Raw genomic sequence first — 113448 nt, forward strand, 5'->3', positions numbered from 1 at the left:
GGGCGCTCGGGCTCGTGGGAGGGGCTGCGCCTGCGCCCCGTGCCGTGCGGCGTGCCGGACGGGGACGGGCCGGCGCCTCCGCCGGCGCGCTCGCCCTCGGCGCTCACGGCGGGCCGCTCGCGCTGCTCGCCGCCGTCGCCGGGCTCCGGGGACGCGTCGTCGGCCGGACGGCCCGCCGGCGCGGGGTAGCCGCGTACGCGCTGTGGCGCCGGATCGCGCCGCACCTTCTCCGGCCGGGTCGCGCGCGGGTCATCGGAGTCGAGCCGGGTGGCGTTCGGGTCGCCGCCGGCCGGCATGCGGGGATTGTCGGTGCGCGTCGCGTTCGGATCGTCCACGCGCGTCGCCCAGGGGTCGCCGGCGCCGGGCCGGCTCCACGGCCCGCCCGGACGGCGGGATCCGCGCCCCGGCGTGGCCGGCGGAACCGTGGCGGTCCCTTCTGCCGGTGTCGGCCGCAGGCTCGGACGCTGGGCGGGCGCCGGGGCCGCGGCACGCCCGGACGGCACTTCGGCGCGCGTCGCGGGCGCCGGACGGGCCGGGGCGGCGGCGTCGTGCAGCGGTGGGGCGCTCCGCCCGGAGGACGCCACGGCGTCTGGGGCCGGCCGTGCGCTCCGCCCGGACTGCCCGCCGGTGTGCACCCGGCCGGACACCCCGCGGTGCCGCAGCCAGACCCGCCCGACGATGGCGACCTCGTCCGGCTCGCGGATCGGCGTCAGCCGTGCCCAGGTCTTGGCCTCGGTGAGATAGCGGATCTGGGAGATCATCAGCTCGGTCAGCCGCTTGCCCTCGATGACCGGCCGCGTCGCGAGGTACGTCAGGACACCGGGCGGCACGATGTACACCACGTGCCAGGGCGTGTGGAACGGCACCTGGAGAAGCTGAAGCAGGACGATCCACGGCACGAATATGCCGAAGAAGACACCGATCTGCACCAACGGCAGCGGCATCGGCAGCCTGAGATCATAAAGCTTGTAGAGCCGCTTTTCGATGCGCCAGATATTGGTGTACGTGGGCAGATCCACGCGGGCCCCACTCCCCTAACTGGAACCGACCATATTCAGACTACTCGGCAGTTTCGTTTATCAGGATATGCTTACTCCAAGCGCCTTGGCGATCGCTTTTGCCGTCGTCTCGATGATATTCGGTACGTAGAAGATCACTCCAATGCCGATGGCCAGAATGATGAACTGAACGAACCGCGTGATCTCTCGCGTGAAAAGAAAGAAGATCGCGACGATCGAGACGATGACCAGGAACAGCGGCCCGAAGATCTGACGAAGCCATTTCGCGAGATCATCGGTGTTCAGGCCATTGGCGGGCTCCGCGATCTCGTGGTGCGGGAGCATCGCCAACATATGCTGAATCATCGACCTAGCCTTCCTCGGTCGGGGAGTGAATCGTAGCTTCCGGATGAGACCGGCCGGTTCCTCATGACGCGGCCGGCAGTGTAGAACCCCGAATGTCCGTTACGTACCAATTGCCGTCTTTTTTCACCATCGTGAGCTGATAGGTCTGCTCGAGCGAGCCACCCGTGGTCTTGGGCTGACCAGGAGGGACCTGCCAGATCACGGTCGCGTTGACCGTCCGCGCGTTGGCGTCGCCCTGCGGCGCGTCGACCTCTTTCAGCGCGCCGAACGTGAGCACGTTGCCGAGTCCCGTCACCGGCGGGTCGGAGTAGCGCTGCAGCGAAGCGGTGTCGCCACTCGCGTACGCCTTGAAGAACCCCGTGAGGGGCTCCTGCAACTCGGCCTCGAGCGCGGAATCGCGATCTTGGTTGGCCGCCGGCAACGCCGCCCTCGGCGGCGCCGGAAGCGTCGCGGGCCGGCCGGATATCGCCAGCGCGCCGTCCTTCGCGTAGACCGGGACGGCCAGCTGGAAGATTTTTCCGTTGGCCTGCACGAGCAGCGTCACGATCGCCCGGTTGGCGTCTTGAGCCTCGACCGAGGAGACGTGCGCCGACCGCAGCACCGACTTTCCGCTGTTGTTCCAGCCCAGTTGCGCGTCCACCCCGGGAGCGATGAATTGGGCGAGTTGCCGCTGCCGGTCCGCCGCCGTCGCCGGGTCGTAATTCAGATAGACATCGGCGAAGGACAGCGCATAGGAAGAGGCCTCTTCCTGCGGGAACGCCGGTTTTTGCGCCGAGGGGGCGGACGGCGCCGACGGCTTTGCCGTGAAGCGCTCGAACGGCGCCCTGACGCCGTTGACCAGCACAACGATGATAAAGGCCCAGAGGATGACACGGCCGGCGTAGATCCACCACCGGCCGCCGGAGCCTCCCCAGCCGCCGCGGTCACCGCGACCGCCGCCGGACCCACCACGGGCCTTGCCCCGCCGCCCCTTGTCGTCTGGCTGATCCCAGGGGTCGGCGGGCGGGAATCCGCCCGGCGGGTAACCGGGCGTGCCGGCGTCTACAACGCCGGACGACCTGCGAGCCATCGTCCCTCCGCTCGCGCCTGCCCAGCCGGATCGGCGCGCGTCTTATCCATCTACTGGTGTTCGATTTACCACCTTAACCACGGCGGTCAATTGTTCCAGTGTCGAGCGGAGATGCACAGCCCCGGCACGCGGTTGTGGATAACTCCGTGTGACGGGCAGTATTACCGGAAGGCGAGGTTTGTCTCGCTTCCTACACGTTGAACCGGAACTCCACGACGTCGCCATCCTGCATGACGTACTCTTTGCCCTCCATCCGGGCCTTCCCGGCGGCACGCGCGGCGGCGACGGAGCCCTCCTCGATGAGGTCGCCGTAGGACACGATCTCGGCCTTGATGAACCCGGTGCGGAAGTCGGTGTGGATGACGCCGGCGGCCTCCGGCGCGGTCGCGCCCTTGCGGATCGTCCAGGCCCGCGCCTCCTTCGGGCCCGCCGTCAGGAACGTCTGCAGCCCGAGCGTTTCGAACCCGACCCGTACGAGCTGTGCCAGCCCCGGCTCCTGCTGGCCGGTCGACTGCAGGAGCTCCAGGGCCTCGTCGTCCGGCAGCTCGATGAGCTCCGACTCGATCTTCGCGTCGAGGAAGATCGCCTCGGCCGGGGCGACGAGCCCCTGCAGCCGCGCGCGCAGGCCCTCGTCGCCCAGCTCGTCCTCGTCGACGTTGAAGACGTACAGGAACGGCTTGGCGGTGAGGAGGTGCAGCTCGCGCAGGACGCCCGGCTCGAGCCCTGAGGCGTACAGCGTGGTGCCCTCGTTCAGCACCTTCTGCGCCGTCTGGGCCGCCTCCACGACCGCGAGCTTGTCCTTGTCCTTGGTGGTTCGCGCCTCCTTCTCCAGGCGCGGCAACGCCTTCTCCAGCGTCTGGAGGTCGGCGAGGATCAGCTCGGTGTTGATCGTCTCGATGTCGCGCGGCGGCGCCACGTCACCGTCGACATGCGTGACGTCCGGGTCGTCGAAGACCCGGATGACCTGGCAGATCGCGTCGGTCTCCCGGATGTTGGCGAGGAACTGGTTGCCCAGTCCCTGCCCCTCCGAGGCACCCTTGACGATGCCCGCGATGTCGACGAACTGCACGGTCGCGTGCACGATCTTCGCGGAGTCGTACAGCCGCGCCAGCTCGTCGAGGCGCGGGTCGGGCAACCCGACCACACCGACGTTCGGCTCGATCGTGGCGAAGGGGTAGTTCGCCGCGAGAGCGGTGTTCTTGGTCAGGGCGTTGAAGAGCGTCGACTTGCCGACGTTGGGCAGCCCGACGATTCCGATGGACAGGCTCACGGACGGCGAGTCTACGGCCCTGCCGCGCCCAGACCGTCATCCGGCGGAGCGCTACCGGCCCGCCTGGTCAAGGTGCCGGGTGGCCTGCTCGGTGAGCGTCCGCACCACGGATGCCGGGTCCCGCGCGTTCCGCTCCTCGAAGCTCTCGAACTCCACCCTGAACACCTGGTTGCTCAGGCGCGTGTAGGACTCACAGCTCCCTGCCGAACCCTTGGAAGCGTTGCATGCCATGAAGCTCTCGTCGCCGCTCGACAGTGGAACGATCGTGACACCGGGCTCGTCGGCCTGTCGCCGCCTGACGCCGTACTGGTCCTCGGCGTCCTTGACGGTGGACCGGTCGAAGGTCTCCACGTACACGTGCACCCGCCCGGCGGTGTTCGTGCCGCTCGCCTCCCACGTGCACGCGGCCCCCTCCAGGCCCGGTTCCGGGCCGGCGCCCGGCACGTACACCTGGATCTGCGCCTGACCGAGCAGCCAGCACCCTGCCGGGGCGTGTTCGAACCGGCCCTGCGACCTGGTGTGGTTCACGATGATCAGCACGACGCCGAGGACCACCACGACCAGGAACCCGGCGATCAGGAGGATCGCCAGCAGGCCCCCTCGCGACCTCCGTGGCGGGGCACCGGGCATGGCCGGGCGGGGAGGGTGCCCAGGCGGACCGGGGTACGGCGGGCCCGGATGCGACGGTCCCTGGTAGGGACCCGGACTGTACGGTGGTTGCACGAATGTTCCCTTTGGTCATCAGACGCACCGGAGCGTAGCGGACGAATTCTTGGTCCGTGAGTGAGAGTTCCGCCCGCAGTGGCGCCCTCACCCGCGCGTCGGGCCGACTTTGCCCGGCCGCTTTGTCACGATGCGGAGATGGACGTTCTGCTCGGTCTGGTCGTCGGTCTCATCGTCGGTGCCGTCGCGGGCGTGGCCTGGGCCCGGAGCCGTACGGCGGTGCTCACGGCGCGGGCCGAGGCCGCCGAGGAGAAGGTCGCCTACGTCGAGGAGCGCCTCACCGAACGCTTCCAGGCGCTGTCGGCGCAGGCCCTGGACGCCAGCAACCAGCGCTTCCTGGAGCTGGCCGGCACCCGCCTGGCCACCGCGAACGCCGAGGCGGCCGGCGAGCTCGACAAGCGCATCGCCCCTCTGAAGGACACGCTCGGCCGGGTCGAGGCGCAGCTGCGCGAGGTCGAGACCGGCCGCCGGGAGTCGCACGCGATGCTGGCCAAGCAGGTGGAGTTCGTCCGGCAGAGCTCCGACCAGCTCCGCCGGGAGACCCAGACCCTCGTACGGGCGCTCCAGCGGCCCGAGGCGCGTGGCCGGTGGGGCGAGCTCCAGCTGCGGCGCGTGGTGGAGATCTCCGGCATGACGCGCCACTGCGACTTCGACGAGCAGGCCACGGCCGGGAGCGGGGTCCGCCCCGACATGGTCGTACGCCTCGCGGGCGGCAAGAACATCGTCGTCGACTCCAAGGTGTCCCTCGCGGCGTACCTGGAGGCGGCCGACGCCGACGAGCCCGGTGTGTGGAAGGCGCGCCTCGACGCGCACGCCCGGCACCTGCGCGACCACGTGGACCGGCTGGCGGCCAAGTCGTACTGGCGCTCATTCAGCCCCGCACCGGAGTTCGTGGTGCTGTTCGTGCCGGGAGAGGCGTTCCTGGCGCCGGCGCTGGACCGCGACCCCGGACTGCTGGAGTACGCGATGCGCCGCCGGGTGCACATCGCCACCCCGACCACGCTCGTCACCATGCTGCGGACGGCGCACTACGCGTGGCAGCAGGAGGCGCTGTCGGAGAACGCCCGCGCCGTGTTCGAACTCGGCCGGGAGCTGTACGAGCGGCTCGGCACGCTGGGCCGCCACGTCGACCAGCTCGGCAAGTCGCTGACGAACGCGGTCGTCGCCTACAACCGCACCGTCGGGTCGCTGGAGAGCCGGGTCCTGGTCACCGCGCGGCGGCTGAACGAGCTCGGCGTGACCGACGACGAGCTCGACCCACCCGCCCAGGTCGGCGAACCGGCCCGCTCGCTGTCCGCCGCCGAACTCGCCGACGACGCGGACGAGAACCGCCAGATCCGTCTGCTTCCCTGATGCCGGTAACGTCGTGTCGCGGGACGTGACCCCCCGAAGCGGGTTACCGTACGCTCAGGCAGGCTCGACTCTGGGACGGCTGGTGGCAACGGACACGCGCGGAGGCCCGAAGGTGGCATCTCCTCCCCCGGGAGGGAAGCGCCGGCGGCGCCCGCCCTCCGGCCCGGCCATCACCCTGACCGGCCGGGGCGGCATCGTCGTCGTGTTCGCCGCGACCCTGCTCGGCGCGGTCTTCGGCGGGCTGCTGGGCCTGCACGGGGCGCAGGGGTTCCTGTTCGTGCTCGGCTGCCTGCTGGCGGTGCTGACCACCCGCCGTACGGATCTGCTCGTCCTCGTGGTCAGCCCACCGCTGATCTTCTTCTTCGTCTCGCTGCTCGGCGCGGCCGTCGGCTCGTTCGGGGAGCGCTCGTTCGTGGTCAGCATGCTGCTGACCCTGATCACGACGTTGACGTCGAACGTGCCGTGGCTGTTCGTCGGCGCGCTGCTCGTGGTGCTGATCGCCGTTCCGCGCGGGCTCCCGGCGAACCTGCGGGAGCTGCGCGCGAGCATCGCCGAGGACAACCCCTTCCGCGGCCGCACGTCGCTGCGCGGCCGCAAGGACGATGACGACGACCCGGTGCGCTGGGACGAGCCTCCGGCCCCGGGCGCGTCCTCCGAGTAGGCCTGGCCGGGAGCTCAGGCGGAGCGCAGGTCGCGGCGGAGTTCGTGGGGCAGGGCGAAGACCATGCGTTCGCGGACGGACTCGACCTCTTCGACCGTGTCGAAGCCATGGGCCGCGAGGTGCTGGAGAACGCCGTCCACGAGCTCCTCCGGCACCGAGGCGCCGCTCGTCACGCCGACCGTCGTCACGCCCTCCAGCCATGCCGGGTCGATCTGGTCGGCGTAGTCGACCAGGTACGACGCGTCGGCGCCGTGGTCCTTGGCGACCTCGACCAGGCGCTTGGAGTTGGAGGAGTTCTGGGAGCCGACCACGATGACCAGCTCGGACCGGGCGGCGATCTCCTTGACCGCGACCTGACGGTTCTGCGTGGCGTAGCAGATGTCGTCCGACGGCGGGTCGATCAGCTTGGGGAACCGGGCGCGCAGGGCCTCGACGGTCGCGGTGGTCTCGTCCACGGACAACGTGGTCTGGGAGAGCCACACGACCTTCTCCGGATCGCGGACCGTGATGCGGGCCACGTCGTCCGGCCCGTCGACCAGTTGGACGTGCTCGGGGGCCTCGCCGCTGGTGCCGATGACCTCCTCGTGGCCCTCGTGGCCGATGAGGAGGATGTCGTAGTCGTCGCTCGCGAACCTCCGGGCCTCCTTGTGCACCTTGGTGACCAGCGGGCAGGTCGCGTCGATCGTGCGGAGGCTCAGACCGGCGGCCTCGTCGTGGACGACCGGAGCGACGCCGTGGGCGGAGAAGACCACGATGGCGCCCTCGGGGACCTCCTCGGTCTCATCCACGAAGATCGCCCCCCGCTCCTCGAGGGTCTTGACCACGTGGACGTTGTGCACGATCTGCTTGCGCACGTAGATGGGGGCGCCGTAGCGCTCGAGCGCCAGCTCGACCGTCTGGACGGCACGGTCGACGCCCGCACAGTAACCACGCGGCTTGGCCAGGAGAACGCGACGAGTCATAGGCACCATGGTAGGCGGCCTCGCGGTGCGCGATCCGACCACGGAGAAACCGGCCACGGCGCGTGAACGTCGCGACACCGTAGGGCAGAGTGTTCGTAGACACAACGTCGGGTACCGGCCGGTCCGTTTGTACCGGGCTGGAGAGAGCAGAAACAAACGATGACACGATCACCACGCCACCTCAGGGAACAGGTCAAGGACACCGTCAGCGAGCTGCCGATCCAGGCCGCCCGGTTGGCGGTCATGGGGGTCGGGCGGGCTCTGCTGCTCACCGACCGCCTGCGCAAGGACTACCGCGAGGCGCGCGAGTCCGGGCTGAGCCCCGTGCTGGGCCGGCTGAAGAACGACGCCGAGAACTTCACCGGAATGGTCGTCGGCAAGGTCGCCGGCAACGGCAGGGCCCCGACGCCGCCGAAGGGCCGCGCGGCCGACGACTCGGAGATCTCCGTCGGCAAGCCGAAGCCGTCCGCGACCACGCGCCCGGCCACGCCGCCTCGGCGGCCCGCCGAGCGCGCGAAGCCGGCCGCGGCGCCCCCGGCCCGGCCCTCGGCCGCCTCCCGGCCCAAGCCCGCGACGGCGAAGCCCACGGCCGCCAAGCCGGCGACCGCCAAGCCCTCGCCGAAACCGGCGCCGAAGCCCTCGCCGAAGCCGGCCGCCAAGGCCAGGCCCGCCGCGGCGGAGAAGGCCAAGCAGGCTGAGACGAAGGCCGCGCGGCCGAAGGCGCGCGCCAAGACGGCCGCGAACCTGCCGATCTCGGGGTACGACGAGGCGACGCTCGCCTCCGTACGCGCCCGGCTGCGGGGCCTGGACGCCAAGCAGGTCGACGAGCTGCGCGACTACGAGCGGGCGCACGCGGCGCGCGCCGACTTCCTGCGCATGTACGAGAACCGCATCGCCAAGCTGCGCGGCGGCCACTGACCGAGGCCGCCCGGGACCGCCGCGCGCCCGTACGGGCCCGGCGGCGCTGACGTGTACGCCGGTGCCGGGGGAAGGCGTGGTTCCCCGGCATCGGAACGGCGCGGACGAAGGCCGCGCCTACACGACCACGTGTCCGACCGTGGCGCGGTGTGCGGGGGACGCTCCCCCGTCGGGAAGAAGCTCACCGGTGTCGTCGAAAATGATCACACCGTTGCACAACAGTCCCCACCCCTGTTCCGGGTGGTAGGCGACCAGCTTGGCCGCGTCGTGGTCCGGCGCCTCCGCGGATGGGCAGAACGGCTGGTGCTCACACACAGGACTCACACCCCCTGAAGAACCTGCTGTCGCCTGGCCCCGCACACCAGCATGGCCCGTGCCCGCGGGAAAGGCATCGGGACAACTACGTAGACGAATACCCGTACCCGTACCAGTCCAGGTCCCTGTCACGAGCCGGCGAACAGCTTCTCCAACGCCGGCAACGCGGCCTCGATGGAGGCCCGCTCGGCGTCGTTCAGCAGTGTCATACGCCCCGCCAGAAAGGTGATCCGCTGTTCGCGGCCCTGCTGAAGCCGTTGGCGTCCCAGAGGGGTGAGCTCGGCGGTGACCACCCGTGCGTCGTCGGCCTCGCGTCCCCGGGTGACCAGCCCGTCGCGGGCGAGGCGGCCGATCTGCCGTGTCATGGTCGGCAGCCGTACACCGTGCTCCGCGGCAAGGTCGGACATCCGGCGTGAGCCACCCTCCAGCGAGCCCATCACGAACATCTGCTGTGTCGTGACGGCCTGGCCGGCGTTCGCGCGACGGAGCATGAGCACGAGGTCGCGGATCTGCCGGTTGAATCGTTCGGCGAGCGCACGGGGATCGGACATGACCTTTCCTCCTTCCACGCTAGCAGAGAGCCCCGTTCAGCTGGGGTGATTACGCAGTGTGGGGCGTACCGCACGCTCCGTCCAGCCCGGCTCGCCAGAACCACCAGGCTCGTTGCCTCCCGGCCGCGCACCGTCCCCGTGGGCCGTTAGGCTGCGCGCATGGCGCTGGAGACCTCGCCGGAGTCGCCGACCCCGGTCCGTACCGTCCTGCAGCTCGTCGGAGGCTGGATCTCCAAGCTCGGCCGGATCTGGGTCGAAGGGCAGATCACCGAGCTCAACCGTCGCGCGGGCACGGTCTACTTCACGCTGCGCGACCCGGTCGCCAACGTGTCCGTACGCGTGGTCTGCCCGCGCACCGTCTGCGACGCCGGGGGTCCGGCCGTGGTCGACGGCGCACGCGTGGTCGTGCACGCCAAGCCCGACTTCTACATCAACCGCGGCTCGTTCGCGCTCTCGGCGTTCGAGATCCGCCCGGTGGGCGTCGGCGAGCTGCTGGCCCGGCTGGAGCGGCTCAAGCAGCTCCTCGCCGCCGAGGGCGTGTTCAACGCCGAGCGCAAGCGCCCACTGCCCTTCCTGCCCGGGACGGTCGGGCTGATCTGCGGGCGTGACTCCGCCGCCGAGCGCGACGTGCTGGAGAACTCCCGTCGCCGCTGGCCCGCCGTCCGCTTCAAGGTGGAGAACACCGCCGTGCAGGGCACCTACGCGGCCGGGGAGGTCATCGACGCCCTGGGCCGGCTCGACGCCGACAAGGACGTCGATGTGATCATCATCGCCCGCGGCGGCGGCTCCCTGGAGGACCTGCTCGCCTTCTCCGACGAGGCCCTCGTACGCGCGGTGGCCGCCGCCCGCACGCCCGTGGTCTCGGCGATCGGGCACGAGCAGGACACGCCGCTCCTCGACTACGTCGCCGACGTCCGCGCCTCGACGCCGACCGACGCCGCCAAGAAGACCGTGCCCGACGTGCGCGAGCAGCTCACGCTGGTCCGGCAGCTGCGCGACCGCGGCCGGCGCTGCCTGTCCGGCCGGGTCGAGCGCGAGGTGCAGTGGCTGGCCGGGGTGCGTTCGCGGCCCGCGCTGGCCGATCCCGTACGGGAGATCGAACGCCAGGCGGAGGCGGTCACCACCCTGCGCGACCGGGCACGGCGCTGCCTGTCCGCGGCCCTCGACCGCGCCGCGGACGACCTCTCCCACACCCGGGGCCGGCTCGTGGCCCTCTCCCCCGCCGCCACGCTTCAGCGCGGCTACGCCGTCATCCAGCGTCCCGACGAGTCGGTCGTCGGCGCCGCCGCCGACGTGAGCAAGGGTGACGAGTTGCTGATCCGCTTCCACGACGACCGGATCGCCGTACGCGCGGAGGACGACGGAACGGTGTGAGCACCGCCTCACCTGGTGAAACCCCGTAAAACGCCCCGAGCACCCCCGGATCATGCGGATAATGGTCGCTCACCTCATCCGTCACTCTTACCCCATCCGTCGAAGGACTCCCCGTGACTCAGCCCCCGTACCAGCAGCAGCCGTACCAGGGGCCCGGCCCCTACCAGCAGCAGGCGTACCAGCAACAGCCCGCCCCGGGGCAGTACCAGGCGCCGTACCAGCAGCCCCAGCAGCAGCAACAACCGCCACAGTACGGCCAGCATTGGGGCCAGCCCCCTCAGCAGGCCTACCAGCAGCCGCAGCAGCAATACCAACAGCAGCAGTACCAGGGCCAGCAGTACCAGGCACCGCAGTACCAACAGCAGCAGGCCGGCCATCAGGCCTACGGAGGACAGAGCTGCCGTCTGTGCGGAAGCGCACCCGCCGTGCAGGCGACGTTCCGCGCCGTGGTCGGCGCGGTGTTCATGCACACGATCTGGACGGCACCGGGCCCGTACTGCCGCGACTGCGGCCTGCACACGTTCCGGCGGCAGACCGCCAAGTCACTGACGGGCGGCTGGTGCAGCATCGGCGCCATCGTGCTGACTCCGATCTTCGTGCTGATGAATCTCAGCTCCCGCAGCAACGTCGCGAAGCTGCCCGCGCCGCAGCCACAGGGCGACGGACGCGCGCCGCTCGACCCGGGCCCGCCGGTGTTCCAGCGCCCGGGCGCCTACCTCTACCCGGGGCTGGCGTTCCTCCTGGTGATCCTCATCATCATCGGAAATCTCAGCAGCTGACCGGCGGCTCGGCACGGGCGGGCCGCGGTGCCCGTAGGGTGGTTCGGGTGACGGAGGAGAAACCAGAGCTGTCCTATGAGCAGGCCCGTGACGAGCTGACGGACGTCGTACGCCGGCTGGAGGCCGGTGGGCTCACTCTCGAGGAGTCGCTCACTCTCTGGCAGCGCGGCGAGAAGCTGGCCGGCATCTGCGAGGAGTGGCTGGAGGGCGCCCGCGCCCGGCTCGCCGCGGCCATGGCCGAGCGCGCCGAGCCGAACACCGAACCCGCCGAGAGCGCGCCCTTCTGAGCCGCCGCACCCCGCCGGATCCGTGCGCCGCGGGTCAGCCGACGGGCGTGGCGGCCGAGGACGGCTTGGGCTGCGGCTTGAGCGCGGCCGCGAGCACGCCGAGCTCCTCGTACGAGGCCGTGCCGGTGAGGATGATCGTGACGCCGGGGAAGCGGTGGATGAGCGAGCGCTGCTTCTTGTCCGGCCGGAACCTGCGGTCCCAGGTCGCGCCGGCGATCTGGGACGTGCCGTCGGGGTGGCCCTGACTCGTCATGCGATCGATGAAGTGACCGGCGCCGTCGGGCGTCTCGTTGCTCTCCTCCAGCGCGGCGTACTCCTTGCTCGGCGTGGAGAAGCCGAGGTGCCAGGAGATCGGCCCCCGCCCGTGGCCGCTGAGCCGGGTGCTGGTGGCGAACCACCGCTGCGGCAGGCCCTGGGGCGCCAGTACCTGGTAGGGGGCGACGGCGGTGAGCCCCGCCAGGTCGCTGCTGTAGTCGGCGTGCGGCATGGCGGACTCGTTGTGCCGCGGGGTGATCAGGATGACCACGCCGACGAGGGCGAGCGACGCGACCAGCGCCATGCAGAAGCCCGGCAACCCCGACATCAGCCGCTTGTAAACCGACGGCGACACGACGTACGGCCCCTCGGGCGGACGGGTCGCCGTGGCGGTGGTGCCGGGAGCGCCGGTGTCCGGAGCGTCCGGGGCGTTGGCGTCGTCCGCCGGCTCACGACCGTCCACGGGAGCTCTCCATGCGGGAAATGATCGCCAGGACGTCGTCGGCGAGGCGCCGTGACGCCGTCTCGTCCTCCGACAGTGACACCTCCGAGACCGCGCCGGACATCGCGCCGGTCAGCACGACGACGAGCGCCTCGTCCACCTCGCCGTCGCCGGTGTGGAAGAGCGCCGCGTTGCGCCGCGCCCAGGTGCGGAGGCGGTCGCGCAGGGCCCGGTCGAAGCCGGGCGGCCCGTCGCCGGACAGGAACAGCCGGGAGAGGTCGGGCTCGGCGAGGCACCCGTCGAGGTAGGCGCGCGCCCCGGCGATGAACAGCCGCATCGGGTCGGTCTCGCCCTGGTCGCGGGCGAGGTGGACGGCCTCGCGGGTGCGCTCCTGCTGGCGGTTCTGGAACTCCTCGAAGAGCGTGAGGTAAAGGTCGGCCTTGCCGCTGAAGTGGTGATAGAGGCTACCGACGCTCGCGCCGGCCTTGGCCACGATGTCGGTCACCGCCGCCTGCGCGAACCCGGACACCGAGAAGACTTCACGCGCCGCCGCCAGCAGGGCTCCGCGCGTGGCCGCACCCCGGTCAGAGGTGCGCTGGAGGTGTTCGATGCTCAACTGCGCGCTCCTCGCCGTGCCGGAGAGGCGCACGGCACTCGCCACCGACGGCCCGCCGGGCATGTCGCTCGCCCCTCGGGCCGCCTCTTGATTTCGCTGCTCATTACGGCCCTAGATTACGCCCTGTCTGCGCTGAATTTACGTCCACCGGCATCAGCCGCCGATGATCCGGCGGCCTGGAGCCCGCGCGGGGGCGCGGCGCACGGTGGCGCGGTTGACGCCCGGACTCTCAGGCGGGCCGGTGCGGCCGCCGGGTGGGCGAATCGTCAAAGTGGTGTTTCTCGCACGCAACCTTTCCTCCAAAGCGGGCATGTTTGCAGTGCTTGCGCCTCCACTGCGCCGCAGCCCGGACGTGCGAACATGCGATCGACCTGACACTCGAGGAGGGAGCGGCTCGACCCCGGCCGGGAGGCCGGGCCGCGACGCCGCGTGATCCGATGACCGAAACAAGCACTCCGTCGTCCCCGTTGGTGACCGAGGCCCACGCCCCGGACCGCAACCTCGCGCTGGAGCTCGTGCGCGTGACCGAGGCCGCGGCGATGGCCGCCGCGCGCTGGGTGGGGCGCGGCGACAAGAACGGGGCCGACGGGGCGGCGGTGAACGCCATGCGCCAGCTGATCAACACGGTGTCGATGAACGGTGTCGTGGTGATCGGTGAGGGCGAGAAGGACCAGGCCCCGATGCTCTTCAACGGCGAGCGGGTCGGCGACGGCAACGGCGCGGACTGCGATGTCGCCGTGGACCCGATCGACGGCACGCGGCTGACCGCGCTCGGGCAGAGCAACGCGATCGCGGTGATCGCGGTGAGCCCGCGGGGCACCATGTACGACCCGTCGGCCGTGTTCTACATGGAGAAGCTGGCGACCGGTCCGGAGGCGGCCGACGTCGTCAACATCGACGCGCCGGTGGCGGACAACGTCCGGGCGGTGGCGCGGGCCAAGGGCTGCTCGTCGTCGGACGTCACGGTGGTCATCCTCGACCGGCCCCGGCACGAGCGGATCGTCGAGGAGGTGCGCGAGGCGGGCGCCCGGATCAAGTTCATCACCGACGGCGACGTCGCAGGCGCGATCATGGCGGCGCGGGAGAACACCGGCATCGACCTGATGCTGGGCATCGGCGGCACGCCGGAGGGCATCATCGCGGCCTGCGCGATCAAGTCGCTCGGCGGCGTGCTGCAGGGGCGGCTGTGGCCCAAGGACGACGCCGAACGGCAGAAGGCGATCGACGCCGGACACGACCTGTCGCGCGTGCTGACCACCGACGACCTGGTCACCTCCGACGACGTGTTCTTCGCCGCCACCGGCATCACCGACGGCGAGCTGGTCGGCGGGGTCCGCTACAGCAAGGGCCTGGCGTACACGAACTCGCTCGTGATGCGCTCACGCAGCGGGACGATCCGCCGGATCGACAGCGAGCACCGGCTCGCCAAGCTCCGCGCCTACTCCGCCATCAACTTCGACACCGCGAGTTAGGCCGTCGCGCACCCTTCCGGCCGCGGGGGCCGGAAGGGTCGCGTTCTTCGTCCGGGCCGAAGCGCCGTACGCTCGCCCGATGGCGACTACTTGACGCTGCCGGCGGTCAGGCCGCCGATGAGGTACCGCTCGATCACGATGAACAGGATGACGACCGGCACGATCGCGATCAGCGAGGTCGCGAACAGGTACTGCCAGTGCTCCTGGTACCCCGTGACGAACGACGGGACGGCCACGGTCAGCGGCTGGCGGTTGGGGGACGAGGTGATCGTCAGCGCGACGACGTACTCGTTCCACGCCCCGATGAACGTGTAGATCACCGCGGTGACGAGGCCGGGCAGGGACAGCGGCAGCGTCACCTTGGTCAGGGCCTTCACCTTGCCCGCCCCGTCGAGGTAGGCCGCCTCCTCCAGCGCCTTGGGGATGCTGGAGAAGTACCCGTGCAGGATCCACACGCAGAACGGCAGGTTGAAGGCGGCGTTGACCAGGATCAGGCCGAGCAGTGTGTCGGTCAGGTTCAGCGACACCATCTCCCGGTAGATGCCGACCACCAGGGCGGTGGGCGCGAACATCTGGGTGATGAGCACCAGCAGCAGGAACGGGGTGCGCAGCCAGAACCGGTTGCGCGCCGTGTAGTACGCCGCGGGCAGCGCCACCAGGAGCGCGATCAGCGTGGCCGCGCCGGCCACGGTGAGCGACACCTGCATGTTCGTCCAGATCGGCGCGGCCTTCCAGACGTCGACGAAGTTCCCGAAGTTCCAGTGCTTGGGCAGGAAGGTCGTCGGCGACGCGGTCAGCTCGCGGTCGGGCTTGAGCGCCGTGAGGAGCATCTCCAGGTACGGCGCGACGAAGATGAACGCGACCAGGTACCCGACGCCGGCCAGGATCGCGCGCTTGCCCCGGCCAACCGACCCCGATCGGCCTCCCGGCTTCGCCCGGCCGGGCCCGCCCCGGCGGGCCGAACGCGGACGTGTGCTCTGGACGGTCGTGGCCCCTCCTTCGTCGGAGGGGGTGACCACCGGGGCCGTGTCTCCGGCCCCCTCGCTTCGCTCGGTCAGGGATCCTCCTTCGTCGGAGGGGGTGACCACCGGGGCTGCGTCTTCGGTTCCCTCGCTTCGCTCGGTCACGGTTGCGCCTCCCCGCGCCAGCCGACGGCCCGCAGGTAGAGCAGGACCAGGACCAGGATGAGCACGAAGTTCACGACCGCCATCGCGGCCGACTCACCGACGCTGCCCGAGCCGACGAAGGCCAGCTTGTACATGAACGTCGTGCTGGTGTCCGTCTTGGTTCCGGGCCCGCCCTTGGTCATCGCCCAGATGATCGGGAACGAGTTGAAAACGTTGATCACGTTGATGATCGCGGCGACCAGCAGGGCCGGGCGCAGCAGCGGCAGCGTGATGCGGAAGTAGGTGCGTGCGCGGCCGGCCCCGTCGACGCGAGCCGCCTCGTAGACCTCCTGCGGGACGGTCTGCAGCCCGGCCAGGATGACGAACGAGGTGAACGGCAGCGAGACGAAGACGGCCACCCACATCATCCAGATCAGCGCCTGGGTGGGGTGGGCCAGCCAGTTCACCGGGTGGTCGATCAGCCCGACGCCCTGGAGGATCTTGTTGACCACGCCGTAGGAGTAGTTGAGCATCCAGTTCCACGTCAGCGCGGTCATCAGCACCGACGCGGCCCAGGGCACGATCACCGCCCAGCGCACCACGCGCCGTCCGGGGAACCGGGCGTTGAGCAGCTGCCCGAGCGCCAGTGACACGACGATCGTGACCAGCACGACGCCGACCACCCACACCACCGTGCGCAGCAGCACGCTGACGAGGCCGGTCTCGGCGAACAGGTCATGGTAGTTACGGGTCCCGTTGAAGCCGAGCGTCTTCCCGGACGAGCTGACCTTCAGCAGCGACGTCCAGGCCATCTCGATGACCGGCCACAGGACGACCGCGGCGATCAGGATGATCGCGGGGCCGATCCACGGCAGCGGCGCGAGCGCCCGGAGGATCCGCCGGCCGATGCTGGGCGAGCGCGGCGTGCGCGCCGGGGACGCCGCCCCGGCGCCACGCGCCTCGATGGTGTCGTGCACGAGCCGTCCGTCAGCCGTTCTTCTGCGCGGTCTGCTGGAGCTCGCTCAGCACGCTCTTCGGGTCACCGGTGATGGCGGTGCCGAGCTTCTCCTTGACCGTGTTGGCCAGCGGTCCCCAGGCGGCGTTGCCGGTGGGGTAGAACTTGGCGTTCGGCAGGGCGTCGATGAACGGCTTGTCGTACGGCACGGCCTTGCCGATCACGTCGCCCGCCGACTTGGTCACCGGGAGGAAGCCCTCTTCCTTCTGGAAGTTGGCGACGTTGTTCGTCTGGTAGAAGAAGTTCAGGAACTTCGAGACGGCGTCCTTCTTCTTGCCGCCGTTGTTCTTGAACGCCACCAGGAAGTCCTGCACACCGAGCGTGCTGGGCGTGCCGCCGGCCTTGGTCGGCAGCGGCGCGATGGCGTACGGCAGCTTGGCGTTGACCTTGTTGATGAAGCCCGCCGGCATGAAGACGGCGCCGTTGAGCATGCCGATCTTGCCCTGCGCGAACTGGTTGAAGACGTCCTTGCGGTCGGTCGTCTCGGGGTTCGGCTGCGTGAGGCCGGACTTGCTGAGGTCCTTGAGGTAGTTGAGCGTGTCGACGTTGGCCTGGCTGTCGATCGCCCAGTTGCCGGACTGGTCGACGTAGCCGCCGCCGTTGTTCATCGCCCACATGAAGAACTCGGCCTGGGACTCCTCGGCGCCGAGCGGCAGGCCGAGCGGGAAGACGCCCTTCCCGCCCTTGTCCTTGATCTTCTGGGCGTCGGTCTTGACCTCGTCCCAGGTCTTGGGCGGCGCGGAGATGCCGGCCTTCTTGAAGATGTCCTTGTTGTAGAAGAACAGCCGGACGCTGGACAGCAGCGGCATGCCGTACTGCGTGCCCTTGTACTTGTCGCCCTCGACGAACGACGGGAGGATGTCGCTCGACACCTGCGGGGACAGCACGTCCGAGGTCGGGAAGAGCAGGCCGTCCCGGGCAAAGTCGGCGAACGCGTTGTAGTTCAAGATGTCGGGCGTCTGCTTGGTCTGGACGTAGGTCTTGACCTTGGCGTCCATCTGGGTCCAGTCGACCATTTCCAGGTTGACCTTGTAACCCTTGTTCTGCGCCTCGAACGTCTTGATGAGGCTGTCCCAGAGGCTCTTGGTCTTGTCGTCGTAGATCGCGGCGACGAACCTGATCGTCTTGTTGTCGCCGCTGTCGCCTGAGGAACTCCCCTTGCTGCATCCGGTCAAACCGAGGGTCACCGTGAGACCCGCGGCGATAACGCCGGTGAGGTGCCGTTTCACCTGTCCCCGCCTTCTCGTGTGAGGCTTCGGGGCGCGCGGGTGCGCGCGACGTCCCCGGTCGTGTGTGGAAAAAGGATTCGCCAACCCCCGGCCGGGCCCTCGGCTCATCACCTCCGAGCGGCCGCTTGACGTGGCACAGCTGGTGTGCGGCTCGCGCCGCCACCTCCTTTCACAGGCATGAAAGGTTGTGCACGATTCGACTGCTCACTGAGCAGAATCGCGCATGGCACTGAACGATAGGAGCTGGTCCGTACCAGTTCAAGGGGATGCGCGACGAGGAGTCTCAACCGTTATTGAACCTCCCCCGTGACCTGCTGCTCCGGTCCGTGATCAGCGGGCCGGGCGGCGCAGGCGGCCCAGCCGGCGGCGTTTCGGCGTACGCGCGCCGACCGAACCGAACACGACCGTGCCGCTCACTTCGATGACGGGCACGTCCGGGCCCTGCGGTTGCCGTACGCGCAGCGCCTGGGTGCCGACGATGGACCGCCCGGTGAACTCCACGCGCACGCCCTCGGGGACGACCAGCCGGAGCCGCCCGCCGAGCACGCTCGCGCGTACGACGATGTGGCGGCGCTGTAGCAGCGCCTCGCGCAGATCGATCTCCAGCGTGCCGAAGACCGCGGCGGCCGCGAACCGGCCGGGCACGACCCACCGCCCGTCGCGGCGTACGGTGCCGAACAGGGCGTGCAGCGGTCCGGGATCCAGCCGGATGGGCTGCCGGTCGGCCGGCAGCAGGTCGCGGGTCAGCTCGGCGAGCTCACCCAGCGTGCGGGCGGCGTACGCCCGCTCGACCCGCTCGCCGTGCTCGTCGAGGGTGATCCGGCCGTCGCCGTGGGCCTCCCTCAGCAGGCGCACGACGTTCTCCCGGTCGGTGTCGGAGGCGCGCAGCTCACGGGGAGAGAGATCGTCGCTGTCGGATTTCCACGGAAGGTCCACGACCCAGACGATATTCGTTGGCGGTCTGTCGTAGGCGCTGCCTACCGTGAACGATATGGCCATCCTGCTGCGCGACGTCGTCAAGCGGTATACCGATCGTGACGGCACGTCGATCGCGGCCGTCGACGGGCTCACGCTGGAGGTGCCCGACGGCGTCTGTCTCGGGCTGCTCGGCCCCAACGGCGCCGGCAAGTCCACGACGATGCGGCTGCTGACCGCCCAGTCAAGGGCCGACGAGGGAATGATCAACGTGCTCGGCCACGCCATCCCGCGTGAGGCCAAGCAGGCACGGGCCCTGATGGGCGTGGTACCGCAGACCGACAACCTCGACGAGGAGCTGACCGCCCGGCAGAACCTCGAGGTCTTCGCGAGGCTCTACCGCGTCCCGCGCGCCGGCGTACGCGCGGCGGTCGACCGCGCGCTGGAGATCGCCCACCTGACCGGCCGGGCCGACGCGCGCGCCGACAAGCTGTCGGGCGGCATGCGGCGGCGGCTGCTGGTCGCACGCGGGCTGGTGCACTCGCCGCGCCTGGTGCTGCTGGACGAGCCGACCGTCGGCCTCGATCCGCAGGTGCGCGCGGACCTGTGGGGGTTGATCGCCGGGCTGCGCGCGTCGGGGGTGACCGTGCTGATGTCCACGCACTACATCGAGGAGGCCGAGCGGCTCGCCGACTCCTGCGCCCTGATGTCGCACGGCAAGGTGATCGCGACCGGCAGCCCCGCCGAGCTGATCGCCGACCACGCGGGCGACCGCGTGGAGGAGCACGAGGGCTCGCCCGAACGGCTGGCCGAGGTCGAGGGCCTCGCCCGGCGCGCGGGCCTGCCGACCCGCCGCACCGGCCCGACCGTGTCGGTGCTGCGCGCCGAGCGGATCTCACCGTCGCTCGCCGACAGCCTGGCCAACGGCGACCGGGTCGTACGCCGCGCCGCCAACCTCGAGGACGTCTTCGTCATGCTGACCGGAGAAACCGTTGACTGACCACGAGCGAGCGCGACCAGAACAGCTGAGGACGTTCGAGTGGGCTCCGGTGCGCGGGGTGTGGCGGCGGGAGCTGGCGCTGTTCCGCCGTTACTGGGCCTCGTCGTCGTTCGCGTCGATCATCGAGCCGACGATCTACCTGCTGGCGTTCGGCTTCGGCTTCGGCTCGCTGGTGGGCCATGTCGCGGGCTACCGCTACGTCGACTTCGTCGGCACGGGCGTGGTCGCGACGGCGACGCTGTTCACCTCGGTGTTCCCGGGCATGTTCAACACCTACATCCGCCGCACCTACCAGCACTCCTACGACGCGGTCCTGGCCGCCCCGGTGGACGTGCACGAGGTGGTGGCCGGCGAGGCGTCCTGGATCGCGGTCAAGAGCGGGGTCTACTCCTGCGCTCCCATCCTCGTGTCGCTGGCCTTCGGCCTGCGCCCGGACATCGGTGTGATCGCCGTGCCGATCTTCACCGTGCTGACCGCCGCGGGCTTCGCGCTGTTCGGCATCTGGGCGTCCACCGTGGTCCCGTCGATCAACAGCTTCGACTACATCATCAGCGGGGTGCTGGCCCCGCTGTTCCTGGTCGCGGGCACGTTCTTCCCGATCAGCGGCCTCCCCCACTGGGCCCACCCGATCGCGCACGTCAACCCGCTGTACCACTGCGTGGAGCTGGTGCGCCACGCCGTGTTCGGCTTCCATCCGCTCGCCGACCTGGGCCACGTGGGCGCTCTGGTGGTGTTCGCCGCCCTGATGTGGTTCCTCGCCGTCCGCGGCATGCGCCGCCGCCTCATCGACTGACCGCACGCGCCACCTACCTCACCCGGCCCTCCGGACCGTATTGACCCTGACGCGCCTGGTCTCTACGCTGACGCGAACCTCTTTCATGTTTCGGGGGGGCGCGGTGACGGCAGAGATCGACCGACAGGCCCGGCGAGGCCGTCTCGCGGCGTACGCCGCGTTCGGGGTGCAGGGTCTCTCGTTCGCCGCGCTGGTGACGCGGATTCCGGAGATCCAGAAGGCGCACCACCTCAGCGACGGCACGCTCGCCCTGGTCCTGCTGGCCGTGCCCGTCGTCGCCGGGGTCGGCAGCGTCCTGGCCGGGACGCTGATGCCGAGGTACGGCAGCGGCCCGGTGCTGCGGGTCGCCCAGCCGCTCGTCCTGCTGTCGATCCTCGCGATCGGCGTCGCGCCCGGCAATCCGGCGCTGTACGCGGCCACCGCGCTCTTCGGCCTGTTCGTCGGCGCCGTGGACGCCTCCATGAACGCCCAGGCGGTCACCGCCGAGACGCGGTACGGCAAGAGCCTGCTGACCGGGTTCCACGCGATCTGGAGCGCCGCCGGCATCCTCGCCGGGCTGTGGATCGCGCTGGCCAACCGGGTCGACATGGGGCTCGGCACCGGGTTCGCCGTCCCGGCCGTGCTCGGGCTCGTGGTCTCCCTCTCCAGCGGCCATCGGCTGTATCCACGGGCGATGGAGTCCGCCGGGCCCAGCGGCGACCAGCTCCGGGCCGCCGCCAAGCGGGTCCCGTGGAGACCGATCGTCGTCATCGGCGTGGCCGTGACCTGCATGTACATCGCGGACTCGGCCACGTCGAGCTACAGCGCCAAGTACCTGAAGGACGACCTGCACGCGGCCGGCGCGGTCGCGCCACTGGCCTACGTCGCGTACCAGGTCTGCATGATGTTGAGCCGAACCGGCGCCGACTTCGTCGTACGGGCGTACGGGGCGGCGCGGGTCGTCGCGGTGGGTGCGGTGATCGGCGGGCTCGGGCTGCTGGCGGCGGCGCTCGCGCCGGATCCGGCGGTGGCGATCGCCGGGTTCGCGGTCGCCGGGCTGGGCCTGGCCGTCGTGGTGCCGACGTCGTTCTCCGCGGCCGGACGGCTCGATCCCACCGGCCTGGGCATCGCCGTGGCACGGGTCAACGTCTTCAACTACGTCGGCTTCGTGCTCGGCGCGGTCATCGCGGGTGCCGTCGCGTCGGTCCTGTGGATCGCCTATGCCGTCGGCGCCGCGCTCACCCTCGTGATCCTCGGGGCCGCCCGGGGCTTCGAGCCCGCGCCGCTCGCGCGCGTCGGCCAGGACGCCCCGGTCGCCGAGCGTCCCGTCGCCTGACGGAGACGGGACCCGCGGCGTGCGTGGACGGGCTCAGTGACGCGAGCCCTCTTCCCGCGCGATGCGCGTCATGGCCTTCTCGCCGGCGCGTTCGGCCTCTTCCGGGGACATGTCGGCGAGAGCGATGCGCAGGGCGACCTCGGCCGCGTCCGCCGCCGCTCTCGCGGTGATCGTGTGCGTGTGGGCGCGCTCGATCTCACCGAGACCGATGCAGTCGAAGGCGACCTGAGTATCGTGGGCCGCCAGCTCAAGTTGGCGGGCTGCTTCGTCCAGGCTCATCACATTCCTCCATCGTCGTGGCGGTATTACCCACCATCACCGGCCCCACACGCGTATCGGGGACCCGCCGGTCCCACGCGACCGGCGACAGCGGCGAGCGTAGTCGACGTGCTACTCACCGTGCCGGATAAGCCTTCAGGACGCCGCGCCGTACAGACCGGCGAACCAGGAGATCGGGCCGTCACCCGCGCCGGCCCCGGGCCGGACACGGACGCGGATCCGGGCGGGACCGGAGCCCGCCGGCAGCCGGAGGGACCGGGACTCCGGAGGACCGCCGCCGACCGTGGCGCACGTGCCGCGGACGAGCGACCCCGCGTCCCCGACCACGTACGCGGTGAAGGTCAGCAGGCGTGGCCCGGAGGGACAGGTCACGACGACCGACACCCGTGCGCCGCCGTGACCCGCGCCGAGCCGCAGTGTCAGCGCCGAGGTGTCCGGCCAAATCGCGCCGCCCCGGGCCAGGCGTACGGCCGGTGACCCGCCCGTCTCGCCGCCGATCGTCGCCGGGAGCGGACCGGTCTCCGAAGCGGACGTCCGCGGGGCGGGAGAGGGGGCCGCGGCCGAGGGAGTCCGCGGCGTCGGCCGGCCGGAGTATCGGGCGGGCGTGCCCTTCACCCCGGCCAGGACGCCCGCGCCGACCGCCAGGACCAGCACGCCGACCGTCACGACCGGCACGACCCCGACGCGCTCGGCGAGCCGCCGCCGGCGCCGCGGCGGCCGCGAAGGCGGCGACGGTGGCGCGGCGACGGCCGCGAGCAGCTCCCCCGCGCGCCCGGCGGTGAGGCGCCGGGCCGGGTCCTTGGTCAGCAGGCCCGCGAGCACGGGCCGGAGCGGCCCCGCGCGCATCGGGGGGTCGGGCTCGCTGGTGACCAGGGCGCTCAGCGTCGCCATCGCGGTCTCGTGGTCGTACGGCGGGCGGCCCTCCACCGCGGCGTAGAGCGTCGCGCCGAGCGACCACAGGTCCGACGCCGGAGTCGCGGGTTCGCCGCGTGCGACCTCGGGCGCGACGTACGCCGGGGAGCCCATGAACGTGCCGGTCTGGGTCAGTGTGGTGGCGCCGTCGTAGGTCGCGATGCCGAAGTCGGTGAGCACGACCCGCCCGGAGGTCTCCAGCAGGACGTTGCTCGGCTTCACGTCGCGGTGGACGATGCCGGCGTCGTGCGCGGCGCGAAGTGCGGACAGCAGTTGCACGCCGATCTCGGCGACGCGGCGCGGGGAGATGGGACCGTCGTCGACGAAGACGTCCTCCAGGGAGCGCGCCGCGACGTACTCCATGACCAGCCAGGGGCGTGAGTCCTCGATCACCATGTCGTAGATGGCGATCAGCCCGGGGTGGCGCAGCCGGCCGGCGGCGAGCGCCTCACGGTCGGTGCGCCGGAGGAGGTTCATCCGCTCGCGGTGGCCGAGGCTGGGCGGCAGGTGCACCTCCTTGACCGCGACCTCGCGGTCCTCCAGCTCGTCATGGGCCCACCAGACCGTTCCCATGCCGCCCCGGCCGATCTGGTCGATGAGCCGGTAGCGGCCGGAGAGCAAGCGATCCCGCGACTCGGCCACGAAGCGCAAGATACCTGGGAGACGTTGACTCCGGTATCCAGACCTTTGCCGTTCGCTTGCACGTGACCCGGCCGAAAATGGAGGATCGACGGATCGGGATCACCCGATCACCACGGAGGACTGGCGTATGGCGACACCTTCGGCCTCGGCGGACGAGAGCCTGCCCGCGGGCGTCCGGCCGCTGACGCCTGAGGACCCCGGCCGGATCGGGGAATATCTGCTGCTCGGACGCCTCGGCCACGGTGGGATGGGCGTCGTCTATCTCGGGCGCGGTCCCGGCGGCGCTCTCGTCGCGGTCAAGATCGCCCACGGTGAGACGGCCGGCGACGAGGATCTGGCACGCCGGTACGAGGCGGAGGTCGCGTGCCTGCGCCGGGCGCCCACCGCGTACGTCGCCGGCCTCGTGGCCGACGGCAGCGCCCACCGGCCGCCCTACGTCGTCACCGAGTACGTCGAGGGGCGGTCGCTGGCGCAGGCCGTGAACGCCGACGGGCCGCTGTCCGGCACGACGCTTCGGGCGCTGGCGGTCGGCGTGGCCCGCGCGCTCGCCGCCGTCCACCGCGCCGGCCTGATCCACCGGGACGTGAAGCCGGCCAACATCATCTTGAGCTCCACCGGGCCGCGTCTGATCGACTTCGGCATCGCGCGGCAGGTCGGGGACGCCGGCGGTCCGACCGGGCCGGGCCTGGTGGTGGGCAGCCCGGGATGGATCCCGCCCGAGCGCTTCGAACGCCTCCCGGCCACGCCCGCCTCCGATATCTTCGGCTGGGGGTGCGCCGTAGGGTTCGCCGCCACCGGCCGCAACCCGTTCGGGCGGGGCGACCCGGACGTCCTCGCGCAGCGCACCATGTTCGACCCGCCGGACCTCGACGGGCTGGACGACTCGCTGCGCGGACCGGTGGCCCAGGCCCTCAGCAAGTCTCCGGCCGGGCGTCCCGCCGCCGCCGAGCTGCTGGCCTGGCTCGACTGGGCCGGCGCCGCGCACGGGCCCGTACGCGAGCCCGCACACGAGGTGCCCGCCCCCGCGACGGCCCCAGACCCGGACCTGCCGCACACCGGTGACCAGGATCCGTTCCCGCCCGGCACCGCCTCGTTCGTGCCGAACCGGCGGACGGCACCGGCCGGCGGCCGGTCCGGCACCAGGGACCTGCCCCGTCCCCGCCGTCCCTCGGCGTCCGGGTCGGTCGCGGTGGCCGCCACGGCGACGGCGGCGCTCGTCGTCGTGCTCCTGACGACCGCCGCCGACCACGACCGGCGCAACTCCCCGGCACCGCACGGCGGCACGCCCACGGCGGTGCCGTCGAACGCCGCCGCCACCCACCGCGTGGTCACTCCGCGCCGCCGGACACACCACCCGGCCGCGCGGAGCTCCTCAGCCCAGCCGTCCCCGACGCGCGCCTCGGCGCAGAGCGCCAGGGCGGGCAAGGGGAAGGGCAAGGCCAAGGGAAGGACGAAGGGCAAGGGGCCCGGCGGCTGAGCGCCCGCCGCCCCGGCGGCTGAGCGCCGGGGCGCCGGTCAGCGGCGGCCGATGGTCAGCAGCGGTCCCGTCGTGTCGGCGAAGAAGTCGTTGCCCTTGTCGTCCACGACGATGAAGGCCGGGAAGTCCTCCACCTCGATCTTCCAGACGGCCTCCATGCCGAGCTCGGGGTACTCCAGCACGTCGACCTTCTTGATGCAGTCCTGCGCGAGCCGCGCCGCCGGTCCGCCGATGGAGCCGAGGTAGAAGCCGCCGTGCGCCTTGCAGGCGTCGGTGACCTGCTTGCTCCGGTTGCCCTTGGCCAGCATGACGAACGACCCGCCGGCCGCCTGGAACTGCTCGACGTAGGAGTCCATCCGGCCCGCCGTCGTGGGGCCGAAGGAGCCGCTGGCGTAGCCCTCCGGCGTCTTGGCCGGGCCCGCGTAGTAGACGGCGTGGTCGCGCAGGTACGACGGCATCGGCTCGCCGGCGTCGAGGCGTTCTTTGATCTTGGCGTGGGCGATGTCGCGGGCGACCACGAGCGGGCCGGTCAGCGACAGCCGCGTCTTGACCGGGTACCGGCCGAGCTCGGCGCGGATCTCCGACATCGGCTTGTTGAGGTCGATGCGCACGACGTCGCCCTCGAGGTCGTCCTCGGTCGTGTCGGGCAGGAAGCGCGCCGGGTCGGGCTCGAGCTGCTCGAGGAAGACGCCGTCACGGGTGATCTTCGCCAGGGCCTGCCGGTCGGCGCTGCACGACACCGCGATCGCCACCGGGCAGGACGCGCCGTGCCGGGGCAGCCGGATCACGCGGACGTCGTGGCAGAAGTACTTGCCGCCGAACTGCGCGCCGATGCCGAGCTGCTGGGTGAGCTCGAACACCTGCTGCTCCAGGTCCAGGTCGCGGAAGCCGTGTCCGCTCGGGCCGCCCGAGGTCGGCAGGGTGTCCAGGTAGTGCGCGGAGGCGTACTTGGCGGTCTTGAGGGCGTACTCGGCGCTGGTGCCGCCCACGACGATGGCCAGGTGGTACGGCGGGCAGGCCGCGGTGCCCAGCGAGCGGATCTTCTCCTCCAGGAAGGCCAGCATCCGCTTGGGGTTCAGGACGGCCTTGGTCTCCTGGTAGAGGAACGACTTGTTGGCGCTGCCCCCGCCTTTGGCCATGTAGAGGAACTTGTACGCGTCACCGGGGGTGGCGTACAGCTCGATCTGCGCCGGCAGGTTGCTGCCGGTGTTCTTCTCCTCCCACATGGTCAGCGGCGCGAGCTGGGAGTAGCGGAGGTTCAGGCGCGTGTAGGCGTCGTAGACGCCGCGCGCGATGTGGCGTTCGTCGTCGCCGTCGGTGAGGACGTGCTGCCCGCGCTTGCCCATGACGATCGCGGTGCCGGTGTCCTGGCACATCGGCAGGACGCCCGCGGCGGCGATGTTGGCGTTCTTCAGCAGGTCGAGGGCGACGAACCGGTCGTTCGGGGAGGACTCGGGGTCGTCGAGGATCCGGCGGAGCTGCGCGAGGTGGGAGGGCCGCAGGAGGTGGGAGATGTCGTGGATCGCCGTCTCGGTCAGCAGCCGCAGCACCTCGGGCTCCACCTGGAGGAACGTACGGTCTCCGGCGCCGAACTCGCTGATCCCGTCGGTGGTCAGCAGGCGGTATTCGGTCTCGTCGGGACCCTGCGGAAGAAGTTCGGTGAAGGCGAACTCGGGCATCGGTTTCCTCACAGGCGGCACGGTGTGGTGAGGGTTACCAGGGTAGAGCGGCCCGTCGACGCGATGGACGAGGGTCTTGGTTCCGCCGAACAGGGGTATGTCCTGACTTTGGGGGAATCATGGTTCTGACCTCACAGACCTTGATCAGCGGCCTGTTCCGCAACGAAGCGGCGATCTTCGGGGTACTGATCGTCGTGGGCGTGATCCTGGTGACCCTCTTCGTCGTGGGCTGGATCGTGATGGTGCGCCGGGGCGGCAACCGCGAGTGGCCGTTCCGCTGATCTCTTGAGGCCGACGAGCACGCCGAGGCCGACGAGAAGGGCGCCGGCGAACTCGGCCATGCCCGGAGACCGCAGGCCGAGAACCATCGTGGTCGCCACCGCGCTGACCGGGATCAGCCCGGCGAACAGCCCGGCCCGGTCGGCACCGATCCGTCCCAGCGCGTCGTACCAGGCGATGAACGCGCCGGCCGTGACGACGAGCGCGAGGTACCCGAGCCCGGCGGTCTCGCCCCAGGTCGGCGTCCGCAGCACCGACCCGCCGTCCACGACCAGCCCGGCGGCCAGCAGCATCGGCACCGCCGCGGCCGCCGAGTAGGCCGAGACCCGTACCGCGCCGAGCCGGGGCAGCAGCGGCAGGGCCAGCAGCGAGAAGCACACCTCCCCGGCCAGCGCGCCGAGCGCCAGCAGGAGACCGGGCAGGCTGCCGCCGCCCAGCCCGTTGGCCAGGGCCGCCCCGAGGGTCACCACGGCCGCCGCGGCGACGATGCGGGCGGCCGGCCGCCGCCTCTCCATGAGCGGCGCCACCACGGCGAGCACGACCGGGACCGAGCCGACCACCGTCCCGATCGTCGCGGGGCTCGTGTAGCGGGTGCCCTCGACGATGCAGACGTTGAACCCGGCCAGGCCCGTGGCGGCCAGCGCCGCCAGCAGCGGCCACTCCCAGCGGGCACGCGGGCCCGGTCGCGGGCCGCGCAGCCGCGCCACGCCCAGCAGGATGACGGCCGCCACCGCGTACCGGACGGCCTGCCCGCCGTAGACCGGATAGCGGGAGACGGTGGCGGAGACGGCGGTGAGCGTGCCGACGGCGGTCATGGCGACGGCGGCCTGAAGAATGCCGCTGATACTGGTGTTCTGCCCCATGTGCTGAGACGCTAGAGGCCGAATGGTTCCCTCACGAGGACCAATCCACGCCACGTTCTGAGGACCATTGGACCTGCATCTGCCCCTGGACCGTCCGGCCGGACGGCTCGCGGCCCAGCTCGCCGACGGCCTGCGCGCGGCGGTGCGCGACGGACGCCTGCGACCCGGCGCGCGCCTGCCCTCGACCCGCGACCTGGCCGCCGACCTGGACGTCTCGCGCGGCGTCGTGGTGACGGCGTACGAACAGCTCGTCGCGGAGGGCTTCGTGGTGTCCCGGCAGGGCGACGGCACCCGGGTCGCGCCCGCGCCCGCCGTGCGCCCGGCGCCGGAGTCGCGCAGCGAGGCTCACCGGCGTGCGCTGCGGCTCGCCGCGGGCACCGAGGCGGGCCCGGCCGACCCGCCCGGCATCTCCTACGACCTGCGGCCGGGCAAGCCGGACCTGGCCGCGTTCCCCCGCGACCGCTGGGCCGCGACGCTGCGCGACGTCCTGCGCGAGCTGCCGCACTCCGCCCTGAACTACCCCGATCCTGCGGGTGTGCCGGAGCTGCGGACCGAGCTGGCCGCGCACCTGGCACGCGTGCGCGCCGCCGTGGCCGACCCGGCGGCACTCGTCGTGACCGCGGGCGTGGCCCAGATGCTGGCGACCGTCCCGCGCATCCTGATCGAGGAGGGGCACCGGCTGCTCGCCGTGGAGGACCCGCTGGGCCACCACCAGATCCCGATGATCCGCGCCACCGGCGTCGAGCTGACTGGCGTGCCCGTGGACGAGGAGGGCATCGACGTCGACGCGCTGGCCCGTACGCGAGCGCGGGCGGTGCTGGTCACGCCGGCCCACCAGTTCCCCACCGGGGTCGTGCTCTCCCCCCGGCGCCGCGCGGCGCTGATCGACTGGGCGCGCGACGTCGACGCGCTGATCATCGAGGACGACTACGACGGAGAGTTCCGCTACGACCGCGACCCCGTCGGCTGCCTGCAGGGGCTCGCGCCGGAGCGGGTGCTGCTGGCCGGTTCGGTGAGCAAGGCGCTGTCGCCCGCGCTCCGCCTCGGCTGGGCGGTGGCGCCCCCGTGGCTGGCGGTACGCCTGCGCGCGGCACGTGGCCTGTACGACCTCGGCTCGCCAGTGCTCGACCAGCACGTCCTCGCGCGCCTGATCGCCGGTGGCGAGTACTCCCGGCACCTGCGGCTGATGCGCCGGACGTACCGGGACCGGCGGGACGCGTTCGTGGCCGCGCTGGGCGAACACCTGCCGGAGGTACGGGTGCACGGCGTCTCCGCCGGCCTGCACGCGTACGCCGAACTCCCCGGCGACTGCGACGAGGACGCCGTCGTCGCCGGGGCCGCGACGCTGGGCGTGGCGGTGGAGGGCGTCGCCCCGATGCACGTGGGACGCCCCGGCCCTCCCGCGATCGTCGTCGGCTACGCCCGGCTCACCGAGAGCCGCATCGCCGAGGCCGTCGGCCTCCTCACGAGAGCCGTCGCCGCCGCCCGACCCGGCGCCCGGGGCGATCTTCGCCGCGCATAGGGTCGATGCTGTCGGCACAACGTTCCAGGAGGCGTCACATGTCCGAGCAGGAACACCGGGTCGAGCACGACTCCATGGGAGACGTCCGCCTCCCGTCGTGGGCCAAGTGGCGGGCGCAGACGCAGCGGGCCGTGGAGAACTTCCCCATCTCGGGTCAGCGGCTGGAGCGCGCGCAAATCGCGGCGCTCGCCCGGATCAAGGCCGCGGCGGCGCGGGTCAACGCCGAGCTCGGCGTCCTCGAACCGGACATGGCGGACGCCGTCGAGAAGGCCGCGCTCGCCGTCGCCGACGGTGAGTACGACGAGCACTTCCCGGTCGACGTGTTCCAGACCGGGTCCGGGACGTCGTCGAACATGAACGCCAACGAGGTCATCGCGACGCTCGCCCAGGAGCGGCTCGGCCGTCCCGTCCACCCGAACGACCACGTCAACGCCTCCCAGTCCTCCAACGACGTCTTCCCCACCTCGATCCACACGGCCGCCACCGGTCTCGTGGTGGACGAGCTGATCCCCGCGCTCCGGCACCTCGCGGACGCGCTGACGCGCAAGGCCGGGGAGTTCGCCTCCGTCGTCAAGGCCGGCCGCACCCACCTGATGGACGCCACACCGGTCACGCTCGGCCAGGAGTTCGGCGGGTACGCCGCCCAGGTCGCGTACGGCGTGGAGCGTCTCGAGGCCGCCCTACCGCGCCTGGCCGAGCTGCCGCTGGGCGGCACCGCGGTCGGGACGGGCGTCAACACGCCGGCCGGCTTCGCCGAGCGGGTCATCGCCGAGCTGGCGCGCGACACGGGCCTGCCGCTCACCGAGGCGCGCGACCACTTCGAGGCGCAGGGCGCGCGCGACGCCCTCGTGGAGACCAGCGGGGTGCTGCGGACGATCGCGGCCGGCCTCATCAAGATCGCAAACGACCTGCGCCTGATGAACTCCGGTCCGCGGGCCGGCCTGGCCGAGATCCGCCTGCCCGAGCTCCAGCCGGGCTCCTCGATCATGCCGGGCAAGGTGAACCCGGTCATCCCCGAGGCGGTGTGCCAGGTCGGCGCGCAGGTCATCGGCAACGACGCCGCCATCGCCTACGGCGGCACGGCGGGCACGTTCGAGCTCAACGTGATGATGCCGATGATGGCCCGCAACCTGCTGGAGTCTCTACGGCTGCTGACCGCCGTCTCCCGCGTCCTCGCCGACAAGTGCGTCGACGGGATCGAGGCCGACGCCGAGCGCGGCCGGGAGTACGCCGCGTCGTCCACGGCCATCGTCACGCCGCTCACCCGCTACATCGGCTACGAGGAGGCGGCCAAGGTGGCCAAGCGGGCGCTCGCCGAGCGCCGGACCATCCGCGAGGTCGTGCTCGACGCCGGGTACGTCGACCGCGGCGACCTGACGCTCGAACAGCTCGACGCCGCGCTGGACACGCTCGCGATGACCCGGCCGAGCGGGTCCTGAGGCCCGCACTCCAGGAGGTCCGCGACCTGGGTCAGTACCAGCCCGCGGCTTCGGCGTGGTCCCAGGCGGCGCACGGGGTGCCGTACCGGCGGGCGATGTAGGCGAGCCCCCACTTGATCTGCGTCGCCGCGCTGCTGCGCCAGTCGTCGCCGGCGCTGGCCATCTTCGATCCCGGCTTGGCCTGCGGGATGCCGTACGCCCCGGACGACCGGTTGCGGGCCAGGTGGTTCCAGTTGCTCTCGCGCGTCCACAGGCGGTCCAGACAGCGCCACTGCCGTTCGGACCAGCCGCGCGGGGTCATGAGCGCCACGGCCAGCAGCCGGTTCCGCAGAGGCGCCGAGATCTCCAGGGCCTCGACGCGCCCGGAGTCGTGTGCGGAGTCATGGTCGGCCCGGACCTCCGCCGTCGCCGTACGGCCGGGCGCCCAGGGGCCCACCGTGACGGCGCAGCCGATGGCCGCCGCGATCCGGATGATGTATCGATGCACAGCCAGGAAACTGTCCGCGGGCCCGGCGGGGCGACACCCGCGCGGGCGGCATCCGTGCCGGGCCGTTACCGGTTCTTTGCGGCCGCCGCGCCGTTACGTTGCCCCTGGCGCGTGACGTGGTGACGCCGGTGGCCGGTGCCGGGCTTCTTGTGGTGCCGTGCCGCGACGATCCGCGCCGCGGCCGTGCTCGGCGACGCCGCCCGTGCGGGCGCCGCCAGAGCCAGTCCGGCCGCGGCGCCGAGGCCGGCCAGCACGGCGACGGCCTTCGGCAGAGCGGAACCACGTATGGAGTTGTGGGCCACGATGTACCTCTGGACGCCTAGTACCAGCCGGTGGACTGGGAGTGCGACCAGGCCCCGCAGGGGGTGCTGTACCGGTCCTTGATGTAGCCGAGGCCCCACTTGATCTGGGTGGTGGCGTTGTTCTGCCAGTCGGGCCCGGCGCTGGCCATCTTCGATCCCGGCTTGGCCTGCGGGATGCCGTACGCCCCGGACGGGTTGGCGGCGTGGACGTTCCAGCCGCTCTCGCGGTTCCACAGGTTGACCAGGCAGCCGAACTGCGAACTCGGGCTCCACCCGTAGCTCGGCAGCAGCGAGCGCGCGATGCGCTGCGCCTCGCTCGCCGGCACCGGGTCACCCGCGCTGGGAGTCTTCGGCTTCGGCTTCGGCGGGGGCGTGCCCTTGGCCATGAGCTTCGGCCGGACCACCTGATCGCGGGCGGCGCGGGAGGCGCGCTTCTTCAGCTCCTTCTGGCGCCGCTTCTCGGCGTCCGCGCGCTGCGCGTCGGTCAGCGGCGCGGGGGCCGGGGCCTGGGCCTGCACCTGCGGGGGGTTGCTGTGCTTGCTCGATGAGCCCCCGGTCACCGCCCAGGCGACGCCTCCGCCGCCGACCACGGCGACGGCCGCGGCGACCGCGGCGAACCGGATCAGCCGCTTGTTGCTCGCGCTGGGGGTGCGCCGCATGTCCTCGAAGTCGGGCGCCGGGTCCGCCCCGGGACCGCCGTAGGGCGGCATGGCCGACGTGGCCATGGGCTCCGGCTCGTACTCCGGCTGGTACACGGGGATGTCGTGCGCCGTGTTGTCGGACACCTGGCCCATGGAGTCGTACGCGGCGGTGGCGTTGCCGTCGGACGCGTCGTGGGCGTAGGCGGTCGTGTCGTAGGCACCGGTGTCGTACGACGGCGTCTCGTACGACGGCGTCTCGTACGACGGCGTCTCGTACGCGCCGTCGTCCTGGGCGGAGGGCGCGCTGAGCGGGGTGCCGGCGACCTTGAGGTCGTCGTGCGGCGCCGGAGCCGGGCCGCCGCCGGTCTCCCACGGCGCCGGCTGGGGGGTGGCGCCGTCCTGTCGATCGTCTCGTCCGGGTGACCTGAATTGGTCTCCGTACAAGGCGGTCCTTCCGAAGGTCGCACGCGCATGGGCACACGTGCGAATGTCCTCACTCCAGGAACCGGCGCGGACGCGCTCGGCGCGGCCGTCGATTCCCTGGGTGGGGCACGCCCTCCGTGACGGCGTACGGCGGGGGGTGAACGCCGGGACCGGGGGGCTGTCCCACTGGAGTGCTTACGGCGCCCAAGACTGCACGAAGACGGGGGGTACCCCGCAACCGGAATGCCGTGACTGATCTCACGTCGAACCATGTCACTTTAGGAACAGAGCGCTCAATTAACCCGACTATCAGCACTTTCCAAGCTTTCTCCCATACACTGTGACTTTGGTCACATAATTACCGGAAACCGCTCGGCGACTTCACAGCGTGACGAAAACCCCCCGGCTCCCGGAGGTGCCGAGGGGTCGCGTACGGGACGGATCAGACGCCGACGTCGCCGAGCGTGTCGGTCACGAGGGCGGCGATCGGCGAGCGTTCGGACCTGGTCAGGGTGACGTGCGCGAACAGCGGGTGGCCCTTGAGCTTCTCGACCACCGCGACCACGCCGTCATGCCGTCCGACCCGCAGGTTGTCACGCTGTGCGATGTCATGGGTGAGCACGACGCGCGAGCCCGCGCCGATCCGCGACAGCACGGTGAGCAGCACCCCGCGTTCGAGAGACTGCGCCTCGTCGACGATCACGAAGGAGTCGTGCAGCGAGCGGCCGCGGATGTGGGTCAGCGGGAGGACCTCCAGCATGCCGCGGTCGAGGACCTCCTCGATGACCTCCGGGGTGGTGATGGCCGAGAGCGTGTCGTACACCGCCTGGCCCCACGGCGACATCTTCTCGTTCTCGGTGCCGGGCAGATAGCCGAGCTCCTGGCCGCCGACCGCGTACAGCGGGCGGAACACCACGACCTTGCGGTGCCGGCGCCGCTCGAGCACGGCGTCCAGGCCGGCGCACAGGGCCAGCGCGGACTTGCCCGTGCCGGCCCGGCCGCCGAGCGAGACGATGCCGATGTCCTCGTCGGTCAGCAGGTCGAGGGCGACGCGCTGCTCCGCCGACCGGCCGTGGAGGCCGAAGACCTCACGGTCGCCGCGGACCAGGCGTACGGACTTGTCGGGCATGACCCGGCCGAGGGCGGAGCCTCCGCCGGAGAGCAGCCGCAGGCCGGTGTGGCAGAGCAGGTCCCGTGCCTCGTCCAGCTCGATCTGGCCCGCGTCGTACAGCCGCTCCAGTTGCTCGGCCGACACCTCGAGTTCGGCCATGCCGGTGTGCCCGGTCTCGACCACCTTCTCGGCGCGGTACTCCTCCGCCGTCAGCCCGACGGAGGCCGCCTTGACCCGCAGCGGCAGGTCCTTGGAGACGAGAACGACGTCGTTCCCCTCCTGGGACAGCGACCGCGCCACCGAGAGGATGCGCGTGTCGTTGTCGCCGAGCCGGAACCCGGCCGGCAGCACCGAGGGGTCGTTGTGGTTGAGCTCGACCCGGACCGTTCCACCGTCGTCGCCGATCGGCAGGGGTTCGTCGAGCCGACCGTGCGCGAGCCGGAGGTCGTCGAGCGTCCGCAGCGCGGCGCGGGCGAAGTAACCCAGCTCGGGGTGGTGACGCTTGGCCTCGAGCTCGGTGATCACGACGATCGGGAGTACGACCTCGTGTTCGGCGAACCGGGTCAGCGCTCCCGGGTCGGCCAGCAGGACACTGGTGTCGAGGACGTACGTGCGCCGGGTGGCGGCTGATCTGGCCACTCGTTCTCCTTCGGGCACCTGCCCAGGCGGACCGCCTGAGGAGGCGTCCTTTCCTCGGGGGGACCTGTTTCGACGCCGGAGCCGCCGTCCCACCCGGCAGAGAAGAGCCGACCAGGTGGTTCAGGAGCCGTAGCGACGATGTCTCGCGGCGTAGGCGCGGATCGCCCGCAGGAAGTCGACCTTGCGGAAGTCAGGCCAGAAGGCCTCGCAGAAGTAGAACTCCGAGTGGGCGCTCTGCCAGAGCATGAAGCCGGAAAGGCGCTGCTCTCCCGACGTGCGGATGACGAGATCCGGGTCGGGCTGGCCACGGGTGTAGAGATGCTCGGCAATGTGCTCGACGTCGAGGACCTCGGCGAGTTCCTCGATGCTGGTGCCCCTGCTCGCCTGTTCGTGCAGGAGTGAGCGCACCGCATCAGCGATCTCACGTCTACCTCCATACCCAACTGCGACGTTCACAATCAGGCCGGGGGCATCGGATGTGCTTTCTTCGGCATGTTTCAGGACACGCGCCGTCTTGTCGGGGAGGAGGTCGAGCGCGCCGACCGGCTTGACGTGCCACCCCTGCGCGGCGAGGTCCTCGACGGTGTTCTCGATGATCTCCAGGAGGGGCTCCAGCTCGGCGGCGGGCCGGCCGAGGTTGTCGGTGGACAGCAGCCACAGCGTGACCACCTCCACGCCCGTCTCCTGCGACCACTGGAGCAGCTCGGAGATCTTGTCGGCGCCGCGCTGGTGGCCGGTGTTGATGTCGGCGATGCCCATCGAGCGGGCCCATCGCCGGTTGCCGTCGAGGATGACACCGATGTGGCGCGGGTTCGCGTCGGGGTTCAGCCTCGCCTCAAGCCGTTGTTCGTACAGCTTGTAGACAAGGTCCCGCAGGCTCATGAGCCGCACCTACTCCCAGTTCCGCGCCATGGTGTGAGCAGTCAATTATCGCGCTCAGCTCCGCATGCGGGGCCCGTACGGATGAACTGCCGGAAAACCCCCAGGTGCCCACCAGCGTCACCTCAGCCTCGCCGGACACGGTGAGAGACACCCTCAATGGACGAGGGTGCCTCTCAGCGCGTCTCAGTGCGTCTCCTGCCGGCGCGGTCAGCGGATGGACTTCAGGATCGCCTCGTCGAGGCCGCGGAACGACGCCAGGTACTCACGCCGCTCGGTCTTCATCCGCTGCACCATCGCGTTGTACTCGTCGAGGCGGCCCTGCCGCTCGTACAGCCGCCGGGGCTGCAGGATGTCCATGTCGTCGATGCCCGGCAGGGAGGACGCGACCTCGTAGCCGAAGTCGGGGTCCTGCTCCCACTCGATGGTGTCCTCCACGATGGCCTGCACGATCGCCGACGAGTGCGGGATCTTCACCTTCTTGCTGCGGTCGTCGCCCTCGCCGCCGCCGACGCGGCCGGTGTTGAGCACGAACACCCGCATCTCGTGGCCGTCGAGCAGTTCGAGCATGCGGTTGCCCATGTCGGCCATGTCGCGCGGGAAGAACGGGTTGGTGCCGGGAACGCGGAGGAACTTGCCCTCCTCGTCCTTGCCGCCGGCGCTGGTGCCCGTGGTCTCGCCGAGCATGAAGTACGCCGCGGCCTGCGCGCGGTCCAGTCGCGCCACGCCCGGGACGATGTTCTCGTTGCGGTTGAGGATCAGCAGGAACTCCGCGGGCTCCACCTGGTCGGCCGGCCACGGGTCGACGTACTTGAACGGCCAGGTCGTACGCCCGTTCTTGGTGTACGACGTGTCGAAGAAGTCGACCTTGCCGTTCTCGTCGACGGAGACGTTCTCCAGGTAGGCGTCCGGCTTGGTCGTCGCGTGGTAGATCGTCGGCTCGAACTCCGGGTCGAGGCCGAAGGTCTTGGCGAAGCAGCCGTTCTCGGTGGTGTAAACGCGCCCCTGCGGCATCAGCGCGATGAAGTCGTCCTGCACCGGTTTACTACCGAGCTGGGTGGTGAAAGTCGTCGTGGTCTTGCCGGTTCCGGAGAGCCCGACGATCAACACGGTCTTGTTCTCGCCGCCCACCGGAATGACCTTGCAGCCCGCGTGCAAAGAAAGACCGCCGCGCTTGTAGACGATGTTGTTCCACATTCGCAGGCCGCCTTTCTTGGACTCACCGAAGTAGTCCGAATTGAAGACGCGCGTGATGTTGGAATTGAGGTCGACGGCGATGAGGCGGTCGTTCGGGTAGCCCTCCATCGGGAGGTTCGGCGTGTAGACGACCGTCGTGTGCGGGTCCCACGTCGCCGGGTCGTAGTCCTCCCCGGCCGGGTAGTAGAGCTGCTGCTGCATCCCCGCGATGTTGGCGTTCGAGGCCTCGATGACGAGGCGCGCCCGGGTGCGGAACTCCGGGTCGCTGCCGATGTAGCCGTCGACGACGACCACGTCCTGCCGGGCGAGGTAGGCCTCCTGCGCGGCCGCGACGCGGTCGTACTCGGCCCGCGTGATCGTCTGCTTGGTGGTGTTGGTCGAGTCCTCGACGATGTAGGTCGACTTGGCGCTGCGGCTGTCGACCCTCGTCTTCACCACGACGTTGGCGAACTCCGTGACCGACGAGTTGGGCATCTTCTCGGTGAGTTCACGTAGTCGCTCCGGGCCGGGGTTCCACTCGACGGAACTGGCCTTGACTTCGTACGCCACGATCGCTCCTTCAAGCCGACACGCCCCTCGGCTGAATGACCAGGGGTTTTTCCGAGTGTACCCGGAGGAACGATTTATAACATGGCGGGGGCCGGTTTAGCGAGAGCGCTTTCGTGTCATTGGTTTAGACCTTTGGCATAGACCTTTGGATTAGACCTATGGATTAGACCTGTTTCGCGATTCTCATTTGTTTCGCTTGTGTTGCCGGCACGTTTTAGCGGCCGAGCATGCTCACACCTGGGGGCCGGCGGCGCGCGCCCGCTCGACGTGCTGCAGGGCGTCGCGGAGCTCGGCCAGCCAGTCGTCGGCGTTCTTGCCGACCAGGCGCACGCACCACGCCAGGGCGTCGCTGCGGCTCCGCGCCACGCCCGCGTCCACGAGCGTGTCCAGCACTCTGCGCTCCGACTGCCGCAGCCGCGTCATCACCGGCACGGACAGCTGGGTGAACATCGTCGTCTCGTCCCCGCAGCGGACGCCCCAGGAGACCTTGCGGCCGAACCGGTGCTCGGCCTCGCGGGCGATGTCGACGCGGCGCTCACGCGTGTCCTCGCGGAAGCGCTGCACGTGGCCCGCGATGACGCCGGAGCGTTCGGCCGCGGAGGCGCCGTCGGCCGCCTTCGGCTCGGCGAGCCGGCCGATCACGCTGATCTCCTCGCGGTCCAGCACGACCTCGGGAGCCCCCTCGAACCACTCTTCCGGAAGCCGCCCCGTGAACCACCCGCGCAGCTTCTCCAGCCCATCATTCGTAGTCATGTAATCATGATTACACACTAACGCCGAACCGGCCAGCACGAGGTCGAGGGCACGGGTGCCTTGCAGGGCGACGACGGACCAGCGGCTCGTGGGAACCGGCCACGGACACTCGTCCGCGGCCGGTTGGACTGTCAGGGAGAAAGGGCCTCGCTCAGGCGCCGCCGGCCTTGCGGGCGGCGAGCTGCGGGTTGACCCGGATCGCGCCCCAGAAGTTGGTCATGTAGACCGTCTGGATCTGCACGTCGGTGCCGGTGTGCGGCGCGACGACCATCTTGTTGTTGCCGAGGTAGATGGCGATGTGCGAAACGCCGTTGAAGGTCGGGTCGTTCTTCCAGGTGAGCAGGTCGCCCGGCTGCGCCTGGCTGAAGGGCAGCCGCCAGCCGGTGAACGCCTGGATGTCGGCGGTGCGCGGCATCCGGATGCCGGCCTTCGCGAAGGCGTACTGCACGAGCCCGGAGCAGTCGTAGCCGCCCTCCGCGTCGGACTCGCCGCCCCAGACGTACGGCATGCCGATCTTCGACTCGGCCGCCCGGATGACCGTGTTGACCTGGGGCGCGGTCATGACCCTGCCGTTCGGCGCGCGGCCCGGGGCGCTCGTGCCGTCGTACCGCGACTCCAGCGCCGCGGTCTTCGCGCCGTGCGGCAGGACCTTGGCGAGCGCCTTGCGGAGCTTCGCGACGTCGGTGTGCGGAGCGCTGACGAGCAGCGCGTTGCCGGACGGCATGCCGATGGAGCGCGCGGTGGCGTGCGAGACGACCGCGTCGACCTGGCCGATGCCCATCGTGGCGTACGCGCCGACGCGCACCGCGGTCTTGTGGTCGGTGCCGCCGATCTGGGTCCAGGAGGCGAGCGGGACGCCGCCGTCCTTGCCCATCGTGAAGGAGATGGCGACGTCGCCGCCGGAGATGTTGCGCCACAGCGCGTCGGACTTGGCGCTGGCCTCGGGCGTGTACGCGCGGAAGGTCGAGGGCTCGACGCCCATCACGCCGACGCGCTTGCCGGCGACGAACGCGCGGGCCGCGTCGACCACCTCGACGGCCTTGACGCCCTTCACGTGCCGGACCGCCTCGACGTACGCCGCGGGGATGGTCTGCCCGGAGGCGACGAGGACGTGGGGGACGATCTCCTTCCGCAGCGCGGAGACCGCGCCGGGGTTGTAGCCCGCGGGTTCGGCCGCGGCCACGAGACGTTCGTCGGCCGGTCCGGCCGTGGTGCCGCCCTGGTCACGCGCGACGACGACCGCGATGTCCGCGGCGACCGTGGTGACGAGTGTGACGCCAATGACCGTCGGCAGCATGCGGCGGCGGCTCGGCCAGCGCACAGCACCCCTCCTCATCCCCGCTGTGTCGTACGACTATGGCCCACCGGGCAACGGTCGTCTACCCATGCACCGTATGGACCACTCGTCTCCGCCCGGCCGCATCACGCGTACAGGCGCCCGCCATTGAGGTAACACCCCGATAACTGAAAGATCAAGACCGTTCGGCGCCGATGTTGACAGAAATTCCAATGAGCGGCCTTTCGGGGCGGACGCAGCGTTAGGAAATGAATGTCCGCAGTGACCGAATTCAGCCTGCCGTCAGCTCGTTCTCGAGCGCGGCGGTCTCGGTGACCGGCATGCGGCAGGTGAACTCCCGGCACACGTACGCCGCGGGGCGGCCGTCGACGAGCGTGCGGCCCTCCATCAGCGGGACGCCGCCACCGGTCGCCACGACGGCGGGCACCGGGCTCAGCAGGGCCGTGCGGTGCAGGTCACGGGTGCGCGGGTCGTCGGCCGGGCCGACGACCGCGACCTCCAGGGGACCGGCGAGCAGCGCCTCCACGACGGCCAGGCCCCAGCCGGCGAACCGCGCGTGCCGCTCGGCGAGCGGCACCACCGGGGCGAGCGCGGCGGCGGCCGCGTCGCGGTGCCGCGCCGAGCCGGTGAGCGCCGCGTACGACAGCAGCGCCCCGGCCGCGGCGAACTGACCGGACGGCGTCGCGTTGTCGGTCGGGTCCTGGGGACGCTTCCACAGGCGCTCGGCGTCGTCGGCCGTGTCGAAGAACCCGCCCTGGCCGTCGGCGAACCGGTCGAGCACGACGTCGAGCAGCTCGCCGGCGAACGCCGCGTGCGCCGCGTCGCCGGTCACGCCGTACAGCGTGATGAGCCCCTCGGCCAGGTCGGCGTAGTCCTCCAGCACGCCCGCGTTGTCGCCGGCCCGCCCCTCACGGGAGGTACGCCGCAGCCGCCCGTCGCGCCAGTGGACGTCGCGCAGCAACCGCGCGGCCCCGACCGCGGCCTCGACCAGGTCGGGCCGGTCGAAGTACGCCCCGCACTCGGCGAGCGCCGCGATCGCCAGGCCGTTCCAGGCGGCCACGACCTTGTCGTCCCGTCCCGGCGGGATGCGACGGGCACGGGCCGCGCGCAGTGCCGCGCGCACCCGGGAGTACCGTTCACGGTCCTCCGGCGGGCGCGGGAGCTGCAGGACCGAGGTGCCGTGCTCGAACGTGCCGGTGACCTCGAACAGCTCCACGGCGTACGCGCCGTCGTCGGCGCCGAGGACCTCGGTGAGCTGCTCGGGGGTCCAGACGTAGTAGGCGCCCTCCTCGTGCGCGCCCTCCGGCGTCTCGCTGTCGGCGTCGAGCGCGCTGGCCAGCCCGCCCTGGGCGGTCCGCAGGTCGGCGAGCATCCAGTCGCAGGTCTCCAGGGCGATCCGCCGGCCCTCGTCGGCGCCGGTGAGCCGCCACCAGTGCGCGTAGACGCGGGCGAGCAGGGCGTTGTCGTACAGCATCTTCTCGAAGTGCGGCACGACCCAGGCGGCGTCCACGGAGTAGCGGGCGAAGCCGCCGCCGAGCTGGTCGTAGATGCCGCCTCGCGCCATCGCCGTGAGCGTGGCGTTCGTCATCTCCAGGGCCGTCTCCAGCCCTTCGCCGCCCCGTGCCGCGTGGCGCAGCAGGAACTCCAGCACCATCGACGGCGGGAACTTCGGCGCCGTGCCGAACCCGCCGTGCGCCCGGTCGTACCCCTCGGCGAGCCCGCGTACGGCGGCGGCCGGCACCTCCTCCGACGGGACGGCGCCGCCCCCGAGGCCGGCCGTGCCGCTCAGCGCGCCGACGACCTTCTGCCCCTGCGCGACGACGTCGTCGCGCCGGTCGCGCCACGTCTGGGAGACGGCCTGGAGGAGCTGCTGGAAGTGCGCACGAGGGAAGTAGGTGCCGCAGTAGAACGGCTCGCCCGACGGCGTCATGAACACGGTCATCGGCCAGCCGCCCTGGCCCGTCATCGCCTGGGTGGCCTCCATGTAGACGGCGTCGACGTCGGGGCGCTCCTCGCGGTCCACCTTGACGCTGACGAACAGGTCGTTCATCATCCGCGCCGTCGCGGCGTCCTCGAACGACTCGTGCGCCATGACGTGGCACCAGTGACAGGCGCTGTAGCCGACCGAGAGCAGGATCGGGACGTCTCTGCGCCGGGCCTCCTCGAAGGCGTCATCACCCCAGGGGAACCAGTGCACGGGGTTGCCGGCGTGCTGCAGCAGGTACGGGCTGGTGGCGTCCTTCAACCGGTTCATCGGCTCTCCGGGATCTGGCCGGGTATCTGCGCTGGTGCCGTGCTCGGGCCCTCGCCGTGGCGGCTCATGGTTCCACCGTAGTGGCCGTCGGATGCCGGCTCGGGCGGGGCACCGTCCGCAATTGCCCACCGCGATTCCCGCGGATGCGCGGGCCAAGCGAACTAATCTATGCACAGGAGTCATCAAGGGCGGAGTGTGGATAGTGGATCTGATTTCGGTCTCGGCGCTGGTCTCGCTCTTGTCGAAGATCTTCAACAGCACCACGGAAAAGGCCGGCGAACAGTTGTGGCAGTCGCTGGCCTCGATCGTCCGGCGTCTCTTCGGCCGCAACACCGCGTCCGTCGAGGCGGTGAAGCGCCTGGGTGAGCGGCCGGGTGACCCCGACGCGATCCACGCCCTCGCGCAGGCGCTCGTGGACGATTCCAGCCGCGACCCGCGGGCCGCCGCCCAGCTGCGCCACTGGGTGGCCGCCGCCGAGCAGACCATCGCCGCGAGCGGCGACGTGAGCAACTCGATGAGCGGTGAGGTGCACGGCAACGTCCTGCAGGCGCGCGACATCCACGGCAACGTCACGTTCTGAGCGTCCGTCACCCCGGCGTTGCGGAACCTTTCAGGTTCGCCTGAGGCGGGCTCCAGGATGGTGGGCCACCATCCGGCATCATGCGAATCCTCCAGGGCGGAGTGTTGCTGGCGTCGGGTGCCGCACTGCTCCTCACCGCGGCCTGCGGGTCCTCCTCGGGTGACAAGGCGGCGGCCTCGCCTTCCGGATCGGCGTCCTCGAGCGGTTTCGCCGCGTACGCCGCCTGCCTGAAACAGCACGGGGTGAACATCCCGACCGCGCGTCCCTCAGGTCGTCCCTCAGGAGGCGGCGGCCGTTTCTTCGGCGGCGGCGCGAACCAGCAGGCGGTTCAGGCCTGCCGGTCGCTGGCCCCGCGAGGCGGCCGCTTCGGCGGGCAGGGCATGCAGGAGCTTCAGGCGTACCGCAGCTGCCTGTCCGACCACGGAGTGAAGCTGCCGACCCCCACGCCGGGCGCCCAGCGCACGCCCGGAGCCCGGCGCACGCCGGGCGCCCGCCGTTCGCCGGGCGCGGGCCTCTTCGGCGGTCTCAACACGGCGGACCCGAAGGTCGCCAAGGCCCTCAAGACCTGCAAGCCGTTGCTCCCGACGTTCTCTCCGCGTCCGTCGCCGAGCTGACCCAGACCCCCGCGCGAGCTCTCCTCCCTCGCGCGGGCCCCCCGGCCGCGCGGGTTCCCTCCCCCGCGCGGCTCCCCGCTGTACGGGCCCGGTCAGCGCGCGGCGAAGCGGTGGGTGCGACGGCTCGGAGGCCGCAGCGACCAGGACACGACGGTCAGCGCCGCGATGACGGTGAGCGGCACCAGCTCGCCGAGGGCGTAGCCGGTGACCAGGTGGGACACGATGGCCCCGCTGTAGGTGAAGAAGGCGCCCGCGTAGGCCCACTCCTTCAGCAGCGCGTACCCCGGCACGAGCAGGGCGGCGGCGCCCAGGATCTTCCAGGAGCCCATCAGCACCAGGAAATAGGGCGGATAGCCCAGGTGCACCACGAGGTCGCGGACGTACGGGATGCGCGCGACGTCCCACAGGCCGCCGACTCCGAGTTCGGCCGCCACCATGACGGTGGCCGACCAGTACGCGAGCGCCCGGCCGTGCGTGAAGCCGTACCGGATCGGTCGCCCGACAGCAGTATCACTACATGTAGCTTTACTACTCATGTCGTCGACGGTAGCTTTGCTACGTATGAGTGCGCAAGCGTTGAAGGGCCATCTGGACGGCATGCTGCTGGCCGCGCTGGAAGACGGTCCCCGCCACGGCTACGCGGTCATGGAGGTCCTGCGCGCGGGCAGCGGCGGCCGGTTCGACCTGCCCACCGGCACGATCTATCCCGCCCTGCGCCGCCTCGAGCGGGCCGGGCACGTACGCGCTCGCTGGTCCGAAGAGGGCGGGCGGCGGCGTCGCGTGTACGAGCTCACCGCGAGCGGCCGCCGGGCGCTGTCCGACGAGCGCCATGCCTGGCAGGAGTTCTCCGCCGCCGTCACCACCCTGCTCGGGCCGCATCGGCGGCCGGCGACACCGTGACCGGCGGCTCCGGCGCCGGGCCGGAGGTCATCGCGGCCTACCTGGACGAGATCGCCGCCCGGCTGAACGGCCCGGCCAGGGCGCGCCGCGACATCATCGCCGAGCTGCGGGCCGGTCTCGCCGACGCGTCCGACGCCCACCGCTCCGCCGGGCTGAGTCCCCTCCAGGCCGCGCGCGCCGCCGTCGGCGAATTCGGTGACGCCGCGCGGGTCGCCGAGGGATTCCGCGCCGAGCTGGCCGCCGCCCAGGCCCGCCGCGTCGTGCTGCCCCTGGTGACGGCCGGCCCGTTGATCGGCCTCCTGTGGGTGGCCACCGCCATGACCGGCGGTATCGGCGGCCGGCCCGTCCCGCCCTGGCACTGGGACGGTCCGCCGGCCGGGGCCCGGCCGGTCGTCCATCTCGCCGTGATCGCACTCGCGACGGCCATCGCCGGCGCCCTGTTCACCGTGGCCGCCACCGGCCGGTTCACCGGCCGGCTCCCCGGCCGTCCCCTCGTCACCGCGGCGATCGCCGCCGGCGGTACCGCGCCGATCGACCTCACCCTGCTCGTCCTGTTCGCCGTCCAGGCCGCCGCTCCCGCCGGGATCGCCGCGTTCCCGGCGGGGGCCGCCGCGGCCGCCAGCCTCGCCCGGCTCGCCTTCACCGGCCGCGCGGTCCGGGGCTGTCTCGCCGTCCGCGCGGTCAGCCGCCCTGGACGCTCGTCGCCGTGACCGTGCCGTCCTGGCCCGCGGTGCCCTGCACCACGACCTTGGAACCGGCCTTGAGCGCCTTGGCGGTCGACTTCTTGGCGATGGTGACCTTCGTGGAGCCGGTCGTCTTCACGCGGACGATCCCGTTCGGCGTCTGGACGTAGATGGTGTCGCCGTCCACGAGTTTGACCGTGCCCGACGTGCCACCGCCGGCCGTACCGCCCCCGGCCGTCGGGGCGCCGCCCTGCCGGCCGTTCTGGCCGTTCTGTCCGCCGAAGCCGCCAGGACCGCCGCCGAAGCCTCCGGCCTGACCCCCGGCGCTTCTCCGGAGCTGACCGAGCAGCGCCGCGGGGTCGGACGAGGACTTCTTGGCGCCCCAGTGGCGGTCGGCCTGGACGCCGCCGACGAAGCCGCCCACCAGCAGGACGCCCGCGACCAGCAGAACGGTCGCCGACGGCGGCCGGCGTATCGGCCGGTCGTCGGCCTTGAGCTCCTCGGCCAGGTCGCCCTCGAAGGGCGGGGTGTTCAGCAGATCCTCGGGGGGCACATCGAGATCCCCAGGTGGCGCGTCGTTCGTCTTGCGCCGGGTTCCAGTCACGGTTGCTCCCTATTCGTGGCGGAGGGCTTCGATGGGCCGGAGCTTGGCCGCGCGGTTGGCGGGATAGCTGCCGAAGAACAGGCCGATCGCGATGGAGACCCCGAGGGCCAGCACGATCGAGCTGGGGACGATGACCGGCTTGACCCCCACGACCTTGAACTCGCTGCCGATCACACCCGCGGCGACGCCGAGCAGCCCGCCCAGGAGGCTGAGCACGGTCGCCTCGACGAGGAACTGGCCGAGGATGGCGCCGCGCGGCGCGCCGATCGCCTTGCGGATGCCGATCTCGCGGGTCCGCTCGGTCACGGTCACCAGCATGATGTTGGTGATGCCGATGCCGCCGACCAGCAGGCTGATCGCCGCCACCGCGCCGAGCAGCACGGTGAACGTCTTGCTGCTACTGCTGATCGCCGACTGAAGTGTCGCCTGATTCATGATCTGGAAGTCCGCCGTGTTGCTGCCGCTGATGCCGTGCCGCTGGTTCAGGATGTCGGTGATCTCCGACTGCGCGGCGTCGACGGTCTTGGGTGTCTTGGCCTGCACGACGATCTGGTTCAGCGCGCCGTACCCGGTCAGGCTCTCCTGGACGGCCGGCAGCGGCGCGATCGCCACGTCGTCGGCGTCCTGGAAGCCCGACGAGCCCTTGGTCTTGAGCACCCCCACGACGGTGAAGTTCACGCCGCTCACGGTGATCTGCTTGCCGACCGCGTCGACCGTGCCGAACAGGTCCTCGTTCACGGTCTGCCCGATCACGACGACCTTGCGGTCGTTCAGCACGTCGTCGTTGGTGAAGTAACTGCCGCGCTCAACCGGGTCGTTGGACGCCTCGAAGTACGTCGGGTAGGTACCGACGAACTGCTGGATCGTGTGGCTGGTCCCCGCGTACGCGGCGTTCGCCGAGGACGCGTTGACCACCGGGGAGACGCTCTTGACCGACGGGGCCGCCGACGCGTCGGCCATCGCCCGCGCGTCGTCGACGGTCAGGTCGTGCGCCTGCGTCCGCGGCCCGGTCTGCTGCTGCGCCCTGGCGCCGGGGGCGCCGCCGCCGAACACGCGGGCGATGACGCCGCCGCCGCGCCCGCCGCCGCGTGCCGTCGAGGGCATGACGGTCAGCGTGTTGGTGCCGAGCCGTTCGATGTTCTGCTGCACCTGCTTGGACGAGCCGTTGCCGACCGCCACGAGCAGGATCACCGCGCCGACGCCGATCAGGATGCCCAGCGTGGTCAGGCCACTGCGGAGCTTGTTGGCCGCCAGGCCGCGGAGCGCGAATTTGAGGACTTCGAGACTCATCGGTCGCTCACCGCTCCTCACTCGCTCCGCGGAGCGCTCGTACCTCGCCCGTCGCCGCGCTCGCCGCCCCGGACTCGCTCGCGTTCACCGGTCGCTCACCGTTCGCGGTCATCGCAGCCCCACCAGCCCGGGCGGCGGCTCGTCCACGTGCGCCCTGCGCCGGTCGTCGACGATCAGGCCGTCGACCAGACGGATCACCCGCTTGGCGTGGCGTGCCACATCGTTCTCGTGCGTGATCAGCACGATCGTGCGACCGGCGGCGCTGAGGCCGTCGAGGACCTCCAGCACGTCGGTGGTCGACTTGGTGTCCAGGTTGCCGGTCGGCTCGTCGGCGAGCAGCAGCGCGGGCGCCGTGACGAGGGCCCGCGCGACGGCCACCCGCTGCTGCTGGCCGCCGGACAGCTCGTTCGGCTCGTGGTCGACCCGCTCGCTGAGCCCGACGCGATCGAGGGCGGCGAGCGCCCGCCGTCTGCGGTCGGCCGCCTTCACCCCGCCGTACGCGAGCGGCAGCTCGACGTTGCCGAGCGCGCTCATCCGCGGGATGAGGTTGAAGGACTGGAAGACGAACCCGATCTTGCGGTTGCGCACGATCGCGAGCCTGCGCTCGTCCAGCGTGCCCACGTCGGTGCCGTCGAGCAGGTAACGGCCGGAGGTGGGCACGTCGAGGCAGCCGAGGATGTTCATCAGCGTCGACTTGCCGGAGCCGGACGCGCCCATGATCGCGACGTAGTCGCCCTGCTCGACGGTCATGGACACGCCGCGCAGCGCCTGCACCGCCGTGCCGCCCTCGCCGTACACCTTGGTGACGTCTCGGACGTCGAGGACGGTCATCCGCGGGCTCCGCCCCGCGCCCCGCCGCCGGCGCCGCCGAAGCCGCCCGCGCCGGGGAACCGGCCGGTCGGGAACCCGCCCCCGCCCGTCGTCCCGCTGCCGGCGACCAGCACCTGGTCCCCCTCGTTCAATCCGGACTTGATCTCGGTGCCCTGGGCGCCCTGGATCCCGGTCTCCACGATTTTGGTGACCTGCTTGCCGCCGGACATGACCGTGACGGTCCCCCGCCCGCCCGCGGTCCGTACGGCGGCGGTGGGCACGTACAGGACGTTCTCGGCGCTGGCCGTGGTGATCTGGACCGTCGCCGTGGCGCCGATGCGCAGGCCGCTCGGCGGGTCGGTGAGGCTGACGGTCACGCCGTACTGAACGACGTTGTTGGACGTCGTCGAGGTCTGGTCGATCGCGGTGACCTTGCCGCTCGCCCGCGTGCCCTGCATGGCGTCGAAGGTCACCGACGCCTGCTGGCCCTTCTTGATCTTCGCGACGTCGGCCTCGGTGAACTCGCCCTTGATGTCCAGCTTCGAGGTGTCGGCGATGGTGATGAACCCGCCGCCCGAGCTGCTGTTGGACGAGCTGCTCGACGAGTTCGAGGCGGAACCGCCGCCTCCGCCCCCGCCACCGCCGCCGCCGTTGCTTCCGGAGCTGCTGCTGGAACCGCTGCTCGAACTGCTCGACCCGCTGGAGGAGCCGCCGACCGATCCGTTGACCGAGATGATCGTTCCGCTGAAGGGCGCGTGGAGCTCGGTGCCGTCGAGCGCGCGCACGGCGCTGTCGTAGGACGCCTTGGCCTGCACGTAGCTGGAGTAGCCGGAGGGGGTCGAGGTGTCGCCCGCCTCGGCGGCGCTGAGCGCGGCCTTGGCGGACTTCAGGTTGTCCTGCGCGCTCGTGTCGTCGAGCGTCGCCAGAAGCCGCCCCTTCTTCACCTTGTCGCCGACCTGGACCTTGATCGAGTCGACCGTGCCGCTCGTCCCGAAGGAGAGGTCACGGGACTTCGCGCTGGCCACCGAGCCGGAGGCCGAGACCGAGGACACGACGGTGCCGCGGCTCACACGTACGATGCGGCCGGGCGACGAGGCGCCCGCGTCGTCGTGCAGCGACAGGTAGGCGACGCCGACGCCGACGAGGAGAAGAAGAGCCAGCGCGCCGTTGAGCAGCAGGCGCCGGCGACGAAGGAGGGCTTTCACCCGCTACAGCGTCACGGACCCGGCTGGGGCGAACCTGATACGTCCCTGAAAGGTTCCTGCGTGCGGGGAGATGTCGTACGACGACTGCATATTGCCCCTTTATGGCAGATGTCCTGGCCGATGGCATACCGCCCGCGTCATGGGGCGGTGACCGGGCAGGCGTCGTTCAGGAAACTCTCAGGGCAGACTCGGGTCGCCGTCACCTTCGGCCACCAAGATCTCGGTCCGTGAACCGGTCCACCCTACGCGATCTACGCAAACCTCCCTGGCTCGCGGCCGGCGCGGCCGTCGCCCTCGCCAGCGGGCTGGTGGCGGTGGGCGACGCGCCGGCGCGTGCCGTCACGCAGGCGACGGTTCTGCGCGGCGACGTCACCGCGACGGCCGGCGCGGCCGGGACCGTCCAGAGCGCCGACACGCGTGACCTGGTGTTCGGCACGTCGGGAACGGTGACGAAGATCGAGGTCGCCTCCGGCGACAAGGTACGGGCCGGGCAGGTCCTCGCGCGTCTCGACGACACCGACGCGCGCGAGCAGCTCGAGGCCGCGAAGGCGGCCGTCGCGGCGGCGGACGAGACCTACGGCAAGGCGCAGCAGGGCATCTGCGGCGGCGGCGCGGGCGGCGGGTCCGGCGGCGGGAGCCAGGCGCAGCAGGCCGACTACCCCTCCGGAAGCGGACGCCAGAGGTCGGGGTCGGCCGGCGGTACGAGGTCGCGGCCGTCCTCCCGGCCCACCCGGTCCAGGACCCCGGCCCCGACGCCCACGCCCACCCGTACGTCGGCGACGCCGACACCGACCACGTCGCGTCCCACGCGGACCCCCACCCACAGCTCCAAGCCGACGACACGGCCGAGCCGGAGCACCGGCGGCGGCCGGCGTACGGGCGCGGGCTTCGGCGGCGCCCGCCGCGGTGGGAAGGGCGGCGGCTGCCAGGTCAACTCGGTGCAGCTGGCCGCCGCGAGCGTCACCCAGGCCGAGGTCAAGGAGCGCGAGGCGGAACGCACGCTCGCCGCCACCGAGCTCACCGCGCCGATCGACGGCACGATCCTGTCGGTCGGCGGCACGGTCGGCGGTCAGGTGACCGGCCAGAGCCGCACCGGCTTCATCACCCTCGGCGACCTGGACGACCTGCAGGTCCAGGCGATGTTCCCCCTCGGCGAGGTCAACCAGCTGAAGCTCGGTCAGTCGGCCCAGATCAGCCTCGCGATGAGCCCCGGCCGCGCCTACCGCGGCACGGTCGCGCGCATCGACCCCGCCGCGACGACCGACGGCGACCGGGCGCTGTTCGGCGTGATGATCTCTTTGGACGACACGCCGCCCGCGGGTCTGCGTACGGGCATGAGCGCCACCGTGGAGGTGGTGACCGCCCAGGCGGAGAGCACGCTGTACGTGCCGGCCGGCGCGGTCCACCCGAAGTCGAACGGCCAGGCCACGGTCCTGGTACGCCGGGGCGGCCGCACGACGGTCCGCACCGTGCGCACGGGCATCCGCAGTGACCGCTACGTCGCCATCACGTCGGGCCTGAGCGCCGGCGACCACGTCGTCGTGTCGTCCGGCACGGACGCGGACGGCTTCCCCAGCCCCACCTTCCCGGGCAGCTGACACCTCATCGGGCGAACGCGCACGGACGCCATCCGCCTCGCCGGGCGGCCGATCCTCTTTGCCGGGCGTCCGGTTCCCATCGCGCGAACGGCCCGAGCCGGATCGGCTCGGGCCGTTTTTCTCCAGACCGCGGAGGGATGGCCGCGGTGCCCCACGGGCGTCAGGGCACCGCGGCCTCCCGGTCAGGTACCGCCGTTGGACCCCAGCGTGATGTTCACCGTGTGCTTCTCGCCGTTGCGCAGGTACGTCAGGGAGATCTTGTCGCCCGGGCTGTGACCGCGGATCGCCGCGGACAGGTCGTCGGCGCCGTCGATCGCCTTGCCGTCCACCTGGGTGACGATGTCACCCTCCTTCAGGCCGGACGAGGCGGCCGGGGTGCCGCTCTGCACGGACACCACCAGGGCGCCCTGCTGGTCGCCCTCCGCGTCGGACAGCGTCACTCCCAGGTAGGCGTGCGTGGCCTTGCCGGTCTTGATGAGCTGGTCGGCGACCTGCTTGGCCGTGTCGATCGGGATGGCGAAGCCGACGCCGATGTTGCCGTTGCTGTTGCCCGACGTGAGGATCGCCGTGTTGATGCCGATGACCTGGCCGGAGGCGTTCACCAGCGGGCCGCCCGAGTTGCCCGGGTTGATGGCGGCGTCCGTCTGGATCGCGTCGGCGATCGCGGTACCGCCCGAGCTGTTCTGCCCGCCCTGGTTCTGTCCGCCCTGGTTCTGCCCGCCGCCGAACGGGAAGCCCGGAGGCTGCTGTTGCTGCTGATCCCCGCTCTCGGTGAGCGTACGGTGCAGGGCGCTGATGATGCCGGACGTCACCGAGCCCTCCAGGCCGAGCGGGCTGCCGATCGCCACCACCGGGTCACCGACCTGCAACTGGTCGCTGTTGCCGAACGTCACCGGCTTGAGCCCCGACACTCCCTCCGCCTTGATCACCGCGAGGTCCGTCGCCGGGTCGGTGCCGACGATCTGCGCCGAGGCCTTCTTGCCGTCGCTGAACTTCACCGAGATCTGGCCGCCGCCCTGGGCGTCCGCGACCACGTGGTTGTTGGTGAGGATCATGCCGTCGGACCGGATGATGACGCCCGTGCCCTCGTCCTGACCCTGCTGGCTCGTCGCGGTGATCGACACGGTGCTCGGCTGCACCGCCTGGGCGATCGCCGCGACACCGGTGGCCGACCTGTTGGACGCGCCCTTCACGGCGGTCGGGCTGGCGTACGTGCTGCTGCTGCCGCCGATCACCGCGGCCACGGCGCCGCCGGCGACACCGCCGCCGAGGATCAGCGCCAGGGCGAGACCACCCGCCGCGACCTTCCGCTTCGTCGTCCACCACGGATGGCCGCCGGGACCCGGACCGTACGCCGGGCCGGGGCCGTACCCCTGCTCGCCGAACGCCGCCTGACCGTAGGGCCGGTCGTGCGGCCCCGGCACCTGCTGCCCGGGTACCTGCTGGCCCGGCACCGGCTGGCCCGGCACCGGCTGTCCGTAGGCCTGCTCGCCGTAGCCCGGCTGACCGTACGCCTGCTGATGACCGTATTCCTGCCGGCCGTACGCCTGCTGACCGGGCTCTTGCCGGCCGGGCTCCTGCTGGTCGGAACCGGCGGGCTGCGCCTGCGGCGCGGGCGCCGGTCCGGTCTCATCGTCGGCCGGCGTCCGCGGGGCCGGAGGCGGTGGCCACGCCTGCACGTACGTCGACTGGTCCGACGCGGCCGGGGAGGTGCCGGTCTCCCGTTCGGACTCCAGTGGCGCCTCACCGCGCGGCTCTTCCTCGTGGCCGCCCGTCGGCTGCTCGTGGGTCTCCATCGCTCACTCCCCAAGATCCCTCATCTGGTGATACTCAGAGAATCGCGCGCCGGACTGGAGCCACGCTGAGACGCGCCTGAAGGTTGCCGCAATAAAGCCTGTGTTAAGGCGGAGGGATATGCGGGCGGCGGGCGGCGGGCGGCGGGCGGAGCCGAGCGTGCACCGGCCAGGTGGGTCACCTCCCGCCCGGAGCGCGACTCGACGGGGATGGCCGCACCGGTCGGCGCCGACCCGTCGATGGTCGACTCCGGCGCGGCGACGACGGAGGGCAGCCCGGCCTCGTGCGCCGCGAGGGCGAGACCATACGTTCCGGCCTTGTTGACCACGTCGCCGTTCGCCGCGATCCGATCGGCGCGTACGACGACGGCGTCGGGCCAGCCCTGGGCGATTACGAAGGGCCCGGCGCCGTCGCACACGACGCGGTGCTCGATTCCGAGCTCGGCGAGCTCCCAGCAGGTGAGACGGCCGCCTTGGAGCAGTGGCCTCGTCTCGTCCACGATGACGTGGTCCAGGCGGCCGCGCGCGTGCACGGACCGCCTTCCCGCCGTTAACAGATTTTTCGCCGGTCAGAGGCGGTTATCGGATACCGGCCGCTCCTTGGCACCATTTCTGCCGGCCTTTGTTTCTCCGGCTCGGGAATTTGCCGACTTCTGCGGTGAAACCAATAAGCACAGATCACTCCGGGCGATGTCGAATTCGCAGGAAAATGTCACTCTCCGTTAGGTGTAGTGGACCGGACGACGGTTGTAAGTGCCGCCGCGGCACGACGTTCGGTCCCGGTGGTCGCCGGACTTGACGGGCCCGCGCCGGAACACCGCGCCGGCCTGCGGCCCGGCGGCCATCTCGGCAGGCCACGGGCGAGCGCGTCCGCCGGCAAGCCACGGCGAGCCGCCCGGTCGGTACGGCGGAACGGCGGAAGACGACGGCGAGGAGAGGCGGGCGGCACGCTTGTACGGCCGAGGCGCGTTTACTATATTGAACAAGGTGATCACTAGAGTAAGCAGCAGAGGCCGCCTGGTCGACGACGTCTCGCTACTCTTGGTAGCGATCATCTGGGGGTCGAGTTATGTCGTCATGCAGGTCGTCGGCGAGCACACGCCGGCCGCCGCCTTCCTGATGTTACGTTTCGTGTGCGCACTACCTGCCATCGCACTACTCGCCCTGAAAACCCTTAGGAAGCTGACCTGGAACGAGGTGCTCACGGGCACCTTCTTCGGCACGCTGCTGTACGGAATTCTCATTCAGGAGACCGTAGGGGTGCGGTACACCTCGGCCGCGAACGCGGGATTCCTCATCACCGTATCGGTCGTTCTGATCCCCGCGCTCGAACGCGTGCTCAGCGGGCGAAAGCAGCTCCTGATCGTGTACGCGGCGACGGCGAGCGCCCTGATCGGCTGCGGGTTGCTCCTGCTCTCCGACGGGTTTCGTCCGCACTCGGGCGACTTCATCATTCTCGGCGCCGCCATGGTCAGAGCGACGCAGATCACGCTGTTCGGCCGGCAGACGGCGGGCCGGCGACAGTCGCTGGTCAACCTGACGCTGATCGAGTTCGTCGTGGTGGCGCTCCTCGCGGGTCTCACCGCGGTGGTAAGCGGCGAACCTCTCGTCTCCACGATCACGGCGACGCGCCCCTCGGCCTGGCTGCTGATCGCCTACCTGGGCGTCATGGGCACCTCTTTCGCCTTTTTCGTCCAGCTGAGGTCTGCCCGTGCTTCGAGCTCCACACGGGTCGGCCTGATCCTCAGTACGGAGCCGGTCTTCTCCGCGCTGTTCGCCGTCGCGGTCGCGAAAGACACCCTCACCCCGCTGCAGGTCATCGGCGGCACACTGATCGTCGTCTCCGCCGCGGTAGGCCGGATGTACGAGGGGCGCGAGCGTCCGGCGACGGAATCACCACAGCCGTCGCGCGAAGCGCACGAATCAGCACACGCCTAGCATGTGCGTATGCATTCTCGGTCGCCCGGCCAGCCGTGGACTCCAGTTTCACCGACGTCTCCGGGAGAGATGGGGCGCATGGTCGGCGCCCAGGTCAGGCGACTGCGGCTCCTCCGCAAGATGTCGGTCTCGGCGCTGGCCCGCGAATCAGGAGTGAGCAAGGCCACCCTCTCGAACGTCGAGGCGGGGCAGGGCAACCCGACCATCGAAACGATCGCCGCGATCGCCGTCGCGCTTCGGCTCCCGTTGGGAGACCTGATCCAGCCGGTACCCCCACCGGGGCCGGTCGCGCTCCGGGCGACCGAGGTCACGGGGCCCTTCAAACAGGAGCTGTTCCACCGGATCGGCCCTGGCATGAACACAGAGGTGTGGCGGCTGAGAATCGCCGTCGCCGGCTACCGGATCGAGAGTCCCGGCCATACCGCCGGCACGACCGAGCACATCGTGGTCGACCGAGGGCCGATCACGATCAGCGTCGACGGGGAGTCGCTGGATCTCGACACCGGTGATTTTGTGATCTTTCCGGCCGACTCTCCGCACTTCTATGAGGCTCGCGGCCAGGACGTCAGAGCAGTGGTCGTGATGAGTTACCCGGCCATGCCCTGACGCCCGGACGCTTCGGGCTCGCCGCTACTCCTGAGAGATCGGTTCGAGTGTCGCGTCGGAGATCGCCTTGTAGTCATCGACGTGCAGAGCCATCGAACGATCGAGGCGCGCGGCGTTGAAGAACAGCTCGTCAGTCCCTTCGAACAGTTTCGGGTCGACGATGAGCTCGAGCTCGGAGGTGAAGCTCAGCGGCAGAATCGTGCCCACGACGCTGCCGGCCAGGCGCTCCGCGATCTCCGGGTTGGCGAATGAGACATAGGTGCCGTTCTTGCGGCGTTTGATCGCATTGAGGTCGACCTTTCGGTCGCCCGGAACCACGGCCAGCACGTACTTGGTGACTTTCTTCCCCTGCTTCACCATCACGACCATGCATTTGGCCGCCTGACGCAGCTCATTTCCTCGCATGGGGCTCACGATGTCCGTTCGCCCCTCCGGCGGGTGGTCGATAAGACGATATCTGGCGCCTCTCTCGTCCAGAAGCTTGATGAGCTGATCGTAGGTCGAGTTGTCGGACATCTACGCCTCCGAGCCAACACGGTGTTTTGCGAAACGCTAGCGATTACCACGGGACGAATCGCTTATATGCCCGAAGACACAGGGGTATACGCCATTTTTGACACCGCGCGGAAAGCCGACCATGCCGGACACTCCGTGGACACCGCGCAGGAGGACGGGCGCTAAGGGTGCGCCGGCTCGGCCGTGTCGGCCTCGATGGCGTCCGGGTCGAGCGGCAGGACGACCCGGAAGGTCGCGCCCTCGCCGGGCTTGGTCTCCACCGAGACCGAGCCGCCGTGGGCCTCGACCAGCCCGGCCACGATCGCCAGGCCCAGCCCGGTGCCGCCGCGGCTCCGGGCCGGGTCGGCGCGGTAGAACCGCTCGAACACCCGCTCGGCCTGTTCGGGCGGCATGCCCGGACCCTTGTCGACGACCTCCAGCACGGCCGCCGGAGAGTCGCCGAGCAGCCCGGACCGGATGACCACCTCGACGGGCGTGCCGGACGGCGTGTGTCGCAGCGCGTTGCTCACGAGGTTGCCGATCACCTGCCGGAGACGTACCTCGTCGCCGGTCACGATGAAGGCCGAGCCGCTGCGCACCGACAGCGTGATCTCCCGCGAGCCGTCCACGACCCGTGCGTCGTGCACGGCGTCGGCGGCCAGCGCGAGAAGGTCGACCGGCTTGCGCGCCAGCGGGCGCTGCTGGTCGAGCCGGGCCAGCAGCAGCAGGTCATCGACCAGGACGCCCATGCGCGCGGCCTCGTCCTCGACCCGGCCGATCAGCCGGTCGAGCTCGTCCGGCGAGACGTCGGAACGCTGCCGGTAGTACTCCGCGAAGCCCCGGATCACCGCGAGCGGCGTCCGCAGCTCATGGCTGGCGTCGGCGATGAAGCGGCGCATCCGCTCCTCGGACTCGCGGGCGGTCGCCTCCGACTTCGCCTGGGCGCGGAACGCCGTCTCGATCTGGGAGAGCATGCCGTTGAGCGCGTTGCCGAGGCGGCCGACCTCCGTACGCGGGTCGGCGTCGGGCACGCGGCGCGACAGGTCGCCCGCCGCGATGGCCTCGGCGGTGTGCTCGATGTGCACCAGCGGGCGCAGGCTGGCGCGGACGATCGCGATGCCGAGGCCCATGACGAGCACCAGCACGATGCTGCCGACGACGATCTCCACGCCGATGAGACGGCCGGTCGTGCGCGCGACGTCGCGCAGGTCCGCGGCCACCACCACGTAGCCGCCGGCGATGGGCTCGATGTGGACGCGCCAGTGGGCGTCGCCGGAGACCGCCCCGACGGTGACGGCCTGCTCGGCGTGGGCGGTCAGCCACGCGGCGTCCTGCGGGACCGCGGGGTTCGGCACCGACTCACGCCAGATCGATCCGTTGGAGTTGGCCAGGACCCGGCCGGCCGCATCGCGTACCTGGACGACGAACTGCCCGGTCACCGGCACCTTCGTCTGGGCCGGTCCGGGCTGACTGATCACCCGGGCCGTCACGCGGGCGAACCCGGTGAGCTGCCGGTCGGTCTTGTCCAGCAGGTAACCGCGCATCGCCGAGACGCTCGCCACGCTCACCGCGACCAGCGCCAGAGCGACGAGCGCCAGCGACGCGGCGATGAGCTTGACCCGCAGCGGGGTCCGCGCGGACAGGCGGGTCAGCCAGGGCGGCACTACTGCTCCGGCGGCAGGCGCAGTACGTAGCCGACCCCGCGCAGGGTATGGATCAGGCGGGGGCCGAGTTTGTCGAGCTTGCGGCGGAGCACCGAGACGTAGGACTCGACGATCCCGGTGTCGCCGCGGAAGTCGTAGTCCCACACGTGGTCGAGGATCTGCGCCTTGGACAGCACACGGTTGGCGTTGGTCATGAAGTAGCGCAGCAGCTTGAACTCGGTCGGCGAGAGCTGGATGGGCTTGCCGGCCCGCCAGACCTCGTGGCTCTCCTCGTCCAGCTCGAGGTCGGCGAAGCTCAGCCGCGGGGGCGCCTCGGCCGGGCCACCCTGGGCGCGGCGGAGGACGGCGCGGATGCGGGCGATGACCTCTTCGAGGCTGAACGGCTTGGTCACGTAGTCGTCGCCGCCGAGGGTCAGTCCCCGGATCTTGTCCTGGGTGGCGTCTCTCGCGGTGAGGAACAGCACCGGAATGTGCGCCCCGCCGCCGCGCAGCCTGCGGATGACGTCGAAACCGTCCATGTCGGGCAGCATGACGTCGAGCACGATGAGGTCGGGGCGGCGCTGCAGGGCCACCTGCACCGCGTCACTGCCGCCGGTCGCGGTGACGACCTCGAACCCCGCGTAGCGGAGGCTGCCGGACAGGAGTTCCAGGATGTTGGGCTCGTCCTCGACTACGAGCAGGCGCGCTTCACTCACGGTCTCCATCCTGGCCTGCGGAGTTGAGTACTACCTGAACGTGCCCTGACGAAGGACTGGAGGAACACGTCCGGGCTCCTGGGTGTTGACGGGCATCAGAGGCGCACAGGCATCAAGGAGACACGCCGTGCGCCTTCCCGCCACACCGACCTGTTCCGGCCGCTATAGATGTAGTTTGCACATATATACTTTTGCGTGGGGATAAGGCCTCCCCCGCCCCGGGGGATCGCCGGCGGAGGGGGCTCCTTGTTGACCAGGGCACGCACGGGATGAGCCGGCTCGCACCGGCCCCACCGGTCTCAGCGCCGGACGCGAAGATCCGCCCCCGTTGGTGGCGCGAGGTCGCCCTGCTCGGCGCGATGTACCTGATGTACGACGGGGTACGCCTGCTCGTCTCGGCCGGCCACGGTGAGGCCTTCACCAACGCCCATCGCGTGCTGCATCTGGAGCACACGCTGCGCATCGCGGACGAGACCGGCATCAACCACGCCGTCTCCGCGATCCCGGAGTTCGGCGTGCCGCTGTCCTACGCGTACGCCACGCTGCACTACGTGGTGACGCCGGTGGTGCTGGGGTGGCTTTGGCGCTGCCGGCCCCGCTCCTACCGCGGCGCGCGTACGGCACTGGTGATCGCGACGCTCATCGGGCTGCTCGGGTTCTGGTTCTTCCCCACCGCCCCGCCGCGCATGCTGCCCGGGTTCGTCGACACGCTCGCCCGGTATCACGACTGGGGCTGGTGGGGAAGCGCGGCCAGCGCGCCCCGGGGGCTGGCCGGGTTGACCAATGAGTTCGCGGCGATGCCGTCACTGCACGTCGGCTGGGCCGCCTGGTGCGGCTGGCAGATCGCGCGCCATGCGAACTGGGACTGGCTGCGGGCGCTCGGCGTCGTCTATCCGGTGTTCATGTTCGTCGTCGTGGTCGGCACCGCCAACCACTACGTCGCCGACGCCGTCGCCGGCCTGATGGTGATCGCCGTCGGGGCGCTGCTCGCCCGGCTGCGCGAGCGGCGCCGCGTCAGGCGTCCGGTTGATCGCCCTCGGAGCGCGACTCACCCTTCTTCTTGACGCCGGCGGCCGCCTTGCCGCCCTGGTCACCGGAGTCCCGGTCGGCCTGGCGGCGCTCCCACTCGGCCTGGCGCAGGTCGTCCTCGCTCGGGGCCTCGATGCGCGCGATTCGCTTGTTCATCGACCGGATCAGGAAGAAGAGCGTCACACCCAGCGCCGCGACGATGAGGAACGCGCCAACCCCAGGCGTCACCTGGTCTTCGTTGACCGCGAGAATCATCATGGCAGGCACACCTTTTCCTGGACCTCCTGAACACCGGCGAACAGATCGTCCTCCGGCAGTTCGGTGTCCACTAGTGAACGTGCCAAATGGTAGTCCTCGGTCGGCCATGCCTTGCGCCGGAGGTCGGTCGGGCAGGCGAAGAACGGGCCGTTCGGGTCGATCTGCGTCGCGTGGGCGATCAGCGCCTGGTCGCGTACGTCGAAATAGTCCGCGCACGGCACCTTGGTGGTGATCTCCCACTTCAGCGGCCGGTCCTGCCAGCGCTTGAGCATCTCCTCGTACGGCGACTCGAGGCCGGCGTCGAGCATCGCCTGGTGCTCGGCGAGGTAACGGTCCTGGTGGAAGGTCATGTGGTAGTAGAGCTTGAGCGGCTGCCACGGCTCCCCGGTGCCGGGGTAGCGGTCGGGGTCGCCCGCCGCGTCGAACGCCTCCACCGAGACCTTGTGGGTCATGATGTGGTCGGGGTGGGGGTAACCGCCGTTCTCGTCGTAGGTCAGCATGACGTGCGGACGGAACTCCCGTACGGCGCGTACGAGCGGCTCACTGGCCACCTCGATCGGCTGCAGGCCGAAGCAGCCCTCCGGCAGCGGCGGCAGCGGCTCGCCCTCCGGCAGCCCCGAGTCGACGAAACCGAGCCACTGCTGCTCGACGCCGAGGATCTCACGGGCCTTGGCCATCTCCTCCATCCGCACCGCGGGGAGGTTCTCCTTGATCTCCGGACGGTCCATCGCGGGGTTGAGGATGTCGCCGCGCTCGCCCCCGGTGCAGGTCACCACGAGGACCTGAACGCCTTCGGCGGCATAGCGCGCCATGGTCGCCGCACCCTTACTGGACTCGTCGTCCGGATGGGCGTGCACGGCCATCAGGCGCAGCGGTTCGCGACACGTCGAGGTCTCGGACAACTCAGGCTCCCCGTGAGCGTAAGGTCGTATTCATCCGATGCGGGACCGGACGCCCGGTGACCGCACCGCGAAGCATGATTCTCCCTGAGAACAACACCGCCCCGCACGGAGATTCCCATGAGCCCGACCGGCACCACCACCAGGCGCAACCGGGTGGCCTACGCGGTCATCGGGGTGTTCGTCGCGATCTGCGCCGCCGGCTGGGCCATCATCATGGTGCACGCGGAGGGCACTCCGGGAATCACGCCGCAGATCGTCTCCTGGCAGGCGGCCGACCGGTCGGTCCGCGTGCACTACCAGATCGCCAAGTCCAAGGGCGACAACGTGCGCTGCGCGCTCATCGCGTACGACACCGACCACGCGGAAGTAGGGCGGATGGAGGTGACCGTCCCGACCGGGACCGGTGACGTCGATCGCCACCAGCAGCTTCCGACGACGTCCAAGGCGACCGCGGTTGACGTTCAGGGGTGCCGCACAGGTTAATACCGGCTCTCCTATGGGGAACAAACAAGAGCGTCATAACGACACAAAGCTCTCTTGCGCTGGCTACTTCACGTTTGAATGCCGGTAGCCTTGAGAGTTCTACGGCCGCACTTCACGTGGATGAGGAGTACCCGTGACCGAGACCCGCGACGCCAACGTCACCTGGCTCACCCAGGAGGCGTACGACCGGCTCAAGCAGGAGCTGGACTACCTCACGGGCGAAGGCCGGATCGAGATCGCCGCAAAGATCGAGGCCGCCCGCGAGGAAGGTGACCTCCGCGAGAACGGCGGTTACCACGCGGCAAAGGAAGAGCAGGGCAAGCAGGAGGGCCGCGTCCTCCAGCTTCAGCAGATCCTGCAGAACGCGCGCGTCGGCGAGGCGCCGCGCGCGGAGGGAGTGGTCGGTCCCGGAATGACGGTGACCGTCCAGTTCGTGGGCGACGACGAGGAGGTCACGTTCCTGCTGGCCTCGCGTGAGGAGAGCGGCGCACCGATCGACGTCTACTCCCCCAAGTCGCCCCTCGGCGCCGCCATCAACGGCAAGAAGGTCGGCGAGAAGGCCAAGTACACGCTGCCCAACGGCAAGAGCATGAGCGTCGAGATCATCGACGCCACGCCCTACGGCGGTTCCTGAGCCTCAGGGCCTGCGGGGACTTCGAGACAGGCCCTTCCGCCTCACTGACGTACGGCCGCGTGCACCAGCGGCAGGGTCCGCTGGTGCACGGGGGTCGCCAACGCGATCACGGTCGACGTCCGCCGCACGCCTTCAACATCGACGATCAGGTCGATGACGCGCTGTAGGTCCTGATTTCCGCGTCCGACGATGCGGCACAGCATGTCGCCCCCGCCGGTGATCGTGTGCACCTCGATCACCTCGGGGATGGCGGCCAGCCGTGCCGCGACGGGGTCGTGCCCGCCCGCCTGCCGGATCTCCAGCGTCACGAACGCCGTGACCTGGTAGCCGAGGGCGGCCGGGTCGACCTCGGGGCCGAACCCCCGGATCACGCCGCGCTCCTGTAGCCGGTCCAGGCGTGCCTGCACGGTGCCGCGCGCGACGCCGAGCCGGCGCGAGCACTCCAGCACGCCGATGCGCGGCTCCGCGGACAGCAGCGCGATCAGTCGCGCGTCGAGTTCGTCGATCATGGCGTCCTTCGCTGTGGGCAGCCTGTACAGGTTTTCGGGGTCTCCCGGGTTCAGGGTGTACAGGTTGCTCAGACATTTCAAGTGCTCTTGCGCAACCTGCGGACGGGATCGACATTGTGGGTGTCGAGCTGTCGTTCACCCGTCGCGTGAGGAGCACCATGACGACCGCAGCCAACGAACACGTCGCGACCGACGCGCGCGCGGCGGACACCTTCCCGGTCAAGGGCATGGACGCCGTCGTGTTCGCCGTGGGCAACGCCAAGCAGGCCGCGCACTACTACTCCACCGCGTTCGGCATGCGTTGCGTCGCGTACAAGGGGCCGGAGACGGGCAGCCGGGACGAGACCGCGTACGTCCTGGAGTCCGGCGGTGCGCGGTTCGTGCTCAAGGGCGCCGTGCACGCCGGCACCGACCTGGGCCGCCACGTCGCCGAGCACGGTGACGGAGCGATCGACCTGGCCATCGAGGTACCGGACGCGACCGCGGCGTACGAGCACGCCGTCGCGCACGGCGCGACCGGCCTGGAGAAGCCGCACGTGCTGGAGGACGAGCACGGCCGGGTCGTGATGGCCGCCATCGCCACGTACGGCGAGACCCGCCACTCCCTGGTCGAGCGCGGCGGCTACTCCGGCCCGTACCTGCCCGGATACGTCGCCGCCGACCCGATCGTCGCCCCCGGTGACCGGCGCTTCTTCCAGGCGATCGACCACTGCGTGGGCAACGTCGAGCTCGGCCGGATGGACGAGTGGGTGGACTTCTACAAGCGCGTCATGGGCTTCACGAACATGAAGGAGTTCATCGGCGACGACATCGCCACGGAGTACTCCGCGCTGATGTCCAAGGTCGTCGCGGACGGCGGCGGCAAGGTCAAGTTCCCGCTCAACGAGCCGGCGGTCGCCAAGAAGAAGTCCCAGATCGATGAGTATCTGGAGTTCTACGGCGGGCCGGGTATGCAGCACATCGCCCTGGCCACGAACGACATCCTCCACTCCGTCGACGCGATGCGCGCCGCCGGCCTGGAGTTCCTCAGCACTCCCGACTCCTACTACGAGGACGAGGAGCTGCGGACGCGCATCGGCGAGGTGCGCGTGCCGATCGAGGAGCTGCAGAAGCGCGGCATCCTGGTCGACCGCGACGAGGACGGCTACCTGCTGCAGATCTTCACCAAACCGGTGCAGGACCGCCCGACGGTCTTCTTCGAGCTGATCGAGCGGCACGGGTCACTCGGCTTCGGCAAGGGCAACTTCAAGGCCCTGTTCGAGGCGATCGAACGCGAACAGGAACGCCGCGGCAACCTCTGACCCCCGCCGTCCCAGCGGCCCCTCCCGGCGCGCGATGCCCGCTATGCCAGGTCCGTACGCGCGCCGGGGGCGTTTTTACCCTGCGGATTTGGCGTTTGGGCCTCTGACCAGCCACTCTTGACCGATGAGAGCCCGCCGGATCGTCGCGAGCGTCCTCCTGCCCCTGTCCCTGACGGCCTGCACGGAGGGCAACGCCCGTGTCCCCGCGCAGCAGGTCGCGCACGCGGCGCCCGGCGCCGCGAGCGCCGGCGACTCCGTCGTGCCCGGCAGCGGCAACGGCGGCTACGACGTCCAGCACTACGACCTCGACCTGAAGATCACCCCGCGGGCGCACCCGGCGGTCGCCGGCACCACGACGATCACCGCGACCGCCACCCAGGCGCTGAGCCGGTTCGATCTCGACCTCACCGGGCTCGACGTGACCAAGGTCACGGTCGGCGGAGTGTCCGCGGAGCACGGCCGTGCTCCCGGCAAGCTGGTCGTCACTCCCCCGAAGCCGATCGCCAAGGGCGGCTCGTTCACGGTGGCGGTCACCTACTCCGGCAATCCCCAGGCGGTCGACGATCACCTGCTCGGCCGGTACGGCTGGATCCGTACGGGCGACGGTGTCTTCACCGGTGACGAGCCCGACGGGGCGCACAGCTGGTTCCCCGGCAACGACCACCCGGGCGACAAGGCGACGTTCGGGTTCCGGGTCACCGTGCCGCGCGGCCTGACCGCGGTGGCCAACGGCGAGCTCGCCGGCACCACCGAGTCCGGCGACACGGCGACCTACACCTGGCGCGAGCGCGACCCGATGGCGACCTACCTCGCGATGGTCGACGTCGGCCGGTTCAAGATCCGCAGCGGGCGCACGCCGGGCGGCGTGCCGGTCTACGTCGCCGTCGATCCGTCCGTCGACAAGGCCGGCCTGGACGCCCTGTACGCGAACACCGTGAAGGTCACCGACGCCTGGGCCAAGCTCTTCGGCCCGTACCCCTTCACCTCGACCGGTGGGGTGGTCGACGACGCGCCGGTGCAGTTCGCCCTGGAGACCCAGACCAGGCCGGAGTACATCGCGGGCATGGCCGCGCTGCCCACCGTGGTCGCGCACGAGCTGTCCCACCAGTGGTTCGGCGACAGCGTCTCGGTGACGCGGTGGAGCGACATGTGGCTCAACGAAGGCTTCGCGACGTACGCCGAGTGGATGTGGGGCGAGCGGGAGAACCCCGCCGACACGGTCCAGCAGCAGTTCGACAGCCGGTACGCCCAGACGCGCAGTTCCGACCTGTGGAACATCCCGCCGGCCGCGCCCGGCCGCACCGCGCTGTTCGGCCGTTCGGTCTACGACCGCGGCGCGATGGCGCTGCACGCGTTGCGCAAGAAGGTGGGTGACGAGCGGTTCTTCGCGATCCTGCGCGCCTGGACCGCCGAGCACCGCCACGGCAACGCCACGACCGCGCAGTTCACGGCGCTCGCCCAGCGGGTCTCCGGCATGGATCTGCGCCACCTGTTCCAGGTGTGGTTGTACGACCGAGGGCGGCCCGTGAACTGGTAGCCGGAGACGCCGCACCGACATAGATCTTGCAGTGAAGCATTCGGCCGAGCATGCTTCCCCTTGCATGTTCAGGTACGCATGCGCTTTGACGACGGGAGTTCGCATGGCGAGGAACACCTCGCGAGCGCTGTCGATCGCCGCCTCAGTGGCGGCGATCGGTCTGCTCGCCCCTACGGCGACCGCGTATGCCGGTCACCGTGCCTTCACGCCGGGTCTGCCCGGCGCCGGCGACCGTTACTTCCCCGACATGGGGAACGGCGGATACGACGCCCAGCACTACTCCCTCGGCCTGAAGTACGACCCGGGTACCAAGGCCATCGACGCCACCGCGAAGATCACCGCGCGGGCCACCCAGAACCTGTCGCGGTTCGACTTCGACTTCCTCGGCCCGCTGAAGATCAGCAAGCTCACGGTCGACGGGCGGAAGGCCTCCTACACCCGCACCGGCGCCCAGGAGCTGGTGATCACTCCGGACCGCGGCGTGCCGCAGGGCCGGGTCTTCACCGTCGACGTCGCGTACTCCGGCGTGCCGAAGTCGATCAACGACCCGGCGCTGGGGCTCTCCGGCTGGATCGCCACCCATGACGGCGCGGTGGCGCTGTCGCAGCCGTTCGGGTCGGCGACCTGGTACCCGGTCAACGACACGACGCACGACAAGGCGACGTACGACTTCACCGTCACCGTGCCGAACGGACTGAAGGTGCTGGCCAACGGTGTGCCCGCGGGCGAGCGCACGCAGGGCGCGAACACCACCTTCCGCTGGGTCGACCGGCAGCCCACCGCGAGCGAACTCGTGCTGATGGCGATCGGCCACTTCGACGTCCGCGACACGCGCACCGCGACCGGCCTGCGCAACATCACGGCCGTCGACCCGGCCTCGGTGCCGGCCGGCGACAAGACGGCGGCCGACGAGTTCAACAAGGCGACCGCCGACGTCATCGACTGGGAGCAGAAGCTCTACGGTCGCTTCCCGTTCTCGGCGACCGGCGGCATCAGCGTGCTCGCGCCGGACGTCGGCTACTCCCTGGAGACCCAGACCCGCCCGGTGTACGCCCGGCGCACCGCCGGTGCCCTGCCGTCGGCCACGCTGCTCTCGCACGAGCTCGGCCACCAGTGGTTCGGCGACGAGGTGACGCCGTACGTCTGGCAGCACATCTGGCTGAACGAGGGCTTCGCGACCTACAGCGAGTGGCTCTACAGCGAGCAGCACGGCGGCGAGACGGCGCAGCAGCACTTCGACGAGGCGTACAAGTCCTCCTCCACCGACTGGAGCGGGAAGGTGGCCGACCCGGGCCGCGACCACATCTTCGACGACCTGGTGTACACCCGGGCCGCGATGACCCTGCACCAGCTGCGCCGGGCGATCGGTGACACGGCGTTCTTCGCCCTGGTCAAGGCGTGGCCGGCCCAGCACCGGTACGGCAACGACACGACCGCGGAGTTCACCGCCTTCGCCCAGCGGTACACCCACAAGGACCTGCGCCCGCTGTTCCAGGCGTGGCTGTACACCGCGGGCAAGCCCGCGCTGTAGGCGTTCCTGCCGCACGTCCCCGGGCTCACGTGGGCCCGGGGACGTTCGTCTTTCCCGGACGCGACATCAGCGGGCGCGGTCGGGGGAAGACTGAGGGTGACCACCACTGGGGATGGGTTCGGGGGGACTCATGGCCACATGCGAAGTATGCGGTAACGACTACGGCATGTCGTTCGAGGTGCACGCGCAGGGCGCGGTGCACGTGTTCGACTCGTTCGAGTGCGCGATCCAGCGCATGGCCCCGATCTGCGAGCACTGCCAGTGCCGCATCGTGGGTCACGGCGTCGAGGCGGGCGACCGCTTCTTCTGCTGCGCACACTGCGCCCGCGAGGCAGGCGTCCGCGAACTGGTCGACCACGCCTAGTCTGATGCGGGTCACCGCGTCTCGGCGGTGAGCAGGAACGCCGTCGGTGCCAGGGCGCACGCGGCGGCCGCCCAGGCGAGCGCCGCGTATCCGCCCGCCGACAGCACCGGCGTGGACACCAGGCTCGCCAGTGCCGCGACGCCCCACACCGTCGCGTCCACGGCGCCCTCGACTCCGGCTCGCGCCGGCTCGGGCAGGTCGCGGGCGAGCCGGCCGCTTCCGCCGACGAAGCAGAGGTTCCAGCCGTAGCCGAGCAGGAACAGCGCACCGGCCCGCAGCGGCGCGCCGCCTCCGGACGTGGTCGCCGCCAGCACCGACGCGAGGACCAGCACGCCCAGCCCGCCGCCCATCACCGGCCGCGGGCCGGTCCGGTCGATCAGCCGGCCGGTGACCGGCGAGAGCGCGAACATGCCCAGCGTGTGCGCGGACAACGCCAGGCCGACGGCGTCGAGCCCCTCACCGTGCATGTGCATCTCCAGCGGGGTGGCCGTCATCACCGCCACCATGACGACCTGCGCGGTGACCATCACCGCCAATGCCGTGCGCGCCCCGGAGTCCCGGGCCAGCTCCCGGAGCCGTACGGACTCCGCTCCGTACGCCGCGCGGCCTCCCCGGCCGGCCAGGGCCAGGCGGGCGACGCCCGCGGCGATCAGTGTCGCCGCGGCGGCGACGGCGTACGGCCCGGTCAGAGCGGTGCGGCCGAGGGATGACGCCAGAGCGCCGGCCGGGCCGATCAGCAGCGGCCCGATCACCGCACCGACCGCGCCGGCCCACACCACCATGCTGATCGCGAAGCCCCGCCGGTCCTGCGGATAGAGTTCGGCCGCCGCGTACCGCGACAGCTGCGCGCCCGCGTTGCCCAGGCCGAGCAGCAGCAGTCCGGCGCTCAGGGCGAGGACGTTCCCGGCCGCCACCGCGCCGGCCGCGACCGCACCCCCGAGCGCCGCGGCCAGGTAACCGAAGGTCAGGCCGGCACGCCGGCCTCGGCGGCCCATCATCCAGGTGAGGACGAGCGCGCCGGTGCCGGTGCCGACGATGCCCGCGGTGTTCGGGACCGCGCCCCAGCGTGCGCCGAGGTGGTCGCCCGCGACGATCGTGCCGACCGCGCTGGCGATGGCCATCGCGGCGTTCATGAGCGCGGCACCGGAGAAGAGTGCCGCCATGACGCGTGTACGGATCATGCCTTGACGGTAGAAAAGTCGGGCCGCCGGATGAATGGCCGATCAACGGAGAACAGGGCGATACGCCTGTTGTTCGCCAGGAGATTCCGCGCCAAACTTTCCGGATGGACAAACCGCTCGATCAGACCGACTGGCGCATCCTCGGCGAGCTGCAACGCGACGGCCGCCTGTCGTACAACCGGCTCGCAGGTCTCGTGAACCTGTCCGCTCCCGCCGTGGCCGAGCGCGTACGGCGGCTGGAGGAGGCCGGCGTCATCACCGGTTACGGCGCGCGCGTCGACGCGGCCAAGGCGGGACTGCCGCTGACGGCGTTCGTCCAGATGCGCTGCGCTCTGGGCAGCTGCCTGCTCAAGACGACGACGGCCGAGGAGTTTCCGGAGGTCACCGAGATACACAAGCTGGGCGGCACCGCCTGTTCGATGCTCCGCGTCCGGGTCGCGTCCATGCAGCACCTGGAGGGACTACTCGAACGCCTGGGCGAACACGGCGAGATGAACTCCCACATCGTCCTGTCGACCCAGTACGAGGGCCGCCCCGTCGAGCCGCCCCCGGCCCAGCCGCGCCCGGTCACCGACAGCGGCTGGAGCGTCTGACCGCACGACGTGCACGAGTCCTCGAACCGGCCGGTGCAGGCGGGGACGATCACGCTACATTCGCCGGATGTCCGCCGTTTCTCGCCGTCATGTCCTCATCGCGGGAGCGGCGGCCGTGGCCGCCGCGGGATGTGCCTATCCGCTGGTGCAGTCGGACATTCTTCCGGGCCGTTATCGGCTGGCGCCCTATCTCGGGAAATGCGGCTCGATGCCTCCGCTGCCCAAGGTGACGCCCGGGCCCGTACGCGAGCTGCGTTTCTCCGCGAGAGGACAGATGACGTCCGCCGTGGTCGGTTTCCCGCCCGGCGCGGCCAAGCACCTCCCGGTGGTGGTGATGCTGCACGGCTCGAACGGGAACGCCCGGACGCCCTTCGACGTCTACGGCATCCACTACTACCTCGCCGCGGCCGTCCAGAGCGGGGTTCCTCCGTTCGCCGTCGCCGCGATCGACGACTGGGCCGACGCCACCGGCGAGCCGTCGCCGGTGATCACCGAGTCTCTGGTGCCCTTTCTGCACGACCAGGGACTCTCCACCGGCCGTATCGGGCTGCTCGGCTGGTCGATCGGCGGCCACGGCGTGCTGAGCCTCGCATCCGCGCTGGGACCCGATCGCGTCGCCGTGGTGGTGGCGACGTCGCCCGCCATCTCACGCGATGACGCCGTCGCGTTCTCCAGGTCGGTCGCGCGAATTCCGGTCTCGGTGACCTGCGGCCGGGACGACCCGCTCTCGATCCCGGCCAAAACCCTGCTGGACCGGCTCCGCGCCGCCAGGACCGCCGAGGTCACCGGCGGCATCTACCCCGGATGCCACGACGCGGTGTTCCGCCGCCGCATGCTTCCGGCGCAGATGCCCTTCCTGGGGCGCCATCTCGTCTGAGAGCGCGAAGCCGTCAGCAAGACGGTGGTGCCCGTCGAAGAAATCGCCCGTGCCGCGATGAGTTCCGGGCGGGTCGCGAGTCTGTTCCGGTGACCGTCGTAAGAAGTGCTACGGCGCCACCCGGCACGAGACACCACGGAGGACACCATGACGACCACGCCGGACGACCCGACCACCGCGCTGCCCGGCCGCCCGCCCGTGGTCGACCTGGCCACCTGGCAGGCGGCCCGGGACGAGCTTCTGGTCCGCGAGAAGGCCCACACCCGCGAGGGCGACGCCATCGCCGCGGCCCGCCGCCGGCTGCCGATGGTGGAGTTCGACGGGACGGTCGAGATCGTCGGCCCCGACGGCTCCGTCCCGTTCCTGGACCTGTTCCAGGGCCGCGACGAGCTCGTGGTCTACAAGCACATGTGGCACGACGGCGCGCCGCACCAGGGGCAGTGCGAGGGCTGCACCAAGATGGCCTGGCATCTCAAGGACGCCGTCTACCTCAACGCCCGCGGCGTCTCGTTCGCCATCGTGACCACGGGTCGGTGGGAGGAGGTGGCCTCCTACGTCGAGTTCATGGGCTACACCCAGCCCTGGTACTCCGTGCGCGACGTGGACGCGCCGGTCGGCGGAGAAATGGGGTACATCACCTGCTTCCTGCGCGACGGCGACCGCGCGTTCCTCACCTACTCCACGACGGGCCGTGGCAACGAGCCGGCCGACGGGTCTTTCGCCCTGCTCGACATGACGCCCTACGGCCGCGGCGAGGCGTGGGAGGACAAGCCCGAGGGCTGGCCCGAGGGGCGCCACGCGTGCTGGTACTGGCGCTCGGACGCGGACGGGAACGCCACCTGGGGCCCGACCAGCCGCCCCGCGCCGCAGTGGACCCGTCCCGGCGCGACCCCCGTGGAGACCCTCGGGCGGCACGGCCACCACCACTGACGCGCCTTCGCCGACGGCGTCAGGTGCCTGGAGACCCGGCTCAGTTGAAGCTCAGGGTGTAGCCCTCTTTGCGGAGCCGGCCGAGCACCTCGTCGCAGTGCTCGGGACCTCGGGTCTCCAGGTGCAGCAGCACCTCCGCCTCGTCGACGTTGAGCCGGGCGGCCACCCGCTCGTGGACGACGTCGAGGACGTTGACCTCCATCTCGGCCAGTTCGGACAGCAGGTCCACCAGGGCGCCCGGATGGTCGCGCAGCCGCGCGCGGAACACCAGGTAGCGTCCGGCCGACGCGAGCCCGTGGCGGAGCACCTTCGACAGCAGCACCGGGTCGATGTTGCCGCCGGACAGCACCGTGACGACCGGGGCCTCGAACTCCTGCGGCCGGTCCAGCAGCGCGGCGACGCCCACGGCGCCGGCCGGCTCGACGACCTGCTTGGACCGTTCGAGGCAGTTGACCATCGCGGCGGACAGCGACTCCTCCGAGACCGTCACCACCGAGTCGACGAGCTTGGAGACCATCTCGAAGGTGAGGTCGCCGGGACGGCCGACGGAGATGCCGTCGGCCATGGTCGCGGCGGGCTCGACCATGACGGGGCGGCCGGCGGCGAGCGAGGGCGGGAAGGCCGCGGCGCGCTCGGCCTGCACGCCGACCACGCGGACGTCCGGGCGCACCGCCTTGACGGCGGCCGCGATCCCGGCGATCAGCCCGCCGCCCCCGACGCCCACGAGGATGGTGCGGACGTCGGGGCACTGTTCGAGGATCTCCAGGCCGAGCGTGCCCTGACCCGCGACCACGTCGGGGTGGTCGAACGGGTGGATGAAGACCGCGCCGGTCTTCTCGGCGTAGGCGTTCGCCGCGGCGAGGCAGGCGTCCACGCCGGGGCGCTCGAACACGACCTCGGCCCCGTACGCGCGGGTGGCCACGACCTTGGGCAGCGGGGCGCCGGCCGGCATGAAGACGACCGCCCTGCTGCCGAGCAGCTTGGCGGCGAGCGCGACGCCCTGCGCGTGGTTGCCGGCGCTCGCCGCGACGACGCCTCGTGACCGTTCTTCGTCGGAGAGACGCGCGATGCGCACGTACGCGCCGCGGGACTTGAAGGACCCGGCGCGCTGGAGGTTCTCACACTTCAGGTGGACAGGGCCGCCGATCTTCGCCGACAGTGACCGGGACCCGAGGATCGGCGTGTTGACGGTGACGTCCCGCAGCAGCTCGCGGGCCGCGCGGATGTCATCGATGCCGACGGCGGGACTCATGGTCCAGAGTTAACCACGCCCGCATCACGGATGCTCGCTCGCAGGTCGGCGCGGCCGCGCAGAGATCATCGCGGCCCCTTCTCGTACGGGCTCGGCACCGGGAAGTAGGCGTCGAGGAACCAGCTCATGAGCTCCAGCTGCCGTGCCTGCGTCACCGCGTCGGAGTCGGTGTCGTTCAGGCAGAACACGTCGAACCGCCGCAGCGACAGCATCCGGCGCAGCCGGTACGGCGTCTCGCGGGCGGCCAGGTCGGTGTAGGAGTAGTTGATGTGCCCCGGCGCGGCGCGCCCGGTGAGGAACGCGTAGTAGTGGTGCAGCGACGAGGGGATCGCGATGTCGTCGGGGTGGCGGAACTGGTGCCGCGCCGTCTCGGCGGCCTCCTTGGCGAACCGCTGCTCGATCTCGGCGAGCACGCTGCGCCGCAGGGCGTACGGGACGTGCTTCATCTTCTGGGTGAGCACCGGCCCGAAGGCCTCCTCGATCAGCCGCCGGTTGTTCTTGCCCGCGGCCAGCACCGGCAGGTCCGCCACGGACCGGTCGCCGAGTGCCACCTGCGCCTTCGAGGTGAAGAACCGGCTGACGCCGTTGGCCTGGAAGAACTGCGCGGGCCGCACCGGGCGGCCGAGGAAGAAGTCGTCGTTGAAGTACAGGAAGTGCTCGGCCAGCCCGTCGATGTGGTGGAGCTGCGACTCGATCGCGTGCGAGTTGAACGTCGGCAGGACGCCGCGGTCACCGAAGAGGTCGCGGTGGTCGACCACCGTCACCTTCGGGTGGTCCACGTCGAGCCAGGGCGGCACCTGGCCGTCCGTCACGATCCAGATGTGGCGGACCCACGGCGCGTACGCGGCGACGCCGCGCAGGGAGTACCGCAGTTCGTCGCGGCTGATGTAGCGGGCGTCGTTGGCCGCCTGCCGGTTGAGCCGCGCGACGCCGACCGCCTCGAGCGCCGCGTCGCGCCGGGCCCGCCACGCCTCGTCCGCGCCGTCGACCCAGGTGTAGACGACGTCGATGGGGAAGGTCACGTCCTCCACCAGCCGGGCGGTGAACTCGTGTCGCGTGGGGTAGTCGCCGTACGGCTCGCCGTGGGGAGACAGGGTGGTCAGGCACGCCTCGGGGACCCGCACCGTGCGCCCGTCCGCCGGGAGGCGCTCGGCGACGCGGTTGGGCCGCGGCGCGACCAGGTCGTCCTCCTCCCGGGTCCAGAACTCCACGGCGCAGCCGTGCTCCTCGCCGACCACGAGCCGCCCGTCCGGGGTGCTGTAGTAACGGACGATCCGCAGGACCGGCGCACCGGCGACGCTACGCCACGCCCGGTCGCCGAACCCGTAGCGGCCGTCGTCGCCCACGTACGCCCCGGCCTCCGCGCAGGCGCGGGCCAGCGCGCGCACCGCGCGCTCACGGTCGGTGGCCGCCACGCCGACGGCCGACTGGCGGTCGTCGAGCGGGCGCAGGCAGAAGAACGGCACGCCGGCCGCCGTCAGGCTCGCGCACACCAGGTCCAGCGTCTCCCGGCGGACGGACACCGGTGTGAGGCCGGCGCGGATCTCGGCCAGCCGCACCCGGCCGCGGGTGCGGGCCAGCCCCCGCTCGGCCGGGGCCAGCAGCCGCCGGTGGCGCAGGTGGTACCACAGGGTCGTGCGGCGGTCCGCGAGCCGGCGCAGCGGGCCGCCCGCGGAGGCCTTCAGGAGGAACCGGTTACGCGCCTCCGGCGACACCCGGCGCGCCACGCGCGCCCGCAGCGACCGCGGCATGAGTTTCCGGTAGAGGCGCAGCAGCCAGAACGACTCCGTGCTGGTCGGAGCGAGCACGATCCGGTTCGGCGTGACGGTGTGCCGGTCGGCGTCCGGGTGTTCCCCCACCGGGTCGTCGTACGGTGCCCGTACGGCATCCTGCATGTGTCAGTCCCAACATGAACTGGCGCGCCGGCTTGCGGGGGTTAGCCAGAGTTCGCCATAGATTTTCCGGTTATTGGTGGGACCGTTACCTCAGGTCGTCGGTTCACACGCCGACGAAGATCATGGAAAATTCATGCCGCCGGTCGCCGCCGCCGGTCGGTCACCGCCGGTCAGTCGCGGGTCCAGTAGCGTTCGCCGCCGAAGATGAACGCCGCCGCGCCGACCAGGCCCGCCATCTGCCCCAGCGCCGCCGGGACCACCCGCACCTCGCGGGCGAAGTCCATGCGGGCGTGGGCGCGGAAGGTGTCCTCCAGCGGGCGGAACAGCAGCGGCCCCGCCTGCGACAGGCCTCCGCCGACCGCGACGACGTCGAGGTCGCACAGGTGGGTGGCCGAGGCGATCGCCACGCCCAGCGCCCAGCCCGCGCGGTTCATCGCGCGGACGGCGACCGGGTGCCCGCGGGCGGCGTCGTGGGCGAGTTCCTTGCCGGTCTCGCCGGTCCAGCCCTGTTCGCGCGCCCAGGCCGACAGCCCGGGGCCGCGGGCGATCGCCTCCAGGCAGCCCCGCCCGCCGCACTCGCAGGGCGGACCGTCCGGGTCGACGATCACGTGCCCGATGTGCCCGGCGTTGCCGCTCGCGCCGTCGATGAGCCGGTCGCCCAGGATGAGGCCGCCGCCCACGCCGGTGGACACGACCATGCCCAGAACGTTGGGCCGGCCCCGTCCGGCGCCGCGCCAGTGCTCGCCGACGGTGACCGCGACGGCGTCGTTGTGCACCCGGACCGGCAGGCCGGGGAAGCGGTCGACGAGCCGCTCGCGCAGCGGGAAGGCCCGCCACGCGGGCATGTTGAGCGGGGAGACCTCGCCCGACGGCCACCACATCGGCCCGCCGCAGCCCACTCCGACGCCGGCGAGCCGCTTGGCCGGCAGCTTGTCGATCAGGGCCAGGAGGGTGCGCCACAGCCCGTCGGCGTCGACGTGGGGTGGCCGGGGCGTGACGATGCGCTCGTAGGCGCCGACCCGGCCGCCGGGTTCGACCAGCGCGGCGGCCATCTTGGTGCCACCGATGTCGATCGCGAGAACCGAGGCGTTCGCCGGTGCACCGCCGCCGTCTTCCATTTTCCGCCGCTCCCCTAACCGAGCCGGTACCGCTCCTTCGAGGTCACGGTCCGGCGGGTGGTCCGGTGGCCCACGTCATCGGGCCCCCTTCCCCGCCTCCGGCCCGAAGGCCAGGATGGAGGCGCTGAATCCGTGCACGTGGTTGTGGCCCGACACCGGCCCGATCTCGCCGGCGGCGAAGAATCCGCCGATCCCCGAGGTGCCGAGCATGCCGCGCACCAGGCGCACGTCGTGGTCGGAGTTGGGGAACATCGCCCGGCCCCGGCCCGTACAGGAGAACAGCAGCGCTCCCTCGACCGGCGCGAGGCCGAGATCGCCGAGCATGAGGGTGAGGTCCTCGTCGGCCGCGCCGGCGTCGCGCACCTGGAAGCGCACCGTACGGCCGACCTCGATCACGTCGCCGGTGGCGAGGGCCCCCGCCTCGGGGTCGGCGCCGATCACCCCGCGGACCAGGAAGTCGCCGCGCTCATGCTGCTCGGCGTACTCGTCCATCGCGATGCCGATCAGCAGCCCGCCCTCGATCATCGAGCGTTCTTTGTCCGGGAGCTCGGCCACGACCTCCTCGAGCTTGGTCAGCGCGGGGGTGCCCGCCAGCTCGTACAGGACGTTGTCCTCGGCCTGGGTGACGGCCATCGGCGGGCCGACCGGCCGGGCGCCCTGGCTGACCAGCGTCGCGGTCATGACCGAACCGCCGAGCAGCACGCCGACCGCGCCCGTGTCGACGATCTCGCCGTCGGCGAAGAGCCGCGCGGAGCCGCGGCCGCCCTGGCCGGTGGCCAGGCCGCCGACGATCGGCAGGCCCGGCAGGACCTCACCGGACCGCTCGACGAAGGCGTCCACCGGGAAGCTGTAGGGGTCGGCGAGCAGAACGGCGACGACGTCGTCGTCCCTGGTCTGGGGCATGCCGACCACGGCGAGGCGCTGTGCGCCGTCCGACTCTTCGCCGGGGAACTTCAGGGTCTCCAGCCGGAACGGCTCGATGCGCGCCTCGGGCAGCCGCGCCGCCCACGCGCTGACCGCGCTGGAGTCCTCGACGCCGTGGTTGCCGCCGATCACGCCGGGAGCGCCGCAGCCGATCACGTTGGGGGTGCCGGCGACCTCCATCGCCCGCCGCGCGGCCCGCTCGACGGCGTCCGGGGCCTGCGCGCACACGAACACGAAGACCAGATCGGGCGGGCCGTCGAGAGGCAGGCGTGCCTGCGCCACCGCGGAGTCCGCGGCCGCCACAAGGTCGGGTCCGACGGCCAGACCGTCGCCGAACCGCGCCACTGCCTCGCCCCCCATCAACACGTCCGATTCCTTACGGTCTACCACAATGTGTGGAGGTTTCCCGGCCCAGCGGCGGGCCCCTTCCGGGCCGTCCGATTAAGGTCAGCGGGTTCCCCTACCCGGTCTTGACGACTCTCAACCCGCCGTGTCGCCAACGGCTCTGCGGATGCGGATCCGAAAATCCGGGCATAGTGTCGAACGGAGCACGAGCACGCGCGGGAGTACGGCGAGCGAGACCGGGGGCGGCGACACGTGAGCGCGCCCTTGACCGGCCACCATTGAGATAGCGATAGAGGACAGTGAACACGCGACCGACGACACTTCGTGAGCTCCGCGCCAGTGGTCATGTCCACCGGCCGGTGAAGACCGAGATACGCGACAACCTCCTTGCCCGCCTCCGCACCGGCGAGCCACGTTTTCCGGGCATCGTCGGATTCGACGACACCGTCCTGCCCCACCTCGAACGCGCCCTGATCGCCGGGCACGACCTCGTCCTCCTGGGCGAGCGCGGCCAGGGCAAGTCCCGGCTGATCCGCACGCTCGGCGGCCTCCTGGACGAGTGGACGCCGATCGTCGCGGGCTGCGAGATCAACGATCATCCGTACGCCCCGGTGTGCGTACGCTGCCGCCGACTGCTCGACGAGCACGGCGACGACCTGGCGATCGACTGGAAGCACCGCGACGACCGGTACGGCGAGAAGCTCGCCACCCCCGACACCAGCGTCGGCGACCTCGTGGGCGACATCGACCCGATCAAGGTCGCCGAGGGCCGTACGCTCGGCGACCCGGAGACCGTCCACTACGGGCTCGTGCCCCGCACCAACCGCGGGATCTTCTGCGTCAACGAGCTGCCCGACCTGGCCGAACGGATCCAGGTGTCGCTGCTCAACGTGCTGGAGGAACGCGACGTGCAGATCCGCGGGTACGCCCTGCGGCTGCCGCTCGACGTCCTGCTCGTGGCCAGCGCCAACCCCGAGGACTACACCAACCGGGGCCGCATCATCACGCCGCTGAAGGACCGCTTCGGCGCCGAGATCCGCACCCACTACCCGCTCGACCTCGACGACGAGCTGGTGCTGATCGGCCAGGAGGCCCAGGTCACCGCCGCCGTACCGGTCCACCTGATGGAGGTCATCGCCCGGTTCACCCGGCTCGTACGCGAGTCGCCGGCCGTGGACACCCGCTCCGGCGTGTCCGCGCGGTTCTCCATCGCGGCCACCGAGACCGTCGCCGCCTCGGCGCTGCGCCGCGGTGCCGTCGCGAACGAGGACCAGCCGGTGGCGCGGGTCTGCGACCTGCCCTCGATCGTGCCGACCCTGCTCGGCAAGGTGGAGTTCGAGGTCAGCGAGGAGGGCCGCGAGGAGGAGGTGCTGGCGCACCTGCTGCGCCGCGCCACCGCCGAGGCCTGGCGGCGCATGCTCGGCTCGGCCGACCTGACCGGCCTGCTCGACCGGTTCGACCGTGGCGCCACCGTCGACGCCGGCGAGCTCGTGCCGGCCGCGGAGCTGCTGCACCGCATCGGCCCGGTCACCGGCCTGTCGCGGATCCTCGACAGCCTCGGCATGGAGGGCGAGTCGCCCGGACACGCGGCGGCGGCGCTGGAGTTCGCCCTCGAAGGGCTCTACCTCATGCGGCGGCTGTCCAAGGACGTCGCGGACGGCACGTCCACGTACCGCACCTGAGTTTCGTCACGAGGAAAGAAGGTCACCGTGTCCGGATTCCGGTACGGGCCCTACCACGACGGACCTGATCCCCTCGCGCCTCCGTACGACATCCGCGAGGCCATCGACGCCATGGGCGACTCCATGCTGGAGGGCACCGGGCCGGCCGAGGCGCTGCGCGAGCTGCTGCGCCGCGGGCTGCCCGGCGAACGGCGGCGGCGCGGCCTGGACGACCTGCTGCGCCAGGTGCGCTCCCGGCGGCGGCAGCTGCGCGGCAGCGGGCGCCTCGACGGCACGCTCGAAGAGGCGCGCGCCCTGCTCGACCGGGCGGTCGGACAGGAGCGCGCCGCACTGTTCCCCGACCCGAGCGACGACGCGCGGCTGCGCGAGGCCGAGCTCGACACGCTGCCGGAGGACACCGCGCAGGCCGTACGCCGCCTGTCGCCCTATCAGTGGCGTTCGCCGGAGGCGCGGCAGACGTTCGAGGAGCTGAAGGACCTGCTGCGGCGCGACGTGCTGGATGCGCAGTTCCGCGGCATGAAGCAGGCGATGACCAACCCCGACCCGGCCGCCATGGAACGGGTCAAGAACATGATGTCCGCGCTCAACGACATGCTCGAGAAGGACGCGCGCGGCCGGCACACGCAGGAGGACTTCGACGCCTTCATGCGGGAGTACGGGGACTTCTTCCCCGACAACCCCCGCAACCTGGAAGAACTGGTCGACTCCCTGGCCCGGCGCGCCGCCGCGACCGAGCGGCTGCTCGCCTCGCTCACGCCCGAGCAGCGGGAAGAGCTGGCCGGGCTCATGGCCCAGGCGCTGGAGGACGCCGGGCTGGCCGAGGAGATGGCCCGGCTCGGCTCGGCGCTGCGGCATCGGCGGCCCGACCTGGACTGGACCGGCTCGGAGCGGATGAACGGCGATGACCCGATGTCGATGGGCGACGCCACCACCGCGCTGGAAGAGCTGGCCGACCTCGCCGAGCTGGAGGGCGCGCTGCGGCAGGACTATCCGGGCGCGCGGATGGACGACATCGACGAGGAGGCCGTACGCCGGGCGCTGGGCCGCCAGGCCGTGGACGACCTGGCCGAGCTGCGCCGCATCGAGGCCGAGCTCGAACGCCAGGGGTATCTCAAGCGCCGGGGCGGGTCTCTGGACCTCACGCCCAAGGCGGTGCGCAGGCTGGGCGAGACGGCGCTGCGGCGGGTGTTCGCCCAGCTCGAAACCTCGCGCAAGGGCGACCACGACCAGGTCGACGCGGGGCAGGCGGGCGAGCTGACCGGCGCCAGCCGCCCGTGGCGGTCCGGCGACGAACAGCCCATCGACGTCATCCGCACGCTGTCGAACGCCCTGCGCCGGGGCGGAACGGTGGCGACCTCGGAGCGGCCCCGCGTACGGCTGGAGGTGGACGACTTCGAGGTGCTGGAGACCGAGCGCCGTACGGCGGCGGCGGTGTGCCTGCTGGTCGACCTGTCCTACTCCATGGCGCTGCGGGGCACGTGGGGGTCGGCCAAGCAGACCGCCCTCGCCCTGCACACGCTGGTGGCCACCAAGTACCCGCAGGACGCCGTGCAGATCGTCGGCTTCTCCAACTACGCCCGCGAGTTGCACCCGACCGAGCTGGCCGGGCTCGACTGGGACATGGTGCAGGGCACGAACCTCCACCACGCCCTGATGATCGCCGGTCGCCACATCGACAAGCACCCCGAACACGACCCGATCATTCTGGTGATCACCGACGGCGAGCCGACCGCGCACCTGCTCCGCGACGGCCGCTCGTCGTTCGACTGGCCGCCGTCACCGGAGACGTTGGAGCTCACCCTGGCCGAGGTCGACAAGATGACCCGCCGCCGGGCGACGCTCAACATCTTCATGCTGGCCGACGACGAACGCCTGGTCTCCTTCGTCGAGGAGGTCGCCCGGCGCAACGGCGGCCGGGTCTTCGCTCCGACCCCGGAGCGCCTGGGCGAGTACGTGGTCCGCGACTACCTCCGCGTACGCCGGGGCGGCCACTGATCTCTCAGGTTACGAGACAGTGTGTCCTTGTATAGTGCCGGACATGAAGGAGCACGGTCGGGGCGGGCGCCCCCGCAGCGAACAAGCCCGCATGGCCGTCCTGCACGCCGCCGATGACCTGCTGCTCGAGGTCGGCTATGCCGGTATGACGATGAAATCCATCGCCGAGCGGGCGCGCGTTTCCCGGCAGACGGTCTACCGATGGTGGTCCACCAAGGCGGAGATCCTCCTCGAGGCCAGCGCCGGCGATGCGGAGGAGGAGCTCGCCCTGCCCCTCTCCGACCACCCGGTCGACGATCTGGTGGCCTACCTGGAGGCGCTCGCCCGCTTCCTCGCGCACTCGCCGGCCGGGGCCGCCTACCGCGCGCTCATCGGCGAGGCGCAGCACGACCCGGCCGTCGCCGGCCTTCTCGCGGCCAAGGACATCCTCGGGGAGAGCGCGCGAGCCGTCGTGGAGCGGGTGCTCCGCCCGGACGCCGACTCACGCGCCGTCGATCAGGCCACCGCTCTCCTGGTCGGGCCCACGTTCTTCTGGATCCTCAGCGGACGGGATCCCGATCAGCTCGTCGCCCGCGAGCTCGCCGAGGCGTTCCTCCACGAGGTCCGAGCCGGCGAGATCACCGGAACCACCTGAGCGGCGGCGGTCCGCCGGGCACGGGTCGTTCAGGCCGGACCCGGGATGTAGGCCAGACCGTGGGCACCGGTCTCGCCGAATTCGGGGCGGTCCAGCCGGGCCAGGCGGTCCAGCGTCTCCAGGTCGACGATGTCGACGACGGACGAGGCGTAGGAGGCCACGTAAGCGATCCGGCCGTCGGGAGACGAGGTGATGGTCAGCGGGCAGAGTCCCACCTCGAGCTCACCCGACTGCTCGTGGGTACCGGCGGAGAAGACCGTGAGGCGGCCCGGCGCCATGCGTACGGCTCCCGGCGCCGGCTCCGGCTCGACCGCCACCTCGCCCACGAGGAGTTTCCCGGTCGAGGTCAGGTGCACGGGCATGACGGGGTTCCGGGTGGGCAGGGTGTCGACGACGGACGCCGTCCGCGTGTCGATGACCTTGATCCCGGGGGTCGGCCGGTCCTCGGCCGCGGCGTACGAGCCGTTGTAGGGCGCGGCGACGAAGGCGCGGGCACCGTCGGCGGAGACGGCGACTCCCTCGCTGCCCGGCACCTCGACCTTCGCGGTGAGGGTCTCCCGTTCGAGGTCGAGCACCGACACGAAGGGCGCCTCTTTGTTGGCGACGTAGCCGGTTCTTCCGGCCGCGTCGATGGCGACCCAGTGCGAGCCGGGCGCGTCCGTGTCGATCCTGCCCACCGGCCGGCGGGTCCGCGTGTCGATGACCACGACACCGCCGGACCGTGCCCCGGAGCCCTCCACGCTGACGTAGAGGCGACCGCGTGCGGCGTCCAGCGCGAGGCCGTGCGGCGCGTGTTCCGGGGCGAGGTCCACGACCTCGACGATGCGGCGCGTGTCGGGGTCGATCACGGTCAGCTCGGTGCGCCTTCCGCTGTTGGCGTGGTAGAAGCCCGACCGGTACGTCATCGTGCACCACAGCAGGCGCTGGGCCGGGTCGAAGCACAGCTCATGGGGTTCGGCGAGGGTTCGCACCGTACCGACGCACCGGTCGGAGACGGCGTCGAAGAACTCGACCGCCGGCCCGTTCTGGACGACCACGGCCAGAACGTCGCCGTCTCGGCCGGCGCGGGAGAACTCTGGCATAGCGTTTCCTCCACTCGGCTCAGGCGGTGGCGTACGCGCCGGTCTCGATGTCCTCGGCCAGCGTCGGCCCGGTCGGGGTCCAGGACAGTGTCGAGCGGGTGATCTCACTCGACGCGGTCATCGTCTTGGCGAAGAAGCTCCCGACGAACCCGAAGTGGGCGTCGGCGTCCTCCGGGTCGATCGAGACGACCGGAATGTCGAGGTACCGGCCGATGGCCTCCGCGATCGCCTTGGTCGTGATGGCCTCCTCGGCGGTCACGTGCAGCCGTGTCCCGGCCGGAGCCCGCTCAAGTCCGAGCCGGATGAGCCGGGCCGCGTCCGAACGGTGCACCGCCGACCAGGTCGCGGAGCCGTCGCCGATGTAGCCGGAGACGCCCTGCTTGCGGGCGGCGCCGACCAGGAAGTTGACGAACCCCCAGTCGCCGGCGCCGTGCACGCTCGGCGCGAACCGGCTGACGATGGTACGGACGCCTTGGTCGACATGGTCCAGCGCGAGGTTCTCACTGCCGCCCCGGTTCGAGTCCGGGCCCACGGCCGGCGAAACGTCCGACTCCACCGCGGGCCTCCCCTCGACGAGACCGGAGAGGGGCGCCGCGACCACGAACGGACGGTCGGTGCCGACCAGCGCCGTGGCCAGGGTCTCGACCGCGGCCCGCTCGGCGCGGTCCGACTCCGCCGGGTTGCCCCAGTCGTGCTTGTTGGCCATGTGGACGACCGCGTCCGCGTCGGCCGCCCCTCGGCGCAGGGAGCCGAGATCGTCCAGATCCCCGCGGAGCACGCCCGCGCCCTTCGCCGCCAGTGACCGCGCGGACCGCTCCGACCGGGCGAGGCCGACGGCCTCATGGCCCGCGGTCATCAACTCGTCGACGATGGCGGATCCGATCCAGCCGCTGGCTCCCGTTACGAACACGCGCATCTACGCGACCTCCTCTTGCCCTTGCCCGGGCATCAGCACACACCCAGAGATGATCGGCGCCCGAGTTTCAGAGCACCGTGTCCAGAAACGTAGCAGATACGAGACATCGTGTCCATGTATGGGTGATCTGGGCATTGGGGAGCGACGCGCCTGCCACCGGAGCGTGGCCGGGTGGTTACAGAGACGCCTTGACCCCTTGTCTTAGCCTGCTGTCCACTGCTCCCCTACCTTCTGGGAGGTTCCGATGGGGCAGGCGGGCCGATGAGCCCCGACGATCTCGGTTCCCGGATCGACCGGCTCTGTGATCGGCTGACCGCCGACGGCGATCTGCTGGATCCGGCGTGGCGGGCGGCGTTCCACGCGGTGCCTCGCCACCTGTTCGTGCCCGAGCGGGCGTGGGCCGCGCCGAACGGCCCGGATCAGGGCTTTCTCATCGACCGGGCCATCGATCCCGGCACCTGGTGGGACACCGTCTACTCCGACGCCGCGATCATCACGCAGAGAGCCGACGGCACGGCCGACGTCGCGGAGTTCGGTGAGCCGTCGAGTTCCTGCTCGGCGCCGGGTACGGTCGCCGAGTTCCTCAGCCACCTCTCCCCCGAGGACCACAACCGGGTCCTGGAGGTCGGCACCGGTACGGGATGGACGGCGGCGCTCCTGTCGTACCGGGTCGGAGCGGGAAACGTCGCCTCCATCGACATCGATCCGACGGTGTCCGAGATCGCGGCGAAGAACCTCTCCGGCGCGGGCCACGCGCCGCGCCTGTTCGTCGGTGACGGGACGCTGGGGCTGCCGGAGGCCGCGCCGTTCGACCGCGTGCACGTCGCCGCCGGCGTCACCGACATCCCGTACACCTGGGTGGAGCAGACGAGGCCCGGCGGCGTCATCGTGCTGCCGTTCGCGCCGGGCTGGGGGTTCGGGTGGCTCGCCCGGCTGCACGTTCTCGGCGACGGTACGGCGGTCGGGGCGTTCCCCGGCTTCGCGGGCTACATGCCGCTGCGGGGTCAGCGCGTCCCCTGGCGGTCACTGTCCGACCTGCCGGCGGAGGGCCTGGCCGAGTCGGTGACGCGGCTGGACCCCCGGCGGCTGCGCACCGACGCGGTGGCCGACCTGTTCCTCGCCGCCGCCGTTCCCGGCGTACGGACCCATCTGTCTTACGGCGAGGCGGACGCGTGCACGCTGTGGCTGGTCGAGTCCGGTGACGACGGCGCGTGGGCGTCGGTCGACCACGTTCCCGGCCAGGAGGAGTTCCTCGTACGCCAGCAGGGCGCGCGGCGGCTGTGGGACGAGGCCGAGCAGGCGTACCTGCGGTGGCTCGGGATGGGACGCCCGGCCTACGACCGGCTCGGCCTGACGGTCTCACCGGAGGGCCGGCAGATCTGGATCGACCGCCCCGAGCACCTGGTGACCCCGGCGACCTCGGGTGGGTGACGCGGTCCGGCTCAGTGGCGGAGGGCGGGGCTGTCACCGAAGCGCCACCTGGGCCGCAGGACTTCACGGTCGTCGACCCTGGAAGCTGGAGCGTGCTCCAACGCGAGCCGGAGACACATGTCCGGCCGGTGAGGGCCGGCCGGTGGTCTCACGCAGCGTGACGTACGGGTGCACTGGCCGCCACCTCGGGCGGGCGCTAGGGTCGTGCCATGTCCAGTGGTGATCGCTTGCTCATGATCCTGCACATCGGCTTCGCGATCTTCGCACTCGGGCCGATAACGGCCGCGACGATGGCCACCCCGCGCCACATCCGGCGCGGTGAGGCGTCGGTCGTACGCAACCTGAACCGCATGACCCGCATCTACGGGCTGCTCACGCTCGGCATCTTCCTGTTCGGCGCGCTGCTGGCGCACGGCAAGTTCGATCAGATGTGGCTGTCGGCCTCGATGACGTTGTTCATCGTGGCGTTCGTGCTGCTGTTCATCGTCGAGCGTGACCAGCGCAAGGCCATCCACAAGATCGAGGTCGCCGCCGCCGAGCACCGCGCGGTGCAGGCGGAGGCGGCACGGCCCGCCGACACGGCCGCGGTCACCGCGCCGACCGACAAGCCCGTGGCCGGCGCCGACGTCCCGACCGGCGCGGAGAAGGCCGAAACGCCCGAGCCGAAACCGGAGCCGGCGCCGAAGCCCAAACCCGCCGCCGAGGCCGCCAAGGTCGAGACCGGCCGCATCGCCACCATCTCCGGCGTCGTCGCGCTGATCTGGATCGTCATCCTCGTGCTGATGGTCTGGCACGGCTGACCCGGACGGCCGGAAAGTCGATCGGCGGAGGAGAGCAGGTCGTGACCTCGGCGCCGTCCCAGGCCGTCATCCTCATCACCGGGATCCAGGCGGCCGGGAAATCAACCGTCGCGCAGGTGCTTGCCGAGCGGCTGCCGCGGTCAGTGCACGTCCGAGGAGACGTGTTCCGCCGAATGGTGGTCAATGGACGGGCCGACATGACACCCGACCCCTCCGACGAGGCGGTGCGGCAACTACGGCTGCGCCACCGATTGACGGCGTCGGCCTGCGATGAGTACTTCCGGGAAGGGTTCACGGTCATCGCCCAGGACGTCGTCATCGGCGACCACCTCACCGAGATGATCCACATGATCCGGCAGCGACCACTGCTCGTCGTCGTCCTCGCACCTCGGCCCGAGGCGATCGCCGCTCGGGAGGCCGCCCGAGGCAAGAACGCCTACGACCAGTGGACGATCGATCTTCTCGACGACGGGCTCCGCACCCGTACACCGCGCCTCGGCCTCTGGCTGGACACCTCCGCCCAGACGCCGGACGAGACCGCCGAGGAGATCCTCCGGCGAGCGTGGACCGAGGCCGAGATCCCGTGACCTGACCACCACGCCGACGGACCGGCGTCGCCGGCCGCCCGGCACGTCACGATGCCGGGCGGCCGACGTCTCCCTGCCATCGCGCCGGGCGGCGGAGCCGGCTTCAACCCAGGGCACGTTCCAAATCGGCGAGCAGGTCGTCGGCGTCCTCGATGCCCACCGAGAGGCGTACGAGGTCGGCCGGCACCTCCAGCGGCGACCCGGCCGCCGAGGCGTGCGTCATACGGGCCGGGTGCTCGATCAGCGACTCGACCCCGCCGAGCGACTCCCCCAGGATGAACAGCCGGGTGTTCTCGCAGACCCGTACGGCGGCCTCCTCGCCCTCGGCGAGCTGGAACGACACCATGCCGCCGAACGCCCGCATCTGCTTGGCCGCCACCTCGTGGCCCGGGTGGTCGGGCAGGCCGGGGTAGCGCACCGACGAGACCTTCGGATGCCGCCGGAGGAACTCGGCGATACGCACGGCGTTGGCGCAGTGCCGGTCCATGCGCACGCCGAGCGTCTTGATTCCGCGCAGGGTCAGCCAGGCGTCGAACGGGCCGCCGACGCTGCCCATGGAGTTCTGGTGGAAGGCCAGTCGCGAACCCAGTTCGAGGTCGGCCACGACCAGCGCGCCGCCGACCACGTCGGAGTGCCCGCCGAGGTACTTGGTGGTCGAGTGCACGACCACGTCCGCACCGAGCGCCAGCGGTCGCTGGAGGTACGGCGAGGCGAACGTGTTGTCCACCACCAGGAGGGCGCCCGCCTCGTGGGCGACCTGCGCGAGCGCCGCGATGTCGGCGATGCCGAGCAGCGGGTTCGTGGGCGTCTCCACCCAGATGACCTTGGTGTCGGGCCGCACCGCGGCGCGTACGCCGTCGACGCTCGCCACCGGCACCGGGTCGTACTCCAGCCCCCACGGCTTGAGGACCTTGGAGATCAGCCGGTACGTGCCCCCGTACGCGTCGTTGGGGATGACGACGTGGTCACCGGGCTTACAGACCGTACGCAGGAGCGTGTCCTCGGCGGCCATCCCGGAGGCGAACGCCAGGCCCCGCACCCCGCCCTCCAGCGCGGCGAGGCACTCCTCGAGCGCAGCGCGAGTCGGGTTGGCGGTGCGGCTGTACTCGTAGCCGCCGCGCAGACCTCCGATGCCGTCCTGCTTGTAGGTGGATACCTGATATATCGGCGGGACCACCGCTCCCGTGGCGGGATCGGGCTCCTGGCCGGCGTGAATGGCGAGTGTCTCGAAGCCGGTCACGTCGTTGAAACCGTCCATGCAGGTGAGGCTAGTGCCTCGTCTGGCGCAGACGTACCAAAGGGGAGCCATACCCAGGGATGAGACTTCTCCACCACAGGGACGAGTGCCGAAATCGCCTCAAGAGGGGAGGTGACCGGTGTGAGGCGCCATTACCTTCTTAGGGACAAACAGACATCAGATGAAGGGGAGCCACCCGTGTTCGGATGGCTGGGGCGTACTGTCGTACGGCACCCATGGTGGACGATCGTGGCATGGCTGGTCGCCGCGGCCGTCGCCGTCGTGCTCGCACCGAAGCTCGACACTCACTCTGACCAGCAAGACTTCCTGCCCTCGAAGTACGAGTCGGTCCAGGCCGGAAAGCTGGCCGACCGCGCCTTTCCCAGCGGCAGCCAGAAGGTCAGCAACGAACTCATGGTCGTGAAGCGGAGCGACGGGCAGGCCCTGAGCTCCACCGACCAGCAGAAGATCGGCCAGATCGCGAAGACGCTCCAGGACAAGCACATCCCGGGGATCACCGCGGTCGCGACGAGCAAGCAGTCGCTCTCGGCCAACCACCGCATCCAGGTGGTCATGATCCCGTTGCCGGCCAACTTCAGTGACCAGAAGCTGGAGAAGAAGAACGAAGCCGCGATCAAGAAGATCCGCGTCGCCGCCACCCAGGAGTTCAAGGGCACCGGCCTGCACTACGGGATCAGCGGCAACGTCTCCAGCAACATCGACAACGCCGACTCCGACAACAAGACCCTGGCGCTGATCGGCATCGCGACGATCGTCCTGATCGTCACACTGATCATCATCATCTTCCGCGCCCCGATCGCCGCACTGTTGCCGATCATCGTGATCGCCTTCGTCCTACAGGTCTCGAACGCGGTCTCGGCGATCATCGGCAAGGCGTTCGACCTGAAGTTCGACGCGAGCTTCGAACAGCTCATCCTGATCGTGCTGTACGGCATCGGCACCGACTACATCCTGTTCCTGCTGTTCCGCTACCGGGAGCGCCTGCGCCTCGGCGAGGACAAGAAGACGGCGATGATGGTCACGGTCGAGCGCGTCGGTGAGGCCATCGCTTCGGCCGCGGGCGCGGTCATCATCGCGTTCCTCGTGCTGCTGCTCGCCAAGTTCAAGTCCTTCGGCTCCCTCGGCCCGCAGCTCGCCATCGCGGTCGGCGTCATGCTCATCACCGCGCTCACGGTGGTGCCGGCGGTCGTGTCGCTCCTCGGCCGGGCGGTCTTCTGGCCGTCGAAGTCGTGGAAGAAGGAGCCCAAGGCCAGCGTGTACACGCGCCTGGGCAACGCCGTCGGCCGCCGCCCGCTGGTGACCGCGGTCGCCTCCGGCATCGTCCTGCTCGCCCTCGCCGCGGCGGCGATCGGCTTCAAGGCCGACTACGACTTCAGCTCCGGCCAGCCGCAGAACACCGAGTCGGCCAAGGCCCTGAAGGACCTGCGCAGCAGCCTTCCGCCGGGCCTCACGGACCCGACCCAGGTGTACGTCCAGGGCAGCGGGCCGCTCGACCAGCAGGCGCTGGAGCAGTTCCGGCAGAAGATCAACGCCAGCGGCTACGGCCAGGCCGGGCAGGCCGAGCTCAGCCCGGACAAGACCGTCGCCAAGATCCCTGTCATCCTCAAGCTCAACCCCAACTCCAACGAGGCCATCGACCTGGTGAAGGGGCCCCTGAGGGACACCGTCCACCAGAACGCGCCACCCGGCACGAAGGCGCTGGTCGGCGGCACGACGGCCGTCTTCGCCGACATCAACAAGATCAACACCCGCGACCTGTCGGTGATCCTGCCGGTGGCGGTGGCACTGATCGCGATCATCCTGGCGCTGCTGCTGCGCGCGCTGGTCGCCCCGGTGTACCTGGTGATCGCGGTGCTGCTCGGCTTCACCGCGACGCTCGGCGCGACCGTGGCCCTGTTCCAGGGCGCGGAGGGCAAAGAGGGACTGATGTTCCAGATGCCCATGATCTTGTACTTGTTCGTGCTGGCCATCGGGACCGACTACAACATCCTGATGATCGCGCGACTCCGTGAGGAGGCGCGCGAGGGCCACGAGCCACGGCGCGCGGCGGCGGTGGGCATCCAGCACGCCGGGCCGACCGTGGCGGCGGCCGGGGTCATCCTCGCGGGCACGTTCGCCGTGTTGGTGCTGTCGCCGATGTCGTTCCTGGCCCAGATCGGGTTCGGCGTGGCGATCGGCATCCTGCTGTCGGCGTTCGTCGTCTCGACGTTCTTCGTCCCCGCGGTCACCGCGCTGATCGGGCACGCCGCCTGGTGGCCCGGCCACGCCGACCGGGCCAAGAAGCCCGGCCCGCCGGCGGCGGAGCCGTACGAACTGGCGGGACGGCCCAGCTAACCCGACCGGCCCGGCCGGGCCGGCGTTCAGATAGATAGGGAACGCCCGGTGGCGCGACACGCGCCGCCGGGCGTTTCTCATGTCCGGGGCCTGTACGAAGCCACGTGGCCCTCGTCTCACTCCGGCCGTACGGCGCCTTCCTCGGATCTCCGACGCAGGTTGCTGTTGATCAAGATGAGCAACCGGTCCAGGAGGTCGTCGTCTTCCGGCGTCTGTTCGCTGGCCCAGGCGGCGGCGTTGACGAGTTTGAGTAGATCGCCGATGTCGATGCCCCCGGGCGCGGTGCCGGCGCGTTCGGCACGGGTGAGCAGCGCGGATCCGGTGGCGCGAATCGCGTCGTGACATGCGGCCAGGCCCGCGCCGGCCTCCGGTGTGGGCTGACCGGCCATCTGCGTCGCGACCAGTCCGCGCATCGCGGTCGCGTGTACGGCCACGGCCCGCAACCAGGCCTGCAAAGCCTCGTCCGGGGAGGGGTGCGTCAGCAGGTCGCGCCCCTCGGCGCAGAGCGCTTCGACGTCGTCGCTGATGATCGCTACCAGGAGCGCCTCGAACGTCGGGAAGTGCCGGTAGAGCGTCCCGGCCCCGACGCCGGCGCGTTGGGCGATCTTGTTGAGGGACGCCTCCGCGCCGTACTCGGTGAAGACCGCCTTGGCGGTCCGCAGAACGCGTTCGCGGTTGTCCCGGGCGTCGGCGCGCATCCGCCGCCGAGGGGGCTGAGGTCGGTCCGCCCTGCCGGTGCTCATCCGTACGCCCCCGTGTTGCCAAGTGGAGAAGTTCTCCATATCTTAGCCGGACATAAGCGGAGAACTTCTCCGGTCAGTGCACCGAAGACGACCCGAAGGACGAAGGATGCGGATAGGACTCGTCGTGGGCGACACACGGGGCCCCTCGACTCTGGAACAACTCACCGGCCAGGTACGGGCGGCCGCCGACGCCGGCTTCGGCACCGCCTGGGCGGCGCAGGCGTTCGGCTGGGACGCCCTGACCGCTCTCGCCGTGGCGGGTGCCGCGGTGCCCGGGATCGGCCTGGGCACGGCGGTGGTCCCCATCCCCCAGCGCCACCCGCTGGTGCTGGCGGGTCAGGCGCTGAGCGTCCAGGCGGCGACCGGTGGCCGGCTCACCCTCGGCGTCGGCGCGGGCGTCGCCATGATGGTCCAGGAGATGTTCGGCCTGCCCGCCGACCGGCCCGCGCGCCGCATGCGGGAGTACCTGTCGGTCCTGCGCCCGCTGTTGCGCGGCGAGAGCGTGACCCACCGGGGCGAGACGCTGACGGCCGTGGGCTCGGTGACGGTGCCGGATGCCGAGCCTCCGCCGGTGCTGGTCGCGGCCCTGGGCCCGGCGATGCTGCGCCTCGCCGGGGAACTCGCCGACGGCACCGTGACCTGGATGACCGGCCCCAGGAGCCTCGGCGACCACATCGTTCCCTTGATCACCAAGGCCGCCGAGACGGCCGGCCGCCCCGTTCCTCGGGTGGTCGCGGGCCTGATCGTGTGCGTGACGAACGGCGAGGCCGCCGTCCGCGAGCGCATCGCCGAACAGTACGCCCTGGCCGGCCAGGTGCCGGAGTACCGCGCGGTGCTGGACCGCGAAGGAGCGGCCGGTCCCCAGGACGTCGTCATCGTCGGGGACGAGGATGACGTCGCCCGCGACGTGCGGCGGCTCGCCGACGCCGGCGTCACGGAGTTCATCGCCTCGCCCTTCGGCAGCGTCGAGGAACAGGACCGCACCATCGGCGTACTCGCCGACCTGGCCGGGTCCGGCGCACGATAGCCCTCGGCGTCAGCCGCCCGCGAGGAAGCCGAGGAGGTCCTGGCGGGTGATCATCCCGGCGGGCTTGCCGTCCACGAGGACGACGGCCGCGCCGGCCTTCTCCAGGACGCCCACCGCCTCGCTCACCGGCTCGCCGGAGCCCACCATCGGCAGCGGCGCCGCCATGTGCTCGCTGAGCGGGTCGTCGGCGGTGGCCTGGCCGGTGACCAGGGCCGCCAGCAGGTCGCGCTCACCCACCGAGCCGACGACCTCGGCCGCCATCACCGGCGGCTCCTCCTTCATGACCGGCAGCTGCGACACGTCGTACTCGCGCAGGATCGCGACGGCGGTGCCGACCGACTCGTGCGGATGGACGTGCACGAACTCCGGCAGCCCGGTGCCCTTGCGGGACAGCACGTCCGCGATGCGCGGCTCCTCGGTGTCGGAGCTGAGGAAGCCGTAGTCGGCCATCCAGTCGTCGTTGAAGATCTTGGACAGGTAGCCGCGGCCGCCGTCGGGCAGCAGCACGACGACGACGTCGTCCGGGCCGGCCTCGGCGGCGACGCGGAGCGCCGCCACCACCGCGAGGCCGCACGACCCGCCGACCAGCAGCGCCTCCTCGCGGGCGAGCCGCCGCGTCATCGTGAACGAGTCCTTGTCGCTCACCGCGACGACCTGGTCGCAGATGCCCCGGTCGTACGTCTCGGGCCAGATGTCCTCGCCGACGCCCTCGACGAGGTACGGCCGCCCGCTGCCGCCGGAGTAGACCGATCCCTCGGGGTCGGCGCCGATGATCTTGACGCGGCCGTTCGAGATCTCCTTGAGGTAGCGGCCCGTGCCGGTGATCGTGCCGCCGGTGCCGATGCCCGCGACGAAGTGCGTGATCCGGCCCTCGGTCTGGTGCCAGATCTCCGGCCCGGTCGTCTCGTAGTGGGACCGCGGGTTGTTCGGGTTGGCGTACTGGTCGGGCTTCCACCCGCCCGGGATCTCCGCGGCGAGGCGGTCGGAGACGGAGTAGTACGACTCCGGGTGCTCGGGCGCGACCGCCGACGGGCACACGACGACCTCCGCGCCGTACGCCCGCAGCACCGAGATCTTGTCGCCGGCCACCTTGTCGGGGCAGACGAACACGCAGCGGTAGCCCTTCTCCTGGGCGACGATGGCCAGGCCGACACCGGTGTTACCCGAGGTGGGCTCGACGATCGTGCCCCCCGGGCGCAGCGCCCCGGAGGCCTCCGCCGCCTCGATCATGCGGACGGCGATGCGGTCTTTCACCGAGCCGCCCGGATTGAAGTATTCGACCTTGGCGAGCACCTGGGCCCGCGCCCCGGCCGCGACCTTGCCGAGCCGGACCAGAGGGGTGTTTCCCATGAGCTCGGTCAGGGAGTTGTGCACATCCACGAGCGACGTCCTTGTCGTTCCACAACGGTTCTGCTCAGAAGGTACCCCACCCCTTCATCATCACGTTCCGTCTGCGAACCGTCACTCCTCGCTGCTAGCCTCGACCGTCGTTCATCCCGAAGGAGGCCCGGCCGTGGTGCGGCATCGACGACTACTCTCCGCTCTCATTCCGGCACAGACCGCCATGGTCCTGCTCGGCGCGGCCGCCTGCGGCGGCTCGTCCGAGACTCAGGCCGCGGCCGACCGGCCGGCCTGGAACGACACCGCGGTCGACGCGGTCAGCCGGTCCGTGATCGGGTCGGGGTTCACCGCGGCCACCGCCCTGCGCCCGGACGGGCACCTGGAGACCGTCGTCAGCGACGTGCGCAGCGGAAAGCGGCTGTGGGCGCGGCCGGCCGTGATCTCCGGCCGGCCGGCCGCGATGGGCGTCGCTCCCCCGGCCATCGCCGGCACCGCCGGGCACATCGTCGTCGTGAGCGTCGAGGCGCAGGGCCGGGGCGTGGCCCTGGTGGGCCGCGACGCGCGCACCGGGGCCCAGCGCTGGACGCGCACGGTCGGCACCACCTTCGGCCCGGCCCGGTGCGGCACGATGCTCTGCGCCTCCGAGGAGACCGCGCGCAAGTCGGCCGCCTTCACCGTCCTGAGCCCCGAGACCGGCAAGCCGGCCTGGCACATGCCGGGCGTGGCCGAGGTCGAGTGGGCGGGCCCGGGCCGCGTGGTGCTGTTCCGCATGTCGGCGCACCCGACGGTCGAGGCGCACGACCTCGCCACCGGCAAGGAGATCTGGGCGTTCCCGGTCGAGAACGCCCTCGGCCGCGGGGCGAACCTCTCCGGCGGCTGGGCGTTCGGCGCCGTGGGCGACACGCTCATCGGCTACCTCGCGCCCTACCAGACGCGGGCGAACGGCCCGCTCTCCTCGTTCGGGTTCTTCTCCCTGCGGCTGACCGACGGAAAGCAGCTGTGGGTGCGCAAGCGGCTGCTGCGGGTCTACCCCAGCGCCAACCCCGCGGTCTCGCTGATCACCCGCGAGGTCGACGACCACGACCGCTACGGCGGCTTCACCGCGCTCGACGCCCGCACCGGCCGGTCGGTGACCCGCCTCACCACGTCCGGCACGCCCAAGGCCAACTGGTGGCTCGCCTTCCCCGACGACCTGTCGGCCGTCGGCTTCCTGGCGCACGACCAGCCCAGCCTCATGTACGACCTGCGCACCGGCAAGGCGGTCGGCGGGCACGCGCGCGCCTGGTCGTTCTGCACCACGACACCGGCCCCGCTCAAGATCACCGGCCAGGAGGGCTTCTACCCCATCGCCGCGCTCTGCCCGTACGACCTGAAGAACGGCCACCGGCTCGACGCGGCGAAGGCCGTGCCGCCGAGCTGGTACACCGGGGCGGTCGACGGCTGGCGCGTGTGGCGCGACGAGCGCGGCGGCCTGCACGGCGTGCACGACGGCAACGGGACGAGCCCCGGAATGTACCAATAGCTTTGCTACCCCCCAGTAGGAATCGGGTCCTCCACGCAGTAACCTGCGAGTCGGGCGCACACCCACGCACGCCCACGCACGCCCACGAGGCCGACGCGAGGCCGAGATGAGGGAGACCCGTAATGCCTGAGGCTGTCATCGTCGCGACCGCTCGTTCCCCGATCGGACGAGCGTTCAAGGGCTCGCTGAAGGAGCTACGCCCCGACGATCTCACCGCCCGCATCGTGCGCGCGGCACTGGACAAGGTGCCCGAGCTGGACCCGGCCGACATCGACGACCTGCTCCTCGGGTGTGGGCTGCCGGGCGGCGAGCAGGGCTACAACATGGCGCGCGTCGTGGCCGTGCTGCTCGGCTACGACCACGTCCCGGGCGCGACGGTCACCCGCTACTGCTCGTCCTCGCTCCAGACCACGCGGATGGCCTTCCACGCGATCAAGTCGGGCGAGGCCGATGTGATCGTCTCGGCCGGCGTCGAGATGGTGAGCCGGTTCGCCAAGGGCAGCAGCGACGGCCTGCCCGACACCCAGAACCCCGTGTTCGCCGAGGCGCAGGCCCGTACGGCCAAGCGCGCGGAGGGCGGCGTGGACGCCTGGCAGGACCCCCGCGAGGACGGCCAGGTCCCCGACGTCTACATCGCGATGGGACAGACCGCCGAGAACGTCGCCGAGCTGCACGGCATCAGCCGGGCCGAGCAGGACGAGTTCGGCGTCCGCTCGCAGAACAACGCCGAGAAGGCGATCGAGGACGGCTTCTTCGCCCGCGAGATCACCCCGGTCGAGCTGCCCGACGGCACCGTGGTCTCCAAGGACGACGGCCCGCGACCCGGCACGACCCTGGAGAAGGTCGCGCAGCTCAAGCCCTCGTTCCGGCCGGACGGCACGGTCACCGCTGGCAACTGCTGCCCGCTGAACGACGGTGCCGCCGCCGTGGTCGTGATGAGCGACACCAAGGCGGCCGAGCTGGGCCTGACGCCGATCGCCCGCATCGTCTCCTCGGGCGTCTCCGCGCTGTCCCCGGAGATCATGGGACTCGGGCCGGTCGAGGCGTCACGCCGGGCCCTGAAGCTCGCCGGCCTCACGATCGACGACATCGAACTCGTGGAGATCAATGAGGCGTTCGCCGCCCAGGTGATCCCCTCCTACCGCCAGCTCGGTGTCGACCTCGACAAGCTCAACGTCCACGGTGGCGCCATCGCGGTCGGCCACCCGTTCGGCATGACCGGTGCCCGCATCACCGGCACCCTCCTCAACGGATTGCAAAGCCGCGACAAGACGCTCGGGCTGGAGACCATGTGCGTCGGCGGCGGCCAGGGCATGGCCATGGTGTTCGAGCGCCTCAGCTGAGAGCGTCCGTCCGTACGCTCCGTACGCGGGTCTGCGTCCGCCCTTCCGAGGGGCGCAGACCCGCGTCGTTAAGCTTCTCGCAACAGAGGCGTTAGCGGTTCGTAATGAATCATGCACTGTCCGTGACCTATGATCTACGTGCCGTGACAGAAAGGTCGCCCCAGGGGGGTTGTGCGATGGGCATCGCTGTTGCAAAGTCGTCAACAAGATGCACGCCCAGCCAGGAGGTGCCTATGTCCTTGAACCACTCACCGGAGACGCACAAGAATCTCATCGCACGCATCCCGAAAGTCACAGGTCGTGACCTCCCCGAGTGGTTCCAAGCCATAGATGACGGCCCCTCGTTCATCCGATGTGAGGAGAGGGTCAACTGGCTCGCGGACGAGCATGGCCTCTCCCATGGCTATGCCGTCGCCCTCGTGCACGAGCACGAGCTACACCGGCGGGCCGCTCGCTACTAGCACCGCTTCGTGGATCCGAGCCGGGCGCGCGACTTCGCCCGTGAACACCATCGGGCGATCATGGTCACGCGCCATGCGGACGGCCGCCCGCAGACGTCACCCGTCCTGTGCGCGGTCGACGACGCCGGACGCCTGATCGTCAGTACCCGAGAAACCGCGGCCAAGACCCGTAACCTGCTCCGCGACCCTCATGTGACGCTCTGCCTGATCAGCGACGCATTCTTCGGTGAGTGGGTCCAGATCGACGGCGAGGCGGAGATCGTACGCCTGCCTGAGGCCATGGAGCCCCTCATCGACTACTACCGGATGATCTCCGGTGAGCATCCGGACTGGAACGACTACCGCGCGGCCATGGAGCGCGAACGCCGCGTGCTGATCCGTGTGGAGATCACGCGCGCCGGCCCCGACGTCCACGGCTGACGACCCGCGATGTGACGCCCCCGCGTGGTGCGCGGGGGCGTTTCGCCGTCAAGGCCGGGTCCCACGTGGGGTGTTCCGGTCGTCACTTACCGCCGTCCCCGACGTACGGAACATCAAGGCCCCGTCAGGACGAGCTGGACGAAATAGGTCGAAGCAGTGCTCAACTCCTGTCAATGACCGGTGCCCCCGGTCGGAGTCGAACCGACACGAACAACTCTTTTAGGGAGTCTGCCTCTGCCTGTTGGGCCACGGGGGCGCCCGCAATCATACCGGGGGAGCGCCAATAGCGGTCCACAGGCTAAATGCAGTCAAGAATTCCTATTATTGCCGCCGTAAATCAGACCGAATACCACTCAGTATTTCTTCGTGGCCAGCTCGAACTCCTCGCGCGGGCGTTGCAGCGTGCCCAGCGAAACGACCTCACGGCTGAAGAACAGAGCGAGCGTCCAGTCCGCGGTGACCCGGGCCTTGCGGTTCAGGGTCGGCAGCCGGGACAGGTGGTAGGTCCGGTGCATGAACCAGGCGAGCAGGCCTCTTAGCTTGAGACCGTAGATCTGCGCAACCCCCTTGTGCAGTCCGAGACTGGCCACCGATCCGGCATAGGCGTGTTTGTAGGCCTTTAGTTCTCGGCCACGCAGCGCGTTGGCGACGTTCTCCCCCAAAACCTTTGCCTGACGCACCGCATGCTGGGCGTTCGGCGCGCAGAACTGCCCGGGTTTGGTGAGATCGGGCACCGCCGCGATATCGCCTGCGGTGAAGGCGCCTTCGACGCCGTCCACGGTCAGTTCGGCCGTGGCCTTGACCCGGTCCTTGTCATCCAGTGGCAGATCCGTCTTCTTGACAAGTGGGTTCGGCTTGACGCCGGCGGTCCATACCAGAGTGCCCGCGCCGAACCTCTCGCCGTCGCTGAGGACGATCTCGCGATTCTCGGCGGACTTGAGCAGCGTTTGGAGCCGCACCTCGATTCCTCTGCGGCGCAGGGCCTCGACGGTCCATTTGCCCATGTCCTCGCCGACCTCGGGCAGGATCTTGTCGCTGGCCTCGACCAGCACCCAGCGCATGGAGTCGGCATCGAGGTCGGAGTAGTACTGGCAGGCGTCCCGCGCCATGTCCTCCAGCTCGGCGAGCGCCTCCACACCGGCGTATCCCCCACCGACGAAGACGAAGGTGAGCGCCTGCCGGCGCGACTCGGGATGCGTCGAGGAGGCGGCGATGTCGAGCTGCCGCAGCACGTGGTTGCGCAGATAGATCGCCTCGGCCACGGTCTTGAAGCCGATACCGCACTCGGCCAGGCCCGGAATGGGCAGGGTCCGCGAGATCGACCCCGGGCAGAACACCAGGGTGTCGTAGTCGATCGTACGGATTTCGTACGGCTCGGCATCGGCACGCTCCACGACCTCGACGGTCGCCCTGCGGCCGGCGTGGTCGATCTGGGTCACGCGGCCGTTGAGGATCGTCACGCCGGGCAGCACGCGCCGCAGCGACACCACCACGTGCCGGGGTTCGAGGTTGCCGGCCGCCGCCTCGGGCAGGAACGGCTGGTAGGTCATGTAGGACTGCGGCGCGACCATGGTGATCTTGAGCTCGCCGCTCTTGAGCTGCCGGCGCATCTTCTTCCGCAGGCGCAGCGCGGTGTACATGCCGACGTAGCCGCCACCGACGATGAGCACGTGTTTGGACATATTCGATCCGGTACCCATGGCCCTTCCCGAAATTCGACCGTTAGCTTGTGAAAACTTTCACGATCTCCGTCTTCACGGTACTCCGCGGAAGGGTCCCTGGGCAGAGGGGTCCCTGTGAAACCAGTCACCTTCGAACCACACCGCCCGCGGCTGCGTCATAGAAGGAGGAAGAGATCAACGAGCGACGGGCAGGGCGCGCGTCCAGGGGAAGCGGGGGCTTTCCTGGCCGCCGCCCCGCCTTTCGCGTACGAGTCGCGGACACCGGAGGAAGCCGTGCCGCCGGAGACCGAGGTACGGCGACACCAGCGGTGGATCGATCCTCGGGAGTACGCCCGGCACGAGGCTCGCCGTGGCCGCAGGTTCGCGTTCACCCACCTTGCTCCGGCTCGCACCGCGCTGGTGGTCATCGACATGGTGCCGTTCTTCGTGTCCGGCAACCCCTACTGCCGCGGCATCGTGCCCGACATCGACCGCCTCGCCGACGCCCTCCGAGCGGCGGGCGGGACGGTCGCCTGGGTCCTGCCCGCGGCCGGGCAACGGACGCCGGTACGCGATGAGTTCTTCGGTCCGGAGGTGGCCGAGACCTACCGCACCTCCGGTGGAACGGGTCCTCTCTCCCAGCGGCTGTGGCCTGAAGCTGACGGCCTGTCCCGGTGACGTGCTGGTCGAGAAGACCACGGCCAGTGCCTTCTTCCCCGGCCCTCTTCCAGAATTGCTGGAAGAGCGTGGAGTCGACACCGTACTGATCAGCGGAACCGTCACCAACGTCTGCTGCGAGTCCTCGGCTCAGGCCCCTTCGGGGCCCGGTAGGCCGGCGTACGTGCGGGCGCGGGTCAGGACCGTGTCCAGCATCGCTTCGGTGACGCGGCCCGTGAAGGTGTTCTGCTGGCTCGGGTGGTAGCAGCCGATCAGCAGGGTCGTTCCGCCGGCCGGGGACGTGAGCTCGACCTCCGCCCCGTGGCCGAACGCCGGGCGCCGGGCGGGCGTGCCATAGCCCGCCTCCTTCAGCGCCGGCCACAGCGCCTGCCAGCCGTATCCGCCCAGCACGACGATCGCCCGGACGTCGCCCGCGACGAACCTCAGCTCCCTCGCCAGCCACGGAGCGCACGTGGCGCGCTCGGCCGGTGTCGGCTTGTTGGCCGGGGGCGCGCAGCGCACCGGTGCGACGACGCGGGCGCCGAGGAGCCGCTGACCGTCGTCGGCGCGCGTACTCGTCGCCTGGCTCGCCAGGCCGACGCGATGCAGGGAGGCGAACAGCCAGTCGCCGCTCCGGTCACCGGTGAAGATCCGGCCCGTCCGGTTTCCGCCGTGGGCGGCGGGGGCCAGGCCGACGATCATGACGCGCGGGGACGGGTCGCCCCAGCCCGGGACGGGCCGGCCCCAGTACTCCTCGTCCGCGTACGCGCGGCGGCGTTCGACCGCGACCTGTTCGCGCCACGCGACGAGGCGCGGGCACGCCCGGCAGACCGACTGCCGGGCCACCAGCTCGTCCAGGGACGGCGCCTCCGCGGCGAGCGAGCGTACGGACGCGGGGTCGGTGGCCACCGGGGTGTCCGCCCGCGCCGGGTCGCCCGGCCACCCGGTCCCCGGCGGCACGAACGGTGCGTTGACCCGGTCACCCATGCCGGCTCAGACCAGCGACCAGGCGATGCCGTCGAGGATGTCGTGTTCGCTCACGACCACGTCGTTGAAGCCGTACTCCCGCATGATCCGGTCGAGGATCAGCGCGCCCGCGCCGATGACGTCGACCCGGCCCGGATGCATGACGCCGATCGTGGCGCGCTCGTCGCGGGTCGAGTGCAGCAGCATGCGGGTCACGTCGTGGACCTGGCGCGCCTTCACGCGCGACAGGTGGATCCGCTCGGAGTCGTACGCCGGGAGGTCCAGGGCGATGCCGGCGACGGTCGTCACCGAACCCGCGAGCCCGACGAGCGTGCGGGCGCGGTCGACCGGGACCGGCGGGACGAGCGGCGGCGCCGGCGGGGGCGGAGGCAGCGGCATGCCACCGCCCGCGTCCACGAGGTCGGCCTCCGCGGGGGCCGCCTCGCCGGCCAGGGCGGCGGCCTCGTCGCGGGTGCTCTCACCCGTGCGTACGGCGGCGAGGGCCGCGTCGATGTCGGCGACGGCCGCCGCGAGCTGTTCGGGCGACGGCGGATCGGAGCACAGGTGGCGCTCGGTCATGCGGACGCAGCCGATGTCGACCGACCGCGACGCCTCCACCTCGGTGGTGCCGAGTACGAACTCGGTCGAGCCGCCGCCGATGTCCACGACGAGGTACGGGCGCATGGGACGCAGGGCCGCCAGGTCCTTGGTGGCGCCCGTGAAGGAGAGCTGCGCCTCCTCCTCGCCGCTGATCACCTCGGGCTCGACACCGAAGATCTCGACGACGCCCCGGACGAAGTCGTCGCGGTTGGCGGCGTCGCGGGTGGCACTGGTGGCCACGACGCGTACGCGCTCGGCGCCGTGCCCGGCGATGAGCTTGGCGTAGCCGCGCATCGCGGTGAAGGTGCGCTCGAGCGCCTCCGGCGCGAGCCGCCCGGTGCTGTCGACGCCCTGGCCGAGCCGGACGATCTCCATCCGGCGTTCGATCTCCACCAGCTCATCGGAGATGTCGGCGATGAGAAGGCGGACGGAGTTGGTGCCGCAGTCGATGGCGGCGACGCGTGTGGCGGCGCTCATTCGCTCGGCTCCTCGGGGGGCGTCCTGTCCTCGGTGCTCGTCGCACCAGCGATCATGACGGCTTCCTGACTTGGTTGACAGGTGGTCTGTGAAGTCTGTTCGACATTGACACAACTCCCGGCTCGCCACCAGTCCGGGAGCTCACGCAGCGCCTCGGCGCCGAAGGGGTTCGCCCCCGGCACCGCGAGCTCGTGCGCCACCAGCGCGTGCAGGCACTTGACCCGGGTCGGCATACCGCCGGCGCTCTGCGTTCCCGCTGGTAGTGGCTCTATTTCCTCGGCGCTCGCGGCGGCGTCGCGGCGCGTCTGGTAGTCGTCGTGGGCGGCGGCGTACGCGGCGGCCAGCTCCGGATCGGAGGCCAGCCGGTCCGTCATCTCCCTCATCATCCCGCTCGCCTCAAGCGTGCCGATGGCCGAGGCCGCTTTCGGACAGGTGAGGTAGTAGAGCGTGGGGAACGGCGTGCCGTCGGGCAGGCGCGGCGCGGTCTCCACCACGTCGGGCAACCCGCAGGGACAGCGATGCGCCACCGCGCGCAGCCCGCGCGGCTCGCGGCCGAGCTGAGCCGCGACGGCCGCCGCGTCGCGTTCGTCGATCACCGATTTCCCTTCGAGCCTCGCCTGACGTCCTCTCCGCCGAGCCGCGTGGCCACGATCACACCATCTGGTCCATGGCCGACGGGACCGATCAGGCCCGCGGTAGATGCCTGGTTTCGCCGATGTTGTGCCAGGTTATCGGGTCACCGGTGCTGGTCGGCCGCGTCCACCGAACGCCACAGCGTCACGTACCACGGCGGCGTCGGCTCCGGTGACTTCTTCGCGGCGCTCTGCCCACCGCCGTCGTCGCCACCGACGACCACGTAGCACTTGGCGCCGGGATCGCACATGTGCAGGCGGCGCCGGGCCTCACGCCGTACGTAGGACTCGTCGCCGAGCCGCTTCTTCTGCGCCGCGAGCTGTTCGACCTGCTGCTGCGCCTGCCGCTGCTGCACGCGGAGCTGAGCGATCTCGCGGCGCTGCGCGATGTACTCCCGGACCGGGTAGGCCAGGCTGAGCGCGATCGCGCAGGCCACCACGGCCAGGATCGCGGCGCGCCCCGTGAGGTGGGCGCGCCGCAGCTCCCTGGCGTCGACCGCGTCGGAGTCCGCCGGCCTGCGCTTCGCCTCGGCCACCGTCGCCTACGACCAGCGGAACCGCGGGAAGGCGGCGGCGCCGGCGTAACGGGCCGCGTCGTCGAGCAGCTCCTCGATGCGGAGCAGCTGGTTGTACTTGGCCACCCGGTCGCTGCGCGCGGGCGCGCCGGTCTTGATCTGCCCGCAGTTGGTCGCGACGGCCAGGTCGGCGATCGTGGTGTCCTCGGTCTCGCCCGAACGGTGGCTCATCATGCAGCGGAAACCGTTGTTGTGGGCCAGCGACACGGCGTCGAGCGTCTCGGTGAGCGTGCCGATCTGGTTCACCTTGACCAGCAGCGCGTTGGCCGAGCCGGCGTCGATGCCGCGCTGGAGCCGCTCGGGGTTGGTGACGAACAGGTCGTCGCCCACGATCTGCACCTTTTCGCCCACGGCGTCGGTGAGGGCCTTCCAGCCCGCCCAGTCCTCTTCCGACAGCGGGTCCTCGATGGAGACCAGCGGGTACGCCTCGAGCAGCTCGCCGTAGTAGGCGGCCATCTCCTCGGCCGAGCGCTTGGCACCCTCGAAGTCGTAGACGCCGTCGGTGTGGAACTCGGTCGCGGCCACGTCGAGCGCGAGCGCGATGTCGGCGCCCGGACGGAAGCCGGCGCTCTTGATCGCCTCCAGGATGAGGTCGAGGGCGTCGCGGTTGCTCGGCAGCTCGGGGGCGAAGCCGCCCTCGTCGCCGAGGCCGGTGGCCAGGCCGCGGCCCTTGAGCACCGACTTGAGCGCGTGGTAGGTCTCCGCGCCCCAGCGGACGGCGTCGCTGAAGGTCGGCGCGCCGATCGGGGCGATCATGAACTCCTGGATGTCGACGTTGGTGTCCGCGTGGGCACCGCCGTTGAGGATGTTCATCATCGGCACGGGCAGCAGGTGGGCGTTCGGGCCGCCGACGTAGCGGAACAGCGGCAGGTCGGCCGTCCTGGCCGCCGCCTTGGCCACCGCGAGGCTCACGCCGAGAATGGCGTTGGCCCCCAGCCGGGACTTGTCCGGCGTGCCGTCGAGATCGATCAGCTTCTGGTCGATGATGCGCTGGTCGTCGGCGTCGTAGCCGAGGAGCTCCGGCGCGATCTCGTCCTTCACGCCGAGAACGGCCCTCTCCACGCCCTTGCCGTTGTAGCGCTCACCGCCGTCGCGCAGCTCGACGGCCTCGAACTGGCCGGTCGAGGCTCCGCTCGGCACCGCGGCGCGAGCATCGCAGCCGTCGTCGAGCAGAACCTCGACCTCGACGGTGGGGTTACCACGGGAGTCGAGGATCTCCCGAGCCTGGACGACGTCGATCGACGACACTTGATCTCCTTGTGATCACTACGAGACGTTTCGCCCCCCGAGCCTAGCCGTCCCGGGTAGGGCGACGATGCAACGCCACCCCTGTTTCCGAATCACCGCCGCCGAGTACCGGAACGCGTCGCCTCACCGCCGGGTCGTCTTCGGTGGTCAGCCGGTTACATCACGCTCTCACGGACTTGACGGAGACTTCTGGATCCTTGTCTACTTAGGCGACCATTCATATATGTTCTATAGGTAATAGGGAGTTGCGATGAAATCGCGGTTCGCCGCCCTCGGCCTCGCCGTCCTCGCCGGTACCGGGCTGCTCGCTGCGTGTGGCGGCTCCGGCAAGTCCTCCGGCGGCGACGACACCCAGGTGCGGCTCGGGTTCTTCCCCAACATCACCCACGCCACCGCGCTCGTCGGCGTGCAGAAGGGCTTCTACACCAAGTACCTGGGCAAGGCGCCCAAGACGCTGACGTTCAACGCGGGACCGGCGGCCACCGAGGCCGTCTTCTCCGGTGCCGTCGACGCCACGTACGTCGGGCCGAACCCGGCCATCAACGCGTATGCCAAGTCACACGGCCAGGCCGTCAAGGTCATCGCCGGCGCGGCCAGCGGCGGCGCCTCCCTCATCGTCAAGCCGGGCATCAAGTCGGCCGCCGACCTGCGCGGCAAGAAGATCGCCACGCCCCAGCTCGGCAACACCCAGGACGTCGCGCTGCGCTACTGGCTCAAGCAGCAGGGGCTCAGGACGGACAAGAACGGCGGCGGTGACGTCCACATCATGCCGCAGGACAACTCCCAGACCCTCCAGTCCTTCGAACAGAACCAGATCGACGGGGCGTGGGTGCCCGAGCCGTACGCCTCCCGGATGATCCTGGAGGGCAAGGGCAAGAAGCTCGTCGACGAGACCTCGCTGTGGCCGGGCGGCAAGTTCGTGGTCACCCTGCTGATCGTGCGGACCGAGTTCCAGAAGGAACACCCCGACCTGGTCAAGAAGCTGCTGCAGGCCCAGGTCGAGTCCACCGACTACATCAACTCCAACAAGCCCGACGCCGAGAAGGCGGCCAACGCCGAGTTGCAGGCCCTCACCGGCAAGCCGCTCAAGCAGGAGGTTCTGGACTCCACGTTCAAGAACGTCACCTTCACCGACGACCCGATCGCGTCGTCGCTGAACGGCAGCGCGCAGCACGCCGAGCAGGTCGGCCTGCTCGACCACGTCGATCTGAAGGGCATCTTCGACCTCGGCCCGCTGAACGAGGTGCTGAAGGCCAAGGGAGAACCGGCGGTGAGCAGTTCATGAGCGAGCGAACCGGCGAACACAGCGTCCTGGGCACTCCCCCGACGGAGGAGGGCTCATGATCATCGAAGCGGGGAGTACGACCGTTCCGGCGGTCACGATCGAGCGGGTCTCCAAGGCGTACGGCACGGGCCGGGGCGCGCTGCTCGCGCTCGACAAGGTGTCGCTGACCGTGGCGCGCGGGGAGTTCGTCTCCATCCTCGGCGCCTCCGGCTGCGGCAAGAGCACGCTGCTGTCGATCATCGCGAACCTGGACCGGCCGACGCTCGGCTCGGTGGACGTCGGCGGCGCGCGGGTCGGGCTGATGTTCCAGGAGCCCGCGCTGTTCCCGTGGCTGACCGTGAACGGCAACATCGAGCTGGCTCTCCGTACGCGCGGTCGTGCCGGAGGCGCGCCCAGGAATCAACGCAGTCCCAAAGCCGAGCGCCGGGCGCGGACCGCCGAGCTGCTGGAGGTCGTGCACCTCGGCGGCTTCGGCGGGAAGCGGCCGCACGAGCTGTCCGGAGGCATGCGCCAGCGCGTGGCGATCGCGCGGGCGCTCGCGCAGGAGAGCGACGTGCTGCTCATGGACGAGCCGTTCGCCGCGCTCGACGCGATGACCCGCGACCTGCTGCACGACGAGCTGGAGCGGATCTGGTCCGAGCGCTCGCTGACGGTCCTGTTCGTGACGCACAACGTACGGGAGGCGGTGCGTCTTGGCGACCGGGTCGTGCTGCTGTCCAGCCGGCCCGGCAGGGTCGTCGAGGAGTTCCCGGTGCCGCTCGACCGGCCCCGGCGCACCGACTCCGGCGAGGTCGCCTCCCTCGCCGCCAAGATCACCGACCGGCTGCGCGAGGAGGTCGGACGCCATGGCGCGTGACACCGATGTGATCGACACCCCCGATCCGGCCGCGAACGGCCTCGAACGCCAGATCGCCGGGCTGGACGCCCTGGAGATGGCGGCCAGGTCCCAGCACGGCGTGGTGCGCCGCGCGTGGGCGTCGACCTGGCCGGTCCTGGCCGCGGTCGCCATCGCGATCGTCATCTGGGAGATCGTCGTGCTGAGCGGCTGGAAGCCGACGTACGTGCTGCCCGGTCCGGGCGACGTCTTCCCCCAGCTCGGGAAGGACCTGAGTGAGGGCGCGTTCTGGTCCGGGCTCGGGCTGACCATGCGCCGCGCCGTGATGGGTTTCGCGCTGGCGATCCTCGTCGGCGCGGTCCTCGGCGCCGTCGTCTCGCGCGTGCGGTTCCTGCGGGTGGCATTCGGCTCGCTGATCACCGGGCTGCAGACCATGCCGTCGATCGCGTGGTTCCCGCTCGCCATCCTGCTGTTCCAGCTCAGCGAGAGCGCCATCCTGTTCGTCATCGTGATCGGTGCCGCGCCCTCGATCGCCAACGGCCTGATCGCCGGGGTGGACTACACGCCGCCGATCCTGCTGCGGGCGGGCAAGATCCTCGGGCTGCGCGGCGTCGCGCTGTACCGGCACCTGATCCTGCCCGCGTCGCTGCCGGCGTTCGTGACCGGTCTCAAGCAGGGCTGGGCGTTCGCCTGGCGCAGCCTGATGGCCGGTGAGCTGCTGGTCATCATCGGCCATCACGCGTCGCTCGGCGTACGGCTGGAGTACGCGCGGGAGAACATCGACGCGCCCGACATGATCGCCACCATGATCATCATCCTGGTGATCGGCATTGTGATCGACCGGCTCTTCTCCGCGGCCGACCGCACCCTGCGCGCGCGGCGCGGCCTCGAGTCGAGCTGAGCCGGTTACCCGGCGTCGCGGACCACGAGCCCACGCGGCGCCGTGTCGCCGATCGGCGGGAACGTCGGCGGCGGGATGGTCGGCGGGCCGCCCGTGGGCGGGCCGCCGGGCGGATTGCCCGGCGGGTGCGGGACGCTCGGCACACCCCGGCTGAGGTGGATGACGACCGTCGTCCCCGGTTCGACGCGGGCGCCGCCGCCCGGGCTCTGGCTCGCCACGGTGCCCCGCGAGTACCCCGACGACACGCTGGAGCCCGTCACCACGCCGAAGCCGGCCGCCGCCAGCCTCGCCCGTGCGGCCGAGGCGCTCATGCCGACCACGCTCGGCACCGAGACGAAGTCCTCGCCCGAGCCCTCCCGGTAGTACTCGCTCGGCGGGCTGTGGAAGTTGTGCGCGGGCACGCCCTTGAGCGCGCCCAGCATCGTCTGCCGCCAGATCGGGGCCGGGATGTCGGAGCCGAACACCTCGCCGTAGCAGCGTCCGGCCAGGCACACGTTGCGCAGCGGGTGCGCGTAGCCTCCGCGCGGGTCGCCGACCCAGACGGCGCTCGCCAGGTCCGGTGTGTAGCCGGCGAACCAGGCCGAGGAGTAGTCGTCGACCGTGCCGGTCTTGCCGGCGGCCGGGCGGCCGATGCCCATGCCGGCTGCGGTGCCCTGCGTGAGCACGCCGCGCAGGATGTGGTTGACCCCGTCGGCGACGCCCTTGCGGATGGCCTGGCGGCACTTGGCGTCCGGGACCTTCAGCTCGTGGCCGTTCCGGTCGGTGATCTTGGACAGCACGACCGGCTCGCAGTAGCGGCCGCGGGCGGCGAACGCCGCGTACGCCGCCGCGAGCCGCAGCGGAGAGACCGTGTTGGCGCCGAGGGTGAAGGAGGCGACCTGCTCGAGCGGCTTGCCGTCGGCGCGGCGCATGCCGAGCCGTTCGGCCATCTTCACCGTGTCGCAGAGCCCGACCTGCTTCTCCAGGTTGAGGAAGAAGGTGTTGACCGAGTTCCACGTGCCCGTGACCAGGCTGAACGAGCGGCCGCCCTCGCCGTCGGCGGCGTTGCTCAGCGGCGTGTTCGACCCGGCGTACTTGCCGTCGCAGTCGCGCAGGCCGGTGGGCGCGTAGCGCTCGGGGGCGTACAGCCGGTGGCCGAAGGCCATGCCCTGGTCGAGGGCGGCGGCGAGCGTGAACACCTTGAACGTCGACCCCGCCTGCATGCCCAGGCTCGTGCCGTGGTCGCCGTCGGCGGCGAAGTTGACCCAGGTCTTGCCGACCTTCTCCGACGGTCCGAGGGCGCGGTCGACGGCCATCGCCTTGACCGCGCCGGTGCCGGGCTCGACCAGGACCTCCGCGGCCGCCTTGTGGCTGGAGTTCTTCTGCGGCACATAGTGGTCCACCGCGCGCTGGGCGGCCCGCTGCATCTTCGGGTCCAGGGTGGTGTGGATCGTCAGGCCGCCGCGCTGCAGGAGCAGCTTCCGCGCGTCGGCCGTCGCCCCGAAGATCGGGTTGGTGAGGATCTCCCGCTGGACGTAGTCGCAGAAGAAGGGCGCCGAGCTCTCCACACAGCCGTTCGGCGTCGAGGTGATGTCGAGGTTCAGCGGCGTGCTCTCGGCGGCCGACACGTCCGCCTTGCTCGCCCAGTGGAGCTGGGCCATCCGCGCCAGCACCGTGTCACGGCGCTCGACGGCCGTCTTGGGGTGCACCGTCGGGTCGTAGGCGTACGGGTAGCGCACGACGCCGGCCAACAGCGCCGCCTGCGCCAGGGTGAGCGTCGCGGCGGACCGGCCGAAGTAGTGCCGGGCGGCGGCCTCGATGCCGTACGCACCGTCGCCGAAGTAGGCGATGTTGAGGTACCGCTCCAGGATCTGGTCCTTGGTGTAGCGCTTCTCCATCGCGACCGCGAGGCGCAGCTCCCGGAGCTTGCGCGCGGGGGTCGTGGCGCGGGCCTCGTCCCGCTGCTCTTCACTGGTCGCCGTCTCGACCAGGAGGTTCTTGACGTACTGCTGGGTGATGCCCGAGCCGCCCTGGGTGACCTCGCCGGCGGCGACGTTGCTGACCAGGGCGCGGAGCGTGCCCTTGACGTCGAGGCCGCCGTGCTCGTAGAAGCGGTTGTCCTCGATGGCCAGGATCGCCTTGCGCATGACCGGCGCGACCTTGTCCAGCGGGACGTCGACGCGGTTCTCGTAGTAGAAGGTGGCGATCTTCGAGCCGTCCGCGGCGAGGATGACCGACCGCTGCGGCACCGGCGGGGTGCGGATGTCGGCGGGCACGGACTGGAACCAGTCCGCGCCGTCGCGGGCGCTCACGCCGAGCATGCCGAGCGTGGAGAAAGCGATCAGGGCCGCCAGCACACCGGCGACCACCCCCGTGCCTGCGAGGCGGCAGACGATGCGGAGGGTGCGGTGCTGCGGGGCCACCCCTGACGACACCCGGACAGAGTACGTCGAAAGTTGTCTTCGTAGATCTCGCTGGCCTAACAAAAAATCCCATCAACCGCAGCGGGACACCTCAAAGCACGCCTAACAGCAGTTTCGCCGGGAAATCCGCAAGAATCGCTAAGCGACTTGGACCCGAACTCTTACGGGCGCCAAGCCTGGAGAAGCCAGTCGAGGAACGGCGACCCCTCGTCGCGATCGTCGCCGTGCCCCGGTTCGTCGTCGTGCCCCGGTTTGTCGCCGGCCTTCGCGTCACCCTTCTCCTTGTCCTTTTTGTCCTTTTCTTCCTCTTCCTCGCCGCTCCCCTTGCGGAAGAAACCGCCGCTCGGCGGGCTGAAGCCGTGCTCGGGCACGTCCCGCAGCGCCTCGGTCATCGTGTCGCGCCAGATCGGCGCCGGGACGTCCGCGCCGTACACCTGCGCGAAGCAGCCCTCGCCGAGACAGACGTCGCGCAGCGGGTGTTTGTAGCCGCCGCGCGGGTCGCCGACCCACACCGCGCTCGCCATGTCGGGCGTGTACCCGGCGAACCAGGCCGAGGAGAAGTTGTCCACCGTGCCGGTCTTGCCCGCCGCCGGCCGGCCGATCTCGTTGCCCTTGGCGGTGCCCTTGGTCAGCACTCCGCTGAGCACGTGGTTGACCGCGTCGGCGACGTCCCGGTCGATCGCCTGGTGACACTTCGCGCTCGGGACCTTCACCGGTCCCTTCGGCGAGGTGATGCTGGTGATGGCGATCGGCGAGCAGTACCGGCCGCGCGCGCCGAACGCCGCGTACGCCGCCGCCAGCCGCACCGGCGAGACGGTGTTGAAGCCGAGGGTGAAGGACGGGTACTGCTCGAGCTTGCCGCCGGTGGCCTTGCGCATGCCGAGGCGCGTGGCCATCTTGTACGTCTCGCACAGGCCGACCTTGCGTTCGAGTTCGAGGAAGAAGGTGTTCACCGAGTGCCAGGTGCCGGTGACGAGCGTGAAGTCACGGCCGCCCTCGCCGTCTCCGGCGTTGCCGAGCGCGGTCGAGTCGCCGACGCGGTGGCCGGCGCAGTTGCGGAAGCCGGTCGGCACGAACTCCTTGGGGGCGAACAGCTTGTCGCCGAACGCCATGTCCTGCCGGAACGCCTCGGCCAGCGTGAACACCTTGAACGTCGAGCCCGCCTGCATGCCGAGACTGGAGCCGTGGTCGGAGTCGGCCGCGAGGTTGACCCACATCATGCCGCGCTTGCTGCTGTCGCCGAGCTTGCGGTCGATCGCCATCGCGGTGATCTCGCCCGTGCCGGGCCGGACGAGGACCTCGGCGGCGGCCTTGCCGGAGGAGTTCTTCGGCGGCACGTGCCGGTCCACGGCGTGCTGGGCGGCCTTTTGCATCGTGGGGTCGAGCGTGGTGTGGATCTCCAGGCCGCCGCGCTGCAGCAGGGCCTTGCGCTGTCGCAGGGTCTTACCGAAGACCGGGTTGCCGAGGATCTCCCGCTGCACGTAGTCGCAGAAGAACGGCGCCGAACTGGTCACGCAGCCGTTCGGCGTCTTGGTGATCTTGAGCTTGACCGGCCGGGCGCGGGCCGTCGCGGCCTCCGCCGGCGTGATCACCTTGAGCTGGAGCATGCGGTTCAGCACGAGGTCGCGCCGCTGCCGGCCGTGCTTGGGGTGCAGGTGGGGGTTGTAGACCGTGGGCGAGCGCACGATCCCGGCGAGCATCGCGGCCTGGTCGAGCGTGAGGTCCGCCGCGTGCTCGCCGAAGTAGTGCCGGGCCGCCGCCTCGACCCCGTACGCGCCGTCGCCGAAGTAGGCGATGTTGAGGTACTTCTCCAGGATCTGGTCCTTGGTGAACCTCTTTTCCAGCCCGACCGCGTAGCGCAGCTCGCGCAGCTTGCGGCCGGCGGTCGGCTCCAGCGCGCTCCGGCGCTCCCGCGCGTTGTCGGCCATCTCGGCGAGGGCGTTCTTGATGTACTGCTGGCTGAGCGTCGACCCGCCCTGGATGACCTCACCGGCCCGCAGGTTGGCGATGACCGCGCGCAGGGTGCCCTTGACGTCGAGCGCACCGTGCTCGTAGAAGCGGCTGTCCTCGATCGCCACGATCGCCTTGCGCATGACGGGGGCGATCTGGGCGAGCGGCACCTCGACGCGGTTCTCGTAGTAGAACGTGGCGAGCTTGCTGCCGTCGGCCGCGAGGATCACCGAGCTCTGCGGCAGCGCCGGCGTCACCAGGTCGGCGGGCAGCCCCTGGAACCCGCGGTTGGCCGCGCGCACGCTCAGCCCGCTCATCAGGGCGTACGGGAGCAGCAACGCCGCCGTCAGCATGCCCGCGATGAAGCCGACGGTCGCCAGATCGCGAAGCCTGGCGAGCGTATCTCCCGTTTTCGCCCCCACAATCCGCGGTCATCCCCACACGTATGGTAACCGGAAACCTTGGACGGCGTTTCGTCGGTTACCGGCGCTCTGAGAGGCTCCTGGCGTTCCGCGCCGATACGCTGCTCGGATGGCCCAGAACGATCACCGGGTGATCCTGCGCCCGCTCACCGCCGGCGACGAGCACGAGTTCCTCGCCCTGGTGGCCGCCAGTACGGACCTGCACCGTCCGTGGATGTCGCTGCCCGCCGCTCCTCCGGCGTTCCACGCCTACGTCACGCGCTACGAAGGGCCGGACGAGGAGTCGCTGCTCGTCTGCCGGCGTGACACCGGGGCCATCGCGGGCCTGATCAACATCAACAGCATCATCCGCGGGCGCTTCCAGTCCGCGTCGCTCGGCTACGCGGCGTTCGCCCCGTCCACCGGCCGGGGATACATGTCCGAGGGGCTCGACCTGGTGATGCGTCACGCCTTCGAACGGCTCCGGCTGCACCGGTTGGAGGCCCAGATCCAGCCGGAGAACCACGCCTCGATCCGGCTGGTCCGCCGGGCCGGTTTCCGCAACGAGGGCTACTCGCCCGAGCTGCTGTTCATCGACGGCGCCTGGCGGGACCACGAACGCTGGGCCATCACGAACGCGATGGCCGGTATGGTCCCCGCCGAGCCGCATCCCACCCGGCCCGAGCGCTGACGGCGGCGGTTGCCGCGCTACGCCTCGTCGTCCGCGTCCTCCCAGTCGCGGACGCGGTCGTGGAAGCGCCTCGCGGCGGCGCGAAGCTCGGCCTCCGGGTCGCGGCCCTCCTCGCGCAACCGGTTGACCAGGGCGAACAGCTCGGCGCCGGTCCCCTCGTCGGAGAACAGCTCCTTCGGGGCGCCCGCCTTGGCGGCGCGCCGCTGGAGCTTGGCCGCGAGCGACAGCGCGGGCTGGCCCATCGGCACGCCGTGGAAGATCGACGCGTCCTCTCCGCGCTCGACCGACTTGATCTTGTCCCAGTTGGCGTTGACCTCGTCGGCGTCGGCGACCGTGACGTCCCCGAACACGTGCGGATGGCGGCGGACCAGCTTGTCCACGATGCCCTCGGCCACGTCGTCGACGGTGAAGTCCTCGGACACCTCCGCGTGGAAGGCGACCTGCATGAGCACGTCGCCGAGCTCCTCGCGGAGCGCCTCGAGGTCGCCGCTCTCGATCGTGTCGACGACCTCGTACGCCTCTTCGAGCAGGTACGGCGCGAGGGAGGCGTGCGTCTGCTCGCGGTCCCACGGGCACTCGCGGCGCAGCGTCGCCATCACCGTGATCAGGTCGAGGAAGCGCGCGCCCGGCAGGTCGTACGCGCCGTGCACGACCTCGACCTCGGGCGGGTCGTCCATGCCGATCAGGGCCGTGCCGACGGCGCGCATCAGGGCCTCGTCGCCGTCTTCGGCGGCCAGCCACACGACCGCGGCGTCCGACGCCGCCCGCACGAGGGACGTGGCGTCCGGGTCGGTCACCTCGATCTCGATCCCGGCCGCGGCGATGTACGGCAGCTGCGGGTGCTCGGCCGAGCCGGTCAGGACCCGGTCGGCCGTACGCAGCGTGTGCCACGCCGGCCAGGTCAGCTGCCCCGGCGCGACGCGCGGCGAGGAGGCGAGGAAGGTCAGAGCCGGCACTTGACCTCACCGGCGGCCGCACTGTCGGGGGTGCCGGAGTCCGGGCTGGACAGGCGGGGGCAGACCTGGCCGAGCGACATGGTCTTGTCGTCGAACTCGCCGAAGCGCGGGTTCACCGTGATGGCGAGGTGCCGCTTGGCGTTCGTGTAGTCGCCCATGATCCGCTGCAGCACCTGCTGTCCCTGCTGCTGGTCGACGGGCTGGTCGGGGTTGATCCCGTACCGCTGCATCATCGTCCGCTGGATCAGCAGGCTCCGCCCGTAGTCCAGGTCGTAGGAGGTCGGCAGCCCCTGGGCCACGACGAACGCGTCGAGGCTCGACCGGCCGCCCTTGGACGCGATGAAGGCGTCCACCTGGCCCGGTGAGACGGACACGTGCTGTTCGCGGGCGACCTGGTCCCACGCGCGGATCTCGATGAGCTGGTACAGCGCGCTGCGCTGCGGCGAGGACGGATCGTAGGGGCCCTGCTGCGCCGCCTGCTGCTCCGGCTGCTGTTTCTGCGCCTCCCGGGCCTGCGCGACGATCTGGCCCACCTGGGGGTAGTTCGGCAGCTCCTTGGTCCACTGGTCCGCGGTGGACTCGACCTTGGAGACGGTGATGCGGCCATGGCCGATGATGGCGGCGGCACCTGGCTGTACGGGGCCGCACGCGGCCAGGGCGGTACCGGCGGCCAGTACGCAGACGGCGGCCTTCAGCGACTTACGGAACACAGTGTCCTTCTCGTTTCGTGGCTCACGGAGAACCTGTCTCACTGTGCCACCGGCTCGGGGAGGAACAGTGCCTCGACGAGGTCGGTGGCCCATTTCAGCAGCTCCTGGTCGCGCAGCGGACGGCCGCCCAGCGGAGCCGTCTTGGGGGTCGGCACCAGCAGCGTATTGGTCGCGGCCTTGACGATGCTCTTGGGGTAGAGTCGTTGCAGCCGGACGCGGCGCGAGTCGGGCAGCTGCACGGGCGAGAACCGGATGTGGTTGCCCTGCAGGGTGACGTCCGTCAGCCCGGCCCGGCGCGCGAGGGCACGGAACCGCGCGACCTCCAGGAGGTTCAGCACCGGCACCGGCAGCGGGCCGAAGCGGTCGGCGAGCTCCTCGCGCACGGGTTCGAGCTCCGAACCGTCCTGGACGCCCGCGATGCGCCGGTACGCCTCCAGCCGCAGCCGCTCCCCCGGGACGTACTCGTGCGGGATGTGCGCGTCGACCGGCAGCTCGACCTTGACCTCGGGCGTCTCGGCCGGACCGTCCTCGCGCAGCTCGCGCACGGCCTCGCCGACCATCCGGACGTACAGGTCGAAACCGACGCCCGCGATGTGGCCGGACTGCTCGGCGCCGAGCACGTTGCCCGAGCCCCGGATCTCCAGGTCCTTCATGGCCACGAACATGCCCGCGCCCATCTCGGTGTGCTGGGCGATCGTGGCCAGCCGCTCGTGCGCGGTCTCGGTGAGCGGCGCCTCGGGCGGGTACAGGAAGTAGGCGTACGCGCGCTCGCGCCCGCGCCCGACCCGGCCGCGCAGCTGGTGGAGCTGCGACAGGCCGTACATGTCGGCCCGGTCGACGATCAGCGTGTTGGCGTTCGGGATGTCCAGCCCGCTCTCCACGATCGTCGTGGCGACCAGGACGTCGTACTCCTTCTCCCAGAAGTCGACCATGATCTTCTCGAGCTGGTGCTCGTTCATCTGGCCGTGCGCGACGCCGACCCGGGCCTCGGGCACCAGCTCGGCGAGGTGCTTGGCCACCTTGTCGATCGAGCGCACGCGGTTGTGGACGAAGAAGACCTGACCCTCGCGGAGCAGCTCGCGGCGGATCGCGGCGGCGATCTGCTTGTCGTCGTACGGGCCGACGAACGTCAGGACCGGGTGCCGCTCCTCGGGCGGGGTGAGGATCGTCGACATCTCGCGGATGCCGGACAGGCCCATCTCCAGGCTGCGCGGGATCGGCGTGGCCGACATGGCCAGGACGTCGACCTGGGTGCGCATCTCCTTGAGGCGTTCTTTGTGCTCGACGCCGAACCGCTGCTCCTCGTCGATGATGACCAGGCCCAGCTCCTTGAACCGGGTCTCGGGCGACAGCAGCCGGTGCGTGCCGATGACCAGGTCGACGGTGCCGTCGGCGAGACCGCGCAGCGTCTCGGCGACCTCCCCGGCGGTCTGGAACCGGCTGATCGGCTTGATGTTCACCGGGAACGCCGCGAAGCGCTCGGAGAACGTCGACAGGTGCTGCTGCACCAGCAGCGTCGTCGGCACCAGGACCGCGACCTGCCGGCCGTCCTGGATCGCCTTGAACGCCGCGCGCACCGCGATCTCGGTCTTGCCGTAGCCGACGTCGCCGCAGATCAGCCGGTCCATCGGCACCGGCTTTTCCATGTCGGACTTGACCTCGTCGATCGCGCCGAGCTGGTCGGGCGTCTCGACGTACGGGAAGGCGTCCTCCAGCTCGCGCTGCCACGGCGTGTCGGCCGCGAACGCGTGGCCCGGCGAGGCCTGCCGGGCGGAGTAGAGGCGGATCAGCTCGCCCGCGATCTGGCGCACCGCCTTGCGGGCGCGGCCCTTCTGCTTCTGCCAGTCGGCGCCGCCGAGCCGGTGCAGGCTGGGCGCCTCGCCGCCGACGTAGCGGGTGACCTCCTCGAGCTGGTCGGTCGGCACGAACAGCCGGTCGCCCTTGGCGTACTCGATGATGAGGTACTCGCGCGTGGCGCCCTGGACCGTACGGCTCGCCATCTCGACGTAGCGGCCGACGCCGTGCTGCTCGTGCACGATGTAGTCGCCGGGAGTGAGCCTCAGCGGGTCGATGCCGCCGCGGCGGCGCGACGGCATGCGGCGCATGTCCTTGGTGGAGGACTTCTGCCCGGACAGGTCGGTCTCGGTGAGCACCGCGAGGCGCACGGCGTCCCAGACGAAGCCGTGGTCGAGGCGGCCGCAGGCGACGTTCACGAGCGCGGGCTCCGGCGGGCCGTCCAGGTCGGCGACCCTGGCGCCGAGGCCCTCCTCGCGCACGACCTCGGCGAGGCGCTCGGCCGGGCCGTGGCCCTCGGTGACGAGCACGACGCGCCAGCCGTCGTGGATCCAGCCCTTCACGTCGGCCATCACGCGCTGGGTG

General features: G+C 70.8%; 109 protein-coding genes and 1 tRNA gene (1 of these 110 only partly in view). 48 read left to right on the forward strand and 62 right to left on the reverse strand.

Annotated features, from left to right (window positions below; all coding sequences use genetic code 11):
- The 5 genes from ABEA10_RS04870 to ABEA10_RS04890 all read right to left on the reverse strand — a co-directional run.
- Window positions 1-1019 (reverse strand): conjugal transfer protein (locus ABEA10_RS04870; protein ID WP_345458084.1); only part of this gene is annotated, 1019 nt, incomplete at its 3' end.
- 60 nt (window positions 1020-1079) lie between these two features.
- On the reverse strand, window positions 1080-1352 hold the full coding sequence (locus ABEA10_RS04875) for a hypothetical protein (protein ID WP_425550867.1): 273 nt from the start codon (window positions 1350-1352) through the stop codon (window positions 1080-1082).
- A 73-nt stretch (window positions 1353-1425) separates the two neighbouring features.
- The gene (locus ABEA10_RS04880; RefSeq protein WP_345458088.1) at window positions 1426-2433 is read right to left on the reverse strand and encodes a conjugal transfer protein; all 1008 of its coding nucleotides are present in this window, start codon (window positions 2431-2433) and stop codon (window positions 1426-1428) included.
- Between the two features lie 190 nt (window positions 2434-2623).
- Window positions 2624-3703: a redox-regulated ATPase YchF gene (ychF, locus tag ABEA10_RS04885; protein WP_345458091.1), complete on the reverse strand. Its 1080-nt coding sequence runs from the start codon at window positions 3701-3703 to the stop codon at window positions 2624-2626.
- Window positions 3704-3754: 51 nt separating this feature from the next.
- Window positions 3755-4333 carry a hypothetical protein gene (locus tag ABEA10_RS04890; protein WP_345458094.1) on the reverse strand — a complete coding sequence of 193 codons (579 nt, stop codon included), beginning with the start codon at window positions 4331-4333 and terminating at the stop codon, window positions 3755-3757.
- A 231-nt stretch (window positions 4334-4564) separates the two neighbouring features.
- On the opposite strand from ABEA10_RS04890, the gene ABEA10_RS04895 reads away from it, so the two are divergent.
- Together ABEA10_RS04895 and ABEA10_RS04900 are read left to right on the forward strand one after the other, a co-directional pair.
- Window positions 4565-5779, forward strand: coding sequence for a DNA recombination protein RmuC (locus ABEA10_RS04895; protein WP_329242011.1), 1215 nt, complete (start codon window positions 4565-4567; stop codon window positions 5777-5779).
- A gap of 112 nt (window positions 5780-5891) precedes the next feature.
- Entirely contained in the window at window positions 5892-6440 is a 549-nt protein-coding gene (locus ABEA10_RS04900) for a DUF6542 domain-containing protein (RefSeq protein ID WP_345458100.1), read from the forward strand.
- A 14-nt stretch (window positions 6441-6454) separates the two neighbouring features.
- On the opposite strand, the gene ABEA10_RS04905 is transcribed toward ABEA10_RS04900, so the two are convergent.
- Complete coding sequence (locus tag ABEA10_RS04905) at window positions 6455-7402, reverse strand: 4-hydroxy-3-methylbut-2-enyl diphosphate reductase (RefSeq protein ID WP_345458102.1); 948 nt, start codon at window positions 7400-7402, stop codon at window positions 6455-6457.
- Between the two features lie 159 nt (window positions 7403-7561).
- Here ABEA10_RS04905 and ABEA10_RS04910 point away from each other — a divergent pair, with 159 nt between their 5' ends.
- Entirely contained in the window at window positions 7562-8320 is a 759-nt protein-coding gene (locus ABEA10_RS04910; RefSeq protein WP_345458104.1) for a DUF8129 domain-containing protein, read from the forward strand.
- 117 nt (window positions 8321-8437) lie between these two features.
- On the opposite strand, the gene ABEA10_RS04915 is transcribed toward ABEA10_RS04910, so the two are convergent.
- Together ABEA10_RS04915 and ABEA10_RS04920 are read right to left on the reverse strand one after the other, a co-directional pair.
- Window positions 8438-8635 carry a DUF5999 family protein gene (locus tag ABEA10_RS04915; protein ID WP_345458990.1) on the reverse strand — a complete coding sequence of 66 codons (198 nt, stop codon included), beginning with the start codon at window positions 8633-8635 and terminating at the stop codon, window positions 8438-8440.
- A gap of 128 nt (window positions 8636-8763) precedes the next feature.
- Window positions 8764-9186 (reverse strand): MarR family winged helix-turn-helix transcriptional regulator, encoded by a 423-nt coding sequence (locus ABEA10_RS04920; RefSeq protein ID WP_329242026.1) that lies wholly within the window; start codon window positions 9184-9186, stop codon window positions 8764-8766.
- A gap of 159 nt (window positions 9187-9345) precedes the next feature.
- On the opposite strand from ABEA10_RS04920, the gene xseA reads away from it, so the two are divergent.
- The 3 genes from xseA to ABEA10_RS04935 all read left to right on the forward strand — a co-directional run bounded on the left by xseA (window position 9346) and on the right by ABEA10_RS04935 (window position 11626).
- Entirely contained in the window at window positions 9346-10560 is a 1215-nt protein-coding gene (xseA, locus tag ABEA10_RS04925) for an exodeoxyribonuclease VII large subunit (RefSeq protein WP_345458107.1), read from the forward strand.
- A 113-nt stretch (window positions 10561-10673) separates the two neighbouring features.
- Window positions 10674-11339 carry a hypothetical protein gene (locus ABEA10_RS04930; RefSeq protein WP_345458109.1) on the forward strand — a complete coding sequence of 222 codons (666 nt, stop codon included), beginning with the start codon at window positions 10674-10676 and terminating at the stop codon, window positions 11337-11339.
- 47 nt (window positions 11340-11386) lie between these two features.
- Window positions 11387-11626: an exodeoxyribonuclease VII small subunit gene (locus ABEA10_RS04935; RefSeq protein WP_345458111.1), complete on the forward strand. Its 240-nt coding sequence runs from the start codon at window positions 11387-11389 to the stop codon at window positions 11624-11626.
- A 34-nt stretch (window positions 11627-11660) separates the two neighbouring features.
- Here ABEA10_RS04935 and ABEA10_RS04940 read toward each other — a convergent pair whose 3' ends face one another.
- Both ABEA10_RS04940 and ABEA10_RS04945 read right to left on the reverse strand, forming a co-directional pair.
- Window positions 11661-12344: a DUF4245 domain-containing protein gene (locus ABEA10_RS04940; protein ID WP_345458113.1), complete on the reverse strand. Its 684-nt coding sequence runs from the start codon at window positions 12342-12344 to the stop codon at window positions 11661-11663.
- A complete protein-coding gene (locus ABEA10_RS04945) occupies window positions 12331-12939 on the reverse strand; it encodes a TetR/AcrR family transcriptional regulator (protein WP_329242040.1) in 609 nt (202 codons plus the stop codon). The genes ABEA10_RS04940 and ABEA10_RS04945 overlap by 14 nt, the downstream gene beginning before the upstream one ends.
- A gap of 437 nt (window positions 12940-13376) precedes the next feature.
- Between ABEA10_RS04945 and glpX the strand changes: the two genes are divergently transcribed.
- Window positions 13377-14411 (forward strand): class II fructose-bisphosphatase, encoded by a 1035-nt coding sequence (gene glpX, locus ABEA10_RS04950; RefSeq protein WP_329242043.1) that lies wholly within the window; start codon window positions 13377-13379, stop codon window positions 14409-14411.
- 86 nt (window positions 14412-14497) lie between these two features.
- Here glpX and ABEA10_RS04955 read toward each other — a convergent pair whose 3' ends face one another.
- The 4 genes from ABEA10_RS04955 to ABEA10_RS04970 all read right to left on the reverse strand — a co-directional run bounded on the left by ABEA10_RS04955 (window position 14498) and on the right by ABEA10_RS04970 (window position 18697).
- On the reverse strand, window positions 14498-15538 hold the full coding sequence (locus tag ABEA10_RS04955; RefSeq protein ID WP_345458118.1) for a carbohydrate ABC transporter permease: 1041 nt from the start codon (window positions 15536-15538) through the stop codon (window positions 14498-14500).
- Window positions 15535-16494, reverse strand: a complete 960-nt coding sequence (locus tag ABEA10_RS04960; RefSeq protein ID WP_329242049.1) for a carbohydrate ABC transporter permease — start codon at window positions 16492-16494, stop codon at window positions 15535-15537. Before ABEA10_RS04960 ends, ABEA10_RS04955 begins: the two co-directional genes overlap by 4 nt.
- 10 nt (window positions 16495-16504) lie before the next feature.
- Window positions 16505-17761, reverse strand: a complete 1257-nt coding sequence (locus ABEA10_RS04965) for an extracellular solute-binding protein (protein ID WP_345458120.1) — start codon at window positions 17759-17761, stop codon at window positions 16505-16507.
- Between the two features lie 330 nt (window positions 17762-18091).
- Window positions 18092-18697, reverse strand: a complete 606-nt coding sequence (locus tag ABEA10_RS04970) for a DUF1707 SHOCT-like domain-containing protein (protein WP_345458122.1) — start codon at window positions 18695-18697, stop codon at window positions 18092-18094.
- A 55-nt stretch (window positions 18698-18752) separates the two neighbouring features.
- Here ABEA10_RS04970 and ABEA10_RS04975 point away from each other — a divergent pair, with 55 nt between their 5' ends.
- From ABEA10_RS04975 to ABEA10_RS04985, 3 genes are all read left to right on the forward strand, one after another.
- Complete coding sequence (locus ABEA10_RS04975) at window positions 18753-19676, forward strand: ABC transporter ATP-binding protein (protein WP_345458124.1); 924 nt, start codon at window positions 18753-18755, stop codon at window positions 19674-19676.
- Window positions 19669-20469, forward strand: a complete 801-nt coding sequence (locus ABEA10_RS04980; protein WP_345458126.1) for an ABC transporter permease — start codon at window positions 19669-19671, stop codon at window positions 20467-20469. The genes ABEA10_RS04975 and ABEA10_RS04980 overlap by 8 nt, the downstream gene beginning before the upstream one ends.
- A gap of 103 nt (window positions 20470-20572) precedes the next feature.
- Window positions 20573-21784, forward strand: coding sequence for an MFS transporter (locus ABEA10_RS04985; RefSeq protein ID WP_345458128.1), 1212 nt, complete (start codon window positions 20573-20575; stop codon window positions 21782-21784).
- 33 nt (window positions 21785-21817) lie between these two features.
- On the opposite strand, the gene ABEA10_RS04990 is transcribed toward ABEA10_RS04985, so the two are convergent.
- Both ABEA10_RS04990 and ABEA10_RS04995 read right to left on the reverse strand, forming a co-directional pair.
- Window positions 21818-22063 carry a hypothetical protein gene (locus ABEA10_RS04990; protein ID WP_329242076.1) on the reverse strand — a complete coding sequence of 82 codons (246 nt, stop codon included), beginning with the start codon at window positions 22061-22063 and terminating at the stop codon, window positions 21818-21820.
- A 135-nt stretch (window positions 22064-22198) separates the two neighbouring features.
- Entirely contained in the window at window positions 22199-23617 is a 1419-nt protein-coding gene (locus ABEA10_RS04995; RefSeq protein ID WP_345458130.1) for a serine/threonine-protein kinase, read from the reverse strand.
- Window positions 23618-23744: 127 nt separating this feature from the next.
- On the opposite strand from ABEA10_RS04995, the gene ABEA10_RS05000 reads away from it, so the two are divergent.
- Window positions 23745-25094 carry a serine/threonine-protein kinase gene (locus ABEA10_RS05000; RefSeq protein WP_345458132.1) on the forward strand — a complete coding sequence of 450 codons (1350 nt, stop codon included), beginning with the start codon at window positions 23745-23747 and terminating at the stop codon, window positions 25092-25094.
- A gap of 38 nt (window positions 25095-25132) precedes the next feature.
- On the opposite strand, the gene ABEA10_RS05005 is transcribed toward ABEA10_RS05000, so the two are convergent.
- Together ABEA10_RS05005 and ABEA10_RS05010 are read right to left on the reverse strand one after the other, a co-directional pair.
- Window positions 25133-26773 (reverse strand): fumarate hydratase, encoded by a 1641-nt coding sequence (locus tag ABEA10_RS05005; protein ID WP_345458134.1) that lies wholly within the window; start codon window positions 26771-26773, stop codon window positions 25133-25135.
- Window positions 26774-26904: 131 nt separating this feature from the next.
- Window positions 26905-27915 (reverse strand): EamA family transporter, encoded by a 1011-nt coding sequence (locus ABEA10_RS05010; protein ID WP_345458136.1) that lies wholly within the window; start codon window positions 27913-27915, stop codon window positions 26905-26907.
- 67 nt (window positions 27916-27982) lie between these two features.
- Between ABEA10_RS05010 and pdxR the strand changes: the two genes are divergently transcribed.
- Window positions 27983-29437, forward strand: a complete 1455-nt coding sequence (pdxR, locus tag ABEA10_RS05015; RefSeq protein WP_345458138.1) for a MocR-like pyridoxine biosynthesis transcription factor PdxR — start codon at window positions 27983-27985, stop codon at window positions 29435-29437.
- A gap of 38 nt (window positions 29438-29475) precedes the next feature.
- Window positions 29476-30876 carry a class II fumarate hydratase gene (locus ABEA10_RS05020; protein WP_345458140.1) on the forward strand — a complete coding sequence of 467 codons (1401 nt, stop codon included), beginning with the start codon at window positions 29476-29478 and terminating at the stop codon, window positions 30874-30876.
- Between the two features lie 31 nt (window positions 30877-30907).
- Here the strand turns inward: ABEA10_RS05020 and ABEA10_RS05025 are convergent, their stop codons facing one another.
- The 9 genes from ABEA10_RS05025 to ABEA10_RS05065 form a co-directional block, all read right to left on the reverse strand.
- Entirely contained in the window at window positions 30908-31363 is a 456-nt protein-coding gene (locus tag ABEA10_RS05025) for an aggregation-promoting factor C-terminal-like domain-containing protein (RefSeq protein ID WP_345458142.1), read from the reverse strand.
- A gap of 65 nt (window positions 31364-31428) precedes the next feature.
- The gene (locus ABEA10_RS05030; RefSeq protein WP_345458144.1) at window positions 31429-31665 is read right to left on the reverse strand and encodes a hypothetical protein; all 237 of its coding nucleotides are present in this window, start codon (window positions 31663-31665) and stop codon (window positions 31429-31431) included.
- 17 nt (window positions 31666-31682) lie between these two features.
- Window positions 31683-32750 (reverse strand): aggregation-promoting factor C-terminal-like domain-containing protein, encoded by a 1068-nt coding sequence (locus ABEA10_RS05035; RefSeq protein WP_345458146.1) that lies wholly within the window; start codon window positions 32748-32750, stop codon window positions 31683-31685.
- Window positions 32751-33171: 421 nt separating this feature from the next.
- Window positions 33172-34479: an RNA 5'-3' helicase PhoH2 gene (phoH2, locus tag ABEA10_RS05040; RefSeq protein WP_345458148.1), complete on the reverse strand. Its 1308-nt coding sequence runs from the start codon at window positions 34477-34479 to the stop codon at window positions 33172-33174.
- A gap of 120 nt (window positions 34480-34599) precedes the next feature.
- On the reverse strand, window positions 34600-35361 hold the full coding sequence (locus ABEA10_RS05045; protein WP_345458150.1) for an isoprenyl transferase: 762 nt from the start codon (window positions 35359-35361) through the stop codon (window positions 34600-34602).
- Window positions 35362-35568: 207 nt separating this feature from the next.
- Window positions 35569-37104 carry a phosphoenolpyruvate carboxykinase gene (locus ABEA10_RS05050; protein ID WP_329242109.1) on the reverse strand — a complete coding sequence of 512 codons (1536 nt, stop codon included), beginning with the start codon at window positions 37102-37104 and terminating at the stop codon, window positions 35569-35571.
- Between the two features lie 231 nt (window positions 37105-37335).
- Window positions 37336-37857 (reverse strand): hypothetical protein, encoded by a 522-nt coding sequence (locus ABEA10_RS05055; protein WP_345458153.1) that lies wholly within the window; start codon window positions 37855-37857, stop codon window positions 37336-37338.
- Between the two features lie 151 nt (window positions 37858-38008).
- Window positions 38009-39178: a C40 family peptidase gene (locus tag ABEA10_RS05060; protein ID WP_345458155.1), complete on the reverse strand. Its 1170-nt coding sequence runs from the start codon at window positions 39176-39178 to the stop codon at window positions 38009-38011.
- Window positions 39179-39425: 247 nt separating this feature from the next.
- Window positions 39426-41408: a thioredoxin domain-containing protein gene (locus tag ABEA10_RS05065; protein ID WP_345458157.1), complete on the reverse strand. Its 1983-nt coding sequence runs from the start codon at window positions 41406-41408 to the stop codon at window positions 39426-39428.
- A 202-nt stretch (window positions 41409-41610) separates the two neighbouring features.
- On the opposite strand from ABEA10_RS05065, the gene ABEA10_RS05070 reads away from it, so the two are divergent.
- Complete coding sequence (locus tag ABEA10_RS05070; RefSeq protein WP_345458159.1) at window positions 41611-41988, forward strand: hypothetical protein; 378 nt, start codon at window positions 41611-41613, stop codon at window positions 41986-41988.
- Window positions 41989-42068: 80 nt separating this feature from the next.
- Window positions 42069-42602 carry a hypothetical protein gene (locus ABEA10_RS05075; protein ID WP_345458161.1) on the forward strand — a complete coding sequence of 178 codons (534 nt, stop codon included), beginning with the start codon at window positions 42069-42071 and terminating at the stop codon, window positions 42600-42602.
- Window positions 42603-42694: 92 nt separating this feature from the next.
- On the opposite strand, the gene ABEA10_RS05080 is transcribed toward ABEA10_RS05075, so the two are convergent.
- On the reverse strand, window positions 42695-43138 hold the full coding sequence (locus ABEA10_RS05080; protein WP_345458163.1) for a DoxX family protein: 444 nt from the start codon (window positions 43136-43138) through the stop codon (window positions 42695-42697).
- A gap of 25 nt (window positions 43139-43163) precedes the next feature.
- Here ABEA10_RS05080 and ABEA10_RS05085 point away from each other — a divergent pair, with 25 nt between their 5' ends.
- Window positions 43164-43502, forward strand: coding sequence for a PadR family transcriptional regulator (locus tag ABEA10_RS05085; RefSeq protein ID WP_345458165.1), 339 nt, complete (start codon window positions 43164-43166; stop codon window positions 43500-43502).
- Window positions 43499-44212 carry a permease prefix domain 1-containing protein gene (locus tag ABEA10_RS05090; RefSeq protein WP_345458167.1) on the forward strand — a complete coding sequence of 238 codons (714 nt, stop codon included), beginning with the start codon at window positions 43499-43501 and terminating at the stop codon, window positions 44210-44212. Before ABEA10_RS05085 ends, ABEA10_RS05090 begins: the two co-directional genes overlap by 4 nt.
- On the opposite strand, the gene ABEA10_RS05095 is transcribed toward ABEA10_RS05090, so the two are convergent.
- The 4 genes from ABEA10_RS05095 to ABEA10_RS05110 all read right to left on the reverse strand — a co-directional run bounded on the left by ABEA10_RS05095 (window position 44184) and on the right by ABEA10_RS05110 (window position 48094).
- On the reverse strand, window positions 44184-44789 hold the full coding sequence (locus ABEA10_RS05095) for a hypothetical protein (protein ID WP_345458169.1): 606 nt from the start codon (window positions 44787-44789) through the stop codon (window positions 44184-44186). The two genes, ABEA10_RS05090 and ABEA10_RS05095, sit on opposite strands and share 29 nt — an antisense overlap.
- A 9-nt stretch (window positions 44790-44798) precedes the next feature.
- Window positions 44799-46079: an ABC transporter permease gene (locus tag ABEA10_RS05100; RefSeq protein WP_345458171.1), complete on the reverse strand. Its 1281-nt coding sequence runs from the start codon at window positions 46077-46079 to the stop codon at window positions 44799-44801.
- 108 nt (window positions 46080-46187) lie between these two features.
- Window positions 46188-46910, reverse strand: a complete 723-nt coding sequence (locus ABEA10_RS05105; protein ID WP_345458173.1) for an ABC transporter ATP-binding protein — start codon at window positions 46908-46910, stop codon at window positions 46188-46190.
- Window positions 46907-48094, reverse strand: coding sequence for an efflux RND transporter periplasmic adaptor subunit (locus ABEA10_RS05110; protein WP_345458175.1), 1188 nt, complete (start codon window positions 48092-48094; stop codon window positions 46907-46909). The genes ABEA10_RS05105 and ABEA10_RS05110 overlap by 4 nt, the downstream gene beginning before the upstream one ends.
- 227 nt (window positions 48095-48321) lie before the next feature.
- Between ABEA10_RS05110 and ABEA10_RS05115 the strand changes: the two genes are divergently transcribed.
- Window positions 48322-49692, forward strand: coding sequence for an efflux RND transporter periplasmic adaptor subunit (locus ABEA10_RS05115; protein WP_345458177.1), 1371 nt, complete (start codon window positions 48322-48324; stop codon window positions 49690-49692).
- Window positions 49693-49874: 182 nt separating this feature from the next.
- Here ABEA10_RS05115 and ABEA10_RS05120 read toward each other — a convergent pair whose 3' ends face one another.
- A complete protein-coding gene (locus ABEA10_RS05120) occupies window positions 49875-51161 on the reverse strand; it encodes a S1C family serine protease (protein WP_425550868.1) in 1287 nt (428 codons plus the stop codon).
- A 347-nt stretch (window positions 51162-51508) separates the two neighbouring features.
- Window positions 51509-52018 carry a hypothetical protein gene (locus ABEA10_RS05125; RefSeq protein WP_345458181.1) on the reverse strand — a complete coding sequence of 170 codons (510 nt, stop codon included), beginning with the start codon at window positions 52016-52018 and terminating at the stop codon, window positions 51509-51511.
- Between the two features lie 454 nt (window positions 52019-52472).
- On the opposite strand from ABEA10_RS05125, the gene ABEA10_RS05130 reads away from it, so the two are divergent.
- A complete protein-coding gene (locus ABEA10_RS05130; protein ID WP_345458993.1) occupies window positions 52473-53423 on the forward strand; it encodes a DMT family transporter in 951 nt (316 codons plus the stop codon).
- Window positions 53424-53492: 69 nt separating this feature from the next.
- Window positions 53493-54029, forward strand: a complete 537-nt coding sequence (locus ABEA10_RS05135; RefSeq protein ID WP_345458183.1) for a helix-turn-helix domain-containing protein — start codon at window positions 53493-53495, stop codon at window positions 54027-54029.
- Between the two features lie 24 nt (window positions 54030-54053).
- Here the strand turns inward: ABEA10_RS05135 and ABEA10_RS05140 are convergent, their stop codons facing one another.
- From ABEA10_RS05140 to ABEA10_RS05150, 3 genes are all read right to left on the reverse strand, one after another.
- On the reverse strand, window positions 54054-54545 hold the full coding sequence (locus ABEA10_RS05140) for a YbaK/EbsC family protein (protein WP_345458185.1): 492 nt from the start codon (window positions 54543-54545) through the stop codon (window positions 54054-54056).
- Window positions 54546-54706: 161 nt separating this feature from the next.
- Complete coding sequence (locus tag ABEA10_RS05145; RefSeq protein WP_345458187.1) at window positions 54707-56188, reverse strand: sensor histidine kinase; 1482 nt, start codon at window positions 56186-56188, stop codon at window positions 54707-54709.
- Window positions 56188-56892 (reverse strand): response regulator transcription factor, encoded by a 705-nt coding sequence (locus ABEA10_RS05150; RefSeq protein WP_329242173.1) that lies wholly within the window; start codon window positions 56890-56892, stop codon window positions 56188-56190. Before ABEA10_RS05150 ends, ABEA10_RS05145 begins: the two co-directional genes overlap by 1 nt.
- A gap of 260 nt (window positions 56893-57152) precedes the next feature.
- On the opposite strand from ABEA10_RS05150, the gene ABEA10_RS05155 reads away from it, so the two are divergent.
- On the forward strand, window positions 57153-57947 hold the full coding sequence (locus ABEA10_RS05155) for a phosphatase PAP2 family protein (RefSeq protein WP_345458191.1): 795 nt from the start codon (window positions 57153-57155) through the stop codon (window positions 57945-57947).
- Here ABEA10_RS05155 and ABEA10_RS05160 read toward each other — a convergent pair.
- Both ABEA10_RS05160 and mca read right to left on the reverse strand, forming a co-directional pair.
- On the reverse strand, window positions 57898-58167 hold the full coding sequence (locus tag ABEA10_RS05160; protein ID WP_345458193.1) for a hypothetical protein: 270 nt from the start codon (window positions 58165-58167) through the stop codon (window positions 57898-57900). The two genes, ABEA10_RS05155 and ABEA10_RS05160, sit on opposite strands and share 50 nt — an antisense overlap.
- Entirely contained in the window at window positions 58167-59033 is an 867-nt protein-coding gene (mca, locus tag ABEA10_RS05165) for a mycothiol conjugate amidase Mca (RefSeq protein WP_329263013.1), read from the reverse strand. The genes ABEA10_RS05160 and mca overlap by 1 nt, the downstream gene beginning before the upstream one ends.
- Before the next feature lie 156 nt (window positions 59034-59189).
- Between mca and ABEA10_RS05170 the strand changes: the two genes are divergently transcribed.
- Together ABEA10_RS05170 and greA are read left to right on the forward strand one after the other, a co-directional pair.
- Window positions 59190-59555, forward strand: coding sequence for a DUF4307 domain-containing protein (locus tag ABEA10_RS05170; protein ID WP_345458195.1), 366 nt, complete (start codon window positions 59190-59192; stop codon window positions 59553-59555).
- 133 nt (window positions 59556-59688) lie between these two features.
- The gene (gene greA, locus ABEA10_RS05175; RefSeq protein ID WP_345458197.1) at window positions 59689-60189 is read left to right on the forward strand and encodes a transcription elongation factor GreA; all 501 of its coding nucleotides are present in this window, start codon (window positions 59689-59691) and stop codon (window positions 60187-60189) included.
- Between the two features lie 41 nt (window positions 60190-60230).
- On the opposite strand, the gene ABEA10_RS05180 is transcribed toward greA, so the two are convergent.
- Window positions 60231-60698: an Lrp/AsnC family transcriptional regulator gene (locus ABEA10_RS05180; RefSeq protein ID WP_329242192.1), complete on the reverse strand. Its 468-nt coding sequence runs from the start codon at window positions 60696-60698 to the stop codon at window positions 60231-60233.
- Window positions 60699-60856: 158 nt separating this feature from the next.
- Here ABEA10_RS05180 and hppD point away from each other — a divergent pair, with 158 nt between their 5' ends.
- The 4 genes from hppD to ABEA10_RS05200 all read left to right on the forward strand — a co-directional run bounded on the left by hppD (window position 60857) and on the right by ABEA10_RS05200 (window position 65431).
- Window positions 60857-61999, forward strand: coding sequence for a 4-hydroxyphenylpyruvate dioxygenase (gene hppD, locus ABEA10_RS05185; protein ID WP_345458200.1), 1143 nt, complete (start codon window positions 60857-60859; stop codon window positions 61997-61999).
- A gap of 124 nt (window positions 62000-62123) precedes the next feature.
- Window positions 62124-63536 carry a M1 family metallopeptidase gene (locus tag ABEA10_RS05190; protein WP_345458202.1) on the forward strand — a complete coding sequence of 471 codons (1413 nt, stop codon included), beginning with the start codon at window positions 62124-62126 and terminating at the stop codon, window positions 63534-63536.
- Between the two features lie 103 nt (window positions 63537-63639).
- Complete coding sequence (locus tag ABEA10_RS05195) at window positions 63640-65067, forward strand: M1 family metallopeptidase (protein WP_345458204.1); 1428 nt, start codon at window positions 63640-63642, stop codon at window positions 65065-65067.
- Window positions 65068-65233: 166 nt separating this feature from the next.
- On the forward strand, window positions 65234-65431 hold the full coding sequence (locus ABEA10_RS05200) for a hypothetical protein (protein ID WP_425550869.1): 198 nt from the start codon (window positions 65234-65236) through the stop codon (window positions 65429-65431).
- Between the two features lie 11 nt (window positions 65432-65442).
- Here the strand turns inward: ABEA10_RS05200 and ABEA10_RS05205 are convergent, their stop codons facing one another.
- Entirely contained in the window at window positions 65443-66612 is a 1170-nt protein-coding gene (locus ABEA10_RS05205) for an MFS transporter (protein WP_345458208.1), read from the reverse strand.
- 104 nt (window positions 66613-66716) lie between these two features.
- On the opposite strand from ABEA10_RS05205, the gene ABEA10_RS05210 reads away from it, so the two are divergent.
- The 3 genes from ABEA10_RS05210 to ABEA10_RS05220 all read left to right on the forward strand — a co-directional run bounded on the left by ABEA10_RS05210 (window position 66717) and on the right by ABEA10_RS05220 (window position 69012).
- Window positions 66717-67205, forward strand: coding sequence for an Lrp/AsnC family transcriptional regulator (locus ABEA10_RS05210; RefSeq protein WP_345458210.1), 489 nt, complete (start codon window positions 66717-66719; stop codon window positions 67203-67205).
- Between the two features lie 67 nt (window positions 67206-67272).
- The gene (locus tag ABEA10_RS05215; RefSeq protein WP_345458212.1) at window positions 67273-68082 is read left to right on the forward strand and encodes an alpha/beta hydrolase; all 810 of its coding nucleotides are present in this window, start codon (window positions 67273-67275) and stop codon (window positions 68080-68082) included.
- A 147-nt stretch (window positions 68083-68229) separates the two neighbouring features.
- On the forward strand, window positions 68230-69012 hold the full coding sequence (locus ABEA10_RS05220) for a DUF899 domain-containing protein (RefSeq protein WP_345458214.1): 783 nt from the start codon (window positions 68230-68232) through the stop codon (window positions 69010-69012).
- A gap of 40 nt (window positions 69013-69052) precedes the next feature.
- On the opposite strand, the gene ilvA is transcribed toward ABEA10_RS05220, so the two are convergent.
- The 4 genes from ilvA to ABEA10_RS05240 all read right to left on the reverse strand — a co-directional run bounded on the left by ilvA (window position 69053) and on the right by ABEA10_RS05240 (window position 74546).
- Window positions 69053-70264 (reverse strand): threonine ammonia-lyase, encoded by a 1212-nt coding sequence (gene ilvA, locus ABEA10_RS05225; protein ID WP_345458216.1) that lies wholly within the window; start codon window positions 70262-70264, stop codon window positions 69053-69055.
- A 65-nt stretch (window positions 70265-70329) separates the two neighbouring features.
- Window positions 70330-72159, reverse strand: coding sequence for a stealth family protein (locus ABEA10_RS05230; protein ID WP_345458218.1), 1830 nt, complete (start codon window positions 72157-72159; stop codon window positions 70330-70332).
- A gap of 170 nt (window positions 72160-72329) precedes the next feature.
- Window positions 72330-73277 (reverse strand): ROK family protein, encoded by a 948-nt coding sequence (locus ABEA10_RS05235; protein ID WP_345458220.1) that lies wholly within the window; start codon window positions 73275-73277, stop codon window positions 72330-72332.
- Between the two features lie 75 nt (window positions 73278-73352).
- Window positions 73353-74546 (reverse strand): FIST signal transduction protein, encoded by a 1194-nt coding sequence (locus tag ABEA10_RS05240; protein WP_329263016.1) that lies wholly within the window; start codon window positions 74544-74546, stop codon window positions 73353-73355.
- Between the two features lie 359 nt (window positions 74547-74905).
- On the opposite strand from ABEA10_RS05240, the gene ABEA10_RS05245 reads away from it, so the two are divergent.
- From ABEA10_RS05245 to ABEA10_RS05255, 3 genes are read left to right on the forward strand one after another with little or no spacing between them, the layout of a single operon-like run.
- A complete protein-coding gene (locus ABEA10_RS05245) occupies window positions 74906-76228 on the forward strand; it encodes a sigma 54-interacting transcriptional regulator (RefSeq protein WP_425550870.1) in 1323 nt (440 codons plus the stop codon).
- A 27-nt stretch (window positions 76229-76255) separates the two neighbouring features.
- Window positions 76256-78223, forward strand: coding sequence for a hypothetical protein (locus tag ABEA10_RS05250; RefSeq protein ID WP_345458224.1), 1968 nt, complete (start codon window positions 76256-76258; stop codon window positions 78221-78223).
- A gap of 43 nt (window positions 78224-78266) precedes the next feature.
- The gene (locus tag ABEA10_RS05255; protein ID WP_345458226.1) at window positions 78267-78857 is read left to right on the forward strand and encodes a TetR/AcrR family transcriptional regulator; all 591 of its coding nucleotides are present in this window, start codon (window positions 78267-78269) and stop codon (window positions 78855-78857) included.
- Window positions 78858-78886: 29 nt separating this feature from the next.
- Here the strand turns inward: ABEA10_RS05255 and ABEA10_RS05260 are convergent, their stop codons facing one another.
- Window positions 78887-79939 (reverse strand): YncE family protein, encoded by a 1053-nt coding sequence (locus ABEA10_RS05260; protein WP_345458228.1) that lies wholly within the window; start codon window positions 79937-79939, stop codon window positions 78887-78889.
- 19 nt (window positions 79940-79958) lie between these two features.
- Entirely contained in the window at window positions 79959-80855 is an 897-nt protein-coding gene (locus tag ABEA10_RS05265; protein WP_345458230.1) for an SDR family oxidoreductase, read from the reverse strand.
- A gap of 261 nt (window positions 80856-81116) precedes the next feature.
- On the opposite strand from ABEA10_RS05265, the gene ABEA10_RS05270 reads away from it, so the two are divergent.
- The 3 genes from ABEA10_RS05270 (at window position 81117) to ABEA10_RS05280 (ending at window position 83673) form a co-directional block, all read left to right on the forward strand.
- Window positions 81117-82286, forward strand: a complete 1170-nt coding sequence (locus ABEA10_RS05270) for a methyltransferase domain-containing protein (RefSeq protein WP_345458232.1) — start codon at window positions 81117-81119, stop codon at window positions 82284-82286.
- Between the two features lie 209 nt (window positions 82287-82495).
- Window positions 82496-83086 (forward strand): hypothetical protein, encoded by a 591-nt coding sequence (locus tag ABEA10_RS05275; protein WP_345458234.1) that lies wholly within the window; start codon window positions 82496-82498, stop codon window positions 83084-83086.
- 41 nt (window positions 83087-83127) lie between these two features.
- Window positions 83128-83673: an AAA family ATPase gene (locus ABEA10_RS05280; RefSeq protein WP_345458236.1), complete on the forward strand. Its 546-nt coding sequence runs from the start codon at window positions 83128-83130 to the stop codon at window positions 83671-83673.
- 103 nt (window positions 83674-83776) lie between these two features.
- Here the strand turns inward: ABEA10_RS05280 and ABEA10_RS05285 are convergent, their stop codons facing one another.
- Complete coding sequence (locus ABEA10_RS05285) at window positions 83777-84931, reverse strand: cystathionine gamma-synthase (protein ID WP_329242251.1); 1155 nt, start codon at window positions 84929-84931, stop codon at window positions 83777-83779.
- 177 nt (window positions 84932-85108) lie between these two features.
- Between ABEA10_RS05285 and ABEA10_RS05290 the strand changes: the two genes are divergently transcribed.
- Complete coding sequence (locus tag ABEA10_RS05290) at window positions 85109-87265, forward strand: MMPL family transporter (RefSeq protein WP_345458239.1); 2157 nt, start codon at window positions 85109-85111, stop codon at window positions 87263-87265.
- Window positions 87266-87381: 116 nt separating this feature from the next.
- On the opposite strand, the gene ABEA10_RS05295 is transcribed toward ABEA10_RS05290, so the two are convergent.
- On the reverse strand, window positions 87382-88008 hold the full coding sequence (locus ABEA10_RS05295) for a TetR/AcrR family transcriptional regulator (RefSeq protein WP_345458241.1): 627 nt from the start codon (window positions 88006-88008) through the stop codon (window positions 87382-87384).
- 124 nt (window positions 88009-88132) lie between these two features.
- Here ABEA10_RS05295 and ABEA10_RS05300 point away from each other — a divergent pair, with 124 nt between their 5' ends.
- The gene (locus tag ABEA10_RS05300; RefSeq protein WP_345458243.1) at window positions 88133-89035 is read left to right on the forward strand and encodes an LLM class F420-dependent oxidoreductase; all 903 of its coding nucleotides are present in this window, start codon (window positions 88133-88135) and stop codon (window positions 89033-89035) included.
- A gap of 9 nt (window positions 89036-89044) precedes the next feature.
- Here the strand turns inward: ABEA10_RS05300 and ABEA10_RS05305 are convergent, their stop codons facing one another.
- The gene (locus ABEA10_RS05305; RefSeq protein WP_345458245.1) at window positions 89045-90415 is read right to left on the reverse strand and encodes a cystathionine beta-synthase; all 1371 of its coding nucleotides are present in this window, start codon (window positions 90413-90415) and stop codon (window positions 89045-89047) included.
- A gap of 133 nt (window positions 90416-90548) precedes the next feature.
- Between ABEA10_RS05305 and ABEA10_RS05310 the strand changes: the two genes are divergently transcribed.
- From ABEA10_RS05310 to ABEA10_RS05325, 4 genes are all read left to right on the forward strand, one after another.
- A complete protein-coding gene (locus tag ABEA10_RS05310) occupies window positions 90549-91898 on the forward strand; it encodes an outer membrane protein assembly factor BamB family protein (RefSeq protein ID WP_345458247.1) in 1350 nt (449 codons plus the stop codon).
- Between the two features lie 122 nt (window positions 91899-92020).
- Window positions 92021-93241 (forward strand): acetyl-CoA C-acetyltransferase, encoded by a 1221-nt coding sequence (locus tag ABEA10_RS05315; RefSeq protein ID WP_345458249.1) that lies wholly within the window; start codon window positions 92021-92023, stop codon window positions 93239-93241.
- Between the two features lie 233 nt (window positions 93242-93474).
- Entirely contained in the window at window positions 93475-93702 is a 228-nt protein-coding gene (locus ABEA10_RS05320; RefSeq protein WP_329242271.1) for a DUF4287 domain-containing protein, read from the forward strand.
- A gap of 9 nt (window positions 93703-93711) precedes the next feature.
- Window positions 93712-94122: a PPOX class F420-dependent oxidoreductase gene (locus ABEA10_RS05325; protein WP_345458252.1), complete on the forward strand. Its 411-nt coding sequence runs from the start codon at window positions 93712-93714 to the stop codon at window positions 94120-94122.
- Between the two features lie 181 nt (window positions 94123-94303).
- On the opposite strand, the gene ABEA10_RS05330 is transcribed toward ABEA10_RS05325, so the two are convergent.
- Window positions 94304-94378 (reverse strand) — tRNA-Leu (locus ABEA10_RS05330).
- 97 nt (window positions 94379-94475) lie between these two features.
- Window positions 94476-95804: an NAD(P)/FAD-dependent oxidoreductase gene (locus ABEA10_RS05335; protein WP_345458254.1), complete on the reverse strand. Its 1329-nt coding sequence runs from the start codon at window positions 95802-95804 to the stop codon at window positions 94476-94478.
- 273 nt (window positions 95805-96077) lie between these two features.
- Between ABEA10_RS05335 and ABEA10_RS05340 the strand changes: the two genes are divergently transcribed.
- Window positions 96078-96461, forward strand: a complete 384-nt coding sequence (locus tag ABEA10_RS05340) for a hypothetical protein (RefSeq protein ID WP_345458256.1) — start codon at window positions 96078-96080, stop codon at window positions 96459-96461.
- Window positions 96358-96705 carry an isochorismatase family protein gene (locus ABEA10_RS51010; RefSeq protein WP_425550871.1) on the forward strand — a complete coding sequence of 116 codons (348 nt, stop codon included), beginning with the start codon at window positions 96358-96360 and terminating at the stop codon, window positions 96703-96705. The genes ABEA10_RS05340 and ABEA10_RS51010 overlap by 104 nt, the downstream gene beginning before the upstream one ends.
- On the opposite strand, the gene ABEA10_RS05345 is transcribed toward ABEA10_RS51010, so the two are convergent.
- From ABEA10_RS05345 to eno, 5 genes are all read right to left on the reverse strand, one after another.
- Window positions 96591-97427, reverse strand: coding sequence for a uracil-DNA glycosylase (locus ABEA10_RS05345; protein WP_345458258.1), 837 nt, complete (start codon window positions 97425-97427; stop codon window positions 96591-96593). The two genes, ABEA10_RS51010 and ABEA10_RS05345, sit on opposite strands and share 115 nt — an antisense overlap.
- A 6-nt stretch (window positions 97428-97433) precedes the next feature.
- On the reverse strand, window positions 97434-98483 hold the full coding sequence (locus ABEA10_RS05350) for a Ppx/GppA phosphatase family protein (RefSeq protein WP_345458260.1): 1050 nt from the start codon (window positions 98481-98483) through the stop codon (window positions 97434-97436).
- The gene (locus ABEA10_RS05355) at window positions 98480-99079 is read right to left on the reverse strand and encodes a DUF501 domain-containing protein (protein WP_345458262.1); all 600 of its coding nucleotides are present in this window, start codon (window positions 99077-99079) and stop codon (window positions 98480-98482) included. Before ABEA10_RS05355 ends, ABEA10_RS05350 begins: the two co-directional genes overlap by 4 nt.
- A gap of 140 nt (window positions 99080-99219) precedes the next feature.
- Entirely contained in the window at window positions 99220-99651 is a 432-nt protein-coding gene (locus tag ABEA10_RS05360; protein ID WP_345458264.1) for an FtsB family cell division protein, read from the reverse strand.
- Between the two features lie 6 nt (window positions 99652-99657).
- Entirely contained in the window at window positions 99658-100938 is a 1281-nt protein-coding gene (gene eno, locus ABEA10_RS05365; protein WP_345458266.1) for a phosphopyruvate hydratase, read from the reverse strand.
- A 250-nt stretch (window positions 100939-101188) separates the two neighbouring features.
- Here eno and ABEA10_RS05370 point away from each other — a divergent pair, with 250 nt between their 5' ends.
- From ABEA10_RS05370 to ABEA10_RS05380, 3 genes are read left to right on the forward strand one after another with little or no spacing between them, the layout of a single operon-like run.
- Window positions 101189-102223, forward strand: a complete 1035-nt coding sequence (locus tag ABEA10_RS05370) for an ABC transporter substrate-binding protein (protein ID WP_345458268.1) — start codon at window positions 101189-101191, stop codon at window positions 102221-102223.
- Between the two features lie 55 nt (window positions 102224-102278).
- On the forward strand, window positions 102279-103079 hold the full coding sequence (locus tag ABEA10_RS05375) for an ABC transporter ATP-binding protein (RefSeq protein ID WP_345458270.1): 801 nt from the start codon (window positions 102279-102281) through the stop codon (window positions 103077-103079).
- A complete protein-coding gene (locus tag ABEA10_RS05380) occupies window positions 103069-103959 on the forward strand; it encodes an ABC transporter permease (protein WP_345458272.1) in 891 nt (296 codons plus the stop codon). The genes ABEA10_RS05375 and ABEA10_RS05380 overlap by 11 nt, the downstream gene beginning before the upstream one ends.
- Before the next feature lie 5 nt (window positions 103960-103964).
- Here the strand turns inward: ABEA10_RS05380 and ABEA10_RS05385 are convergent, their stop codons facing one another.
- Together ABEA10_RS05385 and ABEA10_RS05390 are read right to left on the reverse strand one after the other, a co-directional pair.
- On the reverse strand, window positions 103965-106373 hold the full coding sequence (locus ABEA10_RS05385; protein WP_345458274.1) for a transglycosylase domain-containing protein: 2409 nt from the start codon (window positions 106371-106373) through the stop codon (window positions 103965-103967).
- A 149-nt stretch (window positions 106374-106522) separates the two neighbouring features.
- A complete protein-coding gene (locus ABEA10_RS05390) occupies window positions 106523-108733 on the reverse strand; it encodes a transglycosylase domain-containing protein (RefSeq protein WP_345458276.1) in 2211 nt (736 codons plus the stop codon).
- A 109-nt stretch (window positions 108734-108842) separates the two neighbouring features.
- On the opposite strand from ABEA10_RS05390, the gene ABEA10_RS05395 reads away from it, so the two are divergent.
- Entirely contained in the window at window positions 108843-109403 is a 561-nt protein-coding gene (locus ABEA10_RS05395) for a GNAT family N-acetyltransferase (protein ID WP_345458278.1), read from the forward strand.
- Between the two features lie 17 nt (window positions 109404-109420).
- Here the strand turns inward: ABEA10_RS05395 and ABEA10_RS05400 are convergent, their stop codons facing one another.
- The 3 genes in view from ABEA10_RS05400 to mfd are tightly spaced (at most 38 nt apart) and all read right to left on the reverse strand, a layout consistent with a single transcriptional unit that may run on beyond the window.
- The gene (locus ABEA10_RS05400; RefSeq protein ID WP_345458280.1) at window positions 109421-110359 is read right to left on the reverse strand and encodes a nucleoside triphosphate pyrophosphohydrolase; all 939 of its coding nucleotides are present in this window, start codon (window positions 110357-110359) and stop codon (window positions 109421-109423) included.
- A complete protein-coding gene (locus tag ABEA10_RS05405; RefSeq protein ID WP_345458282.1) occupies window positions 110347-111069 on the reverse strand; it encodes a SurA N-terminal domain-containing protein in 723 nt (240 codons plus the stop codon). The genes ABEA10_RS05400 and ABEA10_RS05405 overlap by 13 nt, the downstream gene beginning before the upstream one ends.
- 38 nt (window positions 111070-111107) lie before the next feature.
- A protein-coding gene (gene mfd / locus ABEA10_RS05410; RefSeq protein ID WP_345458284.1) for a transcription-repair coupling factor crosses the window boundary here: on the reverse strand, window positions 111108-113448 show its 3' portion. It continues 1262 nt past the right edge of the window; only the last 2341 of its 3603 coding nucleotides appear in the window; its start codon lies off the right edge, out of view — the gene reads right to left on this strand; its stop codon occupies window positions 111108-111110.

This window comes from Actinoallomurus oryzae (assembly GCF_039541955.1).
Lineage (GTDB): Bacteria > Actinomycetota > Actinomycetes > Streptosporangiales > Streptosporangiaceae > Actinoallomurus > Actinoallomurus oryzae.

What these genes read in the sequence shown, in the direction of transcription:
- ABEA10_RS05295 (WP_345458241.1), bottom strand. Translation starts at nt 88,008, where the DNA reads ATGAGCACCGGCAGGGCGGACCGACCTCAGCCCCCTCGGCGGCGGATG.
- ABEA10_RS05255 (WP_345458226.1), top strand. Translation starts at nt 78,267, where the DNA reads ATGAAGGAGCACGGTCGGGGCGGGCGCCCCCGCAGCGAACAAGCCCGC.
- ABEA10_RS51010 (WP_425550871.1), top strand. Translation starts at nt 96,358, where the DNA reads ATGAGTTCTTCGGTCCGGAGGTGGCCGAGACCTACCGCACCTCCGGTG.
- ABEA10_RS05210 (WP_345458210.1), top strand. Translation starts at nt 66,717, where the DNA reads ATGGACAAACCGCTCGATCAGACCGACTGGCGCATCCTCGGCGAGCTG.
- ABEA10_RS04875 (WP_425550867.1), bottom strand. Translation starts at nt 1,352, where the DNA reads ATGTTGGCGATGCTCCCGCACCACGAGATCGCGGAGCCCGCCAATGGC.
- ABEA10_RS05155 (WP_345458191.1), top strand. Translation starts at nt 57,153, where the DNA reads ATGAGCCGGCTCGCACCGGCCCCACCGGTCTCAGCGCCGGACGCGAAG.
- ABEA10_RS05180 (WP_329242192.1), bottom strand. Translation starts at nt 60,698, where the DNA reads ATGATCGACGAACTCGACGCGCGACTGATCGCGCTGCTGTCCGCGGAG.
- ABEA10_RS04905 (WP_345458102.1), bottom strand. Translation starts at nt 7,402, where the DNA reads ATGACTCGTCGCGTTCTCCTGGCCAAGCCGCGTGGTTACTGTGCGGGC.
- ABEA10_RS04910 (WP_345458104.1), top strand. Translation starts at nt 7,562, where the DNA reads ATGACACGATCACCACGCCACCTCAGGGAACAGGTCAAGGACACCGTC.
- ABEA10_RS05335 (WP_345458254.1), bottom strand. Translation starts at nt 95,804, where the DNA reads ATGTCCAAACACGTGCTCATCGTCGGTGGCGGCTACGTCGGCATGTAC.
- glpX (WP_329242043.1), top strand. Translation starts at nt 13,377, where the DNA reads ATGACCGAAACAAGCACTCCGTCGTCCCCGTTGGTGACCGAGGCCCAC.
- ABEA10_RS05135 (WP_345458183.1), top strand. Translation starts at nt 53,493, where the DNA reads ATGGGGCGCATGGTCGGCGCCCAGGTCAGGCGACTGCGGCTCCTCCGC.
- ABEA10_RS05230 (WP_345458218.1), bottom strand. Translation starts at nt 72,159, where the DNA reads ATGCAGGATGCCGTACGGGCACCGTACGACGACCCGGTGGGGGAACAC.
- ABEA10_RS05265 (WP_345458230.1), bottom strand. Translation starts at nt 80,855, where the DNA reads ATGCGCGTGTTCGTAACGGGAGCCAGCGGCTGGATCGGATCCGCCATC.
- ABEA10_RS05345 (WP_345458258.1), bottom strand. Translation starts at nt 97,427, where the DNA reads ATGGGTGACCGGGTCAACGCACCGTTCGTGCCGCCGGGGACCGGGTGG.
- ABEA10_RS05220 (WP_345458214.1), top strand. Translation starts at nt 68,230, where the DNA reads ATGACGACCACGCCGGACGACCCGACCACCGCGCTGCCCGGCCGCCCG.
- ABEA10_RS05320 (WP_329242271.1), top strand. Translation starts at nt 93,475, where the DNA reads ATGTCCTTGAACCACTCACCGGAGACGCACAAGAATCTCATCGCACGC.
- ABEA10_RS05380 (WP_345458272.1), top strand. Translation starts at nt 103,069, where the DNA reads ATGGCGCGTGACACCGATGTGATCGACACCCCCGATCCGGCCGCGAAC.
- ABEA10_RS05195 (WP_345458204.1), top strand. Translation starts at nt 63,640, where the DNA reads ATGGCGAGGAACACCTCGCGAGCGCTGTCGATCGCCGCCTCAGTGGCG.
- ABEA10_RS05065 (WP_345458157.1), bottom strand. Translation starts at nt 41,408, where the DNA reads ATGAACCGGTTGAAGGACGCCACCAGCCCGTACCTGCTGCAGCACGCC.
- ABEA10_RS05235 (WP_345458220.1), bottom strand. Translation starts at nt 73,277, where the DNA reads ATGGAAGACGGCGGCGGTGCACCGGCGAACGCCTCGGTTCTCGCGATC.
- ABEA10_RS05020 (WP_345458140.1), top strand. Translation starts at nt 29,476, where the DNA reads ATGTCCGAGCAGGAACACCGGGTCGAGCACGACTCCATGGGAGACGTC.
- ABEA10_RS05370 (WP_345458268.1), top strand. Translation starts at nt 101,189, where the DNA reads ATGAAATCGCGGTTCGCCGCCCTCGGCCTCGCCGTCCTCGCCGGTACC.
- ABEA10_RS05375 (WP_345458270.1), top strand. Translation starts at nt 102,279, where the DNA reads ATGATCATCGAAGCGGGGAGTACGACCGTTCCGGCGGTCACGATCGAG.
- ABEA10_RS04895 (WP_329242011.1), top strand. Translation starts at nt 4,565, where the DNA reads ATGGACGTTCTGCTCGGTCTGGTCGTCGGTCTCATCGTCGGTGCCGTC.
- ABEA10_RS04975 (WP_345458124.1), top strand. Translation starts at nt 18,753, where the DNA reads ATGGCCATCCTGCTGCGCGACGTCGTCAAGCGGTATACCGATCGTGAC.
- ABEA10_RS05260 (WP_345458228.1), bottom strand. Translation starts at nt 79,939, where the DNA reads ATGCCAGAGTTCTCCCGCGCCGGCCGAGACGGCGACGTTCTGGCCGTG.
- ABEA10_RS05105 (WP_345458173.1), bottom strand. Translation starts at nt 46,910, where the DNA reads ATGACCGTCCTCGACGTCCGAGACGTCACCAAGGTGTACGGCGAGGGC.
- ABEA10_RS05205 (WP_345458208.1), bottom strand. Translation starts at nt 66,612, where the DNA reads ATGATCCGTACACGCGTCATGGCGGCACTCTTCTCCGGTGCCGCGCTC.
- ABEA10_RS04990 (WP_329242076.1), bottom strand. Translation starts at nt 22,063, where the DNA reads ATGAGCCTGGACGAAGCAGCCCGCCAACTTGAGCTGGCGGCCCACGAT.
- mca (WP_329263013.1), bottom strand. Translation starts at nt 59,033, where the DNA reads ATGGCCGTGCACGCCCATCCGGACGACGAGTCCAGTAAGGGTGCGGCG.
- hppD (WP_345458200.1), top strand. Translation starts at nt 60,857, where the DNA reads ATGACGACCGCAGCCAACGAACACGTCGCGACCGACGCGCGCGCGGCG.
- ABEA10_RS04890 (WP_345458094.1), bottom strand. Translation starts at nt 4,333, where the DNA reads ATGCCCGGTGCCCCGCCACGGAGGTCGCGAGGGGGCCTGCTGGCGATC.
- ABEA10_RS05085 (WP_345458165.1), top strand. Translation starts at nt 43,164, where the DNA reads ATGAGTGCGCAAGCGTTGAAGGGCCATCTGGACGGCATGCTGCTGGCC.
- ABEA10_RS05285 (WP_329242251.1), bottom strand. Translation starts at nt 84,931, where the DNA reads ATGGACGGTTTCAACGACGTGACCGGCTTCGAGACACTCGCCATTCAC.
- ABEA10_RS05045 (WP_345458150.1), bottom strand. Translation starts at nt 35,361, where the DNA reads ATGAGCCTGCGGGACCTTGTCTACAAGCTGTACGAACAACGGCTTGAG.
- ABEA10_RS05315 (WP_345458249.1), top strand. Translation starts at nt 92,021, where the DNA reads ATGCCTGAGGCTGTCATCGTCGCGACCGCTCGTTCCCCGATCGGACGA.
- ABEA10_RS04920 (WP_329242026.1), bottom strand. Translation starts at nt 9,186, where the DNA reads ATGTCCGATCCCCGTGCGCTCGCCGAACGATTCAACCGGCAGATCCGC.
- xseA (WP_345458107.1), top strand. Translation starts at nt 9,346, where the DNA reads ATGGCGCTGGAGACCTCGCCGGAGTCGCCGACCCCGGTCCGTACCGTC.
- ABEA10_RS05055 (WP_345458153.1), bottom strand. Translation starts at nt 37,857, where the DNA reads ATGACTACGAATGATGGGCTGGAGAAGCTGCGCGGGTGGTTCACGGGG.
- ABEA10_RS05170 (WP_345458195.1), top strand. Translation starts at nt 59,190, where the DNA reads ATGAGCCCGACCGGCACCACCACCAGGCGCAACCGGGTGGCCTACGCG.
- ABEA10_RS05215 (WP_345458212.1), top strand. Translation starts at nt 67,273, where the DNA reads ATGTCCGCCGTTTCTCGCCGTCATGTCCTCATCGCGGGAGCGGCGGCC.
- ABEA10_RS05270 (WP_345458232.1), top strand. Translation starts at nt 81,117, where the DNA reads ATGAGCCCCGACGATCTCGGTTCCCGGATCGACCGGCTCTGTGATCGG.
- ABEA10_RS05075 (WP_345458161.1), top strand. Translation starts at nt 42,069, where the DNA reads ATGCGAATCCTCCAGGGCGGAGTGTTGCTGGCGTCGGGTGCCGCACTG.
- ABEA10_RS05005 (WP_345458134.1), bottom strand. Translation starts at nt 26,773, where the DNA reads ATGCCCGAGTTCGCCTTCACCGAACTTCTTCCGCAGGGTCCCGACGAG.
- ABEA10_RS05275 (WP_345458234.1), top strand. Translation starts at nt 82,496, where the DNA reads ATGTCCAGTGGTGATCGCTTGCTCATGATCCTGCACATCGGCTTCGCG.
- ABEA10_RS05395 (WP_345458278.1), top strand. Translation starts at nt 108,843, where the DNA reads ATGGCCCAGAACGATCACCGGGTGATCCTGCGCCCGCTCACCGCCGGC.
- ABEA10_RS05140 (WP_345458185.1), bottom strand. Translation starts at nt 54,545, where the DNA reads ATGTCCGACAACTCGACCTACGATCAGCTCATCAAGCTTCTGGACGAG.
- ABEA10_RS05350 (WP_345458260.1), bottom strand. Translation starts at nt 98,483, where the DNA reads ATGAGCGCCGCCACACGCGTCGCCGCCATCGACTGCGGCACCAACTCC.
- ABEA10_RS05160 (WP_345458193.1), bottom strand. Translation starts at nt 58,167, where the DNA reads ATGATTCTCGCGGTCAACGAAGACCAGGTGACGCCTGGGGTTGGCGCG.
- ABEA10_RS05080 (WP_345458163.1), bottom strand. Translation starts at nt 43,138, where the DNA reads ATGAGTAGTAAAGCTACATGTAGTGATACTGCTGTCGGGCGACCGATC.
- ABEA10_RS05150 (WP_329242173.1), bottom strand. Translation starts at nt 56,892, where the DNA reads ATGGAGACCGTGAGTGAAGCGCGCCTGCTCGTAGTCGAGGACGAGCCC.
- ABEA10_RS05010 (WP_345458136.1), bottom strand. Translation starts at nt 27,915, where the DNA reads ATGGGGCAGAACACCAGTATCAGCGGCATTCTTCAGGCCGCCGTCGCC.
- ABEA10_RS05190 (WP_345458202.1), top strand. Translation starts at nt 62,124, where the DNA reads ATGAGAGCCCGCCGGATCGTCGCGAGCGTCCTCCTGCCCCTGTCCCTG.
- ilvA (WP_345458216.1), bottom strand. Translation starts at nt 70,264, where the DNA reads ATGAGTCCCGCCGTCGGCATCGATGACATCCGCGCGGCCCGCGAGCTG.
- ABEA10_RS05000 (WP_345458132.1), top strand. Translation starts at nt 23,745, where the DNA reads ATGGCGACACCTTCGGCCTCGGCGGACGAGAGCCTGCCCGCGGGCGTC.
- ABEA10_RS05100 (WP_345458171.1), bottom strand. Translation starts at nt 46,079, where the DNA reads ATGAGTCTCGAAGTCCTCAAATTCGCGCTCCGCGGCCTGGCGGCCAAC.
- ABEA10_RS04880 (WP_345458088.1), bottom strand. Translation starts at nt 2,433, where the DNA reads ATGGCTCGCAGGTCGTCCGGCGTTGTAGACGCCGGCACGCCCGGTTAC.
- ABEA10_RS05200 (WP_425550869.1), top strand. Translation starts at nt 65,234, where the DNA reads ATGTCGTTCGAGGTGCACGCGCAGGGCGCGGTGCACGTGTTCGACTCG.